Genomic DNA, 115,343 nt, shown 5'->3' with positions numbered 1-115,343 from the left:
ATAGGAGATATGCTGAATTTGGCAGCCGCCACAGATGCCGAATACCGGACAAGGAGGTTCTATCCGGTAAGGCGATCGCTTCTCCACTTCTACCAGCTGTGCCTTGATAAATTTAGGCTGGACCTCTTTCACCTCGGCTTTGACAACTTCGTTCGTGATTGCTCCGTCAATAAACACCGCCTTGCGGCGGTAATAACCGACCCCTTCGCCGTTAATGCCAAGCCGTTTGATCGTAACGACAATAATGTCGCCTGCTTGCAGCTCATCTGCGTGCTCACGTCCGGATGAAGGCCGTGGCCCGCGTACTCCTTGCTTATATTTATCGGACGGTTTCGCCTTCGAATACGATGAAGCCGATAACGAATCCTTGTTCTTCCTATGTTCGCGCTTAAAAGCCGGCTTGGCCCCTGTTTGGTTCGCAGCCGCCTTATCACCCGGCTTCTTTCCGTATGCCGTTGATTTGTTATTTTTGGTTCCTTGTCCGGAACGTTGTTGTTCGCTCATGCCTTGAATGCTCCATCCTTAATGGTATCGTGTCCAATATACCATGCCGAACCTGCGAATGCTAACGGGCTGTACTCTTTTTCCTGATTTCATGGCTATTCTTCAGCTTCCAGGGAGTCAATATCTTCACTACGTAAACTGCAAAAAAATATTTTTGCAATTCGGAAACCAGAGGCAATCTTCCAGCGTATAATTCCATTATCATACATTCTCTTATGGAGGTATCTTTTATGTCGTTTTTTAACAAAATGCTAGCCAGTGTAGGAATTGGAGCAGCCCAGATCGATACGCATCTCGAAAAATCCTCCTATTATCCAGGTGAAGAAGTACGCGGCGTCATTCACATTAAAGGAGGAAACGTAGAGCAGACGGTCGACCGTATTTACTTGAAAGTGATGACGGAATACACCAGGGAAAGCGACGACAAGAAGTACATAGAATCCTATACCCTTGCCAAAATCAATGTCTCCAGCCGCCTCACGTTAAAGCCTGGCGATCAACAAGAAATACCATTCTCTTTTGCCCTGCCGCTGGAAACGCCGCTCACCATTTCGCGGCAGCCGGTATGGATCCATACCGGCCTTGATATCGACAATGCCATCGATCCGAAGGACCGTGATTTTATCGACGTTGAACCGGACGAAGGCGCATCCGTTGTTTTTGACGCCGTGGAAGAACTTGGCTTCAGCTTCAAAATGGCCACATGTGAATATCACCCGAGATTAGGCCAGGGCGTTCCTTTTGTGCAAGAAATTGAATTTTATCCTGGCTCCTCTTATGCCGGCCATATCAAAGAGCTTGAATTGATTCTGTATCCGGAGCAGGAAGGGATTTCCGTCCTGGTCGAAGTCGACCGCAGAGGCAGAGGGGTATCGGGCTGGCTCCAGCGATCCCTTGATATGGATGAACAGCACTCCTGGGTTACCCTGGATCAACAGGATCTGGAGCAAGGACCATCTCATGTGGCTCAAATTCTTGACGGTGTTATCCGCAGATCGATCCAATGAAAAAAATGGCCCGCAAGGCTGGTCACTTGATCCCAAGTGACTCTCCTGCGGGTCATTATTTTTAATAAAGCTTGTTAAATAAAATAATGCGGATACTTCTCGCGTAAAATATCCTGCTCCACAACGACAAGACGCAGATGGCGCTCCATTACGTTCATGGCCTGCTCCGCTTGTTTATTAACGATCAGTTGATACATTTCCTTATGCTGCGAGATAATATTCTCCCAGTTGGAGTCCTTCGACAGGCGAAGCAGCCGCAAGCGGTTGAAATGAATGTTCAGTTGCTGCAGCATCTTCCAGGTCCGTTCTTTGCCTGTACCCTCAAACAGAATTTGATGGAACTCCTCGTCCAGCTCAAACAGCTTATAGAAATTATGGTTTCCCGCGCATATGTCCTGAAGCGCAATATTGGTTTCCAGACGGAAACGGAACTCTTCGGGGAAAAATTCGCAGGCGAGCGCCACGATTTCCTTCTCGATCTTCTCCCTAATAAACCGGCCTTCCTCAACATGCTTGAGATTAATACGGGATACGATTGTCCCGCTTTGCGGAATAATGTCGAGCAGTTCCTCCTCGGCAAGCTTCATGAACGCTTCCCGGACCGGCGTTCGGCTGACGTTCAATTCATCCGCAATTTCCTTTTCCGAGATTTTCGTACCCGGCTCCAGCTCCAGATGGAATATCCGGTCTTTCAGCAGCTGATAGGAATACTCCCTGGTAGAGCCTTTAATCTTTTGCTCTGTTGACATATGTCGTTACCTCTTTCTCTTATGCTCAAGTGTTCTTTTTGCTTACGTTATAAAATTCGGCTGATCGCATCGCTTTCTATGCGGATGGCTCTTCCGATACCGCTTGAAGTTATTTCTCCCTCTATATTACCTGAATCAAGGGCACGGGCGGTATATAATGTACGGGAATCTGCGGAAAAAGCTCCCGGAGCAGCTTGGCCGCACAGGCCATACCGGGCTCCTCGCTGGCGGCATGACCAAGCAGAAGCATGGACGGGTTCCGGCCTTGAGCCACTGCATCGCCGATATATTCGGGTGTCTCCCATTCCGGGCCTTCGCCGGCGATAAGCAGATCCAGCCGCTCATTCACGCAGAGAGGAATAGCATGCGCGCCGCCGCCACGGTAGCCGACGGTTATGCCGATTCTGGAGCATATTCCGCTTCGATTCCCCACATAACGAAGATACGGAAGATTCAGTTTTCTTTTTATATCTTCTGCAATCTCCTGAACTGTCAGTTCTCCGGGCAGTGTGACTAGGGCAGCTGTAGGAAGGTACGTATCGATATAGGGCTCCCAGTCCAGTGCCTGAACCAATCCCTGTGTGATCATATCGGGAACATACCTGTGAGGCGCATCATGAAACCGGTAAATCGCCAGATTGCCGGAATGGATCAGATCTATTTTATCCTGGTGGACAGAACTCGCCTGCATCCCATCCACTCCATCCTCATGGTGGCTGTAAAAGATCCCCTCATGGGTGATCACAAGGTTAGCTCCCGCCTGTACGGCTCTCTGCAAAACCGAAAACGAGGCGGCGAACGTGACGGCGATGCCGTGAACGATGGCATCCGCGCTTCCGGCTACAACCCCGTCCACCGTGGATTCAAGGCGTCCCGCTGGTTCGGTTAATCGGTTGATTACGTCTTGAACGGTCACACTCAATTTAGAACAACCTCCTTGTCGTCTACAGTGCAGGATGGAACATCGCGACCGTCCGAACTTCCAAACAGGCTGCCTTTCCATAAAGAAACGGCAGCCTGTCGATCCGTTGGTTATTGTTGCTCTTTATATTTTTTATAAGTCTTATTCGCAATCTCCAGGTATTGTCCTACGCCCTGGCTATCCAGCTCCTTCACGAACTTGTCGTACTCGGCAAGATCGCGATCGCCCAGAATGAACTTCAGCGTGTTCTGATCCGTGTAGTCCTTCAGCGGCGTGCTCAAAAGCGTCACTCGCTCGCGTTCTTCAACCGAGTACGGAATCGGCGGCTCCGGCTTCACGACAGTTTTTGTTTCGCTCATGCTCTTCTGGAACTGCTGCTCTTCCTCGCTGAACATGGATTGAAGCAGCTCCGTCGTGCCGCCGTACGCAAACACGCCGCCCGAGAAGCCGTGCTCGATCCGCAGATCCTTCGTGCCCTTCGGATTCAATCCGTTGTAGTTAATGTCGTCCATCAGCTTGCGCACGCCGCCTTCCTTGGTATACGTTACGCCTTCGACGCCCCACTTCGTAAATTCCTGTCCCTCGTCGCTGTAATAGAGCCAGTCGATAAACTGCAGGATGGCTTTAAAATGCTCGCTCTCTTTCACTTTGGAAGTGATCATCACCCCGTTCTCGAGTCGGCTGCCGGACATCAGCTGGCCTGCCGGGCCGCCGGGAACCGTGATTTTGCTGATCGCATACTTGCCTTCGCCCAGCGTTTTGTCCATATCATTGCGATGCTGGACCACGGTCTGGGAGTTGCCGTTAATGATGAAGGATTTGCCGGTCACGAACTTTTGCACGGCCTGATCGTCATCCTGGGTAAAGCTCTCTTTGTCCAGCAATCCTTCATCCACCAGCTTATGGAAGTAGGCCAACATGTCCTTATATTCATCCGTTGCCGCCGTGTACACAAATTCATCCGTATCTTCCTTATACGTAAGTCCGCTGCCGTAGCCCCATCCGCCTTTGGTGCCGAAGCCCGTAGCCGCGATGTTCAGCGTACTGTTGAATTTGAAGCGATCGGAGAACGGCGTAATGTCCGGGTACTCCTGCTTCAACTGCTTCATCGCCGTATACAGCTCATCCCAGGTGGTCGGAATTGCGATGTTATGCTTTTCGAAAATATCCGTGCGCACGATCAGCGTATAGTCCGGCCACACCGCTTCATGGAGGCCCGGGAGCACATAATATTTTTTGTCCTCCTGGCGAAGCCCTTCCAGTTCGCTTTCCATGTCCCATTTCTCGATCTTGTCCTTGAAGTTCGGCATCAGATCAATATAATCACTGATCGGAAGAATCGCACCGGAAGCCACGAACGCGGATTCCTCCCCGGGGTAAGTCTTCGGAATGACCAGCGGCGCATCGCCGGAGCTGATCAGCAGACTGCGCTTTTGGCTGTAATCGCTCATCGGCACGATCGTCGGCTTCAAGGTCACGTTCGTCATTTCTTTTATTTTAGCAAAAAGCATCCAGTCCTGCTTGTAAGGATACGCCGGCTGGTCGCTGTAGAGGATGGACAGATCGAATGGCTCCGTCGCCTTGAACGTATCGCCTACGGCGTAGGTTTCCATCGCGCCCTTATCCTGGATTTCGGCCTCTTTGCCGCCTGTCTTGTCGGTACACGCCGCCAAGATCGCAACGATTAACGATAGCAATAAAGCTTTGCCGGCAAACGATCGATGACTCTTTTTCACTTTCTCATTCCCCCCATGATATCAATAAAATGTCCTTACGGATGGTCCTATTGCTTTACGGAGCCCAGCATGATGCCGGTTACGAAATAACGTTGCACGAACGGATAAATCGTCAATATCGGCAAAATGGTCAGCACCATGGTCACCGATTTGATATTGGCGGATATCTGCGTCAGGTTATCGGCCGAGGTAGCACCGGCGGAGGTCACGCCCGTTGCGCCCGCTATCATGTTGCGCAAATAGATCGTAACCGGGAAGAGCTCCTTCTGATCCAGGTACAGGAAAGCCGGAAACCAGGAGTTCCAGTGCCCGACGGCATAGAAGAGAACCATGGTCGCGATGACCGCTTTGCTTAAAGGAAGCACGATTCGGAACAGCATGCCGTACGTGTTCAAGCCGTCAATGGCCGCGGCTTCCTCCAGCTCTTCCGGCATATTTTCAAAAAAGGATTTCATGATGAGCATGTTATATATGCTGATGGCTCCCGGGATTACGATGGCCCAGATCGAGTTGCTGAAGCCCAGGCTGTTAATGAGCACATAGTTCGGGATCAGCCCCCCGTTGAAGAACATCGTGAACACGGCAAACATCGTCAGGAACTTGCGTCCTACCAGCCTTTTCTTGGACAGGGCGTAAGCAAAAATCGTCGTTAAGAACATCGATATCGCGGTGCCGACCACGCTGTACACGACGGTGTTTTTGTAATTCGTCCAGAACATGGCGTCATTGGTGACGGTTTTGTAGGTATCGAGATTGAAGCCCCTCGGAATCAGGTTCACCTTCCCTGAATTGATGTACGACTCGCCGCTGAAGGATTGAGCGACCACGTTCAGGAAGGGATACAGCGTGATGAAGACAACGAACAGCAGAATGATGGCATTGCACACTTTGAACACCTTATAGGATCTTGACTCCTTCATAACCGCTCCCTCCTTACCATAAGCTTCGATCCGTCAGTCTTCGCGAGATCGCATTCACGGAGAATACCAATATAAGTCCGATTATGGATTCGAACAGTCCAATGGCCGTGGCATAACTGAAGTTGTTCGATACGAGACCGACCCGATACAGGTACGTCGAGATCACATCAGCCGTCTCATATATAACCGGATTGTACAGCAGCAATATTTTCTCGAACCCTACCGCCAGGAATGCCCCCATGTTCAGGATCAGCAGCGTCACAATCGTCGGCAGGATGCCCGGAATCGTGACAAACAGCGTTTGCTTCCAGCGGTTGGCCCCGTCGATCCTTGCCGCCTCGTACAGCGATTCATCAATCGTCGTTAATGCGGCCAGATACAGGATCGCGCCCCAGCCCATGCCCTGCCAGATTTCCGACGAGATATAGATCGCCCGGAACCACTCGGCCCGCTGCATGAAATTGATTCGTTCCCCGTTAAAGAACTCCACGAGCGAGTTAACGGAGCCGTTGACCGACGTCAATTGCAGGATCATCCCGGCAACGATGACGATGGACAGAAAGTGCGGGAGATAAGAAGCCGTCTGAACGAATTTCTTGAATCGCCTGCTCTTCACCTCATTCAGCAGCAGCGCAAAGATGATGGGTACCGGAAACGTAAAGAGCAGGGATAACGCACCGAGCAGCAGGGTATTCTTGAATACGTTCCAGAACGCCGGGTCATGGATAAACATGTTGAAATAGTGCAGTCCTACCCATTTCTCCCCATAGATGCTTCCTCCGGGCATAAATCGCCTGAAAGCGATCACGTTGCCAATCATCGGTCCATATTTAAAAATGAGCAGGTACATGACCGGCAAAATCAATAGGGAATACAGCTGCCAATCCTTCCGGACCAGGGCAGCGACGGTTTTAAGTTTGGATGGCTTCTTGGCCGCTTTCACGGCTGGCAAGGAATGATGCGCAACTTTTGGCTCCATCGACGTAATTCACTCCAATCCGTATGGCCTCTTCTCATACCTCTTTCGTCATGGAATATGGCCGTGTTTCATGATCCAGCTCCATTCAGTACTCACGAAGAAATCGCTTTCAATTATTGTGGCTATAAGCAGGTTGCAGCGTTACGGCAGGTAATATCCTCCCTTATATTGATCCCCCCTTCAATATTAAGCGCTTACAATATTGGTTTTACCAATAGACTTCCGTATCTTGAACGTTATACCGACAAAGTGACCCAGCTGCCTCTCCCACCTATGTTGAGAGTTGCGTTTCACCATACTAGTATAACTAGTATGGTAGTTGGTTTCATTTTAATGGACGTTTTCTCCAATTTCAATACATTTTTTTCTCATGAATCATATTTCGGTCCGAAGCCTCAAAAAAACCGTAAGCGTATTTAGGCTATGGCCTGATGCGTTTACGGCTTTCGGATTCCATTCCTGCTGAGGTGTTGATCAAGTAAAAGGGCAGAAGTCATCACTTCTGCCCCTTGTGATTCCTCCTGCCACCTATATATCTATATTTACTTCAGCTCCGTCACGTTGCCGTCAATGCTGATGCTTTTGATGTCCACATCCCCCAGAAAAACGAGGTTGTTCTTGCTGTCCAAATTATACAGCCACTGAAACCCGCTCTTTGTGGTACTTGTCGAACTGGCATGAAGCATCAGTTCTGATCCGTCAGCGGCGATAACCTTAACCTCCGGCGTATACTCCGGCAGTTTATCCAGCTCACCATCGGTACGCTTGCCTTCGATAGCTACACCGATGGAAGAGACACTAATAGTACTGAGAGACAGTGCCTCCTCACCCTCATCGATCGCCAGATTCAGACTCTGCTCTCTCTGCTTCCCGGGAGAAATGGTGAATTGAACATCCCAAGGGCCTTCAACGGCTTGGGTGTTGTCCGCTGACGTGATTCGATCGGCTGTGATCCGTGCCTTAAGCCCGTCGAGGTCATTCATCGCATCCATCTCAAATACGCCGACAAGCTTTTTGTTATCCTCAAGAAGCTGCTGCCCCACCATATAACTCACATCATGTTCCGTTTTCAGTTCAAGTAGGGGGATCGAAACACCCTCGGGGAATGGCGTGCCATCCTCTTTCATGAAGCTGACCACCAAATAACCGCTGTTGCCGACATAAACCCCTTCTTCCACATTCATGGTTACCCCGGACGCGGTATCTGTCCCTTGTATAGGTGATCGTTCGTCTTCCGCAATGGACGCGGATTGACCGAAGAACTGCTTCAAGCTATCCATGTATTGGCTCGCAAATGCGGTCGTGCTAAGTATCATAATCATCGCGGCAGCGATAACGATACTGGCTTTATATTTTTTCACTTTCCTGTTTTTAAACATCATCGTTTCCTCCTCTTGAATACGGTTCATCGCTCGATTCTTGATGCGTTCCATACTGATTTGCTGTGTCAACTCGCGTTCCTCTTCCTCCGTAAGGAGAAGATTCTCCAGCTCCTGATTGTCGATATTGGCCATGATATCTACAATTCGCCGCTTCACTTGCATCCATCCCCTTTCGCTATCGATTCGAAGCTTCACTCCTATAGACACGGTCCTTATAGAAATCCTACGGATTCTCGGTTTCATAATGAATGCGCAGTTTGTCCTTTGCCCGGCGGATCCGGGCCGTGACGGCTTTCTCCTGCATATTCAGCCTGCTTGCAATATCTCGGACTTTCTCCAAATAGAAGTACCTGCGGATGAAGATTTCGCGATCCGGTTCCCCCATATCCTGGACCATGCCGCTAATCGCTTCCTTCTCCTGCCGCAGAATAGCCAATGCCTCTGCAGAAGGACAAGAAACCGCATCATCTTCCAATTCGGATTCAATGACCCGCTGTCTTTTTCGCAAAACATTCAAGGTATGATTACGCGCGGCTATGGCCAGATAAGGCTTGAGGCTATCTCCGCGCAGCATGATTTTGGGCCCGTCTGTCCACAGCTTGACCAGCACGTCCCCGGTGATTTCCTCCACATCGTAGGAATTAAACCGTCCACCGGCCACTTTAGCGACCACCGCGGCTATGTAGCGTGAATAGCGGTCAACCAATGTTTCAAAACACCGCGGATCTTTCTGCGCAAGCCCGTCCAACAATGTCCGATCCTCCATGGATCCTCCCCCTTTATATCCATCTCTTTTGGTTGAACCAAGCCATAGATCCGGTGCTACTATATAAGACACCTTTAATTCCGGAAACCCTACACATCTTTCAAAAAAATGATCCTTTCGCCAGGCAAACTTACTGGAACAGTTTTGTGTAACGGCAAAAAAACCGACCCCATCCGGATCGGCTTTTTCTACAAACGTATGATTTTATTGCAATTGCGGGGAAGCTTCGGATTGCTGTCTGGAAATAATAAACAGTACGACCCAGATCAGCAGGAATCCCAGAAGCTGAGGACCTGTCACGATCTGCTGGAATACGATCCAGTTGATGAGCACGCCCACCATGGGAAAACTCAATTCCGCGAGTGTTGCCACGGAGGCTTTGGTCGTGGTTAATCCTTTATAATAAACCAGCAAGCTCAGGAGACCCGGCAGTAATGCCTGACCGATCAGGTTCAGCGATACCAAGGCAAAGGCCCCGGTATTCCAGGCCGGCATATTCCATGCTGCACCCTCGCTCCACGTGATGACGGTCAGGAGCGGCAGGGCAAGCACGAAGCGCAGCGAGGTTACCGTCTCGTATTTCAGTTTGCCTACCATCAGGCGCCCCATGACGGTTGAACCGCCCCACAGCGCTGCTGCGCCTAAGGACAAGAGACTGCCAACTTGAATAAACTCATTCCAATGGCCAATCGGCAAGGTTAAACCGAAGGTCAGTAAATACGTGCCCGCCAACGCGATGATGAGCAGTATGCCGAAATGGCGCGGAAGCTTCTCTTTCAGAAGCAGGCTGGCCAGAATGATGGCAAACAGCGGCTGCAGCTTCTGAAGCAGCAGGACGGCATTCAGATTGCCGCTCGACAGCCCCATCGTGAACAATACGGTAGCCAATGCCGAGCCGCCCCAGGATATAAACAGCAGAGCACCGACATGATTCCAGCCAAGGCCTTTTAGTTCCTCCCGGTTCTTCCACAATACAGGAATTGCAATCAGGGAAATAATGATATGTTCAAGCAAAACGATCTGTGCCGAAGTCAGATTCTTAAGCAGAATGACCCGGAATAAGGGGTCTACGCCCCACAGGGCGGCTCCCAAAACGACGAGCCAGAACCCTCCCTTAAAACGTCGACTTGCCTGTGTGTCGGAACCATAGGGTTTCACCTTGACTCCAGTATTAATATTACTCATCTTGCCCTCTCCTGTCTTGAATACGGAGGTCTTACTAGCAGAAAGCCCCCGTCATCGACATATGTCGACGTAAACGGGGACTGATCAAATAAGCCTGCGCCCGAATGGAAAATTTCGCATCCACGGCAAACTCATCTTTGATCTTCTCCCATCCGGACTTTACCGTCGGCCTTGGAATTGCACCAAGTCAGTCGCTGCGATCAGATTCACACCAGAACGCAGCGAGTCGCGGGCTGAGTTTCGTTCACGCCGGAACGAAGCATCACCGCCGGTTAGGAATTTCACCTTACCCCGAAGATCCATATTCATGTTTTATTTTTGTAATGCATTCACACTCACTAATTAACCGATAATTCCTATGAGCTTAGTTGATATATTGAAATTATAACATGAATTCTTTCATGTAAATACATCTATTTTCAAAATAAGTGAAATTAGACTTGAATACAATGAAAAATCTCACGTTCAACCAAGACTTACTGAGAATTATACAGCAAGTATCGATTTGTTACCAGTATGATTTTTTGGTATTTATTCATTTTAGGTAATATCGAATATCTTGTAGCTGGAACGGGTACCGACCGCACCAGCCTGAAGACATAACAGATCGAGAGCGTCCTTGGTATTATGACTCATTCCGCCTGTTTGAGGCAACGACATCGATAGATCTGTTGAACTGGCGGCGGATTCACTCTCGTACTGCTTCGTCTCGCTTAACAGCATTTTGCTCCCATCCGGTTGAACCATATACTGACGCAAATAACCGTTTTCCCTTACGGTTACCAGCTTTCCCTTATTCTCTTCTTCCTCCTTGCTCTTCTGGAGCAGCTGTTCAAATCCGCCTTGGGCTGATTCGGCGCCCATCCGTTTCACCTGACTCCAGTATGTATATGCAGACGCAATGCGCATGAACCCACATCCTTATCCCATCGTTAATCTAACACTTACGGATATTATCGGATACCAGCGCACTTCTCTTTAACCGCTCGCAATTTACATTGTTATAAAAAAAATGTCCTTAAGGTTTCAGCAACCTTAAGGACGGTCTTATAATTCTAATGGATTCCTCTTCGCTTAGTTCATAAAGTTCAATGCTGCCAAAGTACGTTTCAGAACAAGTGCCGCTTGCGCACGGGTAACCGAATCGAGTGCACCGAAATGACCATGGTTGTCACCCCGCAGGATGCCTTGCTCCGTAAGACTGGCAATATGGGCAGCCGCCCAAGCAGGGATGGATGCCTGATCTTTGAATTCAATACTGGCATTCGCACTCTGGTTCGGCAGGTCTGTCGGATTTACCGCCTCCATGGCCCTGGTGATCATTACGGCCATTTCCGCTCGAGTCATGCTGGCATTGGGCAAGAAGGCACCGCCAGTGCCGCCCTCGATCAAGCCGTAACGCAACGCTGCGCCGATCTCGCCGGCATACGCGGAGGCATCCTGAACATCCTTGAATGCTCCGCTCTCGATGACCGGACTAAGTCCCATCGCGCGGACCAGCATTGCCGTAAACTCTGCTCTCGTGATTACTTTGCCCGGCGCGTACGAGTTAGCGTTAACTTCGTTCACGAGCAGCTTGGAAGCCATGGATTCGATTTCCGCTTTCGCCCAGTGGCCGTTTAGATCGGCAAAGGTTTTCTTATACTGCAGCAGTGCGTAAATGCCGTTTCCGGCATGCTTCACTTCGATGGCCGGTTTACCATTCCACGTCGTCGCTGTGGCCGGTACAAATCGGAAGCTTCCCGCATCTGCGTCAAAAATTACAGCAGTGACCGAATTCGAAGCTGTCCCTGCCGGCAGCGGCAGGATGCGGCTGATTACGCGCTTCCCGAAATCCTTCCGTTCTTGCTCTGCGCCTGGTGCTCCAACCGCTACTCCAAACTGAAGCGCTCCGATCGCAGCCATCGAGGCACCCATAGAAGCTGCCTTGCTTATCATAGCATCCGCTACCTTGCTGGCTGCCGGAGCCACGGATACCTTCACTTGGATGCTGCCAGAGCCTTGAGCCGGCTTCAGAACCTCATCCAAATGTAGAGCCGTCACTGGAAGACGGAAGGCTCCAAGTGCGGTCTCCAGCACCAGGGTCACATTCGAATTCCGTTCCATGGCGAGCTTCAGACCTGCTGCCGAAAGGGATAACTCGGCTGCACGGTTCAACTCTGGAGCCCGAATAATGAGTTCCTGCTGCCCGTTCGCAGACACTCCGGCAACTGCCTTCTTCCACGCCTCTTCCTTCACCGTAATGCGGTCCACTGCTCCGCCTGCATCAGTTATATTCAGATCCTTGCCTGCCATTACGTTTGGCAATGATGTGTTTCCGCCAGAGGAAGGAGGATTAGGCTGTGATACCGGCGGTGTTACGGAACCGCCTCCCGACCCGCCTGATCCTGATCCAGGAGAAGAGCCGTCGCCCGGATTGGCCGGTTTCTTCTGCTCCGTAATTCTCCCCTCGACCTTAGGCGTAACCTTACCGCCCAGCTTGTTCACATATTCCATGAAAATTTCATAATCCGGGTAACCCAGATCCTCGTTGTATTTTCCTTCGGCAATCGCATCGGCAAAGGATTTATATCCATCCCCGCCCTTGGCTACAAAGCTGTTCGTTGCCATCCGGTATGTCTCGGTCAATACCAGAGGTTTGTAGCTTCCGTCCTTCATGATCTGTACGTCGAACACTTTATCGCCTGCCGGAGCGCTAGGATCCCATTTGAATTTCATCCCGGCGATTTGCGGGAACTTCCCTGGCAGATCCGCCAGTTTGGCACCGCTTATTCCGTTTTCCAATCCGTCTTTCAGCTGCTGTCCCGTGACATCCATGACAAACAGCGTATTCCCGAATGGCATCACTGTTCTCAGCTCGCCCATCGTGATTTCGCCCTCATCGATCGCGGCGCGAATACCTCCACCATTGGTGAGGGCAATATCAGCATTCTTAAGCTCTTTGGCTTTAGCCAGCATGCCATCCGCAATCAGATTACCGAGATTCGTCTCCTTGGAGCGGACATTCTCGCGTTTGCCATCAAGTACGACGCCTGCAGTACCGATAACCTGCTTCATCAGTTCTTCCAATTCCGCTTTGTAAGGAGCCAGCATATCCTTGGCCTGCGTGTCTTCCTGGACCGTACTGTCTACCGGAATCAGCTTGCCGTCGAGTTGGCCGTCGCCAACGAGAACAACGCCGTTTTTGTCAAACTGCAGGTCTACCCGGCCGAGGAACTTGCCCCATTCATTCGCCTGCACGATGACGGTTGGTGTACCGTGTTGATTGTCCGTCACCACTTCCGGTGCATTGAGCGTTGTATGGGTATGGCCTCCGACAATGAGGTCGATGCCTTCGACGGCCTCGGCCAGCGCCTGATCTTTAGCGTAACCCAGGTGAGACAAGGCGATGATCTTATCAAGCCCGTCCTTCTCCATCGCTTCAACCGTTGCCTGGGCCGAAGTCACCGCATCGCGGAAGACTACGTCTTTTCCTGGGCTGGACGTCTCGGCCGTATCCTCGGTCGTTAGGCCGAATACCCCGACCTTTTGGCCGTCAACCAGCAATGTCACGTATGGATATACCCCGTTATTTGCCGTCGTCTTTGGCTGATCGGTATCGATCACCGCCGGCTTACGAATCAGGTGCGAGATGTTAGCATCCTGACTAAGATCCACATTCGCGCTGACAAGCGGGAATTGCGCCTTACTCACGAAATCTGCAAGCGTCTTGGTGCCTTGATCGAATTCGTGGTTACCGAACGTCATCGCGTCATAACCCATATAGTTCATGAAGGCCAGATCCGCCAGCCCAAACCATTTGGTGAAATACAGATCGCCGGAGAATACATCCCCTGCATCCAGCAGCAGGCTGTTCCCGCCTTCGCTGCGGACCTCCTGAACCAGCGTAGCCCGTCTGGCCACTTCCGCCAGATGCGCATGGGTATCGTTGGTATGCATCACCGTTAACTTCCACGGTTCTCCATCCACTGAACCGTCCGTTACCTTAACCGGCACTACCGCTGATCCGTAGCCATCCTTGCTCAGGACGGTAATCACCGCTTCCCCTGCGGAGATCGGCGTGACCAGGCCGTTCTGGTCTACCGCAGCCACCATTTCGTTGGAGGAACTCCAAGCCAGCTCGGTTGAACCGCCTTGGATCGGCTCCACGCTCGCCTGCAATAGTTCCGGTGTGCCGCCTGGACTCAGCTTAAGCGATGTCTTGTCCAGCGTAATCTTGGTTACCTGGAGCTCCAGCAGGGCCACCGTTCCACTGACCTCATTAGCGACCAGCAGCAGCGGCCGTCCTGTCTTGCTGTCCGCGGCCGGAATAAAGTCCAGTCCCTCCGGGCCGGAATCCGACTCTATCCCGCCGTTAAAATCCCGTGTGTTGATATAGTTCAGAAACGCAGGATCGGATGGATTCGTGACATCATACGTCATAACCCCGCCAATGCGCTCAAGTCCGACAAAAGCCAGCGTTTTCTGTCCGACCTTACCCACGGCAACATATTCCGGCTCAGGTCCTTTCTTGGCGCTGCGGCTGTCCAGATCGGTTTTATCATTGCTGGCATTGAAATGATTCGGCAAGCGCTCGGCCGTAATCTTCTCAAAATCACTGCCGCTGTCGTACACCTGGGACATGTCGGCTGCATTCCAGATGGAGAATGAACGACCTCCATACAGATATAGCCCTTCAGTGCCCATATCGCCGGCAACTTCAACCTTGTCATAGGTGGTTCCCTTGTCAGCCAAAAATTGAGCTGCCGGAGATAACGGATCCAGACTAGGCTTCATTTTGCCAATGTTGCTTTCATTGCTTCGGTCATCCCAGCCGGTAGCATCCCCTTCGTTCGCAGACAGGATATACTGCTGTCCGTTCTCGCTGTAGGTCGCAATTCCGTCCGGCATATACATGCCGTAAAAAGGAACGTTCTCAAACTTGATTTGTCCATCCTTCAGGAGGTCGAGTTGGTTCTCTGGTTGATTGAAATCTTTATACCCGAGCCCTTTGACCGATTGGATACGCTTCGCGGCGATATCGACCACGGCGATTGCATTATTCTCCTGCAAGGCGACATAAGCCGTGAGCTCATCCTCGGACAACGAGATGTACTCGGGTTCCAGATCACGAATCGCTTCAGCTTTGGTTCCGGTGCTGCGAATTTGCCCGTCCGCTTCCACAGGTCCGCGAATATGCACCTGATCGTCAATGATCGACGGGTCATCAAATTTCAGATGACTTGCTTCGCCTGATAAGGTGTCGATAATCGTAATGCTTCCTTCCGGATCAGGAGCGGTCTCCGTACGAGGCTCGCCTTCATCCGCCGTCAGGATATAACGGCCATCGGACGTATACTTGACCATGTCCGGCTGGATGCCGGTTTCAAAAGATCCGATCAAACCGCCGTCATAGTCGAGCACCAGGACCTTACCAGCTTTCGTATGATCCTGCTCCTGTACAGCGACCACAACCTGCTTCGTCTTGGTGTTGATATCCACGCTGGTCAGGTCCCCATACAGAAAACCGTCCTTGCTTGCCAAGTCTTCCACATTAATCTGCTTGTCCTTCAGCAAGCTGCCGTCAGCGCCAAGAGACACGATTTCGAGACTTGCCGGCTGGGTTGAACCATTGACTAGATAGAGCTTTCCATTATCTTTGTTGTATTTTACAATTTCCGCCACGCCGCCATCCTTATTGGAGGTACCTACCGAATAATGACCGATCATCCTCATGGCCAGCTTGTCAGCCACCGGATCTGGGCGTTTCCCCAATACTTGCAATTTCACAAGCGACTGAGCGGTCGCAGGTACGGGTGCGCTATCCTGCACCGTTACCTCAACCGTATATTCGCCCTCTTGTCCAGCAGCAGGCGTACCCGTAATGAATCCTGTATCGGGCGTAATGTCCAAGCCTGCCGGTAGACCCGTCGCCGAGAAGGTATAGGGCGCTTGTCCACCATACACATCAACTGTCACCGTGTATGACTCTTCTGCATGCGCATCCGGAAAGATCTTATCGGTAATGCCGAAATCAACGGCAGCGATATCGATAGCTGCATCTTGGGATGCTGTTTCCGCGCTGGCCGTCTGGAGTATCTCCTGTCCCTCTTCAGCCATCACGGTGCCTGCCGAAAATAAAGAGGCCATCGTGATTTCCGCCGCCATCAACAGCGAGACTACTTTCATGCTTTTATGCTTCAACTCCATATCCCCTCTTCTATCCTTATTTAATTCCAAGTGTAAGGAAGAAATGTTAACGCATGCTCAATAAAGGTGGCGGATTGTGTAAAAAGGACGATAGACAGCAAAAAAGCCGCGACATCCATGCCGGGCTTCTGCAAGCGGCAGCTGTGTCCGAGCTAACTGCCGCTTGAAATTACCTTCATATCTATTGTGATACTCCCCTTATCAGAACGAGTACCCGCATACTCATCGCCATTAATCAATGATTCCAAAATGCCTCATCGTAGCAATCGTTATCAATATACACCAACGTATGAACAGGATGGCCCACATGATCAGAGAACCCTGAATCAAACGCTCAACTATCCATTCCAGTTTTTTATTTGAGCTATGCCTGCGCCTCTGCTTAAATAACCATGCCGCGATTCCCTTGGAAATATTCCTGAAAGTCGTCTTCCGCTCTATGTGCGACTCCTCCCCTCATGATATCGATACTTACGAATATACTCCCGCCAAGGTGGGATTTTGAGTACTCATTTTTGTGAGGGCGTCTAATTGTCATTAAATATGATCTTATCACCCCTTTTGGAATATTTCACCAATTGTTTGGAATAGCAAAAAACGCGATACGGGTTCCGCCCCGTACCGCGTCTTTCGATTGTCATCGTTTCCGTTTACTCCGCCTGGTAGCGCTCATAAGCGGCTTGGTAAACCTCCATGTATCGGTCCAATCCCATCTTGTTAAGTGTATTCACATACTCATCCCATTGGCTGAACGAGGCCGAGCCGTTCACGAATTTCGCTTCCATTTCCTTAACGTAATCCTCGATATCTTTACCAATCGAGGTCATGACCTCCGTTTCCTCCAATGTAAAGTTAAAGTTGTACAGAATCTCCTTCACGGCATACGGCTCTGCCTTTTCGGCTGCGGCCATGGCGTTAGGTCGTGTCTCCGAGGCTTTAAACCATTTCTCCCGCACAAAGCCAGGATAGCTGCCCCCCAGCCAAGTGAAATACTTGGCCAACGCCTGATCCTGCGTTAATCCATTTGGATTCTCCGTAATCTCCTTCACATACTCCAGCTGACCGTCAGCGTTCTTCGTAAATGTCTCGCCTTCTTTACCCATGAAATAGAACTGGGCGCCCTCATCCCCGTAGAAGTAATCCATCCAGCGGATCGTTGCTTCCGGATTCGGGTTCTTATCGGTAATCGCAAATGCACCTACGTGAACCATCGGCACTTTGACGTGGGAGTAAAGCTGATCACCATGCGGTCCCTTAAGCGCCCCGAGGCCGATGTATTCTTTGCGACCCATCACCATCTCCGGATTCGGCACAATTGTAGCACCGAGCAGGCCCTCCTGCCCTTTGGCATTCAATGCGCCGCCCTCAATCGTGAAGATCTCTTTATCGAGCAGTCCTTCCTGGTGCAGCTTGTTTACGAACTGGAGCATTTCCTTATACTCCGGCAAAGCTTTGGTGAAGCGCAGTTTCCCAGTGTCCGGATCTATGTCCACCAATTTATGGCCAAGTCCGCTTGTGCCAAGTCCCCAAGATCCTTTCAAGTGATCGATGATTCCGGTAATGCCTGCTGAAGCGAAAGGAATCTCATCATGCTTTCCGTTACCGTTTAGATCGGTTTCTTTTACCGCCTTCAAATACGCATAGAATTCTTCTGTCGTCTGCGGCTCTTTCATCCCGAGCTGATCCAGCCACTCCTGATTAATCCAAATCGGTGTACCAATCAACATGGAGAGCAGCGCAGGATCGTAGAAAGATGGCAGGGAATAAATGTTGCCGTCCGGCATCGTCAGCCCTTTTCGAATATCCGGGTACTCTTCCATCAGCTTTTTGAAATTCGGTGCGTATTTATCGATCAGATCATTCAGCGGTATAAATACTCCTTGCTCCCCATAACGGGTTAACTCTGCGGAGCTGACCCTTGCGGAGTAGAATACATCCGGATAATCTCCACCTGCCAGCGCTAAATTCCGCTTCTCGGTCAGGGTATCGAATGGAATGAGGTTCCAGGTCACATTCACATTGGACATCTCTTGATAGGTTTTCCATACGAGCGTTTCCTCGAATTTGCTCCCGTTTGATGGCGACTTGCCCGTGAAGAACGTCAGATCGAGGGGTTCGTTCACAATCGGCATGCCGGTCTCGTTAAAATTGGCTTGCGGCGTCTCACCTTTATCCGTTGCACTTTCCCCGCTTTTACTACCGCAGCCTGCCAGCAATCCGGCTGCCAGTACAGCTGCCAATGTAAGTGAAGTCCATTTTCTCATCACCATAAAATTCAATTCCTCCTCATGAAATATCCGTAATCAACCTTTAATTGCACCAATCATAACGCCCTTCACAAAATACTTTTGCAGGAACGGGTACAGCAGCAGCATCGGCAGATTCGTCACAATGACCGCCGCATATTTGATGGCTTCCGCGTCCATCAGACTTCGCGCCAGTGAATCATCGCTGATATCCACCATCTCCTGCATCTGTCCCTGTACCAGAATCTCGCGCAGGAACAGCTGCATCGGATAATTAGCACGATCAGATAAGTAGATCAGCGCGCTGAAATACGAATTCCAGTGACCTACAGCGTAGAACAGCACCATCACGGCCAATATCGGTCCGGATAACGGCAGCACAATCCGCAGCAGTACCCGCATATTGGACGCCCCATCAATGAACGCTGCCTCCTGCATTTCCTTCGGAATGGAACTCTGGAAGAAGGTCCGCATGATGATAATGTTCCACACGGATACGGCCGAAGGAATAATGATAGCCCAAATCGTATCCAGCATTCCCAGTTCCTTCACCAGCAAGTAATTGGGGATCATTCCACCGCTGAAGAACATAGTAAAGACAATGATGAGTGTAAATACATGTCGACCCTTGAAATCAACCCTGGAGAGCGGATAGGCTGCCGCAATGGTCATCAGAACATTCAGCGCCGTTCCCGTCGTGGTATAGAGCAAGGTGTTCAGAAATCCTCGCACAAGCTCCGAATTGGCAAACAACCGCTCATATCCGACAAATGACAGCTCCTTGGGCCAGAGCCATACTTCCCCTCGCATGACCGTTTCTGGTGCACTAATGGAAGCAATAAGAACAAAAAATAAAGGATACAGTACAAGGAGCGTGATAAAAGATAGTATAATGTAAATAAATACTCCGGCTATTCGTTCACTTCGGCTTTGCGGCATACGCATCATTCCTCCTTACCATAGGCTGTTCTCGCTGACTTTTCGGGCGATCCGGTTTACGGTAATCAGCAGGATGAAGTTTACAACGGAGTTAAACAGGCCAACCGCAGCCGAGAAGCTGTACTGGGCACCCAGTATACCACTCCGGTATACATTCGTAGCAATGACGTCAGACGCTTCCATATTGAGTGAATTTTGCATCAGGAAGATCTTCTCGAAGCCGACGCCCAGAACGGAACCGATGTTCAGAATCAGCAGAATGGTCATCGTTGGAGCAATGCCCGGCAGATTGATATGCCATATTCGCCGGAACCAGCCTGCTCCATCCACCTTGGCCGCCTCATGCAGCTGCGGATCAATCCCGGCGAGTGCCGCCAAGTAGATAATAGAGCTCCAGCCCATACCCTGCCATACGCCGGACCATACGTAGATGCTCTTGAACCAGGAGGGCTCCGTCATGAAGGCGATCGGCTCTCCGCCGAAGGAGGTGATAATCGAATTGACCAGGCCGCTGACCGGCGACAGGAACATCATGATCATGCCGACGACGACCACCGTAGATAAGAAATGGGGTGCATAAGTTACGGTTTGTACAAATCGGCGGAACCGGCCCGATCTGGCTTCATTGATCATCAATGCCAGGATAATCGGAATCGGAAATCCGACCGCCAGCTCATATAACCCGATGCCCATCGTGTTTTTGATAATGCGCCAAAAATAAAAGCTGTCAAAAAAGCGTTCAAAATGCTTGAAGCCTACCCATGGACTATCCATGATCCCTTTGTTCGCAATAAAATCCTTAAATGCAATCTGGACGCCATACATGGGTACATAATGAAATACAATGAAGTATAACAGAACTGGTGCAAATAAAGCGTACAGCTGCCAGTTTCTGCGAACCTGCATCATCCATCTTCGCCAAGCACTTTTCCTGCGAATGTTTGAATGCGCTTCCAAGGTGTTTAGATGACGTTGTAAAATCGGCAATCCCCCTCTTTCGTCTATGCGTCTTCGTGTGTCCCAAGGTCCACGACTGCTATCATAAACGACCCGAACGTATTAAGGGTATTGACCATTTTAATGATGTCTCGCCTTTCATTGGATGAATGGGCAGAAACACCGATTTCCTAAAGCATTGCTTAAAATCTAAAATATTGACTATCCATTTTTTACGAACGATTAACATGAATCGGGCACAATCCTTAACACTTGTCCTATATAATGTTGTGAAACCTTGGACGTCAGAAAAATATAAAGGGGGGAAGGCTGTGAATTGGATCAGACATAAAAGCCGCAGTGTATTCTTTAAAATTTTTCTGAGCTTTCTGGCCATCATCGTGTTATTCGGATTGTTCTATACGGTCATTTTCCAACTCTTTAAGACCAGCCTGCAGAAAGAAATCATCGATACCAGCCAGCAGGCGGTTCACGATACGGCAGAGCGGTTCAACAACCAATTCAGCAGATTGCAGGTATTAATGTTCGATATATACAATCAATCCGAATTAATCGGCTTCAATAATCAGCTTCGCCACCAGGCCGGAAACGAAGTCAATTACTTGAAGGCTCGAGATGTGATGCTGCAGATGAGGAGCGATATCTATAATCCGTTGTTCTTTCTGGAGGATACCCTGATTTATCTCCGGGAGTTTGATTTTGTACTGAGCAAATCCGGAAGCGGCGATGCTTCCTATATGTTCAATCGTTCCTATGCAAGCCCGAGGTATCCATATTCGTTCTGGAGCAGCTACGAGGGCCATCAGGAATCCTTCAAACTTCTCCCTGCGGCAACTTATCAAATCAACAACGATTTGTCCGAGAAAACACTGATGCCTTTTGTCTACAAGCAGCCGGACAGTCCTTATGAGGTCATTGCCCTTATCGATATCGACAAGGCCGCTCAGTCCTTCTTCGGCGAATCCGATGATCGTGCACTCGCCATTCTGAATGACGAAGGCCAAGTGCTCTATATGCTGGGCTCCATGAACCAAGATCAGCTGCCGACGTTTGAAGCCGGACAGAAGGCCGTGCTCAAAGAGGGAACCTACTATTTTGCCGAAGCCGGGTCCGACGGACTGACCTATGTCTCGGCTGTGCCTTACAGCCATGTCTCTTCGCAGCTCAGCCGGTTGACCGGCGGTTTGCTGCTCATCTTCTGCCTGTCGCTTGGCGTGGCCCTTGCCGCTTCCTTTTTCCTGAGTCGCAGATTGCACAAGCCGGTGAAGCAGATTTTAACAACCGTGCTGAACAGAGCCAACAGTTCATCCATGCCGGAATCCGGAAGCATCACCGAATACGATCTGATCCAGAACCGGATTCAAGAGCTGTTCCGGGAGAAGGAAGAAATACGGGAGCGCATGAACAAGCATAAATCCGTTCTAACCAGTTACTCTTATATCAGTCAGCTGAAGAGCATCAATACCGATATTAGCGAGTGGGAGGATTTCCTGTCGGATGATGGAAGCTTCATCGTGGTTCTGTATCACATCCGTTTCCGGATGAATCCGGTTTATGAGCTCCCCCTCCAGACCGATCAGGCGGTCCGCCATATACTGGAACATATTCATCTGATCACGGCAGAACGCTATCCGGGATCCCACACGTTCCAGATCGAAAAGAATGAGATCGTATCCATCTTTAAACGGGAGGAAGCCGCCCGCCTGGAGGAACTGCTGCAGGAAATCAAGGACATGTTAAATGAGGAAAAGGAATTGTTCCTTGTCACCATCGCCGTCAGTTCCCAAGTGAGCCACTCGTCCGAATTCAATCAAGCCTACCATCAGGTCAAAGGACTGACCGCACAGGCACATCTCTTGGAGGAATCACAGGTGGTAACCAAGCAGCGGGTCCTTCCAAACACTGTCAACCTAAGCCCGTCTCAGGAAAAAGGACTGCTTGACGCGCTGCAATCCGGCAGCGACAGCCGTTCCTTGCAAATCATCGATCAGGCGCTCGGGGCCATGCAGCGCAAGGAGGCCGGCATCTCGCAATTCCGTTTCTTCGCCGATTCGGTCGCTTCCAAGATTCTAAGTTATATGGAGACGGCCCAGATTGACAAAACATCTGTCCAATCCTTAAAGCAGTGGAGCGCAAGATTGGCAGAATGCCATTGCTTAACAGATTACCAGGGGGTATTCCGCCAGCTCGTCGAAGCCTCCTGCGCCCTCATTCGCAAGAAAAAGGATACTGGCGAAGAGCCGCTCATCGCCATGTTCATGAACATTATCCATAACCAGTATGCCGATGATCTGTCTCTCGACTATCTGTCAGCCAAGCTGAACCTGTCGAGCGCCTACCTCTCCGTCTATATCAAGGAGAAGACGGGTCTTAACTTCAGCGACCATCTGCTTGGCATCCGTATGAACAAAGCAAAGGAACTGCTGGCATGCACGGACTTGACCGTCAATGAGATCAGCCAACGTGTCGGCTATCTCAACATTACCTCCTTCAACCGGACGTTCAAGAAGGCCGTCGGCATGACGCCGGGCGCCTACCGCAGGCAGCATGTGGTGCAGACCCATGCCAGCGGATCATGAAGGGTCGCTGTGACAAAAGAAAACCTTCTCTTCTCGGCATGGACCGGGCGTATGCCCGGCCATGTACGCGGAAGAGAAGGTTTTTTCGTTTTATTTTCGCCCACACGCTGAAATAAACGGATCTGTATTGATTTAATCGGCCTTCATGGTCTGGTCCGTTTGTACTTGCCCACTATGTCCCTGTCCCCTTAATTTCTGAGCAGAGAACAGCCGCTTGTTCCACCGCGTTAACCAGAGCAATATCCGGGCATCAATCAGCCTGTAGAACCCATGGGCCGTGACAGCGATAACCAGGAACGTGATGATCGTTGTAAGCAGCACGTTGGAGCCATAGGTTAGAAGCGGGCTAAGAAACAGAAATATAAAGCTCCCTAGGGAACAAATAACGGTGAAGTGCACAAGGTACAACGAAAAAGAGACTTTACCCAAATAAGCAAAAAACCTGTGGCTGAATATCGACTGCATTCGGTTCGAATTCAACAGGACCCCTAGGATGAGGAAGGATCCGATAACATGATAGAACACAAAGAAATTAAAATCGGAAGCTCCCCATTGAAGAAGCGAATAAATCGTTCCTTGCGGTGCGACATAGGGATAGGAGCCTGTGTAAATACCGATACAGAGAAGCAGGATATGGATCCAGGGCCGATGGATAGATGCCAGCCAGTCCCTCCCGCTATTCTTTACATCGCTGAGCAGCATGCCCAATATAAATCCCAGGTAATAGGAATCGATGAATACGCAGATAAGGACGGCATAAACGGCATAACGAATCCCATGACGGCCACAAGTTACTAGAATAACAAAAATCAGAAATGATCCAAACAGCTCGTAGGTCATCGTCCAAAGCACGGGATTGTATTGCGATCCATACGTGAAAAAGGTATGAAACAGGCTTTCCTTCAGCATGACCAACAGATTGGCGTCAGCAGCAAACGGATCCGGCATCGAAGATAACGTCACTCCGCGTATATTGTCGTACGCTCCGAGATCCAGAACGAGAATCAGATAAGCAAGCAAAACGGACACCAAGGCGGGTACGGCCAAACGAAAATAGCGGCGAATGGCAGACGAATAAATGACGAGCCTGTCCCGGGTTTGAAAAAATCGATAGCTGAGCACATATCCGCTCAACACAAAAAACAGACAGACCGAGAAGTTGCCGTTAAACAGCAGATTGAACGGTGTTCGCGCGGCAATCCCCTCGAAAGCGAAATGCTCGATCTCCTTCCTCCCCTCAAAAACAGACGGTGCAAACACCTGAAAAAAATGAGATACGACCACGATCAAGGCAGCTAAACCTCTCAAACCATCCAAATATACAATTTTCATAACAACCCCACGTTCCCCTAGAAATAGGATGTTTACGAATGCGAAACATATTTCAAAGGGCAGGAAGAGGAATGCTGTACACGATTTGTTTTTCAGGGATAATCATCTTTAAGAAAATAGCTGACACCTAAATTGAAAGCGTTTTCTTAATTCTGAAGGAAATCAATAGGGGAGGGTAAAACATTGAGTATTTATTGGAGTCAGGTGGATCTTGAAGAACTAACTGGATCAGGTGTCGTTTATTTTAACTCAAAGATGGAAATGTTGGAAGGTCTTCCGTGCAAAATGTATAAATTGACCTATCAACAGAGCTTATGGACGCATTGTCATGATTATTTTCAGATTTGGTATGTGGCGAAAGGGGGATTCCAACACACCGTCAATCAACAGGCGTACGAGATCTCCAAAGGCGATATTTTTGTTATACCTCCATTTACCTTGCACAGTGTCAGCATTTCACCCGAAGAGGACATCGAGATTTACGGATGCGAATTTATGCCTGCCTTCGTGAACGAGAGATTTCAGGAAATGCCAACAGATCATGCTTTTTTCGATGTGGCGTTCCTGGAATACTTTTTGCGCAAGGAAATGAACGCCCAGGCCAAAATAACGCTGGACACCGTTACCGACGTAACGGTCCAAAATGCCTTGAAGGACATGCTGATTGAATACGAGAGACGTACCCCTTTTTTTCAAATAGCGCTCAAGGCGAAGCTGCTTATCCTCCTCTCGATTCTGGTACGGCAGGTCAACGGTGAACTGCTCAGAGAAGGATTCGAGAAATCAGAGAAATACCGGGGAATCATGACAAGAGTCGTTGATCACATCCATAACCACTACCAGGAAGATATGAATATAAATGATCTATGCACCCTATCGAATTTATCGAGGTCCACGTTCTGCATCCTCTTCAAAGAATGGACAGGCAAAACATTCAACCGGTATCTCACCGACCTGCGGATTCTACAAGCCATGATGATGCTGAAGCAGCCGGAGTTAACCGTCACGGATGTTTGCTACTCCACCGGTTTTAATGAACTCTCCTATTTTTGCAGAATCTTCAAAAAATACACGGGCATCTCCCCCACCGACTTTCGTAAACAAGCGATCAAATAGAACGTTCAATGCCATACGATAATCCTATTTTTGAACACGATAGTGAAATGAAATGATTTTTTTACATGCTACGATATCCATAATTCTTACAAATAACTGGATCAGGGCCGGTTGTTTAGTCAACTGTTTTGGGGAGGGAAATTAATAGAACTTTGATTACGTTACACGGATTGTACACGATAGCTCAAGGGGAGGAAGAGGAATGAGTAAGAAGAAACATTGGATCTGGAGCCTTATTCTATTGTTCTCTATCGCAACAGGATGCTCAGGCGGCAATGCGCCGCAATCAGGCAGTGATGGTGACAAGCCATCCGATACTCCACCTGCACAGGATGCCGTAACGCTCGACTTCTGGTACGGATGGACCGGACCGGAAGCGGAAGCATTGGAACGATTGATTGCCAAGTGGAACTCGGCCAATCCCGACATTCAAGTAAAGGGGCTGTCCCAAAGCGACTATCAGAAACAGCTTACCGCGATTACCGGGGGCAATCCTCCGGACATCGCATCCCAATTTGGACAAAATGTCGTGCCGTGGGGGCTGCGCGGCGCCATGATGCCGCTCGATGATTATATAACGAAGGACGGCTTGGATCTTAAGGACTTCGTGCCGGCTGCCCTAAGTACGTCCCAGCATGAAGGCAAGACGTATGCAATCCCGACCGCCATGCACGTATCCATGCTGTTCTACAACAAGGATATATTGCAGGAAGCCGGCTATGACGGTCCACCGGAAACCATAAGCGAGCTTAAAGAATACATCAAAAAGCTGAGCATCGTCGAGGATGGCGGGCGCCTCCAGCGGCTCGGATTGTGGCCCGGAATGGATGCGTATACGTTCAGCTATGCCTTCAACGGATCGTTTTATGATGAAGCGACGCAGCAGGTGACCCCGGACCATCCCGGGATCCAATCGGCCATTAAGCTCTCGAAGGAGATCTGGGATCAATACAGTTCCGATAATCTGGATCGATTCTCTTCCGGACTTGGCCAATACATGTCGGCACAGAATCCGTTCTTCTCGGGCAAGTATGCGATGACGATTGACGGAGAATGGCTGCCCACCTTCATCAAACAATACGCGCCTGATCTGAATTATGGCATTGCCCCGATTCCTTATGATGAGAACAACCCGGAATTTAAAAACTCCGGAAATGTGACTACCAGCGTATTCTATATCCCGAAAGGCGTCAAAAACCCGGAAGCTTCCTGGAAATTCATCAAATGGATGACCGAGCCGGAGCAAATGGCCGAATTTACGGCTGCCCTTGGGAATCTCCCGACGAGGAACTCTGCCTTCTCCAATCCACTCTATGAGGATGTGCCCGGGTTCAAGGAATTCCTGGACTATTCGGGAAGCGAGAACCTGAAGTCCTTCCCGGCTTCTTCCTACGCGAATGAGTACATGACGGAATTCAGCGCGCAATATGATGCTATTCTCCGAGGTACCGTCAGCATGGAGGAAGGCTTGGACAAGGTAAAAGCAAAGATTCAGCCGCTGGTGAAATGATGAGCTGAGCAGGCTCTGTCCAATGCAGCGATGTATTGGGCGGAGCTGCATACTAAAAACTTAATGCGGAAGGAGAATCGCGAAGATGAAGGTCACCACAGCAGCCAATCAACGAAAACGCGTATCAGGCTGGTCCCGGAAGGAGCGTCATTATGTATTCCTTGGCCTGGCGTTCGCTTCTCCTTGGATTATCGGCTTTCTGGCTTTTACGGTCTACCCGTTCTTCGGTTCGCTCTACCTGAGTCTGACCGAATACGATTTATTCAGCCCTCCCAAGTGGGTAGGGCTTCAGAATTACAAGTTAATCTTTGCGGATGACCGCTTTTATAAGTCGCTCGGTAACACCTTTTTCATGGCGTTCATATCCGTGCCGATCACGCTGGCGGTCTCTCTGCTGATTGCCATGATGCTCAATTTCAAAGTGAAAGGAATCAATTATTACCGCACCATCTTCTACCTTCCATCCGTCATACCCATCGTTGCAAGCGCTCTCTTGTGGACATGGATGCTGAACCCCGACTTCGGTTTGGTTAACATGGCACTTCGCACCCTGGGTTTAACGGACCCGGCGTGGCTGCTTGATCCCCGCTATACGAAACCGTCTCTTATCCTGATGAGCCTATGGGGATCAGGTGCAGGCGCATTAATCTTCCTGGCCGCCCTTCAGGGCGTGCCGAGGCAATATTATGAAGCGGCTCAGGTAGACGGAGCGAACTGGTGGTACCGGTTCTGGAAGATTACGGTCCCTGCCCTGTCCCCCATCATTCTTTTTCAGCTCATCATGGGGTTGATCGGCGCCTTTCAAATCTTTACGGAGTCTTATATTCTGGCCGGAGGCAAGGTGGATGGAAGCGGCTCTTTGGGCGGGCCGGAGCAATCGCTGCTGTTCTACGCGGTCAATTTGTACCAGGAAGCCTTTGTCTTTCTGAAGATGGGTTATGCCTCGGCACTCGCCTGGATTCTGTTTATCATTGTGCTGCTGATTACGTTCATCCTGTTAAAAACGTCAGGCCGCTGGGTCTATTACGGAGGTGATTAATATGGCTGTCAGGCTGCGAGTGATCATACCGCATTTGGTCCTTCTTCTATTCGCTGTGATCTTTCTGTTTCCATTCGTATGGCTGGTGATGACCTCGTTGAAGACGCCGGAAGAGATACTCGAGTTCCCGCCGAGCATCTTCCCGGAGACGTTTCAGTGGTCCAATTATAAAGAGGCGCTTTCAGCTATTCCCTTTACCCGCTACATGATGAACACGTTTCTGATTTGTATGGTGAATATCATCGGTCAGCTATTCTCTGCACCGCTGGTAGCCTACTCGATTTCCCGCATTCCTTGGAAGGGCCGGAACATCATCTTTACCATCGTGGTGGCGACCATGATACTACCGGCGCAAGTGCAGATGATTCCGCAGTACATCATCTTCACCAAGCTCGGGTGGGTCAATACGATCATGCCGCTTACCATCGGCGCATTCTTCGGGGCACCGTTCTTCATCTTTTTGCTTCGGCAGTTCCTGCTTGGCGTACCGACCGAATTGTCCGAGGCAGCAAAGATCGATGGGGCTTCGGAGCTGCGAATATATGTCAAGATCATCATGCCGATCCTGAAACCGGCATTGGCCACCGTCGCTTTGTTTTCTTTTGTCTGGTCGTACGTGGATTTCATGGGCCCGCTCATTTATTTGAACGATTCAGCAAAATGGACCATCACCGTCGGCCTGCAAAGCTTTCAACAGGACCACGGGGCGCAGTGGGAAAAACTGATGGCGGCTTCCACCATCATGGCGATTCCCATGATCCTGATCTATTTCTTCGGACAGAAGTATTTCATGAAATCGGGATCGGCACTAACCGGGTTCAAATAAGCTGAACCTTCTCGGAATGGATGCCTTCTCTTCCATAGTGGCTCGGGGTCCTTTAGACCGGCTATGAACACGGAAGAGAAGGTTTTTTCACTTCCAAATCGAAATAAGGATATAGGGAAGAAACCTATATCAACAAACCCAAAGGATGAGAATAATGCCTCTTCGTATCACGGCCATGACCGAAACGTACGCCGATCAAATTATGCAATGGAGCTATGAACCTCCCTATGACTTCTACAATAACGAGCCGGATGAGGAGTTTCGGAAAGAACTTCTGGAGTGTTCGTATTACGCCATACTGGACGAGGAAGGGCAGCTCTTCGGCTTTTGCTGTACAGGCTCATCAGCCCAAATTCCGATCGCAATCCCGTTAGGTGCATATGGCGAGGATTTGCTGGATTTGGGACTTGGCATGAAACCGGAATCGACCGGACAAGGTCGGGGAAAAGAGTTCCTCTCGTTCGTGCTGGCATCCATCGCTGAATTTCACAATCGCCAATCGTTTCGGCTGACCGTTGCCAAATTCAATGAACGAGCCATTCGCTTGTATACCCATTTGGGCTTCTCGGAAGTTGCAACGTTTGATTATGGCGGCACTACGTTCATTACGATGATCAAGAAGCCGGGCTCCGGATTGTAAAATAAAGAGGGTAATCCCGCTGCGGGATCACCCTCTTCTTCATCATTGGCCAATATCGCGTATTCCCGGGTTAGGTCATATCATCCGAAGAATAGTCGCTTTCCACTCCAGGCACTTGAATGCTCTGCCGATATTAACTCCTATTCAATCGCAATATATACGTCCACCACAATATTCGCTGGATCAAACTCCTGCATGTCATAGCGTTCGTAATCCCCGGTATACGTCCTTTTATCGGCTGATTGCTGGAAATAACTCCAAATTTCATGCCACACCTGCGGAACGACTTCCATCAAAGGGCCGCGTCTTGTCCGAAATACCATGTACTTAGCTGCCGGGACGGACGCCTGCTGCAGCTCCTCCGTAGAAGCCGCAACTGCCACAGCTTCATCCATCCTGTTGCCGATAATGAAGGTGTACGCCCCGGATGCATCGCTCTCGTAATCCGTGTACAACGCATAGATGGCTTGATCCTTATCAGATAATTGCGTCTGTATACCGCTTTGGAAATACCGGTCCCATAACTGCGGTATTTTGCCTTGCGGTCCTGCCTCCGCTTCGTTCGTCGTTCGAACGCCGACACCCTGAATGAACATGGCGGATCTAGTCTCGACCCATCGTTCACTTTGATTCTGCTGTTGACTATGACTCATATGTTGTTTCCTCCTTGAGATGAATATATTTCTATTCTAAAGAGGTAACGTGGACATCTATCTGTCCTGGTTATCGTATCGCTGCATAATCAATTGCGCTCTACGTTTCACTTCCTCCGCCGCTTCGCCCGGCTGTTCAATCAGCACCTGATCCCCAAAGCTTAGTATCATGCTGTAAAACCACTCATCCAATTTGTATAACACTCGAACGCGTAAAGAGCCGTCCGGGTTGACGGTTACTCGTTCCGGCGGAAAAATATCCGCCACCCGCTGACGCGCGGCAGCTTCGAATAGCAGCACCGTCTCCTGCTCCAGCGCGCTTGACCAAGAGGAAACCCATTCCAAGCGTTCCATGCTCGGTATCATTCTTGTCTCCGAAGTCTCATCCAGCATCTTGATATGCTGCATGCGCGATAACCGAAAGATTCGAAAGTCTTCCCGCTCCAGGCAAAAGGCTTGTACATACCAAATATTGCCCTTCAGAATCAGGGATGCCGGTTCAATGGTTCTTCGCTCCACGTTGCCCCGGCTATCGATATATTCCATCACGACCCGGCGCTTTTCTTGAATAGCCTTTTTGAGCAGGCCCACGGCGGGTTTCAGTCCTTGACGCTGTCCCCAAGGCTGAAAGTCCATGATCACCGGTTCCCTTCGATATTCATCGCCAAGCCCCTGCTCTACCCTATGCAGCAGCGATTTTACCTTCTCAAGCAGCATGCCCATCTGCTGATCCTCCAGTGCACTGCTCATCCCTTTAACCGCTGTAACCAGCGCACTCATCTCCTCGGCGGACAGCCAGTACTTGTCAATCATATAATGCTCCATAATTTCAAACCCGCCGGATATTCCCTGGTGGGCCACAATCGGGATTCCGGCTTGGCATAGCGTATCCATGTCGCGATATATGGTTTTGCTTGATACTTCAAACCGATCGGCCAACTCCTTGGCGCTCAGTCTCCCCCGGTTCAGAAGCAGGACGGTTATGGCTAATAGCCGGTCTATTTTCATTACACGCGATCCTTTCATGCTCGATCATTTCAAGTTCTTCCTTAACTCAAGCTTAACAGATTCAGCATATGTTCATGCAACCGTTAGGTCAGGTTCAATTGCTCGTTAGCCTGTTATGCTACAATGATAAGCACGGCAAGCAGGTAGGGAGACGGGATGAAACGAATCCTTCCCGAGCAACGTAGACATACATATAAATGCGAGGACTGTTTGAATCTTAAACATCAAGGAGGAACATACATATGGACAATCGGCTTGACGATATGCGCAGATGTCACCCGGATTCCGTAACGATCTCCCGCATCACGGGTTTCATTACGGATGGAGTGATCCTGCTCGCTGCTGCAGCTTATCTGATCATCGCCGCTATATTCGGGTGGACCCTGATACCGGGCTGGATCACCATCGGACTGCTGGTCCTCGGAGCCTGGTTTACTTGGGCCGTGCCCTCTTTCACCTACAAACAATTCGGCTTCAAGGTAAGCGAGGAAGAGTTGGAGCTTCGCTCCGGCTGGATCTGGCTCAGTGACACCCTTGTCCCGATGACGCGTGTACAGCATGTGGAGCTTGAGCGGGGGCCGCTCCTTCGTAAATATGGTCTAGCCAAGGTAAAGGTCGTTACCGCCGCAACGACTCATGTTATTCAGGCGCTCAAGCTGGAAGAGGCAGAGGAACTGAAAAAACAGATCGGCGAGCTGGCCAAAGTGGTGGATCACGATGAATGAACCGACAAGACTGCACCGGCTGTTCATCCTGTTCCCGCTCGTAGGCAGCGTAAAATCACTCATTCCCATCGCCGCTCTCGTATCCATCAAATTCCTTAACGGAAAATCGCTGCGCGATATCCCCTGGTATTGGCTGTCCGCCGTCATCGTCATCCTGGTCTCGCTTCTGCTTCTGTACGGGTATCTGAAGTGGAAACGCTTCGTCTATACGTTAGAAGAGGACAAAATCCTCATCCGTCGCGGCGTTCTGTTTCGTGAGGAGTTGTCCATCTATACAGGCCGCATTCATTCCATGAATTTGGAGCAGCCTTTGTTGCAGCGAATACTGGGACTCACCCAGGTCCGAATCGAAACGCCGGGCAAAACGGAAGGCGGCGGCATACTGCCTGCCATCACCAATAGCGAAGGCGAACGGCTGCAGCGCTGGCTGCGCGAGCAAACCCGAACAAGGCAGACGGAACGGGAGGTTCGCCAAGCTCATGAAAGTTCCGACCCATCCGATCAGGGCTTTCCCGCTCCGAGCGAGAGGGCAGCTGTTCAAGCGTCGGAAACCCGAGAGAATCACGAATCCATTCAACCGTCGAATCAGAACATGGCATACGGAAGCGATCCATTGACGGGTTCCGATTTCGGCGCTACTGCCGGGAGAGATACCGCAGACGATCCTGGGACGGCAGAGGAAGAACGCAGCACGCTGCTCCAGCTATCCTCGGGACGCCTGCTCATTGCCGCGCTCTCCTCGCCCAACCTGTCTCTGGCTTTAGCCTTTGTAGGCGGTATTTTATCTTTTGCCGATGACCTGCTCCCGGATCAAATGTACCAATCGCTGTTTCAATCGGCAGGGAAGCTGCTGCCCGGGAGCTGGATCAGCATTGCCGCTGTGGCGCTCATCATATCCTGGCTGCTCTCCGCCGTGCTCTACACGATCAAATATGCGGGATTTACCGTCGAGCGCATCGGGAAACAAATCTCGGTCAGCTGCGGTCTGCTGGAGAGAAAAAGACTGCTCTTCTCTCCCGAACGAGTGCTGGCCATTACCGTGAAAGAAGGCGTATTCCGGCGCTGGTTCGGTTACGCTGAAGTGAAGGTTCATGTGCTTACGTCCGAGTCCGACAAGCATTTCATGCTTCATCCTCTACTGAAGACCGTAGATATTCCAGCGCTGCTGGATCGGGTCACGCCTCAATTCAGCGCTCAGCCTATTACCGCTTCGCCGCCGCCCCGCGCAAAATGGATGTACCTGCGGTGGAAGCTGGCTTTTGCCACGATCGTTAGCGGCGCATGCATTTGGTATTTTGACAAACTCGGTTTGTTATCGCTTCTGCTCCTCCCGCTCTCGTTAGCTTGGGGACTCCTTTCGCACCGGGATTCCGGACTTAATGTAACGGACAAACAGCTGACGATCCGCAGCCGTTTCATTGCGATGTCCACCAGGTATATACGCCGGCCGCAGATTATCGCCATGGAGGTCAGCGGTACCCGCAGACAGCGAAGAATAGGACTCCTGTCTCTGCAGGTGAAGATGATATTCAGCGAGATCAATGAAAGCTTAAACGGCATGGATCAGCGAGAGATCGAGGCGGTTCGGGCTTGGTTCCAAAAGAAAAAGGGCGAGACCTCCGCATCTGCAGAACGAAGTGGTCCCGCCTCATCCATTGAGCAATTATAACCGTTTGCCCTCCGTTCTTCCCGAACGGCCAAAGCCTGACAACCGGTAAACCAGCAGGGTTATCGCGAGAAATACGCCGTATACCCCAATGGTTATCATGATGTGGGAAGGGTCGGTCATCAGATGATCGCCTACCATCGAGAACAGCAGCATGGCAGGGATCTTGCCTAGCGCGGACGCGATGCTGTAAGATGCGAACGTTACCTTGCTGAGAGCCGCGTACACATTGATGACAATGGAAGGAATAAACGGGATCAACCGGGTAAACAGGATGGTCATAAAGGCGTTCCGTTCGAACATCGTTGTCACTTTTCCCAGCCTGTTATAACGGTAAAGCACCCGGTCGCCCCATTCCTGAAACCCGTATCGGATGAATATAAACATGAGGATGGAAGCAGCGGTAGAGCCGACCCAATTGACGATTCCACCGATAACCGGCCCGAGGGCGGCACCGATTACGCCTCCTACCACCGGATAAGGGATCACCGGAAACAAGGCCATGATGACAGCCATGAACATGATCAGCGTCATACTGTCTGTCGATCGAATCCAGACCAATATGGTATCTCCATAAAAATACACAAGACCACCTATGGCGGCGTAAACCAATGCCATTCCTAATTTCTTGAACATACACCACACTCCAGGTCGTAATGCACCTATTGTATCACGCAGCATGTCCATTGGAACAAACGCAAAAGGGACGCCCCAAGGCTATAAGCCGGGGTGTCCCTTTACCTGATGCGGGCCAGTCCGCTCTCTAAAGCGACTTCTTACTTAGGGAAGTAAACCAACCGTTAACCAGTAAGGATGTAAACTCACGGTTTGTTCGGTTTCCCCGGTGGGTTCACCGGAGGCTTCCCAGGCTTACCATGATGTTTCACTTTCACCGTGACCGGTTTGCTTGCGGCACTCTCGTTATGCAGACGATCGACAGCCGTCACAACATACGTGTAAGTTTGTCCCCCCGCTGCGGTATGATCAACAAAGAATTGCGTCTTATCGTCGGTTTTTCGGAGAGTTCCTAACAAATGCGACGGATCTTGAACACTGCCGGCGCCTCTGCCATCAAAACGATAGACCGCATAATACGTCTCGTCATCTGTCGACTTCCAGCTTAGCTTCACATCATCCTGCTCGTGATCAGCCTTGGGCTTCTTGGGCGCTGTCGGCGCTTCAGAATCGATCCAAGGCATCGCCGGGATCAATGCCGGATATCGATACAGATCGTTCTTCAGTCTGTCGGTAAATCCGAGCGCATTATCCTTAAACCATTTGGAACTGAAGTACATGCTGCCCCGGACTTCCTCAAAGTTGCGGTTGTAATGGATCTGGTTCGGCATCTCTTCGGGATTGGACCAATCGGCATTCGACCCGATTTTGTATACGGCTTGTCCGCTGTATAGATGAACATTCTTGCCGGACACAATCCCACTCCACCAATCGATCAGCTTATCGTAAGCGGCAGCGGAATAACCGATATTCCAATAAATCTGAGGCGTGATATAATCGATCCACTCTTCTTCAACCCATTTCTTCGAGTCGGCATAGATGGCATTGTAACTCTCGAGACCATTGGTTTCAGAGCCGGTCGGATCGCTGGATTTATTTTTCCAGATACCAAACGGGCTGATGCCGAATTTCACGTAGCTCTTCTCGGCCTTGATAGCTTCGTTCACCTTCTGAATGAATTGATTGACGTTATTTCTTCTCCAATCGCCCTTATTCGTAAAAGAGCCTTTGTACTGGTTAAAGGTGTCCGTATCCGGGAAATCCACGCCGGTTACGGGATACGGGTAGAAGTAATCGTCAAAATGCACGGCGTCGATGTCGTAATTCCGAACGACCTCCATAATCCCGTCGATGATAAACTGCTGTGCCTCCGGTATCCCCGGGTTGAAATACAGCTTGCCGCCATAAACTTCGACCCACTCCGGATGCTGCCTGGCCGGGTGGTCTGCCACAAGTTTGTTGACATCTCCTTGAAGACTGATGCGGTATGGATTAAACCAGGCATGAAACTCCATGTTCCGCTTGTGGACTTCCTCCAGCAGGAATGCCAGCGGATCGTACCCTGGATCCTTGCCCTGAACTCCCGTCAGCCATTCTGACCATGGCCCGTAGTTGGACGGGTAGAATGCATCCGCCGTCGGCTTGATCTGCATAATGACCGCGTTCATCCCCGCATCCTCCAGCTGATCAAGCAGGCTGATAAACTGCTGTTTCTGCAGATCCGGATCGGCGACTCCTTTGGCGGGCCAGTCAATATTGTCGACGGTTGCAATCCAGGCGGCTCTCATCTCGGTTTTCGGATGCTCGGCGGCTTTATTCACCGTAATGTAGAGTGAGCTGGTCTTTCCTTGGAATGTGGCTGTTACTCTAGCAGAACCTATTTTCAAGCCGGATACCACTCCTTTATCGTCGACAGCGGCTACATCCGGATGACTGCTGGTAAACGTAACACCTTCCGTTATGATCACCGGCTCCTCCATCCAGGAGTAGGTTGCGGACACCGCCGTCTCGAAGGAGTCTCCAACCGTAACCGCTGTAAGACCTTGAAGTTCGATGCTCTGCAGAACCGGAACCGGGTCCGTCACCGTAATGGCATGCTGTGCGGTTACTCCGCGGTACATTGCTGTAATGCCTGCCGTTCCCGCAGAAACTGCGGTCAATTGACCAGCTTGATCTACCGATACAACGCCCGGTTGATCGCTTGCATAACTAATTCCTTCAGTCAGCCATACAGGATCCGTCTGGTTTCCGTAGACGGAGTAAACCACGCTGGTTCTCATTTTTCCGGTAAGACTGGTCTCCATATGCTGCGGCCCGGATAACAGCAATTCTCCAGGGGCTGGCACATCCTGCGTAATATGAAGCTCATACTGAGATTTTGGCGCATCTCCGTATTCAGCCGTTATGGTTACCGTTCCCGGCGCCAATGCTTCAATGGTGTCGTATGTAGCGCCTGTCACCGTAGCGATGTTGTCGTCACTGCTGGTGAGTTTCACGCCGGTTGTTAATAATGCAGGTTCCGTTTGTCCTTCATAGGTTGCATATACTTGGGGTTTCACCGTTTCTCCAACGCCCATGGGCGTCAGCCCGCCAATGTCGAGCCCGTACACCTGGGAACCCGTATAGAATGCGGACAGCCTGTCGAAGTATACGGTGCCTTTGTTTTTATTCGTATCTTTTAATTCGGTGATATAGATTTGATTCACTTTGAGAGGAGCCTTGATGGTAGAGGGAACGTTAAATTTGACGTATTTCCATCCCTTCCAGCTAAAACCGGAGGTAGACGTTAAATCCACGGCATGCTTGCCGCCGGAGGAATCCTGAAGCTGGGCCCGGAGCCAATGGTTCCCGCCATCGCCGTAAACCCATAAACCGAGGGCAGTCGGTGAACCGGGGACGCTTCTGCCGGTAGAACCGTCCGGGTCTTTGAAGTTGAGATATGCTGCCGAGGTGCCGGATTCGCTGCCCACAAAATCATAAGTTAGAGCTGCAGCGTGATGCCCGTAATAGATTGGCTCCGGCCTCCCCACTATATCCAGCTGGGCCTTCCCCCTTGCAGAGGATGCGGACAAATTTGATACCGATTCAAAATCTTCCATAACGACCGCCCTTGGTTCTCCGGTGCTTGCGTAATCATCAACGGAATAACCCCAAGCAGAAACAGCCGAGCTGAACATCACGGCTAATGCCAGCGTCACGGATAGGATCGACTTACTTCGATAGACACGCCTTTTGATTATCATTCACGAATTCACTCCCTTTAGTATGAGTGCTTGCTATCCAAACTGAAGTCCAATTCCAAGCGAAATCGGCTGCAGCTCACCTCCTGTCGATCTGCTGGAGTAGATGATCATGATGGTCTGTACATACATGTTCATCTCTATCTCTATCATATTGAAATTTTATTTCAAATTTCAATAGTTTTAATAAAATATAATTTTATAAATCAGGCAGGAATTTAAGCTGTCCATGACGTAGCAATCACAAAAAAGAAGCCAACACGGGACAATCCCCCGTATTGGCTTCATAATTCATTCAGTTCACGTATTCAAGAAGTCGGATAATCAGCGTCACGGCTTCCGCTCGTGTTGCGAATTGCTGTGGTGCGAAGCGATTGTTACCCACACCGCCCACGAGTCCTGCATCAACCGCAGTCGCAATATACGGCGCAGCCCACTTCGGAACTTCCTTCGTATCTTTAAAGGTCAATTTTGCTTCCGAGTCGGAATTAATTCCGCTGGCACGAACGATCATCGCTACCAGCTCGGCCCGGTTCAGCGGCTTATGCGGACCGAAGGAGCCATCCTTGTAACCACTGATGATGCCTGCTGCCACGCCTTGCGCTACAGCATCCTTGGCCCACGAAGGAATCTTGCCTGCGTCCGTGAACATAAGCTTAGTCCCGCCTTCGGTCAGATGCAGCGCGCGGCCCAGCATAGCCATGAATTCAGCCCGCGTAACCTGTTGATTTGGCCTGAAGGTTCCGTCCCCATACCCGTTGACAAAGCCTGCTGCCACGGCCTTATCGATGGCTGATTTGGCCCAGTGCCCTGCAGTATCCTTCAGCGCCGGTGGATTCCCATTACCCGAATCCGTACCGGGGTTGCTTCCAGGCTGAGAACCTGTTTCCGATCCGTTACCCGGGTTCGTTCCATTCCCGGCACCTGAACCGTTCTCCGAGCCTGATCCTGAGCCGGAACCAGGATTATTGCCTGAACCAGAGTTGCTTCCTGATCCTGGATTGGATGTGCCAGGACCCGGATTCGGTGTTTCTGGACCTGGTCCCGGACCTGGAGTTCCTGGATCGGGATTTGGCGTTTGAACATCCTTCTTCACGATACCGAATTGATCAATGATAAATGGCTGTGCACCATTGAGGTTCTGATCAATTTCATAGCTGACCGCGGTCAGCTTACCGCCATCGATCGTAATACCAACGAAATTTTGGACCTGGCTGCGTTTCGGACGCCGGTTATCGCTCGGATCCGGTCCGTATTTGGCCGCATGATTTTCTTCCGCGCGTTCAAACAGTCCGTAGTATGCATCTCCAAGCTTCTCGTTCGGATTCTTATAATAAACTTTCGGTCCTGCAGTTGCCGGAATCAAATAGATTGTACCGTCAGGATTCACCGAGTATTCCAGCTTCTCACCGTTTAGCATCTCCGTTATCTTCTCTGGCTCTGCCGCTTTGCCGTCAGCCTTGATCGGTTTGGTACGGGCATAAATATGATCATGACCCTGCAATACAAAATCAATGCCGAGCTCTGCCATTATCGGAGCAATCTTGGAGCGGACGCCATTAGCACCCATAATATCAGAGTCCGTGGCATGATTCGACGTGGTGTACGGACCTTTATGAATATTGACGATCACCCACTCCGCTCCGGCTTTTTTAGCCTTCTGCACATCTTGTTTGAGCCATTCCACCTGCTCGACAGAGAAATTATCGTATACATCCGAGTCCTCATTGGAATTCAATACAACGAAATGCGCGTTGCTGTAATCGTATGAGTAGTACGCTCCGGTCTCGGTTGCCGAATTATCCGGCTGCTGTACATTGAAATGCTCGATGAAAGCGTAGTTTTCATCCTCATGGTTACCTGCAGATGGCACCAGCGTCGTACGGAGCAAGCTTTCCTGCGAATGACCTAATAGCCAATTCCACTGTTCTTCCTTGATGCCCTTGTCTACAATATCGCCGTTATGGACGACGAATTGCGCTTCCGGCACGGTAGCCAGCGCCTTGGCAAATGTCTCGGATGAAAGCACTGCTTCATCTTCTGCCTTCGCCTGCGTATCAGCCAAATCAATGAACGTGAACGCTCCGCTCTCCGGTGCAGTCCGGAAGGTTCCCGTCTCACTCCAAACCCCAAGCGCTGCATCCCCTACGCGGAAATCGTAGGACGTATTGGGCTTGAGTTTCGTTGCTTCGGCTTTATGCACGAGTTCTGCTGCTGAATTAGTAGAGGCAGCCGAACGTCCTTGGAACGTGATCCCATTCGTAAAGTCAGGAGCGACAGCAGACTTCTCCACGATCTGAAGGTCACTGCCTGTCACCTGCTGGGATGTATACCAGGTGAAACCCTTGGATGTTTTGGTATCACCGTGGAACGTAACCGTCACTTTGCTCACTTTTTCCTGAACAGGATCCGGCTTCGTCTCTTTCATGATTCCAAACTGATCCACGATAAACGGCTGCGCGTTGTGCTGATTCTGATCGATTTCATACGTCACAGCTGTCAGCTTGCCACCGTCGATCGTAAACCCGACAAAGTTCTGAACCTGGCCTCTGGCAAGGCTGGTTGTATTACCGTACTGGCGGGCGTGGTTCTCTTCCGCGCGCTCAAACAAATTGAAATATGAATCACCCAGCTCCGGCTTCTGGTTCTTGAAATAAACCTTGGCTCCTGCGGTGGCCGGAATCATGTAGATGGTTCCATCCGGCTTAACTGCATATTCGATGTTCTGCCCATTAAGCGTCTCGGTAATTTTCGTGAAATCCTCGGCGGTTCCGTCGCTCTTGATCGGCTTTGTCCGCGCATAGATGTGATCATGGCCCTGCAGCACCATATCAATTCCCAGCTCGTTCATCAGTGGAGCAATTTTATTTCTTACTCCGTTCGCGCCAATGATGTCGCTGTCGGTTGCGTGATTCGAAGTTGTATACGGCCCTTTATGGATATTGACGATAATCCAGTCTGCGCCGGCAGCTTTCGCTTGCTCCACATCCTGCTTCATCCACGCGACTTGCTCTGCAGAGAAATTTGCGTACTCGGACGAATTCTCATTGGAGTTAAGTACGATGAAATGCGCATTGCTGTAGTCATAAGAGTAGTATGCGCCAGTAATCGTAGCAGCGTTGCCTGGCTGCTTCACATTAAAATGCTCGTAGAAGGCGTAGTTCTTATTCTCGTGATTCCCTGCGGACGGGGCAATTGTTGTATTCAAAAGGCTGGATTGTGAATGGCCCAGCAGCCAGTTCCATTCCTGCTCCGATGTGCCGTTCTCCACTACATCTCCGTTATGGACAACGAATTTAGCATCTGGAATAGTGGCAAGTGCTTTGGACAAGGTAGCTGCCGACAGCATCGCCTCGTCCTCTTCCTTGGCTTGCGTATCCGTCAGATCAATAAACGTGAAGGCGCCGCTAATAGGTGCCGTCTGAAAGGTACCAACCTCGCTCCACACATTCAGGCTCTGGTCCCCAACTCTGAAATAATAGGAGGTATCCGCCATTAAACCTGTCGCTTCCGCTTTATGTACATGCTCTCCCGGAGAATTCGAGGAGACGGAAGTACGGCCGCTAAATGCTAGCGCCTGACTGAAGTCTGGCGCGGCCCCGCGATTCTCCACAACCTGGACATCGCTTTGGGAAGAACCCAGCGGCGTATACCAGGTAAAGCCTTTCGCGCTGGTCGCGTCTCCATGGAAGGTTACCGTAACCTTGGAAATATCAAGTGGCGGTGCCTGCGCTAACGCGGTAAGCTCCATATCGAAATATAGATCCGAGCTGCTGTCGCTCTGCTGATGGATCTCGACCGCAATTTCGTTATTGCCGTCCTGCAAATATGTTTTCAGCGGCTCGGTCAGGTCCACGTCCCCATATATAACGGGTAGGTCCTTGCTCGAGGTCGCCTTCATGTCGTACGTGATTTCGCCTTCCGGCATGCCCATGCGTCTTACTTCATGACCATTGACGTAGAGCACGGCGCCGTCATCAATGCCGAACGTGCCGAGAATCTGGCCGTAACCGTCAATTTGGTCCTTATTGACTTGAAGATTCGTTCGGAAATACGTCGTTCGGTGCTTGAGCTTTTTATCCGTACCATAGTCTACTATGGTGCCCAGCGGACCAAACTCCGTGGTTGCTATGCCGCTTCCGTTATCTTTATAACCAAAAGGAGCGAATCCGGATTCCCATGAGGAATCATCGTAGGTGGAACGCCATACGGTTGTTAAATCTTGGCCCTGATCAAAATACTTCCACTCCGCATTGCGCTGAAGTAAGATATCAGGCTGATCCTGCGTTGCTGCTTCAACAGTGGATAAGGATCCGACCCCTGCAAATAATCCAAACACTAACGCTGCGGATAACAGCATGGATAATAGCCTTTTGTACTGATGAGTAATCATGTATTCTCTCCTTTATGATGCTGGATGTGTGTGAAGCGAGACTGTCAAACAGCTCCAGCATAACAAGGGGAGATTAATGGCTTGTCATCCCAATGTAAAGATTATGTAAATAATGACATTGAAAACATATCATGATATAGCTCACGTCACCTGAACTATGACAACAACAAAAAAGCAGGGCGAGAAGTTCTCTCGCACTGCTCCCTTATACGCCAAGACGGCTTAACCTTCCGAAGGATACTTCAGGCCCCACTGCCCCCGGATCTGATCCAGCAGCCTCATAATCGCAAGCGACTCATCAAGCGGCATCACGTCGCTCTCCAGCCGCCCTTCCAGCAGACACTGCCCCACTTCGTAAGCCTCGAAGCTATACCCTTTTTCCTGACGATCATCCGTAACAACCACCGGTTCCTCGCCATCAACATGAAGCGAAGCGGATGTTGCATTCAGGAAGGACGGAATGTGAATATACCCGTTTGTACCATAAATATAAGCTTCATTCGTCAATCCTAGGCGGATCGCCCCGTTTAATGAAGCGGTCTTCCCGGATTCATAAGATAGAATAACCGAGAACTGCTCATCGACGCCCGTTTCGCCGATATGCGCGGTACTCCATATCTTCTCCGGCTCGGTTCCGAAAATCATGGATGCAAACGATACCGGATAAATACCCGCATCCAGCAGCGCGCCGCCGCCAAGCTCCAAATTCAGCAAACGGCCCTGCGGATTCCAGCCGCTCCGAAAACCAAAATCGGCCTTCACGAGCCGAACGTCGCCGATAAGTCCATCGTTCAGCCATTCGCGCACCTGCCGGATCGGCGTAAGGAAACGCGTCCACATGGCCTCCATCAGGAACAGCTTCTGCTCCCGTGCAGCCGCCATTAATTCCTCCAGTTCATCCCCGTTAATCGTAAAGGGTTTCTCGCACAGGACGGCTTTGCCGGCCTGAAGACACATTAAGGCATGATCCCGGTGCAGCGGATGCGGAGTCGCTATGTACACAACGTCAATATCGGGATCCTTCACGAGTTCCTCGTAACTGCCATAAGCGCGCGGTATATCATATTTGGACGCAAACTCACCTGCACTGCTCGCCGTACGTGAGCCTACGGCCACAAACTGAGCGTTCTCCACATACGCCAGATCGGCTGCAAACTGCTCCGCAATCCAGCCTGTCCCCATAATTCCCCATCTGATCTTGCCCGGATTCTGCATCATCATTATTCCTCCCCATCCTCTTCCTTGATTGGCCTTGCCTAAAGCTTGTAGAAGCTATCCCTCTCCACCTTGCAAATTCGCAAGCCAAAGCTTTCATACCACTCGTTCTTGCCCCGTTCCTGTGCTACCTGATGTGCGGCATTTTCCTTCCATAAACGAATGGCCTCCAGGGAATCCCAGTACGATACCGTGATCCCGAGACCCTCATCCCGGGCAGACTCCACCCCCAAATAGCCGGGCTGCTGCGCTGCGAGCTCTGCCATTTTATCGGCCATCATCCCATAACCCCGGTCACCCTCTGTACGCTTGGACACAAAAATGCAGGCATAATACGGCGGCTTCGGCGTGTTCGCGTATTCCGTCATCCTCTTCCCCTCTTCCCGGTTACCAGATTAGCCATTACTCCGATTTACATTCACTCATTGACCATGTAATCATTATATCGGAACTTCCGCCATTCTTTAACCTGTAAGAAAAATGTCTTTCGACGTATATGCCATGAAGATAGACCGCGGTTAGTCTAAAAAAAACCGCCTCTCTTCCACTGTGATGGTCTACAGGAGAAGAGAAGCGGTATTCTGCCTTCTAGAATTTACTTCAGCTTATTCAGCAGATTATAAATGACCTGCGCGCTTTCCGCACGCGTGGTCAGGCCATCCGGTTCAAAGCGGCTCGGCGTATGGCCCTGAACAAAACCGAGGGCATGCGCGGTTTCTACCGCTTCCCGAACCCAGTCCGGGGACTCGGCGAGATCGGTAAATCCGCTTCCCGCGCTGATGCTCTCCTGCTGCTGTTTCATCGCGTGGGCATAAGCACGCACCAGCATCGCCGCCATTTCCTGGCGCTTGATAGGTGCGTCGGGCGTAAAGCTGTCTTTGCCGGTTCCGTTCACGATGCCGGACTGGGCAGCTGCTGACACGGCCTTGGCGTACCATTTGCTTGAATCCACATCGGCAAACGGCGCAGGTCCTTCTGCCTTAAGATCCAGCAAACGAACCAGCATCGCGGCAAATTCAGCCCGGGTCACTTGCTGGGCCGGTGCGAAGCGGTCCGCGCTGACGCCTTCGATGAGCTGCTTCGCAGCCAAATCGCCGATCACCTCCGCGGCCCAGAATGAAGATGGCACATCGGCAAAGGTCTTCTCGTAATCCAGCAAACCGTAAGCGCTGAAATGGCGGATTCCCGCGGCCATGCGGCCGTCTTTGTTTACACCGCCGATATACTCCAGCTCTCCGCTGCCGGATAAATAGTACATGGAGATTCTTTTGCCATTGGCATCTGAAGATACAGGCAGTTCTAGCGTGATCGAATGATCGAATTCGGTTAAGCTGTGAATTTTGCCATCCGCTGTCGTTAATTGAAGCTGGAACTCCAGCATGGCTCCGGCTGCTGTCAGCTTAGCGCCGGAGACGCGGGCAGCTTGCGCGATTCGCTCCTTCATCTCCGCATCCGATAACGTGGAGGCACTCAGTTTTATCGCGCCATTCTCAAGCTGCCCAGCATTTGCAAGACCGCCCAGCTGACGAAGCACTTCGGCCGGTATCGTTAGGGACAAATTCTTCGCTTCGAGACGGATTGAACCATCCTTGAGTATGTCTGCTGCATTCCCTGGCAGCGTAATATCCGTAAAGTTTCCGTCCACCGACAAGATCACTTGCCCGTTCGACAGTTTAGCTGCAAGCTCGCTGGCCGATAGGGTGATGCTGCCTGACGGTGGTCTAACAGGCGGCGTTACCGGCGGCGTTACTGGAGGCGTAACCGGTGGTGTTACCGGCGGCTGCACGGGCGGGTCTACCGGCGGCTCCGGTCCCGGATCAGGATTCCCCCCGCCACGGGCGATTACTCTCAAAGCGTACTCCGATTTGAACCCTTCGTAGGTTGCCGAAATGACGGTCGCCCCTACTGCCAAAGCCCGTACCGAGCCCTGTTCATCAATGGAAGCTACGTCCGGCTTACTGCTCGCATAGGTAATGCCTTCGATTAAACGGATACGGCTGCCGTCGGTATATACCGCCTCCGTTACGGTCTGATCGTCGTCCCCGACCTTCAGCTCGGATTTGCCGCTTAAGCGGATCGATTCGATGCTGCCGTTCGGGATTCGGTCTACCGTAATACTCACGTCTGTATAGACATCCGGTGCCGCCGTGCTGGTCGCTCTGACGACGGCATTGCCCAACCCTTGAGCCGTCACGATGCCGTCTGCGGACACGCTGACGACGTCATTCGACGGTTCGGAATGGTATACGGACCACACCACGGTTCGTTCAGCTCGGCTCGGCTTCACCGCAGCCAGTAACTTTTGACTCTCGCCTACAGCTAGCGTCAGCTGGTTTGGAGTTACTTCAATCCGCTGCGGCTCCGGCTTCGTATCCGATTTCGTCAGCGTAAACTCGTCCACGATGCGTCCGCCAACCGTTTTGGTTACAAAATGAAGCTCGTCTCCCTTCACTTCCACGGAGGCATACATTTGAGTCTTCTCTTCGTCGACCACCTCATGCCAGCCCCGCTCTGTGTGGGAGTAGAATTTTGGACCTGACGATCCCGCCACGACGTAGGTCGTGCCCTTCCCTTCCGCGGCAATCTGGTTGTTCATCATCGGGTAGGAACGAATATAAATATGATCATGTCCATTTAACACAAGATCCACACCGAATTCCTCCAGCACTGGCGCCCACAGGCTCCGTACCTCGGCGGAATCGTAGATGCTGCCGTAAGGCCCGCGGTGGAACATCGCGATGGTCCATTCCTTAGCATTGTTAGCCAGATCCTGCTGAAGCCACTTCTTCTGATCCTCCAGCTGATACTCGCTGTTCAGCATAATGAAATGAACATCCTTGTAATCAAAAGAGAAGTTGGTTCCCTTCAGGCTGTCCAAGCCATTGCCAGGTTGGTTAAAGTGAGCCAGGAAGTCCCCGTTTTCCTTGGTCCCCATCACTTCATGGTTGCCGATGGCCGACACTAACGTCGTATTCAGGAAATGCTTCTGGGCTTCATCGAACCAATAGTTCCACTGCTCCTCCAGGAAGCCCTTGTCCACCATATCCCCGGCATGGACCATGAATTCGGCGTCCGGATGCTCGGCTGCCGCCTTGTCGATCGTATTCCCCCACAGCTCGAACTCTTTGGCGGTGGATGCCTGGGAATCCGCAAAGTACAAGAATTTCGTTGTATCTCCCGCGAGTTCCGTCGTTTTAAACGAGCCTTGGGCACTGTAATGACCTTGGCCGTCACCGACACGGTACACATACTCTGTGCCTGGCTCAAGACCGGCCGCCGTCGCTTTATGGACGCGGACCGTGCCGAGATCCAAAGTATGGTACAGCTCGCTGGCACCATTGAACTTCTGGACGTTCGGCGCATCGAAATCCGTAAATTCGGACCGCTTGGTCAGTTCCACGACAGTCCCATCCGTCGCCGGGTCCGTATGCCAGTTCAGCATCCGCGACGTGGTTGGATCTTCGCCCATGCCCACGCTGATGTTAAACGGAGTAGGACTTCCAGCCAGCGGCGAAACCTTAAACTCCAAGGCCGGACTATATTGATTGTTCTTCACGGCCTGCACGGTATACGTCTTGACCTGGGATGTCAGCGCCCCGGTCTTCAGGATACCCGCCGCATCCGTTGTGCCTATCGCTGCCGCGTCAGCCATGATCTGGACGCCTTCCACAGGCTGACCATGGGCATCGGTCACTTCGAACACCGTTTCGTATCCCTCTACGATTCCATCCTTATTCCAGCTCAGCGCATAATGCGCTGCGATCTGCGATTCGATCGGAAGACCATAGAACGAAAATTCGGTATTGCCCGTATCGGTGAAGGATACCGCTCCGGACGTGAGCGCTATGATACTGCTGCCGGCTGCGTTCTTTTTCACGTCATACCGGATTTGGCCGATCCAATCCGTATCCTGCAGGGATGCGGTATGGATGTCCTTCCAAGTCACTCTTACCTTTCCTGTTGTACCGTCGATGCTTGCGCTAACCTGGGATGCACTCAGCTTGTCCCCTGGTATGAGCTCCAGATTCTCCACTTTGGTGGGATCGAATTGGAAATCGACATGGCCGCTGCGAATTTGGGATGTCTTCACACCGCCGATATCCAGCGTGTAACTGCCGCCAACATAGATCGTATCCGGCGTATTGTACACCACCTTGGCTGAGCCGGTATTTACGATGAAGTTCCATTCCTTGGTCGTTTGGTTGCCCGACAGATCTCGGACGGTGACTTTTGCTTGATGAACGCCATCGGCGAGCGGAACACTCGGCGTGTAATGGATTCTTCCTTCCGGCGGATACAGGGTATGCTGCACCAGACTTCCATCCAGATAGAATCGGATTTTGTCCGGATCAATCAGCGTCGTTCCCGGGTGTGCGACAGGATCATAGCCTGCATCCTCGGCATACACGGTAATGGTCGGCGTGTTCTCTGTAATCTCCGTACCGTCAGCCGGCGAGAATTTCTTCAGAACCGGTGGATCGATATCGTCATTGGCCGGACCGTACAATGCGCGAATTTCGTCCACGTAGATGGCTCCAGCGTCTTTTTTCGCGTTATTTGTTTCCATATATCGTACAGGTGCGTCCATCTTCAGCGGAAGGGTTCTTCCTTTGGGTACGGACGCCTCGAGATACTTCCATCCCTTGAAGTCGACGCCGGTTGTCTGATCGGTAAAATCGAGCCCGATTGTGCCTTTGCTGTCACGCAGTTGGGCACGAAGCCAGTGCGTGTTGCCATCCCCGTACACCCACATGCTGATTTTCTCCGGATAGCCCGGAATTTCGATATAGTCCGCAGCGCCTGTCGTCTCCAGATAAGCACCGGAGGTGCCTGTCGTCCCGGTAAAATCGTACTCCAACTTCAAGGCGCCATTCCCGGAACGAATATAGGTGTCATCGGTTTCAATGGATACCCTGCTGTATTTGAACAGCGCACCGGCGCTCGGTTTATAACGGCTAAGGCCGTTCTCGAAATCTTCGAGCATGACCGGCGGAAGCCCGACGTTCACTTCGATTGAGGTCTCGATTTGACCGTACTTCACGAAGATTTTACCGCTGACGTCCTGCTTGTCCGTGGCGGTAAACGTTCCGTTGCCGTCAATCGTCCCGATATCGCCTTCGGTACGCCACTCCAAACGGCTATTGTCGGCCTGTACCACTTGACCATTGCGAAGCGCCGTGACCTTGAGCGTCTCTGTCGAGCCGGAAGAGAAGGTCTTCACCGCGTCCGAGAACTTGAGCTCGGTCAGCTCATCAACAACTTCCAATGCGGCTTTTCCCGTCAGATTACCGGATTGTACGGATACCTCGGTCAATCCAGGTTGGTTGCCTGCCTTAAACGTCCCGGTGGCGTCGATTGTCCCATAGGCTGGGTCAACGCTCCAAACCGCGGCCTCCGTCATATTCGCCGGATGCAGATTCTGATCCACGGCCGCCGTTTTGAAGGTAGCGGATGAACCAGTCAGCACTCTTTCCAGCGTCGGTGCAACGACAAGTTTATTCGCTGCTCCTTCTGGCGCCTTGTTCACCAGTAAAATGCCGTTGGCCGTTTTGCGTTCCCCGCCGTCCGACGGCGAGTTGAGCACTTTGCGCTCCGTTTCTCCCGGCAGGCGGGCAACGAAGGTGGCCGAACCGCCTCCGTCCAGGTTCAGTGCGTTCACTACGCCAAGCTCCTGCAGCATTTCGCCAAGCTCGATGTAGGTAAGCCCTTCACTGAACCCCGGCTGGCGGCCATCAACCTCGAACAGCACAACGGAGCCGTCCGCTTTGCTGCCCACCACCGTTCTCGGGTGTACAGCCGGATCGGTATGCTGCTGCACGACGCCATCCTTGACCAGCATCACGGTACCGCCAATCGCCATCGTGACGTCCCGCCATTCGTTATCCAGCTGAAAACTCGCCGTCACTTCATCCCCTACCTTCAACCCGGCAAGCTTGTTCCGCTGCGAGCCCGAAGCGGACAGAACCACTTGACCTTGGCCAATCGGCGAGTTCCCCTGGTCCTTAAGAACGGAAGCCACCTTCATCGTCAAGGTCTCCCCGCTGGCGGCCCTGCCGCTTACAATATCCAGAATGACCTCGTCGCCAAGATTATTGGTCATCGTGGTGGCATTGAATTTTTCGGTATAAAGGACAAGTGCGTCCGTCCCTCTTAGACGGTTGATAGAGGACAGGCTGCTGACCGTTCCGCCTATCGTCACGTTTTTCGTTAATTTCGGACTGCCGTACAGGCTCGTTCCGTCCTGCTTAATGCCAAAGGCGTTCCGGCCGCTGGGCGGATCCGTCAACAGTTCCCCGTCCCCCATAAACAATCCGAGCGGAATGCCGGTGGACATATCATAGAAATCTCCGTTTACCGCGGCGATGACGCGATTGCCTGCCTTGTCGGCATCGGACGCCATTTTGCTGACTCCCTGCATGCCGTATACCTTGCCGTCCGTGAGACCCGGCTGAAGCTCCAGATTCCCTTGCGATGGGTTGAACTCCACCATGTGGACCTTCTGCTCGCCGCTGCCCTTTTGCATATTCGCCCACGTATATGTAGCCCCCGGCCCGATCTCCATCTGCCGCATATCCATAATCGATGACGCGGCGGCAGCTGGATCCGCGGCAGCAGCTTGTCCTGCGGGAAACAGCAGCGATAGAAACATCACTCCGCTGAGCAGCGATGATATTCTCTTTTTGCTCCTTAACATGTACATGAATTCCTCCTTCTCTCTGCTTGGACTCTGGTTCCTCTCGGTTGTAAGTCCGCTCATGAACGAAAGACCTACTCGGGAGTATAACGCTGGCTTGTTAAATCCACCTCCAATCTGTGTTAAGACGAAGTTAACTCTGCCGCTATCGGCTTTACATTCAGTCATTAGCTGGAAGGGCTGCAAAAAAGTATGCTGCCGATCCGTAATTACCGCTCGGGCGACCGAAATTAACTCGTCTTCTCTCTCTTCATCATATTGAAATTTTATTTCAATTTACAATATATTTTGTAAAATTTTATTTTATTTTTTCGGCAGGAATTTCCGGTCGGATGACGTAAGCGGAGCTTTTGTCGAATACGGGGAATAAAAACAAACGCCTTTCTGCCAGGTTCCGACTTATTTTTAAGGTGAACTTAACAGCACACAAAAAACAACCGCAGCATATAGCCGCCGTTGTTTTCAACATTCCCTATTATTTTTTGCTGACGTTGCCGTTGGCATCAATCTTTGCATTATAGGAGAGTTTGTTCAGTTTCGCGATGATCTCTTTGTTGTAGTTCTTGTCCATCAGATTCGGTTGGCCTTGAATAATCTTCACCGGCGTAACCCGGCTCGTGATCTTGGAGCCCTGAATCTCAACATGCACCATCATCGACAGCAAGGTTTTATCCCCGCCCCGAGTCGAGCGGTTGAACACGAAGTTCCCGAGCGAATAATAAATCGGCTTGTTCTTGTAATATTCGATGCCCATCAACGTATGGCTGTGCGATCCGATAATGATGTCGGCACCGGCGTCGATCAACTTCTTCGCCATCGTGCGCGCATATTCTTCCGGATAGTCAGCGAATTCCTCGTTCCAGTGGATGTACACGATTGTGTAATCATTTGTTTTTGCCGATTTCTTGATATGGCTCAGCATCGGCTCCAACGTGTAAGCGGAAGCTGCGCCCGGATGGTTCTTGCCCGCGATCCAGGAATTGTCCGACAGCACCCGGCTGACGCCCAGCACCGCAATTTTCTTTCCGTCAATGCTCTTCACGTAAGGCTGGAAGGCCTCGTCAATATTTCGCCCCGCTCCGGTATATCCGATCTTCTGGCGCTTCAGATGGGTAATCGTGTCCAGCATGGCCTGCTGGCCATAGTCCAGGATGTGGTTGTTCGCCAGCGTTACGCCGTCGATTCCCGCGTATACCAAGCCCTTGAGCGTGTCCGGCTTCGAACGGAAGGCAAATGTTTTATCCGCAGCCTTGCCGCGAATGGAGACCGGCGTCTCCAGGTTGGCAAATGCCATATCCGCCTCTTTCAAGATGGGGGCCACCTTCTTAAACGGGTATAGGTTCCCGAATCTATCAATCTGGTTCCCCACGTATCCGTCTAACAGAATATCACCTACAAAAACAAGATCTATCGGTTTACTCTTCGACTTGGCTTGAGTGGTTGTACCCGCTTTATCCTTAGTCTCTTGGACCTTGCTCTGAGTCTCTTTACCATCCGTGCCTGCCGCCGAGACCATACTCGCCGGAATGAGCATAACGATAACCAGAATGAGGCAAAATAATCTCTTCATATACATGCCGCCTTTCCAAATAAGAACTTCTAAGAAGCTAGTCATTTAACATGTTTATCCTATCATAAATTGAAAGAAAAGGGTATTTATATCAAAGGAACCATTTAATAGAACCCAACCCTGGGTGCTAACCAGTCAGCTCTTTCAGCACTACCCATAGCCTTAGACTTGAAATGCCGAGAAAAAGTTTCAATATTCGCAAATTATATTGAAAACATCGTAATTTGCTTATATATTTAAACGTATCGTAAGTGTACATTGAATATTAATTACGTTTTGTAATAGTTACATGAGGAAATTCTACATATAAGTAAACAAAAGGAGCTGCAACCCATGAATATTCACGCTGCCGGCGAGAACTCATCTCTCATGATTGATGATACGGACCGCAAAATCATTGCGATCCTCGGCAAGAACGGGCGAATCTCGTACACGGATTTGGCCAAGGAGATCGGATTGTCCCGCGTTGCCGTACAGGCCAGGGTCAATGCGCTGCTCGATGAAGGCGTCATTGAGCGCTTCGCGGCCGTCATTAATCCGGAGAAAGTGGGAATTTCGGTGTCCGCTTTTTTTAATGTGGAGGTGGAGCCCAAATATTTGCAGCAGGTGGCGGATACTTTGGAGAACGAGCCGTATGTAACAAGCCTGTATCATATGACCGGTCCCAGTAAACTGCATATGCACGGACTTTTTACCGATCATAAGGAAATGGAAATGTTTTTAAATGAGAAGCTTTACCCGCTCCCGGGCATTACGAGTGTGGACACGCAGATCTTGATCAAGCGCTATAAAAGCCGAATGGGCATCCGACTCTAACTCTCTCGACAGAAAGGACTCATACCTTGCCTGATAAAACTAGCAACCCATACATGGAATTAATGTTCGGCATGTTCCGAACCGGCATACTCGGCTACGGCGGCGGACCTTCGGTTATTCCGTTGATCCGTCACGAGGCCGTCGTTCGTTACCACTGGCTCAGCGACGATGAATTCGGAGAGGTACTCGCGCTGGCCAACGCGCTCCCGGGCCCGATTGCCACGAAGATGGCCGCCTATCTCGGTTACCGGAAAAAAGGGGTGCCTGGTGCTATAGCTGCCGTTCTCGCGCATATCCTGCCAACCAGCATTGCGATGATCGCGCTGCTGTCGGCCGTGACATTCCTCAGCAGCTCCAAAGTGGTGGCAGGCATGATTGCCGGCGTTACGCCGGTCATTGCCGTCATGCTGGGCACGATGGCTTACGAATTCGGCGAGAAGGCTGTAAAGGGACTTGGCATTTACGCCGGGATCGGATTTTTCGTGGTGTCGTTTCTCCTGCTGGAGCGTTTCCAGCTCCATCCGGCCCTCGTCATTATGCTGTTCCTTGCTTATGGCACCGTGCATTTTAGAACCGTAGCCAAACTCAAAAAACAAAGACGGGATAAGGAGGGGTCCGCCTGATGGAAGAATGGCTGCAGCTGCTGGTCAGCTTTTTTGTCTCCAACGTTCTCGGGTATGGCGGCGGCCCTGCTTCGATCCCCCTCATGTATAAGGAAATCGTCACGAATCACGGCTGGCTGACCGACCCGGAATTCTCCAACATGCTTGCCCTTGGCAACGCACTTCCCGGGCCGATCGCCACCAAAATTGCCGCTTTTGTCGGGTATGGCGTATCCGGCTGGATGGGCATGACTCTCGCCCTCGCGGCGACGGTCATCCCTTCCGCGGTAGCGCTCATCTGGCTGCTGAATTTGCTGCAGAAATACCGCACGTCGCCCGTGGTCAAAGGCATGACCCTGCTGGTCCAGCCGGTCATCGCCATCATGATGCTGACTCTGACCTGGCAGATCGGCCAAAGCTCCGTCATCTCCATCGGCCTCCTGCAATCCCTCGGCATCGCCGCCGTCGCTTTCTGGGCCATGAACATCCGCAAGATCCACCCGGCGCTGGTGATCCTGGCCGCGTTTGCTTACGGGGGCTTAGTGTTGTCGCAGGTGGTGTGAGGGGGGATCGAGTAACAACAGTAACCCGTTCTCTAAAATCGCCCTGACCAAAAGAGCGAGTATGAGGGACTCACTCCCACCATACTCGCTCTTTTTTCAATTGAGAGCCATCCAAGCCGTCACCGGACTACGCACCGTACCTATCACCCCGCTTAGACGAACAGTGCAATGAGCAGCAGTGCAATGAGCAGCAGTTCACTGTGAACCGGACGTCCAAAAATATGATCGCCATATGGTCGACAGCCATCCAAGCATGCCCCGAACCACGCATCGTGCGCACAGGGAGCAGTGCGCACGATGTACAAATATCATTCAATATGTCCTCCCTAAGTCCTCTTGCTCTATGGTCGTGAGGACTTTCTAACGGACTCAGAATACCTTATTTTGTACAAAATAGCCCTTTGGGTAGCTTTAGCGGACACAGAGGATCTTATTTGCTGTTTTTATTGATATTGGCACCCGTAATTCGCACAATAACGGATCTGGAGTCCGGTACATTGTAAATAATCGAGTTTTGATCTTAAATAACGGATCTAGGGTCCGTTAAAAGCTGACACAAGAAACTTGAGTGCCCATGGGTAGTACTGGTACCTTCAGCCCCATTAATTACATCCCCATAATTACATCCCATTAATTACACCTCTTCAACTCCCCGCCTGCTTCCTCCCCATCACCACCCCGATCTTGCCCTCATGGACCTCCACCTTATACTTCTTCACCCGGATGCGGTCGCTAAACAGCGACTTGCCGGTCTGCAGGTCGAACTCCCACCCATGCCAGGGACAGCGGACAATTTCGCCTGCCCGGCCGTATTCGTAGTCGTATACTTCCGAAGGAAGCGTCGTACCGGAGACCAGTCCTGCGCAGATTGGCGCCCCCTGATGCGGGCAGTAGTTCAGAATCGCATGGTACTCGCCGTTGACCCGATAGATGCCGATTTCGCGTCCCTCTATGTTCACGACCGCGTGCCCGCCCTCCGGAACGTCCTCCTCCGCCAGCACGTAATGTATTGCCATACATGCCACCTCCTTGCCTATGAGCCCAGCTTTGTAGGGTTTGGCTTTGAGTTTGCTTTGAGTTTGCTTTGAGTTTGCTTTGAGTTTGGCTTTGAGTTTAGTTCAACTATTTTTTTGCCTTTGTTTTCGACCTTCTTCTTTCGCCTCTGGTTCAACTTTGTTTTTGTGTTTTCGACCTTCTTCTTTCGCCTTTGGTTCAACTTTGTTTTAGTGTTTTCGACCTTGTTCTTTCGCCATTGGTTCAACTTTGTTTTTGTGTTTTCGACCTTCTTCTTTCGCCTTTGGTTCAACTTTGTTTTGAATTTAGTTCACCTTTGTTTTTGCCTTTTTCTTTTCGCCTTTGTTTTGCCATTGTTTTCGACTTTCTCTCGCCTTTGGTTCAACTTTGTTTTTCTCTGGCTCATCTTTCGTTTGCCTTTCGTTGGTCTTTGGCTCATCTTTGGCTCGTCTTTCGTTGGTCTTTGGCTCGTCTGTGGTCTGACTTTGCTTTACCCATACCCCCAGCTTCAATTGTTCAAGCAAGCTTTCATACGGACCGTTCATCCGTTCATCCATTTATCCATTTATCCATTCATCCATTCATCCATTCACCCATTCCCTCAATCCAACCTGTACAGCTGCTTCGCATTCTCGTAAAAAATCTTCCGCCGCGCCTCCGGCTTCAGCCCCCGTAAAATGTGGCTCGGCGAGTCGAAGTCCCAGTGCGGGTAGTCGCTGGAATAGAGCAGCATGTTCTCGGCATCAATCATGTTGAACAGATCGATGAGATGCTGCGGATTGTCCGGCTCCTCAATCGGCTGCGTCGATAAGTAGCAGTGATCCCGGATGTACTCGCTCGGCATTCTCGTCAGCCAGGGCACGGTTGCGCGCAGCGCCTTGTAGTTTTTGTCCAGCCGCCACATCAGGCCCGGCAGCCAGGCTACTCCGCCTTCAACCAGAACGACCTTGAGGTTCGGATACTTTACGAACACGCCCTCGCATACCATGCTCACCAGATGTGCCATGAACATCTGGGAGAGGCAGGTATGCCACTCAATGTAGCGGGTCGGGTAGCCGGCAGCGGTGGGAGCCGTCGAGCTCCCGCCGCCTTCCGCTCCCGGGTGGATCGCGACCGGAAGGCCGTTCCGCTCCGCCGCTTCGTAGATCGGGTGATAGTGGCGCTGACCCAGCGGCGACCTCGCTGCACTGGAGATCATCACCTCCACGATATCCGGATGACCGCCGATCCGGTCGATCTCGCGTGCCGCCAGCAGCGGATCCTGGGTGGCTACCGCCATTGCGCCTTTGAATGCTTTATGTTTGCCGAGCCACTCGGCGATCAGATAATCGTTATATGCCGAGCATATCGCGGCCGCGTAATCCGGATCATGCGTGGAAGAGATATTGTAGACGACACCCGTCAGCACGGCATAATCCAGATTGTAGCCTTCGATCAGCTGCTTGATCATATAATCGGGATCGGAGCCGGCTTTGCCTCCACCCGGAGGGATCGAGTCTTTTTTCATCACGCCGATCGGCGAGTAGTACCCTGAGCCTGCAAAACCGATGCCGGATGTCGCTACCCGGGAGCGCCAGGGCTCCTGCAGATATGGCAGAAGCGCCCTGTCGTCCTGTTCGTTATGAACGTCGACATCGATGATTTTCATATCGTCCATTGCCTGATTCCTCCATTCCACTTGCGGATTACTTGCCGCCGTATGTGCGAGTATAGGCGGTGTTGTACATGGTAAGGAGTTCATCGGAGCCGAGTTTCTTGGCCTGGTCAATAAATTGCTGATAGGTGGTGTCGTTAATCGGAGTTTTACCGGTCACAAATTCCGTCACCTTCTGTTCAAGGAATTTGTTCAGATTGTTCAGCTTCGATTTCTCGAGCTCCAGCTCCTCTTCCGTCTTGACGATCTGTTTTGGTGCAGGGACAATATACTGCTCATACCTTGCATTGATATCCTTGCTCTTCTCGCTTAATCCACGCTCCCAGACTTCTCGCGACTTGGCGTTATTCAACGTGATCAGGTCATACCATACGCCCCAGTCCTTGCGCAGCGCATTAAACGGAGATTCGCCGAACTCCTTGTTATATACCGCTTTGCCGTCCTCCATCGTATACGTTTTGCCTTCAATGCCTAAGGACAAATAATTCGTTCCCTCTTCGCTCACCAAATAATCGAGGAATTGGACGGCGCGCTCCTTATCCTTCACTTTGGCCGATATGGCTCGGCCGACGGTGCCAACGACCGGACGGGAGAACTGATAGTTCTTGATCCCTTCGGCGGCAAAGGAAGGAATCGCGTCCAGCTCATACTCCGCCGTACCGGCCCCACGCGCCTTCGCTACAAGCGACTCGAGATCAGCCTTCCAGAAAAAGGTCACCAAGGATTTGCCCGTCAGTATGCGCTCCTCCCACTGTGCTTGCGTCAGCAGCGAGAATTCCGGATCCAGCAATTTTTCCGCATACAGCTTATTCAGATACACCAGCATATCCTGATAATTCTCATGGTACGGCGCGAATGCGTATTGATCCATGGTCGGATCCAGGTTGTAGAACCCGCTGATGCCGGTGAAGATACGTCCGAAGGTCGTATACAGCCCCGTATCACCAACGATGGCGTTCGAGATGAGCGGATAGGAATCCGGAACCTTCTCCTTCAATGTTTTCAGATACTGATAAAATTCATCCACCGTGGTCGGTGCCTGTATCCCATGCTGATCCATGATGTCCTTGCGGGCATACCAGATAAAGTTGAAGCCCTTGCCTTCCGCATCCCCTTCCAGTACGGGTACGGTGTACAAGCCGCCGTCCGTGCCCGTTGCCAGCGCCTTGGCCTCAGGATATTTTTCGTAAAAGGCTTTCAGATTCGGTGCCCGATCCAAGTAATCATTAAGGTTCAGGAACACTTTCTCCGGCCCATGCTCCCGGCCGTCCTGCGTCGGCACCTGGATAAAATCCGTGGCCGTGTTCGTCGCAATCATGATCTGCCTTTTCTCCTCAAGTCCTTCCTGGCTTACGATTTGGAACTTCACACTGACGCCCGTCTTGGCCTCAATCTCTTTGAAAATCTCCCAGTCATCCCGAACCTTGCCCTCCACCCGGTCGTATACCAGCCATGAAAAAGTAACCGGTTTGTCAGGGCTTAATGTCCCGAATCATCCTTGCCCCCGCCGGTGCATCCCGTAACCAGCATCGCGCAGAGCAGGATCATGGCAAGCGCTGTTCTGAACCCCTTTCGCCTCATTTCCTAACCTCCTTTTTTATCATCACAACGTATAGAAATGGATTAGCGTGGAATCCATAACTACCCCTTAATGCCGCCAATCATCGTGCCCTGTACAAAATATTTCTGGATAAACGGATAAACGCACAGAATCGGCAGCGTCCCGATCATGATCATGGCGTATTTCAACGTCTCCAGATGCGTCAGGTCCCCTTCGCCCTGAACATTCGTGCCGGCGATCAGGATGTTGCGCATCATGATTTGCAGCGGGTACATCTCCCGGTCATTCAGATAGATCAAAGCGCTGAAGAAGGAGTTCCATTGATTCACGGCCGTGAACAGGCCGATCGTGACCATCACGGGCACGGATAATGGCAGCACGATCCGTACCAGAATCTGCAGGGATCCGCACCCGTCAATGGCAGCCGCGTCCTCGAGCTCCTCCGGCAGCGCCTCGAAGAATGTCCGCATAATGAACAAATACCATGTGCTGATCAGGGAAGGGAGGACGATCGCCCAGATCGTGTCGAGCATCCCCAGCTTCTGAACGATCAGGAAGGTTGGAATCATGCCGCCGCTGAAGAGAAGCGTGAACGCCGCCATCAGCAGAATCACTCTCCGACCCGGCAGCCATCGCTTCGCAAGCGGGTAGGCCATTGCGGAGGTCGCAATCAGCGTCAGCACCGTATGGAGGAACGTATACCGGATCGTGTTCCAGTAACTCACCCAGAGATCGGGGTTATAGATGAGCTGCTCGTAGGCAATGAGCGTAATTTTTTTCGGCCACAGCAGCACCGCGCCGCTCGCAACCATGGCATTGTTGCTGATGGAAGCCGAGAAGACGTACACCATCGGGTAGGCCATCACCATGATCAGCACAATCATGAACAAGACATTGAATACGTCAAACAGCTTCGAGGCGAAGCTTTCCTGTTTTTTCATCACGCACCTCCCTTACCACAGGCTGGTCTCCGAATATTTGCGTACGATCCGGTTGGCCATAACGACCAGAATGAAGCCAATCGCCGATTGGAACAGGCCGACCGCGGTCGCGAAGCTGAAATCGGCATCGAGGATGCCCCGCCTGTACACAAAGGTGTTAATGACATCCGAAGTTTCATAATTCATCGTGTTGTAGATCAAGAGGATTTTCTCGAAGCTGGCCTCCATGAAATTGCCGAGCGACAGCACGAACAGAATAATCATGACCGGCACCATGCCGATGAACGTAATATGCCGGACCTGCTGCCACCGGTTCGCCCCATCCATCTTGGCCGCTTCATACAGCGTCGGATCGATGCCGGCAATCGCAGCCAGATAGAGGATGGTGCCCCATCCCACCTTCTGCCATATTTCGGAGCCTACATACACCGTCCGGAACCATTCCGGCATGCCCAGAAACATGATCGGTTCCATACCGAACAGCTTAAAGAGCAGATGGTTCACGACGCCCGTGGTCGGAGACAGGAAGGTCACGAGAATGCCCGCGATCACGACGGTGGACAGGAAATGCGGCATGTAGCTGATATTTTGCACGAACCGCTTGAACCATTTGCTCTTCAGCTCATGGAACAGGATCGCCAGAATGATCGGTGCCGGAAAATGAAACAGGAGATCGTACACATTCAGCATGATTGTGTTGCGAATCAGCTTCCATGCATCGGGGGTGACATAGAAAAATTCAATCAAATGCTTGAGTCCGACAAATTCACTTCCCAAAATGCCCCGGCCGATCGAATAATCCTGGAAGGCGATGATGATGCCGTACATCGGCGCGTACTTGAATATCAAGTAATACAAAATGCCAGGCAGCATCAGCAAGTACAACGCTTTATGCTTTCTCAGAACATAGCCGATCCGTGATAGCTGCGCCAATAATCCTCACCTCCGATTGAAAGCATTTACATTCGTTTGTTGTTGTCCCCACTATACGAGCCGTCCTTCTTTCGCGTAAAGCGTGCATCTTTTCCTGGAGACACTCCTTTTGCAACCCCCGTGGCACAAGGCTTTCCGCTTGGGTCCATGCAAAAAAAGAGACTTCAGAAAATAATGCAGTCTCTTCTTTCCTATTGGTGGGAGCTCCTGTATTTAGCAGGTGTAATGCCCTCATATCGGCGGAAAGCCCGAATCAGAGAATTTCGGCCCCAATACCCGACCTTCTCAGCAATTTCGTCAATTTTCAAATCGGTTTCAAGCAACAATTGCTTCGCCTTCATCAGCCGGTATTTCGCGATATATTCCACGTACTTTTCGCCAACCTCCTCCTTGAAGGTCCGGCTGAAATGCCCGATGGACATATTCATCATCCCGGCAAAATGTTCGATCGACAGCTCTTGATCGTAATGCTTATGAATGTACTCCAGAATCTCCATAAACTGTTGACTCCGGCTGCTGGAAGCCGGCTTCCGGAACAGAAAACCATGAATCTCCGTAAAGCAGCACGTAAGCTCGTCCCATGTCATGCAGCGATTTATCCGTTCGAACAGCCCCGAGTAATACGGAACGTTGAGTTCATTGCGCTCCGATTCCACCGCCCGAATCCAGGTGTTGAGCACATCGACAAGCAGATATTTCATCTGCACGGCTGTTGCATCCTTCCCCTTTCCCTCCTCCAGCAGAGCAAGCACGGAATGAAGCAGCTTGTCATACTCACGGGTTTTGTACTGATTGAGGATCCGCTGGACCTCCTGCACAGATAGGAAAGGATCCCACTGCTGCAGCTCCCGGGAAGGCTGACTTCCGCAAATCTCTACGGTGGAATGCAGCCCCCGGTACTTCAGCATGGCCAGGGCATGCTCATAAGACTGGTGCAGCTCTTCCATGGCGCGAACGGTCTTTCCGATCCCGATGGTCGCTTTATAATAAGCCCCGTATTCCTGGAAAATGTGCCGGATTTGCTCCGCTACTTTTTCAGGATGACCCTGGCCCTCCGTGATGTGACCATGCTCCACGATGCATGCCATCAGATCCGGCCTTGTCTGGCAGATCCAGACCATGCCGGGTGCCAGCCGAAGAATCTTGTCCTTCAGCTCGGTCAGCAAAAAAATCTTGGCGGATTCCGATGTCGAGTCGTAAACCGACCGGTCATAGTGGAAAGAGATGCACAGGACGGTCCTTGCCGCCTTGTGGCTGTAAGCAAACTCAATCTCCTTGGCGTAGTACTCAATCGATAAGGCATCGCGGTATTGCCCCAGCAGGATTTTCGTGAAAAACTGCTCCTGCACGATCGGCAGCATCCCGTTCACCATCTGGTACAGCTCTTTATTCTCCGTCATGATGAATTGGGAATAACGTTTGATGGCATCAAACTCGTTTCCTTCATGGCCGACTTCCCCATTCGGAGCGTGATGCAGCTTCAGCCCATCCTTAATCTCCCGGATCGGCCGGTATAATCGCCGGCTTAAATAATACGAGGCGAGTGCGCCGACTAGAAGGAAGAATACGAGGAACAACCAACAGATCCATCGGGTAATATAAACCGGCTTCATCAATGTGCCTAAGTCGATCATGCTGATATAATGCCAGGACGGATCGAAGCCGGAGGCCATGAAGGACTGCCCCCTCTTGTCCGATATCGTGAATTGCGAAGCAGTGCCGTCCGTACGTATTCGCTGCTGCAGAGCAAGCTGTTCCTGCTCAGTCAGTCCGTTCTGGGCGATCACTTTGGCCCCATGATCTACAATCGCCGTGCCCGTAACCCAGCTCTCCGGAATGTGAATCTGCTCCTCAAGCTTGTCTCGTTTCACTTCGACCAGGAGATAGACTTCAGGGGCGGTCGTATTAAACGGGTAGCTCATGGCAGCTGTCAAAGAGGCGGGGGAATCCATGAAATCCATCATTTTTTTGCCGGATAATTCGGCTTCCAGCTGATGGCGTCGGTTTAAATCCAGGGGATAGCGGGAACGAAAATAATAGGCTTTATTCGTGTAGGTTTCGGCATCGATCATCAAATCCTGGTGCACGAAATAATAATACGCCTTCTCGACCAAGTCATCGGATTCCAGCTGCTGCAGCTGCTCCCGCAGGGAATGAAGCAATTCCGGAAGCAGCAGGCTATCCGGCGAAGAGGCCATGGGAGCCAGAAGCACGCTCCGTAATCTGGAGGTGCTGAGGATATTAATCATGCTGGTCTTCAAGGATTGCAGCTCGGTGTCCGTCTGCTCGGAGAAGCGGTTCATCATCACTTGATTGAAACGCTCGGCATCCTTTTCAATGATGCGAACGACCAACACCTGAGCGAGAACCGACGCAACAATCACGGGAATGAGAATGAGGAGAAAATAGTTGGCGAATAGTCTCCAAAACAAGGTGTGCCTTCTGGGAGGTGGAGAATCAAGCTCCCCCGGCTCAGGAGATCGGTTAGGCGTTGTCCTGCGATTCATGAGTGTCCCCCCTTGTTATTTAAAATTGCAAGTAAACAAGGCTTGCATTTACGTCTACTATATTTAGATGTCAGTTATAATATTCGCCGCAACTTCCATGCATGGAGTTTGCACAGAAATGACGTTACCGGACATGTTTGCATCCATAGCAAAAAGAGCCAGGAATCTCCTGGCCCTTACGCATCCATTCAAAATCAACCTATTTTACAGTAAATCGTTGCGACACTCCAGTAGCACTCCATTAACCCGCTTGATCTATTCTTGTGGACACCGGAGGTTTTCTTAAAGAGAGAGACAACCAGACACAGTGGACGGCCAGCACCAGCAAAATGAACAGATCGTATCCGATAAATACATCACTATTGTCATTACCGACAAACTGGATAAAGTTATGAAGGAAGTGGAATAGAATCAGAGGGATGATATTTTGGTTTTTCACCATCAGTAGAGCCAATACGGCGCCTATAAGCAGAGCATATACAATCTGTAAAACCGTTTGGAATATGTCCTGCCCTGATAAGACGTTCAGTACATGCGTGACCGCAAACAGAGTGCTGGAGGTGATGACCGCGGTTGGAATGCCTTTGGGCAGCAGTGTTTTCAAAATCAATCCCCGATAGATGCTCTCCTCCACAAATCCAACGAGCAGTGTGAAGAAGATAAAGAACAGGATCTCCGATGCGCTGATTTCACGCATCCCCTTAAGAGAGATTGTAATTAGAATAAGAAGCAAGGGGGAATAATAGAGCCATCCGGCGGCCGGTATACTGTTCAGCTTACGGAAACCGAGCGGGTTCCACTTCTTTTTCCATGTAAAGTACGCTATCAACACAAGAGCGATTGGGATGAATGAGATCAGCACAGGCGAAGTGTAACTTAACTCTTTAATCGTAGAGTAAGCCCCAGCAGCAAATACGGCTAATAACAGCAGAACCTCGATAATGACAACGGTTAAAATCGGGTGTTTATGCGAAAAAGAATCCTTAGTTTTCCGGTTTAACATGGTTCAGATCCTTCCTCTCCATAATATCCTTCAACCATTGCCGTTCCATCTGAAAATGGTTCAGTCCATACGCCAGAACCGATACCCGATAGTAATAATTCTCCGGATGTTCGATCTCAGCCAATTCTCCAGCCACGACGTTCTGCACCGCTTCAAGCATGTGAATTTCCTGATCCAGCTTAAATATGTACTCGGCCAATCGTTTTTGACGAAGTTCTTCATCCAAATAATCAAAAAAGAAAATACGGATCAGCTGCTCATTGCGTCCTGTCTGCATCGGTCCAGACAACCAGTCGAGAAAAGCCTTTTCACCACTGGGCCGCAGAGAATATAGCTTCTTGTTTTTACTGTTATCCGTCTCGGTCAGCATAACCATGTCCTTCTCTGCGAGTCTCTTGAGCGCAGGATAAAGACTTCCGTAACTCGCTTTGTAGAAAGTGCCTACAGTGCTGTCGATTGTTTTCTTAAGATCATAGCCGCTCATTGTTCCTTCCATTAGCATGCCGAGGAGAATGTACTCCAGCAATGTCATCACCACATTTCATATAATATATCTGTTCGATATATCTGTTTGATATATTGATCATCGCATTTTTTCCAAAAGGAGTCAATATAATTTTCAACAAATAATTCTTGTTCTTGCGTTTATCAAACACAAACCAAAAACGCCCCCGCATCTGTCGCCAGACACCAGGGACGCTTATCCATCCATTCGTTCGTTTTATTCCATGCGCTCAAACACCTTAAACCTTCGATCTTCCTGCAATGCCACCAACGTATGTTCATCGACTACGTAAATTTCCGTGCCTTCCGGCAGCTCGTTCGACGATAAATGCGTATCCGGATATTGATCCGGTTCGAGCCGCTTCTGAATCGTGCCCGCCAAGGTCAAATCTGTCTCCGCAAAAGCCTCGGCACCCTCAATGTCTTTTCCAATATACTCTTGGTCATCGTACTTTAACAGAGACGCATAACTGGCCGACTGCTTGCTGCCGCAGCCCAAACATAGGATCAACAATAGGCTGATGATCGAAATCCCTGCTATCTTAAGCCTCTTGCCCATAAGTCTTCCTCCTTTGCGGACGTCTCCCTACGGTGTTTGTCATCTATCGATAACAGCTATTACAGCTCATCCAAGCGTTCCTTTAATGCCCGGGCATCATAACGAATAAAAGCACCGTTGACCGTGCCGACGAGCACTTCCCGTTCCGTTACGTTCAGCGCGCCGTTCTTGGCATACACCTCTCGCAAATCGACGCTGCCGGTGATTACGTTATGCAATCTGCCCAAGCTTCTGCCGTCTTCCTTGTTCAACACCACAAGATCGCTTCCCAAACTTACCAGCAGGTACGAATCCAGAATTCCGTAGCTGCTGCCAACCAGATGGGAGAGATCGTCGCCCGCTTTGGAAGAGGTCCCCATTTTCCATAGGATGCTACCGCTCTCTAGATCTATCGCTGCCGGAATGCCGTTCAATGTAAGATAGATTCGTTCTCCCTCGATGGCGCCGCGTGCGGCTTTGCCTCTCACGGTCCATATTTCCTTATCTTCCAGGCTGTCATACAATACGCTTTCGTAAGCGGTAGCCCCGCTGAAATACTCCCCGTTCAGCGCACGCTGCACCAATAGATACCGCTCATTCAGCACCTCGAACCTTTCCATCTGACGGGCCGGATACACGGCTTCGCGCGCCCCGGTTTCCATATTGAGCAGAACCCATTCCTTGCCAAGCAGCATCCATCTTGTTGTCATATCCGCAGGAGATACCGGATTGTAGCGATACCCTCCGATAAAATACGGATCTTGGGTCGGATCGTCCATAACCCTCTTACCAACCTTTACATTCCATGCCGCTTTGCCGGTGACCGGATCGTAAGCGGTAAGCTGTCCGTTCTGCTCGACGAGCACATACGGATCACCCGAACCTGCATTCAGCAAGCGGTGTTCGCTGGTCAACGCCTTTTTCCAACGCAGCTTTCCGGTTTCCTGATCCAGCACACTCAGCACGCTTTTGGTTTCGTTCAGATTCAAAGCCTCATCCAGAATAATCGTATCGGCCGCAGCCATCATGGTCAGGCCAAATTCATTCTTCGGCTTAACCTCCCACAACACTCGTCCATCCGACATTCGAATATGCCTCACTCTGGCCACATAATCCTTAACCTCCGGGTTATAAGCCGAGTACATCGTAACATGCTTCCGCTCCTTATCCGTGAAAGCCGTATACCAGCCAAATCCCGCATCCTCCTGCCACAGCTTCTTGCCGGTGCCACGGTCAATCGCATACAGGGAAGAATTATCGTGCATCCCGCTGTATCCGCCATCATCTCCCTTGAGGAGCAGGACATCCTCGTTTGCCTCAAGCAGGAAGGTGAAATTCAGATTGCCCTGATTTCGCCAGTCGGGTTCGGCTTCAATCGTCTTTTGAGGCGGCACGGCGGCAAAACGATAGGTAAACTCGTAATCATCGCCAGGACTGTAACTCCGCTCAAAAGATCCGGTCCCAGGAATTACCCACTCGCTGGATGTCAGCTTTCCGGATGGAGAGAACGTCACGGTATAATGGGCATCCCGCTGTTCATATCTCCAGGTCTCGCCGAGTATCATCGGTTTATTGGAGGACTCCTCCTGATTCCGCGATGTCTCCTTCACCTGCGGTTCGCCGAGCAGCTTTTTCACATATGAAGAAGGAGTCCCTTTCTTAAAAAGAAGCTCCGTCAAGTTGCGTAACATATCCGTCGTTACTTCCGAATTTCCATCGAGCAGACCATCAGGCATCGCCTTCTTGGCCGTCGTATCCTTACCCTGTACCCACATCATTGCCGGGCGGTAGATCCGGTAATCTTCCTTCCACTTGGAAGGTGCGACCATGACGCCGTACCAGTCCTTCCACTGGGCTACGGCGATGAGCGACGTTCCGGTTTGGGATACCGGCCATTTCATTGCGCTTCCGGGAGCAAGATATATACTGCCGCTGCTGCGCAGTTGAAGCGAGAGCGGGAACGTTTCTTTCACTTGGGCAGCTTCCTTGGAAACATACCATGTCGGGAGCCACAAGTCTCCCCGGGAATCGGATTGGATAAAGGCTAATTCCCCCTTCACGGAGGTAAGCCGGAGCCTTTCTCCCTTGGCACCGTAATAGCTCACCTTGAGATTTGTCAGATGGCTATTCTTACTAAGCGCATTAGGAAACAATGCAGCCTTCTGCTGAATCGTAACACGTTGGCCGGATGTAAAGCCCTCAGCTTCTGCAGCATCAGCGAATACGACATGTGCGCTTTCCTCTGTCCGCTGAGTTGGGTGCCCAACAAGTAAAATACAGACGGCTGCCGTTATTCCGATGAATAGCCGCTTTCGGATCGATACGCGTAAATTCACAGAAACCATCCTCTCCCATACAAGCCTATATAATGTAAACGCTATTATAAGGCAAACTGTTCCAAAATCAAAACAAAAAAACTCCCTTCCAGGAAAGGAGTCTATCCATCTCTTATTGCTAATGTACATTCACAAAAGATTCTCGTTAAAATGATTTCTGCTGCAAATTCACAATTAGCCGTCTTCTCCACATTATCGCACCTCCATACGCCAACTCGCTTCGGATAGAGTACGGCTCGGCGTTGGCCTGCCTGTCATTTTTCTGGTGCGGTTCGTCACCCCGTCCGATATGTCCCCCCATAACTGCCCGAGAAAGGATGCTGGAGCCATTGACGTGCTTCTATTGCTTGCTGTGGCCATCCCCTGAGCGGATCGATTCTCAATCCGTGTATCTTCGCTAGACATCTTGAACTCTGCGCATCCCGATAGCAACATGACACCAACAACCATCACAATGATTGTCGGCCATGCCATCGTAAGCCTGATGTTCCGTTTCGCATGATGTATGGATCCCATCCCGACTGCCTCCTTATGTACGTTCCTGAAGGAAAGTATAAGGAACACATCTTACCATTCCATGGTCCAAAATCTTAACGAATACTTAAATAAAGCTGAACAATTACCTTCGCCACGTTATAACAGATCTTAGCAAGCTTCTTCAACTTCTTTTTCTACCCCTTTTTTTGGACTGCTTAATGAAAAAAACTGATTTGTGGTTGTAAAAGGAATGGGAAATTCACCTATATATATGAAGGCCAATTAAACCATATATAAGGAGAGTTGACCAATGAGAAATGTATTGTATGTACCCTTGGATGACCGCCCGGTAAACCTTGATGATGTAATCAAACTAGGACAAGCCTCAGGCTTGAACCTGATAACTCCTCTTGCTGCAGATATTCGTAATCGGCTCGATTCGGTCGCAGAAGCTTCAGGCAGCCAACTTATAGGCACCTCGGCACCTACCTTTGGTAAACCGGAAGATATTCGTCAGTTCATATTGGGTCACGCCTCTTCCGTCCAGGGTTTTATTATTTCGATCGATATGCTCGTTTATGGAGGCTTAATCGGTAGCAGACGTTTACGAACAAGCGGAGGAGGAACGTATCCCCATTATGATTCAGGGACAGCAGACTTGCTTGACGTAATCCGCGAGATTAAACAGCTTTATCCCAACAAGCCAATCTATGTGTTGGATACCATTATGCGACTCGCTACGACCACATATGTGGAAGGACTCTCTTACAACGCGTACACAGAGTCTCGCAGTCTCATGGGGATAGCTCGCAAAAAATATACAGACTTCAACGATATTTTGAACGGCTATAATATATCCAGTGATGGCACCGAGTTGGGCGATACCGTCCACTTCAATAAAACCCATTACTACAATACAAGGCAGCATAAGTTTAAAACCAATCATTATGTCTTGGACAGACTTGTACGTCATGGTTATATTGATTTCCTGGCCGTTGGGGTGGACGATGCGAATAAAGAAGGCGTGCAAATGAATGAAATTCGATTTGTGGAGAACTACATCGATCGTTATCTAGGCGGTTGTGAGGGGCAAAATCCGAATCGGGCCATTATATTGCCTGATGCAGATGGCTTGGGTCATTCTCTGGTAGCACGGATGGCTAATCAATTGCATCGGGAAGGAAGAAAAACGCAAATTTCGGTGCAATATTTCGGTCCTCATGGATCCACAATCATCAACAACTATGAATACATGACTGTTCATCAGAATATTCTTCGTCATATTGATGTTGTTGGTGGCCAATGTGTCACTAGCACGCCAAACATTGAAATCCTGGCAATCACAGACGAAACACAGGTGTCCAGTGCCGTAAGCCGTATCCATGCCAATGGAACAAACTTTGTAGCAACTGTGGTCATGGATTTCACGGGAAAAGGCTCTGCCAATCCAACGGTAACGGAAGCGCTGCTAGACAGCCAGTACACGGGACGCCTATTGGGTTATAGTGCATGGAATACTGCCGGGAACCTTATGGGCATCTCGCTTGGCATGGGGCAAGCGCGCTACGCTTTTTTGGTATCAGAGTCCTCTGCCTCCGAATTGAACATGGCCGTGAACGCTCATGGGTCACTACTCTTCAAACGATTTTTGAAGGATTATTATTATAAGAGGCTTGCTGTAGTCGATGTCCGAAGCTATTCCAGAACTCCAAGCAATATTCGTTACGATAATCTTCAAGCCTCATTCGCTGATCAAAACATGCGTCTCTTTAACACAGAATCAGCTTACCAGCAAGTGTTCACGATTCTTCGAGATCAAATGCAGATCCACAAAACAACGCTGGCCGGAAGGAACGCTTTCCTGATCGGTGCCCCCACTCCGACATGCAATGTCAAACAAATAAAGGGGTCTTCGTGGACATTGTCAGAATACGACAGTGCTTCGCTGGTTTATGACAATCCTGATTTCATCTGGTGGCGCGCCTTTGAGATCACGCTCAATCCTAAGGTCACACTCCAATAATATGAGAATGAAAAAGGACAGCTCGGTCTTTATCGGAGCTGTCCTTTTTCTATTGTCCTTTTTGTGAGTGGATTTCTACAGTGAATTCAATAATTCAACTTATAGAGTAGATTACCATTTCACAATAGATGTAAAAAATGGTACAATGAAACGAGAACAAATGTTCCCGTTTTGTAGTTCGTTAACTTTCTCTTTCTCTTTCTCTTTCTCTTTCTCCCCTAAATAATGAATACGATGATAGACAGGCATAGGAGGGATGCTTTATGAAAAAGCATATAACAGCATACGAGCGCTATAAAACTGAAATTTATCGAATTGGTTGGAGAATACAATATCAGGCTAAAAAACTTAGAAAACGAGAAACGCTATACCCTGATTTTAGTACCGTGCAGACGGGGTCATTTCATGCTAGATCCGATGACCGCATTTGGATTGGTCAATTACTGGATTCATTACCCCCTCAAGGAAGAACCATTATATATAAACTCTTCTTAGAAGACCTCACTGAAGCGGAAGTAGCCAAGCAGCTCCATATCTCTCAACAGGCGGTGAACCGATGGAAAAGAAAAATGATCCAAAAGTTATCTCAGATCGCGAATTCATGATTTTGCTGCAAGCTGCAAAGCAGAATGAAGATCAAGCCATTCTGCAACTCATTGATTTATACAAAGACGATATCATGAGAATCAGTCAATATATCTATATGCCTCAAGAGGATGCCATATCAACAATTGTCCTGGAGTTTATGGAAGTGATTCGAGAGAACAATGATACGTATGAGCCAGACTGAATTTCTTTTGAACCCTTTCCCGGTTCAGAGCGAATATAAGGATGGGACGCTTTATTCTATCGACCATCCATTTCAGGTTTACGACGAACACGGTTAATTGTCTGCCTGTGAATCAAACGACTTCTCTTCCTTTTTCCTTTTTCCAGTATAGAACAAACCCAGTACCGCCCGAGGTACTGGGTTCTGTTTTACAGAAATTGCATTCGTTTTGCAGGCCCTCTGTCAAGGCTCGCTCATTCAAGATAACACTATACGACTGTAGGAAACCTCGTTTCAAAGGTCGTTCGCTGCCGATCGCTCCGTACCCGGATTTCGCCGCCCTGAACTTCCACTATGCTCTTCGTAATGGCCAATCCCAAGCCGGTGCCACCGGTCTGCTTCGAACGAGATGCCTCTACACGGTAGAAGCGGTCAAAAATGAACGGCAAATCCCGCTCGGGAATCGGATCGCCATAGTTGGTGAAGCTGATGCTCACCCGATTGCCATCGCTGCGGACGGCAATGTCGATCCTTTTGCCCGACTCCCCGTAACGGATCGCATTGGAGATCAAATTCTCATAAGCCCGGACGAGCTGGGCGCCGTCTGCAAGAACTACAAGCCCTTCCTCTGCAGCAAGCTTACATTCCAGCCCGGCTTTCTCCAGGGCAGGAACGAATTCCTCGATCAGCTGTCTCATGAACTGAGCCATATCGATCTCCCGGATATCCAGCGGAAGCCCGTTATTAATCCGGGTGTATTCGAATAAATCATCAATCAGCTTCTTCAGACTTTGCGCTTTCTCATATGCGATATTTACGTAATAACGCAGCTCCACTTCATCCTGGTACCGGTCTCCCTCGATAACCTCCAGAAATCCCAGTATCGATGTAAGCGGCGTCCGCAAGTCATGGGAAACTCCCGTAATCAGATCATTCTTTGTTTTTTCCGCGTTACGCTCCTCCAGAATGGATTGGTGAAGCTGCCTGCTCATCTGGTTGATGCTCTCGGCCACCTCACCCAGCTGGCTGCCTGACTGAACCGGAATGTCGGTGTCGAAATTCCCCTTGGCAATCTCGCGAAGCCCATTCCTGATTTCTTCCAGATAAACGTTCAGCTGATCGGTCATACGGTTTATGCTGGAAGCGACGACACCTAATTCGTCTAGGGATTTGAGCTCGATTCTGGAATCGAATCGCCCCGCCGTAATGTCCTGAAGGCCAGTCTGAATTTTCTGCAGATCAAGGACAAACCACTTTGTGCTCACATAATAGCTGACCAAAAAAAGAATAATGCCCGCAACCAGCATAACCGGATCCGAGCCAATGTTGTTAATGATCCAGACGAGCGGCGGCTTGATGGCCGGAATAGAGAGTATCAGCGTACTTAATGCGTAGAGTATGATAAGCAGGGCGGCCGTGATGCCGATGCTGGCAAGCAGCATAAGCAGCATCTTCAGGCGGATGCTATGAAGCTTCATTATTTTCAAGTTCGTCACCTCTGCTTAAGTTTACTCTATTTTATAGCCAATCCCCCACACCGTCTTAATATATACCGGCTGCTGCGGATCCTTCTCGATCTTCTCGCGCAGCTTGCGAATATGTACCATGACTGTATTTTTCGATTCCATGAACGGTTCGTTCCACACCTCGGTATAAATCTTGTCCATGCTAAGGACGAGTCCGCGATTGATGGCCAGCATATGCAGCAGAGCAAATTCGCGGGGCGTCAGCTTAATCTCAACGCCTGCCACCGCCACCCGGTGGGAAGCGACATTAATAACCAGCTCATCGATCTGGATTTCGTTCTCATCCCTCACCGAGTTACTGTTCAGCTGTTTGTATCGGCGGAGCTGCGATTTGATTCTTGCGATCAATTCCAGCGGGCTGAACGGCTTGGTCACGTAATCATCCGCGCCGATGCTGAGTCCGGCGATCTTGTCAATCTCCTGACTCTTGGCCGACAGCATGATGATCGGCGTGTTGTTCTCCTCCCGAATTCTCATGCATGCCTCAATGCCATCCATCTGCGGCATCATGACATCAAGTATGATCAAATCCACTTTATGGGTTCTTAGAATCTCCAGCGCTTCCAGGCCGTGAGATGCGGTGAGCAGCGTGTAGCCCTCATTCCTGACGTAAATCTCCATCAATTTCAAAATTTCGGTTTCATCATCAACCATTAATATCGTAACTCCAGACATGGCTCCTCCTTGATCAACGGCTGCCAGAACAACGCCGTACGGCGCCATTCTTCACGGATGTCAGACTGCGTGGTGCGGTAATGGTTGTCTCTTCGCTTCGCCAGAGCCATGCCCTCGTCTTTGGATACGTCCTGGTTTGCCATGAAGCAGACTACGAACCGGAAAGCGGCACAGACGGCGAATCGACTGGTTTAACCGACTTCTTCGCCTTCGGAATATTACCGAATATCACCCATGAGCCTGGTATAAATCGAACCGTCAATTCTACCACGATCCATGAACAGCCTAATGCTGCCGCAAAACCGCCTGCATACCACAGGTGGGTTAGCATGGAATTCCCCGTAATTAACGGAAACTCCCGGTAGACGAGCAGAAAGAACGGATGAATGAGATATATCCCGAAGGATACGGCACCCAGTCTTTCCAGCGCCGGCGTCCATCCCCGCACCCCTGCCCGATAAAAAAGAATCGCAAGCTGGAGCAGAACGAGCGCCCCCAGGTACGTATGCATATTCCACAGCAGCTCATACAGCGTTGAATTATACCCGGTTCCATGCAGCCGGCTGTTGTAATAAATGTACACATGCCCGAGACCGGCCGCCGCCCATGCGATCCACAGCACCACCCAGGCGGTAATGCGATGAGGCCGTGCATTCGCGCGGCTAATAACAAGCCAGGCTTTCAGTTTCGGGTAATAGATGCCGATAAAAGCACCCAGCATGAAATAGGCAATGTAGGACAATGCCCAGCTTCCTTTATTCGGTACCTGCCAATAATACTTATTCATTAGTATAAACGTCCACTGGATCACCAGTCCAATCGGTATCGCCCATTTTGCAAGCTGGGGCACCTTCTTGAACAGCCACAATACGAGCGGAAACAGCACATAAAACTGAATGCTGATAAATACGAAATAGAGATGCGTATACGCTTTGCCCGTCAACAGCTTTTGCACAAAGCTCTCCATCGTCTCACCGAACGGCCTGCCCTGATAATACAAATAGTGCAGCAGCGCGAAGTAGAACACGGAGAACAGCGTATACGGAATGATAATATACAGCAGTCTTTTCTTGTAAAATCCGCCGATCAGCTTCTTCGTTATGGGACGGTCATAGTAATTATAGAAGAGTACCAGACTGCTCAAAAATATAAATGTCGGCGTTCCGAATTTCATGAAGATGTTCATGAAGTTGTACATAAAAAAGTAGTTGGAATCCGTCATCGCAGATACGGCATACGATGTGGAGTGAACGGACAGCACGCCGAGGATGGCGAATGCGCGTACCAATTGCAGCTCGGGAAGACGTTCCCTTGACAAAGATTTTAATTTGTTCATGACAGTACCCTCTCATCCTTAAAATCCGATTATTCTCGTTCTTGCGATCAGATTCATCAAGTATAGTAGACAGTTCTTAACGCCATACTTCCAAATTCTTATCATTTGCTTAAGATTACGGTCCTTCCTCCTAATAAAATTCTCCTTGATCATGAAGAATCCTTGGACTTACAATAAGAAAAACATCTATCGACGTACTTTCTCAGAGGAGAGACCGCGTATAGCGGAAGTTTTTCTTGCGAGATAAGGATGGTAAGCCTCTGAAGCTTATACTTTCTTAACTCTTAAAAATAATCTTTCAGAATTGGGGTGAATTGGATGCTGATTAGGATCCTTGCCGTTCGAAGTAGCTAGGCCCGGTCTATCATACTGGACCGGGCCTAGCCAGAATCACAGTAGCAGGCTGCGAACGAATAAGAGACGATCTGTTTTCAGCATCCCATTTTATCTCAAATGGAAGGTGAACAATATAAATGAATTCACAGGAATACAAGCAGTTTTATGATATCGTAGGGGCCTTAAACGGCTGGGACTTCAGCCAGCTCAGATGTATCTCGGAGGGCGTGGAGTGGAATTTTTACGATGAGGTAAGCAAGCGGTGCACATCATCCGATGTTGTGCTTGATATCGGCACTGGTGGAGGAGAGAGCTTGTTGTCCATCGCCTCAAAGCCGGCATTGCTAGTTGGAATCGATCTTTCCCATTCGATGATAGAAACTGCCCAGAGTAATAAACGGAAGGCTGCAGCTTCCAATGTACGCTTTATGCAGATGGATGCAGAGTCGCTTCAATTTCCGGAGGCGTTTTTCAATCTGATCTCCTGCAGACACTCCCCTTTTCGTGCATCAGAGGTGGGGAGAGTACTGGAAGAGGATGGCGTGTTTTTGACGCAGCAGGTTCGCGAATCTGATAAAGCCAATCTGGCTCAAGCCTTTGGCAGAGGGCAATCCTCCCGTGAAGACGGTGCCTTAAAGGATCAATATATGGAGGAACTTCGGCTTGCCGGGTTCCGCAATATCCAATATGCCGAATACGATGCGGATGAATACTATGAACGTGAAGAGGATCTTATCTTTTTGCTGAAGCACACGCCCATTATCCCCGGATTTGGACAGGAGGAATCGGATTTTCGCATCCTGCAGCAGTTTATCAGAGACCATCGCACAGATCGGGGAATCCGGACGAATTCCGCCCGGTTTATGATCGTGGCCCGGAAATAACCGGCCCCTCTGGCAATCCATAATCCGCAGCATCCCGCTGTTAAACAGAAAAAGCGCAAAGGGACGAGACCTTGGCGCTTTTTCTTATGCACAACAGCTTCGGATATCATCCCTTTGATGAATAGGTTCCCCTCCACATAAAAAAGCAAGCCCCCCCGCAAAAGGAGGAGCTTGCTTTCGGTATGGTTATCTTCGCATCCACGAAGGAGCAATATTAGCCGTTAACCAGCAGTTCTTTCAGCTGCTTGATCTGCTTACGCTCGCCCGCAAGCACCAGCGTCGATCCCGCTGTCAGGATGTCATCCGGACCCGGATTGATTTTCTGCTCTTTCTTGTTCACAATCGCTAATACATTAGCACCTGTACGTTGACGAACCTGAAGCCCCGCAATGGATTGTCCGACGCTTTTGTAATGCGGCTCGATGCGTGCCCATTCGATGATCAGATCCTCGAGTGTCACCTCGATGGTCTCGAGCGCTTTCGGTTTATACGTCATGCCGCCGATGATGCCGGCGATTTGTCTAGCCTCATCATCCTCTAATGTAATCTGGGAGATGGTCTCCTCAGGATCGTCATCTTCAAAATGGTACAGCTCTCTTCGGCCATCGTCATGAATAACAATAACCAGCTTATCCCCTGATCTCGCCTGAATAAGGAATTTCTTACCGATACCCGGCAGGTCAGATTCGCGAATAATACTCATGTGAAAATCCTCCGTTCTGGGGTTAATTCAATCTCTAGATTATATAGATTAGTTGGAAGAAAGTAAATCAGCCCAGCAGCCTTACGCCTTCCTTTTTTTTACTTTCTCCACAGGCTCGCTCCATTTGAATATTTTATTCGCTCCGCGGTAGATACGTTTTGACTCCTTGGCTAGAAGAGGACCAAGAATCGCAAGAATCAGAACATAGAGGGCCGAGAATGGTTTCAGCATAGCCGACAGTCCGCCGGCTAGTCCCAGATTCGCAACGATGATCGTGAATTCCCCGCGAGCCATAATGGTCAATCCGATGTTAAGCGACGATTTATGCGATAATCCGGCCTTCCGGCCCGCTATCATGCCTGCGACCAGGTTGCCGATAATGGTCAATACCACGGCGCCAAGAGCAAGCCATAGCGCATTCCCAAGCGTGGTCGGGTCGATGCCGAGACCGAAGCTGAAGAAGAAGATGGCTCCAAAAAAATCACGGAATGGAATGACCAGCTGCTCGATCCGTTCGCTATGATCCGTCTCCGATAAAGCCAGTCCGAACAACAGCGCGCCGATCGCTTCGGCTACGTGCAGTGTCTCCGAAAACCCGGCAATAAAGAACATCGACGAGAATACTACGATAATGAAAATCTCGCTGGACGTAATATTCAGCAATTTGTTAAGTATAGGCGGGCCTTTTCTCGCAATAACAAAGAACAACAGCATGTAACCTATGGAAATGCAAACCGAGATGATGGTTGCCCCTATCGATGTAGCCCCGCCTAATAATAGTCCCGACATAATCGATAAGAACACGGCAAGAAAAATATCATCGAACAAAATCATGCCGAGAATGAGTTCCGTCTCCGCATTCCCTGTGCGCCGCAGATCCACAAGAACCTTAGCGACAATGGCGCTGGAGGAAACCGACAGCATCCCTGCAATGATCAGCGTCTCGTACAGAGGCATATTGATCACGAAACCGTAAGCCACACCCAGTACGAAGTTCAATACTACATATACGGTTCCGCCTACCACAATGTTTTTTCCGGATTTGATCAATTTTTGAACGGAAAATTCAAGACCAAGGTAAAAGAGCAGAAATAGAATACCGATCTGTCCCAGAAAATCGATGATCCCCTGGCTCTCGATGAACTTAAAGTCAAGAATCCCTATCGTTGGTGCATGCGGACCGACAAGCATCCCGAGCACAATCAAGAACGGTATGATCGAGAACTTGAGCTTTCCAGCAATTACGGAGGCTATAGCAACCAGCATCAGAGCAGTTCCAACCTCAAACATCATATGGTCCATAGAAGACCTCCTCCTCCTCAAATTTGACTTCTGGCAATCATTTCTATTATACATAAAAATGCATACATTTACAAAGTAACAGCAGTATTCTTGCTTGATAACCCAATAAATGCTATATTCATTCCATAATGGACAGACTTAATTTTATTAGTGATTTTATGCTTTCCAAAAAATATAAATTATATCCAAATACTCTACCTCACGAATGGGAATGAATATTTATGCATAATAATGAATACTATACCAGGTGAAAAAATACATATATCGCGAAAAAAAACGACCTTGTGGCCGATCCCCTTTCTCTTTACCCACACAAAAAAGAAGCCCGGTGGCTGCAACCACGGGGCTTCCGGCTATTTTCGGATGATTATTTAAACCAACCTTTTTCTTTAAAACGCGTAATCGCTTCGATCCGGTTACTGACACCAAGCTTATCAAGAATAACGGAAATATAATTCCGGACGGTGCCCGTTGTAATAAACAGCTGATTGGCAATTTCCTTCGTGTTCTTGCCGTCCGCAATCAGGCCCAGCACTTCCTTTTCCCGCTCCGTCAGCGGATTCTCTTCGCCGGAATACGCTTCATCCACCAGCTCGGAGGCGTATATTCGTCTGCCGGCCATAATGCTCCGAATGGATGCCGCCAGTTCCTCACTCGGGCTGTCCTTCAGGAGGTAGGCGTTGGCGCCGGCCTTCACGGCACGCTCAAAATACCCCGGCCGGGCGAAGGTTGTCAAGATCATCACCTTGCAGCCAGAGCCCTTTAGTTCTTCAGCCGCTTCAAGTCCGTTCATCATCGGCATCTCAATATCCATGATGCAGATATCCGGTTTATGAAGTTTGACAAGCTGTACGGCATCCTTCCCATTACCTGCCGTCCCGACCACCTGCATATCTTCTTCCAGATCAAGCAGTGAGGCCAGGGCTCCAAGCAGCAATCGCTGATCTTCGGCTATGACAATTCGGATCATATTCCCGCCTCCTTATCCGGCATTCTGAGCACATTAGGTACACGTAGGACCAGCGTAGTCCCCTCGCCGGAAGTGAACTCCATGCTTCCGTTTACGAATTCAAGCCGTTCTCTCATTCCCCGCAGTCCATTGCCGCGGTTTCTCGCATCGGTCACGAACCCTGTTCCATTGTCCTTCACCCTCGCAATCAGATCCGTTTCCGTGGATTCGATCACAATGGAGCAAGCCGTGGCATTGCTATGTTTCACTATGTTATTCACGGCCTCTTTCAGGCACATGCTGATCACATTTTCATTCATTAACGACAGATTTTCCGGCTCCAGCGTTCCCTCAAAGGTTAATTCAATCTGGGCAGCCTTTAGAATTTGCTGAATGCGGAAAATTTCATCCGTAAGCCGGGTCCCCCGCATCCGTGTCACCATCTCGCGCACTTCCTTGAGTGCCGTTCTGGCCGTCTGGCGTACATCGTTGATCTCGGCCTGGGCTCTCTCCGTATCCTGCGTCATCAATTTACCGGCCAAATCACTTTTGAGGCCAATGAGAGACAGCTTCTGTCCGAGCGTATCATGCAAATCGCGGGCAATCCGCTGACGCTCCTCCAGCTTCACCAGTTCCGAAATCCGTTTGTTGGCATCCTCCAGCTGACCCTGCAGCTGATCATTCTTATTCCGGTTATAGTTCGTCACGGGCAGCAGAATCACCCCGACTACACTGACAAGCACAAATGGCAGCTGTGTGATAAAGAACGGATTCCGCGTTAACAATCCATAATTGACCGTAATGATGGTCGTGACCAGATGGATCGAATACAGCGTGATAAACCCGGCCTTGTTCTTGATGTTCCCGATAAAAAATGCGAGGAACAACGAGAAATAGATATACCCGAATACCAATGACATCGTAATCGATATCAGAATTTGCAGACTCGTCCAGAAGTAGACGAGCCAGCCTTTGGCCAGAAATGAAAGCACGTAGAAAGCAAAGAACATCAGGATCATCAGCGTACCGAATACGACCTGATAGGTAGAAGTCGACCGGAAGATGAAATAGAACGGAAGGATATAGAAGACGACCCATACATAAGGGCTCAGCCCCGTACTTTTATGAAATATCTGATACCATTTCTGCATGGAGTCCCACCTTCTGTCGGTTCTAGCTTTGTCCTCATTTCTGTATAACGCACCCGTTATTCTTATTTATTCCTATTATAACCTCATAACCGCAAGGAATTACTCGCCCTGAACTCTGGGTCTGCTGCTCGCCAAGCTCTTCTCGGCTTTTGCCAATACCGATTCCTTCGGTTTTCGAAGCGACTTCTTTGCTTCCTTAAACGTGACAAACACCTTTTTCTCTTCATCCCACAGACGGAAACGAATAGATTTCAAACTGGTTTTGAGTGTAATCGTTGTTGCCTTTTGCAGCGGAGGAGCAGCTTCATGCGCCTTCTCCAGGTTGTAATTAGGAACCTTCGGGCTCAGATGGTGAACGTGATGGAAGCCGATGTTACCCGTGATCCATTGCAGAACCTTCGGAAGTTTGTAATAAGAGCTGCCTTCTACGGCTGCATTGATATAACTCCACTCTTCATCATGCTCGTAGTACGTTTCTTCGAATTGATGCTGTACATAGAACAGCCAAATGCCAAGCATTCCCGACACCATGAAGATAGGAGCTTGAACGAGCAGGAAGGCCTGCCATCCGATCGCCCAGCACAGCAGTGCATACAGTGCAACAATCGAAATATTCGTTATATAGTTACTGATTTTCTCCTTGCGTCTCGCACCTTTACGGTTAAAACGGTAGGATACCAGAAATATGGCGATGGGACCCAGTCCGAACATCACGATCGGATTACGGTATACCCGGTAGTATAAACGCTGCCAAAAAGAAGCCGCTCCATACTCTTCAACGGTCAATACCCACATATCGCCGATTCCCCGCTTATCGAGATTGCTGCTCGTCGCGTGATGAATCGCGTGCGTGTTCTTCCATTGCTCGTAAGGGCACAATGTAATAACGCCTGTAATCGTACCGAGAATTTTGTTCGCCCGGCGGCTTTTAAAGAAAGATCCGTGACAACAGTCATGGAATATGATAAACGTCCGAACAACAAATCCCGATGCAATAATCGCTATGGGCATGGTCAGCCAGTATGATACGGATAAACTTAAATAGGCTGCATACCACAGCAATATCAAGGGAACCAGTGTATTGAAAAGCTGACCTATACTCGCCTTTGTGTCAATTTCTTCATAAGGGGCAACGTTCTTTTTCAAGCTGGATAGTTTGTTATCGGATTTAGCCATAGTTGTCTTCCTCCTCGAAATGGCGCAAGGACGTTATACATGCATCACGCACTTGTCTAATCTAATTATAGATAGAATGTCACGCACGTCGTAGTCATAAACGTCATTTCGGGAGTATGACAAATATCATATATCGGTCCGGGAATCGGCCGGAAACCGCAGTCCTACCTGGCGTCTGGCCTCCTGCATGATTTCGGCCGTAATGAGGGAGTTGGCATGGGTATTGATTGCACTTTCCCGTTCGCCGCATTGGATTAAATCGATAAATTCCCGGGCTTCATAATACATCGATTCATGGGTCTGCAGCTGGGTCACGTTCTCAATGGTGCCGTCTCTGTAATGAATCTTCACATCATAAGGCTGATTGATCTTGTCGATAATCATCGTGCCGTTCTCGCCCTGGATTTCGGCAGGGGCATAGGAATCGCTGATCTTGGAGTGCATGATCACGGCATCCATCTCGGGATAGGACAACAGCAGGCTGCCCTCGCCATCAACCCCGGAGGATAGCATATAACCGGAAGCTTTGACGGAGTCCGGTTTGCCGAACAGGGTGACCATCGGATACAGGCAATAAATCCCCAGATCCATAAGAGAGCCGTTGGAATATTCGGGGTTAAACGCATTGAGCACCGTCCCCTGCTTGAAAGCATCGTAACGGGAAGAATATTGGCAATAGCTTGCAAAATAACGCCGAATCGGACCCAGCTTGTACAGGTTGTCCCTAACGGTCTTGAAATTCGGCATCAACGTCGACTTCAGGGCTTCCATGAGCAGAACGTTGTTATTCTTCGCTGCTTCTATCATGGCGGACACTTCGGCTGCGTTAGAAGCCATCGGCTTCTCGCACAGAACATGCTTCCCGTAGTTCATGCATAATATCGCCTGATCTACGTGATAGGAATTCGGACTCGCAATGTACACTGCGTCAATCTCGTCATCCTGCAGCATCGTCACAAGATCCGTATACACTTTGGGATCCGCGTACTTCGCCGCGAAAGCCCTGCCCTTCTCTTCCGTACGGGAGTATACGGCAGCAAGTATAAATTCTTCCGTCTCCAGAGCAGCTTGGAGAAACCGCTCGGTAATCCAGTTTGTGCCGATAACGGCAAAACGGATGTTCATCCCTAATCCCTTCCCTTCTCATCTGATAATAAGTGATCTTTCACATTACGTTACATCCATCCTTCAAAAGTCGAAATCCGCTCGCGTGCCGAATCCGGAATCGGCGTACTCTTACCTGTCGCGGTGTCGATGAGCACAATGGTTCCGCGACCGGCTGCTTTTAAGGTGCCGTCCACCACGATCGCATACTGGACGTCCATGGAGGAGCGCCCGATCTCAGCCACCCGGACATGAAGCTTAAGCGGGTCCTTCAGATACAATTGAGCAAGATACTGGCATTCCAGATCCGCAACCACCGACACCTTTTGTTTGCTGAACAGATCCTCGGTCAATCCCAGGTTCTCGAAATACTCAATGCGTCCCTGCTCAAAATACATGAAATAACTGACGTTATTGACATGACCCAGCATATCCGTTTCGCAGTACCTTATCTTTATCGGAATTTCAAAGTGAAACGTGTCCAGCCAAGCCTTGGGATCCGGTTGTATGAAGGTTGTTTTTTTCATGATGAGTCCCCTTTCTCTCTGTAAGAGACAAATGTATGTACAATTAAATCAGTCTTCTACAAGGATAGTCAATACAAGTTCAGTCCGTCAACTACCTAACCAAATCGTGGATAACCTGCCAGAATGCAGCCGGATATGAAAAAAGACCACCCACTCCAGAGCGAATAACCGGAGGGATGGTCTTGATAAGGATGAATGGAACAGGTTGGTCAAAATACGTGCCGCTTAGCCATCAATGTCTCTTCTTATAGTAAGTTAAGGCAAGCGCCAACGCCAGCACCGAGCCCTTCACGATATCCATTGCATAATACGGCACGGACAGCATGATCAGACCGTTTTGCAATATGCCGATCAAAACGGCGCCGACAAAGGTCCCGAGCGCGTTCGGCTTGCCGGCTCCGAATACGGAGTATCCGATGAAGGTCGCAGCGACGGCATCCATCAGATAAGGTCCGCCGGAGCCCACCTCGGCCGTCATGACGCGAGCCCCGAGAATAATCCCGCCGATGGCGGCAAACAATGCGGAGACCAGGTATGCAATCAAACGGTATTTGCTCACCGGAATCCCGGATAAAGCTGCCGCTTCACGGTTGCCTCCGATCATGTACATATACCGTCCGTGTTTGGTATAGGTCAGGAACAGATGGACCACGAGGACCACGAGCACCATGATGATAATGATCCATGGCACCTGCCCGATCTTCTCAAACACCGCCGGAATTTTACCCGTGGCAAAATCTCCGCTCGGCAGGATCATATTCTGGGAAATGGTAGCGCCCCGGGTATATGTCAAGGCAATTCCCTGGAAGATAAACATCGTCGCCAGGGTCATCAGCATGTCGTCGATCTTGAAATTGATGACCAGAAACGCGTTGATCAGCCCGACGGCTAGACAGAACAGCAGCGTGAGGCCGATGCCGATGCCGATATTTTGCCCATGCCAGACGAACATGGAAATAACCAGCGCGTTCGCCAGTGACGCCGTTGAGCCGACGGACAGGTCAAAGCCGCCCACGGCCAGCGATACGGTCAGTCCCACGGCAATAATCGTCACGATCGAGATCGAACGGAGTATGTTAATAATGTTGCTTGTATTCAAAAAGTTGTCGGCGACGGTCCCGAATACGAGAATAAGTGCAAATACCGTGATCAACGTGCCGTATTTATATAGAAAATCAAAAGCGAAACTAGCCGCCGGCTTCTCCTTAATTGGTCTTGCTGTATTCATGTTAATCCGCCTCCTGTGCAGTAAAGCAATAGTTCCTCTTCGTTGGATGACTGCGTCGTCAGCTCCTTCGTGATGCCGCCGTCATACATCACATACACCCGATCCGTGATGCCAACGATTTCGGACAGCTCGCTGGAGGCGTACAGCACGCACTTCCCCCGCTTGGCCAGCTCGGCCACCAGATGAAAAATGTCCCGCTTCGCGCCAACGTCAACCCCTTTGGTCGGCTCATCAAAAATATACACATCGGCGTCGACCAGCAGCCATTTGCCGATTGCCACCTTCTGCTGGTTGCCCCCGGACAGGTTTCTCACTCGGGCCCGCTCGTTCGGGGTCTTAATTCCGAGCGACTCGATAATCTCCCTCGCCGCCCGCTTTTCCTTGCTGAAGCTAAGCCAGGATCCCCATCTGGAAAAACGGGACAGCACCGCAGCCGTTAAATTGACGGACACCGGCTCTTCCACGAAGACGCCTTCGCGTCGGCGTTCCTCGGGGACCAGCGCGATGCCATGCGAGACGGCATCGTGCGGCGAGCGGATGCGGAGCTTATTCCCGTTCAGCGTGATCTCGCCGGTTGATGTGTCGGATGCTCCGAATATCGCCCGGCACAGCTCCGTTTTCCCTGCCCCGACCAGCCCGGCCAAGCCGACGATTTCTCCCTTGCGTATGTGCAGGTCAACACTGTTGATTTTGCCTGGGTCGAACATGTTCTTCACCTCGAAGCAGACGGAGCCGATCTCTCGCTGGCTATGGGGAAACTGCTGCTCCATCCTGGAGCCCAGCATGTACTCCACCACTTTGGGCTGGTCGATATTCGCAATGCGGTCACTCTTCACCAGCTGACCATCCCGCATGATCGTAATATCATCGCAGATTTCATACAGCTCCGGCAGGCGGTGCGAGATGAAAATAATGCCAACCCCATCCTGCTTCAGCTTGCGCACCAGCTTGAACAGCTGATCTGTCTCGCTGTGGCTGAGCGGCGCGGTCGGCTCGTCCAGAACCAGAATCCGGCACTGCTTGGAGACGGCTCTTGCGATCAGCACCATCTGCTTCTCCGCCAGCGTCAGCTCCGAGATCAGCTTCTTGCCGGGAACCCGGATGTTCATCCGTGCAAGAATCGACTCAGCTTCCTGATGGAGCTCCTTCCAGCGGATCAGGTGCCGCTTGCCCATATCGTGAACCGTCCGGTCGAGCATAATGTTCTCTCCGACCGTCAGGTTCGGAATGAGCGCCGTATCCACCTCTTGATAGACGATCTGAATACCCAGATCCTTCGCTTCCTTCGGGGAACGAATGTCTGCCTTGCTCCCATCGATCCAGATCTCGCCCTCATAATGGTTGTAAGCACCCGATAGAATCTTCATTAATGTAGATTTCCCTGCTCCATTCGCGCCAATTAATGCATGTGCTGTTCCTGCGACCGCCTGAAAGTCAACATCGATTAACGCCTTAACGCCTGGAAAAGAGATTGAGATATGCTTCATTTGAAGTAAGGGTGCCGAATCCGACACGTCGGTCGATGTGGCAGTTGTTGGCTCCATAACGCTTCGCAAGTGTATTCTTCCCTTCAAATAGGATAGGGCGCCCTTATCGATGACCGACAAGAGCGCCTGTATGAATAATGCTGTTTATTTGCCGCTTGCTTCTTTCAACGCCTTCATCCAGTCCTCTTCGAATTCGGTGCTCGTCCCCCAGCTAGGGATAATATCCGCCAGGTTGACCATGTTGACTGCTTCGGCTGCACCCTCAAGGCTGGAGCGTTCGATCAATACAGGCTCCAGATTGACCGTGGCAGGCGTTTCCTCGCCGGCAATCTTTTTAGCAAGCAAACGGACGTTGATCGCGCCGATCGTTTTCGGATCTACGGCTGCGGTGGCCACCCAAGGGCTGTCCGGCTTCTGGATCAGCTCCAGGTCCGCGTTGGATACGTCGATGCCGTAAATCTTGACCTCGGTGCGTCCCGCTTCCTCCAGCGCTCTGGCTGCGCCGATGGCGAACGCATCCCAGGTTGCGAAGATCGCATCGATTTCGCCCTTCGGATACTTCGTCAGGATGGCGGATACCGCATTTTGCGTTTCCAGCGAAGTCTGGTCGCTCGCCACGCCGAAACGCTCCACTTCCTTGATGCCCGGATTGTTCTTCAGCGTTTCCTGGTATACGGCATTACGTCGTACCATCGGCGGGAATCCGTCCACCCAGAGGTAGACGATGTTGGCTTCCGGCCCTTGCTCTTCGACCAGCTTGTCCAGTGCCAGCTTCGCCAGCTGCTCATCATCCTGCGACGTCTGGGTTACCCCTGCAATGTCGCCGATCTCCGGCAAGGAGTCAAAGGTAACGACAGGAATTCCTTTATCCGTAATCTTCTTCACGTCTTGAACGGATGCGGGATCATCTCCGTGCGAAATGATAAATCCATCGTAATCGCTGTCAATGGCTTGGGCGATCGCATCGTGGAATTTAGCGGAATCCCCGTTCGCCGAGAAGGTATCTACCTTAAACCCGAGAGCCTCGCCTTCCTGCTTCGCGCCTGCCAAAAATTGCGCCGTATGATCATCGCCCCCGATTTTCCGGACGACCATCAATTTCACCGGATCCTTCTCGGCAATGCCTGCCGGCAGGTTCTCGACCTTGTCCGCCAGATTGCCTGCTCCACTACCGCCGCCGCTGCCCGATTCAGCACAGCCGGTTAAGACAATCATAAACGCTAGCACCAGCGCGGTTAATTTCCTTACGTGTTTACTGCCTTTCATGTTCTCTCTCCCCCTGTTTTCCGTTAAAAGGACTATACTAATTAATACAAGTAATCCTATAGGATTTAATTAGAGGCGTCAACCCTTATTTTCTCGCTTTAATGCATTACACCACAATGGCAAAAAAAATGAAAGTTATTTCTAACTCTCGTTCTGCCTTCGGGACGCTTTCATTCCAAACGCCAGCCCCATTTGATATGTATCGGTAGCGGCTCGCTCATATTTCATATCCCGTGCAAATCCTATCAGAAAAAAAGAGCTCGGGAAGGCAGTGATTCACCCCCCGAGCTCTTTACCCATCCTAATCGATCAGCTCACCCAAGCTTATCCTGCAGCATTTGCATTCCGCTTTTCGCTGACAAATGAATTAATCCAAACGAACGCCCATCGTTTCAAGCCAAGCCTTCGCGATCAACCCGTGTCCGGCCGGTGACGGATGCACGCCGTCCGGCGCCCAGTAGGCAGCTTCGCGGCGCGCCGACGCCGCAGCAAACAATCCGTCCAGCGGCACAAGCAGCGCCCCGTATTCCACTGCTAATTCGCGAACGGCCGTGATTTTCGGATCCAGATCCTCGCGCCAAACTCTGCGATCCTCCGGATGCGGCAGCACGAACGGCTCAACCAGAATCAGCTTGGCGTCAAGCGCCCCTTTGGTGCGTTCGATCAATTTACGGTAGCCGGCTTTGTAATCCTCGGTGCTTGTCGGGTCCCCGCTATCATACCGGCGCCAAGTGTCATTGATTCCGATATAGATGGATACCCAGTCCGGTTTCAGGTCCAGGCAATCCTCCTGCCATCTAGCATTCAAGTCGACGACCCGGTTTCCGCTGATCCCTCTATTCAAAAAGGTTACGTTTAACTCAGGAAATTTCATGCCGAACAACGAGTCGATCAATAGCGGGTATCCGTTCCCCAAGCTGCCGGAAAAGTTCCGGTCGCGACCGCAATCCGTAATGCTGTCTCCTTGAAATAATACGACATCCCCTTGCTGCAAACGATTCATTCCACTTCCTCCTCATCGGTATGTTGCTAATGTACGTACAATTGGAAATCCGTAGGCTCATTTCTCGTGAGAACGCTTCCTAGCATTAAATATTTGCCATGCAGGGCTCAATTCCTTTTTATGTACCATGCAAATCGTCGATTTATGAGCGAATTTTTTGGCATGACTCATTGGAAGAGAACAACGTGTATCTACGCATCTTCTCAGGAGACAGTCCGCTTTAAGCGGAAGCTTTTCTTGTGAGATGAGGATGCTAATAAGTATCTGAAGTTTATTCTTATTTACTCATATAAAAACCTGCCCCAAAATCGGGACAGGTTCTGTTATAGTTCGCTTAAGCTCCGGTTGGCATAGCCACCCAATGGCCTTCCGATACTTCCACAAGCTCCGAATGCTCGAGGTTATATTTGTCCTCACCGGTGCGCTCTTCCAGCAGTACTCGTTTCTTCTTGGATTCGATCTTCGGATCGGGTACCGGAATCGCCGCGAGCAAGGACTTCGTATAATCATGCTGCGGATTGGAGTACAGCTCTTCGCTTTCAGCCAGCTCCACGATTTTGCCCATATACATAACGGCAACGCGATCGCTGATATGCTTCACCATCGACAGGTCGTGCGCAATAAACAGATAGGTCAAGCCCAGACGATGCTGCAGTTCCTCCAGCAGCTTCACGATCTGCGATTGGATCGACACGTCGAGCGCGGAGAGCGGCTCATCACACACGATGAATTTCGGCTCCACCGCAAGCGCCCGGGCAATCCCGATTCGCTGGCGCTGGCCTCCGGAGAATTCATGCGGGTAGCGCGTGGCATAGGCCGGATCCAATCCGACCATATCCAGCAGCTCCTCGACCCGTTTCTTCCGCTCCTGCTTACTGCCGGTCAATTTGTGGACATCCAGCGCTTCGCCGATAATGTCCACCACCTTCAATCTCGGGTTGAGCGAGGCATACGGATCCTGGAAAATCATCTGCATATGGCGCCGCATGGCCTTCATTTCCGAAGGAGAAAGTCGATTTACGGACATTCCTTGATACAGCACTTCTCCGCCTGTTGGCTGGTGAAGGCGAAGGATGGCTCGTCCCGTCGTCGATTTTCCGCTGCCGGATTCCCCGACAACCCCGAGCGTTTCCCCAGCCTGAATGTGAAAGCTGATATCATTCACCGCTTTAAGCACATTACCTTTGCCCATATCAAAATACTGCTTCAAGGATTTAACCTCTAACAGAGGTCCCTTGTAATCCGTGCTTGGCACGATGATCGGCGCGGGCTTCGCTTTCTTCTTCTCGTCCAGGCGCGGAAGCGCGTTTAACAGCTTCAAGGTGTAGGGATGCTGAGGGTTCTCGAAAATTTCCTCCGTCGTTCCCGTCTCGACAATCACGCCGTCCTTCATTACCGCCACACGGTCGCACATGCCCGCAACAACGCCGAGGTCATGCGTGATCAATATAATGGAAGAACCGAAGCGCTCCTGCATATTTTTCATCAGATTGAGGATCTGGGCCTGAATGGTTACGTCAAGCGCCGTCGTCGGCTCGTCCGCGATCAGCAGCGCAGGTCTGCACGCCAGGGCGATGGCGATCATCACCCGCTGCCGCATGCCGCCCGAGAACTCGTGCGGATATTGATTATAACGCGCTTCGCTGTTCGGGATGCCGACCAGCTTCAGCATCTCAAGCGCCTGCTGCTTCGCTTCCTGCTTGGACAGCTTCTGGTGTTTGACCAGGCTCTCTGATATTTGTTCCCCGATTCGGATCGTCGGATTAAGCGAGGTCATCGGATCCTGAAAAATCATCCCGATATCGCGACCGCGGATGCTCTCCATCTCTTTCTCGGTTTTCTCCGCCAGGTTCTGGCCAAGGAACAGAATCTCCCCATCCTTCATATAAGAAGGCGGGGAAGGCAGCAGCCGCATGATCGAGCGTGCGGTGACGCTTTTGCCGCTTCCCGATTCCCCAACGATTCCGAGCGTTTCCCCTTTCTTCACTTCAAAGCTGACCCCACGCACCGCGTGAAATTCTGAATCACGGGATTGAAAGGCTACACTCAAATTTCTAACCTGCAATATCGGTTCCAACTCTGCTCACCTGCCATTATGCGTTTATGTCATTAAAGTAATATCATCTACAACTCTTATAATCTATTGACTTTTAAAATAGGCTAAAATAAAATATACTATATCACTCGGAATAATGCAATTTGAAACAAGGAGGAAAGGCAGCTTATGGGGGGGACAGAAGCAGCAAGACCAAACAGACTCATAGGTTCGATAAGCAGCACATACAGTAAGATCCTTCTGAATCCTTCTTATAGATACTTACTATTATTATTGGGAGCGCCCGTGAATCTCGTGGTCTTCCTATTTTATTTGGTTCAGAGAAAGAAGGACGACTACGCGGCGGCTGAGAACCGCATACGCAGCGAGATGCTGGCTGCCGGAGATCTGGAGGCCCTTCACTCCGAGATTATGGAGCAGCAGGAGCGCAAGCACGACTTCTTCAAGCAAAAAGTCAATGAGGGGCAGCTTCGGCAGGAAGTCGACAAAATCGTAGAAGCAAGATTCCGGGAAGTCCTTAAGGAACGGACTGTCAAGGAACTGAAACTGAGCAACCGGAAACGGTTGACCATGGCCGATACGTTTGGTTCTCTCATCGAGAATCCGTTGTTCTTCATTATATCACTTATTCCGGGCTTGCTGATGTACATCCTTATTTTTTTGTACAGCAATCCTTACCTGAAATATATTCTGGAGAGACTCGTGATGACGATCTTCGTTATCTTCGGGGTAGCGGTGCTCGTCTTTACGATTCTCCACTTGTCGCCGTTCAACCCGGCGGCCAACATTCTGGGCGAGACGGCAACGCCGGAACAGATCGCGGCTTTTAACAAAATGCACGGACTGGATCAGGGCTATCTCACGCAGCTGTGGAACAACATTAAAGGAATCGCCTACTTCGATCTCGGCAAATCCTTCTCGGGCAATGAAGAGATTACTTCAAGCATCGCCAGAAAGTTCCCGATTACGCTGACGCTTACGGTCATTTCCCTGATTATCGCGATTGTGATCGCATTGCCGATCGGGATTATCTCGGCTACGAGACCAAATTCGTTTTTTGATTATACGTTTATGTTTATCGCGCTGATCGGGCTGTCCATTCCAAACTTCTGGCAGGGACTGATCTTCATCCTGAATTTCTCGATCAAGCTGCAGTGGCTCCCCGCCACCTTTAACCCTGAGAACTGGTTGTCCATGATCATGCCGGTGATCGTGCTCGGTACCGGACTTACCGCTTCGGTAGCGAGAATGACGCGCTCCTCTACGCTGGAGGTTATAAATGAAGATTACATGATCACGGCCAGAGCGAAGGGGCTCAGCAAGGGCACCATTCTGATGAAGCATGCTGTCCGCAACGCCATCATTCCGATCATTACGGTCATCGGACTTCAGTTCGGCGGAATGCTCGGCGGCTCTGCCGTTACGGAGAAGGTATTCAACATCAGCGGAATCGGCAGCTACATCGTCGATAAACAATTCATCCCTGACATCCCGGCCATAATGGGCGGCGTGGTATACACCGCCATTACCATATCGCTGGTGAACGTCATCATTGATATCTTGTACGCGTTCTTCGATCCACGGATCAGGTCCAAGATGAAACAATACTAAAGCAGGTGTACTCATGATCAAGAAGCTTCTTTCTAAACAAGAAACCAAACACCAGCTGAAATCCTCACACGAGTACAGTCAAGCCAGCTTCACATGGGTTATTTCTTTGACCTTAACGGTGATCCTGCTTCTGAACAGCTTTGATTTCACTGGGGGAACCATCAAACCGTGGGTGTTCGCCGCCTTTGCGGCATATGCATTGTTCACCATCATTCAGATCATCATTACGCTGTTGATCCGCAGAGATCTTCATAGCCAGGGAGAAATCCGGCGCTCGACAAGGATCCTGGGATACATTCAGCTGCTGAGCATTGTCACAGGAAATCTGTTTACCGTCACGTTCGGTTTCAATCTGATAAAAAAACAGAAGCCTCCTGAATATACCATTGCCGTCTACATGCTGTTAACCCAGCTGTTTGTCATTGCGGTCTCGGCACTGAATCTGTTTAAGCCTTACGTCTCGAATACATTCCTGCCAGCGATGGCCTTGCTTCTGATTATTGCAGTCATTCAGCTGATCGCGCTTATACTCGTTGCCCGATATGTTACAACGAATTCTGCACCTCCCCGGATGGCCTGGCTTGCCTTTCCGCTCATTCTGACTGCGGTGACGGGTAATATTTTTGCCTTGGTGCTCGGCATCAACCTGCTTGCGAAAATACGCAAGAACGGCAATCCGGCGATGACCCGCTGGGGCGACGTGTGGGTGAAGCTTACTGCCAACCAGGCGGCCATGTCCGGACTGTTCTTTGTGATCTTCCTATTCTGTCTGTCGGTAAGCAGTCTGTTTACCTTTGATTACAGCATCGCGATCGATAACAATTACAGTGCCATCCTGCAGCCGCCAAGCCTTGTGTACCCATTCGGTACGGACAACTTCGGCCGGGATTTGTTCTCCCGAATCGTATTCGGTGCCCGAATCTCGCTGATCGTCGGATTTGCCTCTACAGCGATCCCGGTTGTCATCGGCGGTGTTCTCGGTGCCATCTCCGGCTACTATGGCCGCCATACCGACAACATCATCATGCGTTTGCTGGACGTGCTGTACGCCATTCCGGGCATCCTGCTCGCCATTGCGATCATTGCTGCATTCGGAGCCAACACCGTCAATCTCATCCTGGCGCTCAGCGTAGGCGCAATTCCGACTTATGCGAGAACCATGAGGGCGAACGTGCTCCTGGTCTCCACCTTTGAATATGTCGATGCGGCCAGAGCTTTCGGCTCCAGCAATTTCTCGATTATATTCAAGCATATTGTTCCTAACTCGCTTGCACCCATGATTGTCAAATCTACGCTAACCATTGGTGCAGCCGTCATCTCGACGAGCAGCTTGAGTTATCTGGGTCTCGGCGTTGAGCCGCACATCCCGGAATGGGGGAATATCCTGAAGATCGGAAGCACGTATCTTGAGACGCATTCCTACTTGGCCATTTATCCGGGTCTAGCCATCATTGGGCTTGTCCTGTCCTTCAACTTCCTTGGCGACGGACTGCGGGATGCCCTGGATCCTAAACTGGATTAAAACTTTTCGTGCCCTCGGCACACTAACTATCGGTTTCAAAAAATATTTTATATATATACAACTCAGGAGGGTATCACCAATGAAAAAGAGTTCCTTGCTGTTACTGTTTCTCTCGCTAGTTATTGTACTGGCCGGATGCAACGTAACAACCAAAGATGATGCACAGCAAAATCAGCAAGAACCATCGGATACAGCTACAGACACATCCGCTGTTAATATTGAACTGCTTGGCATGAGCTCGAACGAATCCGATGTCAACATCATTCGCGACCAGCTCACGAAGAACGGCTTCAACGTGAAGCTGAATCTGCAGGCGGACTACGGCAGCTTCAAGGCACAGCAGGATGCCGGCAACTACGACATCGCGCTGTCCAGCTGGACTACCGTCACGGGTAACCCTGACTATGCCGTACGTTCCCTGTTCAAAACCGGCGGCGACTACAGCATCCTGTCCGACGAAGAAGTGGACAAGCTGATCGACCAAGCAGCAACGCAAACGCCTGAAGACGCTGTTGAGACTTACAAACAGCTGGAACAACGTCTTGTAACAGACAAAGCTTATATCGCACCATTGTACATCTCCTTGAAGAGCCAAGCGTTCAACAAGGACGTCCTGGACGAAAATTCCGTCCGTCTCTCGAAATCCCGTTCCCTTCCTTGGGAAGCCGTTGATTTCAAAGACCAATCCAAGCGTGCTTCGCAGCCGCTGATTCTGTCCCAATCGATCTCCGAACTGACTTCTCTTGATCCAATCAAGGGTAATGACGGTTCCATCAACATCATCAACACCAACATGAACGTACGTCTGATCAACCTGACCGATGATGACAAGATCACATCCGAAGGCTCGCTGTCTTATAACCATGCCATTGGCGAAGGCAACTCGGAGTATTACTTCATTCTTAGAGACGACATTAACTTTGCTAAAATCACAAACAAAAAGGCTGAAGATTCCGGCGAGCGCGTAGGCGCTAACGATGTCATCTTCTCCATGAACAGAGCCAAAGACAAAAATTCGGTACCGGATCACCGCACCTACACGCTTCACGAGCATATCAACACGGTTGAAGCTGTAACCGATCTGAGCGCACTGGAGAACACCAAAGTATCCGGTGGCAGCGAAAGCATTAAGGATGCGCTGGAAGCTGGCTTGGATACCAAGATCACTTCCCTCGTTGACGACAAGAATCAAGCAAGCACGAAAGACGGTAAATACCAAGTCATTAAATTGACGACCACTGAGCCGTTCCCGCAAGTGTTGAACTACCTGGCTCACCAATCGGCCGGTATCGTATCGAAGAAACAAGTGGAATCCATCAACACGTATGACGTTGAGAAATTCGATGTGAACAAAGACATCCCTTACGGCGACCAAAACACGGTAACCGAAGGCGACAAATATAACAACACGCTGTATGCCAGCGGTCCTTATATTCTGTCTTCCAAAAATGACTATGAAGCGACCTTCTTCAAAAACCCTGGCTACATGAAGGGCACCGAGCACGAACCGAAAATCGAGCAAGTGAAGGTGCGCTTTATCAAGGATGCGGACAGCACGCTTTCCGCACTGCGCAGCGGCGAGATTCACTTGTACTACGGCGTGCCTGAAACGAAATACGATGTGGTTAAAGGCGACAGCAAGCTGAAGCTGCAAACGATCGAAAGCAACGCCGTATCCTACTTGCTGTTCAACACGAAGAACCGTGATGTGGCAACAAGCGATGATCTGAGAAGAGCCGTGCTCTACTCCATCAACCAGGATGAAATTTTGACTTACTACAACAATAACAAAATCAAAGCCTACTCCACCGTCAGCCCAATCGTAAAAACCGGCAACGAGCTGGTGGCCGATCCGGCGAAGGTGAAGGAATTCTTGAGCGCATATAAAGCGAGCAAGTAAAAAAGAGGACGACATTAGCGAAAAGCTGATGTCGTCTTTTTTGATGCGAGGTTTATATGCGCCACTTAACTTCTGGCTCCCATATAGCATCGCAATGGGAGTAAGGAATTCTTTTGCATCGCTCCGGCTGTTTTTTGCATCGCTCCGCATGCGATGATTCTTCCGATCTCTGTTGCCCCCAGATTTCATGAATGAATGGGCCAGTGTAGAAATCCGGGTGCGGTTTACGCTTACGATGCAGCTTTCTTTCAGAAAGCTTTCGGGAGACCGCTATCGCTTCTCCAGAATCATTCCGCCTTCTCCGCTGGAGCAGTACCTTTAAGTAATGCCTTGTTGGCTCATGCTTCGATGCATCTCGTATACCATTTAAAAGGACGAAGGATAGCCGCGGCGCAGCCACTCTCTCCCTTTTTTGGGAGGGTGGTGAGAGGAAGCCGCCCCTGTAATTCACATATACAGGGGTGGCTGAACAGACGAAGATTGAAGGCTTGGATTACATGCGCTTGATATCATCTGCAAGCTCGGGCAAGCCCTTACCGAAGTAGTGATCGTCACCCTCGTATGTTCGGGTGACGGCTTGGGGCAGCTGCTTCGCGTAGTGCTGGGCATGCGCGAAAGGTACTACTGGATCGTGACGGCTGTGGTATAGAATTAACTTTGATATGTGCGGTAGCTTGGCTGCAAATGACTTGGATAACGTATACTCTTCATGCTGCCAATTCTCGTCCTTGCCCCAATAGGGGGCTGCGACCAAGAACAGTCCAGAGATGGTTCGCTTGCAGCCTTCTTCCGAGAGATATTTCAGTAGCACCGAGCCGCCTAGGGAATGGCCTATGAGGAAAAGCTCCTCATCCAGTTCCTCGATTTCACTAGCTATCTGCGCTTTCCACAGAGCACAATCCAGATTCTCGGGCATGCCTGGGGATATAACATGATAAGCTTCACCGAGCTGTTCTTGTAGATGGGCGATCAAGCCGCTGCTGCCTTGGTGAATACCTTGCGGGCCTGCACTATGGATGAACAAAACTTGTTTTTTCATGTTCAGCCTCCTTCCCGATCTTTGCTTATGGGGTATGAGCATGTCCAACAGGATGTGTACCAACCTAGAATAACTGATAGCAGCGTGCCGGATTTCTTTTCGTTTGCTGACATCCGACCTGTATCACAACCCATGGACCCTTTATCACATAACGGTATCCAGATCAAGGTGTCGACCCCCGTGATCACCCGCTTATGATTAAGCCAACAATGAAATGGTTAGCATCAAATTCATGGCTCCACTAAAGACAAACAAGCCGCCCCTTCACCAGAATCGTTTGAAGGGGCGGCTCTTTTTAGCGGATCTATTATGGTCTCTTTTTTATATCGCCAGCACCATCGCCTGGTCAATGCAATCAGCCATGGACCGAACCTCGACCTGACCTGGCTTGCCAGGTACGAATGCCTGCTCTCCGTTGTTTCGGCAGCTGAAGGAAACCGTCATCGGAATTCCCGGTATCAAGTCGAAGAAGTTATCGCTATAGAAGCCTTCCGCTTCCGACGACAGCCATACGTGGCGGGCAAGCACGTTGCTCTCCAGCACAAACGTGGTGCCGTTGCTTCCCTCGACCTCTTTCACGTGGATGGTCGGGCTATGCAGACGAAGTTGTTTGTCATTCACGAAATAGAATGTTTTGCTGTCCACCTCGTCTCCGTCCTTAAGCAATTGCGCCAACAGCACGACCTCGGCTGGATCATGTCCACGAAGCAGTTCCTCGTTCACAGCTCGGAACACAACGAGCGACGCTTGCTCTTCCGCACGGATCGATTGCTCCGATACATAGAGCTCTTTGCCGTTAAAATCGAATAACTGAACCTTAAGAGTCCCTTGGACCTCTTCTGATATGTCGGATACAAGATGGACCAGAATGTCGGAGTCCTTGGACTCGATCGACAGACTCACATCCCGGAAACTGCGCTTGGCCACATATTGCAGCGCCTTCCATCTGCCGAGATAATCCATGCCCGCCCACGAAGCGACTGGCCAGCAGTCATTCATCTGCCAATACAATGTACCCATGCAGTACGGTTTGTTGCGGCGATGGGCTTCAATCGCCATCTTCATTGCTTCGGCCTGCTGAATCTGGCTCATATGCAGGAAAGCTTCAAAATCCTTCGGCTCGTTATAATATTGATCCATATAAGTCTTGATCAAGCGATTGCCGGCACCGTTCTTCTGGTGCGCCAGCATAACCGTTGACTCCAGCTCCATATCGCCGTCTTCGGCGTAGGTACGGACCGTCTTCGGTTCCGGGAAGGACTGGAATCCGTATTCACTCATGAACCGGCCGACATAAACATTGTAGTTATCAAACGGCTCCGTATTATGCCATACGCCCCAGTAATGAATATCTCCGCTCGTTGTGGACGGATTGGCATGCTGCTCCTTGTCATGGCTGAGCGATACCAGCGGGGATGAAGGCCAATACTCCGCTCCCGGTGCATAACCGGTTACAGCCTCAGGCAGAATTTCGTGGAATACCTTTTCGTAGTCGCTCCAGATCTTCTCGCGGAGTTCTTCGGTATAGTCCTGCTTCCAGCCCCAGCCGCCCTTCTCTTCATAATGCGCCCATGCAGAATCAATCTCGTTGTTGCCGCACCAGAGCACGATGCTCGGATGATTCCGCAGACGGACCAGGTTCTCCTCCGCTTCCAGCCGCACGTTCTCCAGAAACGCCTCGTCGCCTGGATACATGCTGCAAGCGAACATGAAGTCCTGCCATACCATGATTCCATATTCATCACACAGATCGTAGAATACGTCCTCTTCATAAATACCGCCGCCCCATACGCGCAGCATGTTCATGTTGGACTCCGCTGCGGATGCGATTTCATGACGGTAGCGCTCTGCCGTCACTTCCGTTATGAAGCTGTCATTCGGGATATGGTTTGCCCCCTTGGCAAACACAGGCGTGCCGTTAAGCTCGATGTAAAAAGAAGTGCCGCGGCTATCCTGTTCCCGTACCAGCTTGACGGTGCGAAGGCCGGTTCTAACCTCTTTCCCTGCAACGATCCGTTCCGCTTCCACCAGCTCGGCATGGAACGAATACAGATGAGCCTCGCCCAGGCCGCGGCACCACCACAGCTTCGGCTCCGCAATCGCAAGATTTAATTCAACCGAGTGACGGCCTTCTTCAAGCTGTACCTGCTGTTCCCATACCTGACTGCCTGCGGTTACGCGCAGCACCCCTTGCCATGGTTGCCCCGCTTCGATTGCAGCTACCGCGGTAACTCTAGCCATGTCAGCAGTAATCTCATCCTGACGGATGAACAAGTCATCGATTCGCACCTCGGACCAAGCCTCAATCCGGGCTTCCCGCCAGATTCCGCTGGTCACAAACCGCGGTCCCCAATCCCAGCCATAATGATAAGGCGCTTTACGGGAAAATATGCTCAGTTTCTGATCGCCCAGGCCTCCAAGCTCAGACTGGTCATTTGTAGCCGGCAGCGGATATCCGAGCTTTGCAAGCTTCGGCAGATCCTCCTGGATAGGGGAACGGAAGCGAATGTTAATCACGTTGCCGGAAGTCTTTAGCTGCGATTTCACATCGATCCGCCATGAACGGAACATATTATCCGCGGAAAGCACATTCGTCCCGTTGATGAATACGTCCGCGTAGGTATCCAGGCCGTCAAATACGAGTTCAATGCGGGATTGGGCGCTCAAATTCGGATCCAGGTCAAATGTCGTCTCATACTCCCAATCCTTCTTGTCGATCCACTGTAGGTCATGCTCATTCGTTCCGTAGAAGGGATCCGGGATTTTGCCATTTTTCAGCAGGTCCGTGTGTACGCAGCCCGGCACCTGTGCCGGAAGCCACTCGGATTCGTCGCACGCTTTGAATTTCCATTGGTTTAAGGTCATAACGTTATGATTCATGATGTAGTCTCTCCATCTCTATATATTTATTTGATGCGGATCGGGTCATATTCCATACAGATATGGCTTCTCCGCGCATCAGCTTGTTCTCCACTCTAGCTCTACAGTCGTTACTTGCGTCTTATGCCTGCATCCCTGTCAGATACAAGGCCGCTCAGCCTTTCAGATCCGGAAGCTCATCCAGCGTGACCGTAAACGGATGATGATAGGTTCGGATCAGCTGCTGCTCGTCCGTATACTCTTCTGAATACCTCCGTTTATTTCCTTCTTCTGTGAACACGAAGTTTCCATACCACGTGCAATTCCATGCCCACGGGCATCCGTCCTCCAGCATGAGATCGGGGTCGGGAATGACGCCGTTCTCGGTCAGCGCAATGATTTTTGCCGTATCCGTATACGATAAAGCCGTGCGGAACCGCTCAGATTGCGAACCGTAATCCCGGGCAGGCGGGTAAATGTCCTCTCCGATGATATCGACGTAGGAATCGCCCGGATACCAATCTTTATGCTGCCCGTTCCATACCCAGATGAGGTTGTTCAATTCGTGGTGATGCGTCATGCGTTCGTACATCAGCTTCCAGAGCGCGATGCAAGGCTCGGGGCCTTTGGCCCCCCACCAGAACCAGCCTCCCGAAGCCTCGTGCAGTGGTCTCCACAGCACCGGAATGCCGGCATCCTGCAGACGCTTGAGCTCGGCAGCGATAGCATCGATATCCCGGATGATAAGGCCGTACTCTTCAGATGAAGGCTCCGCCATCGCCTGTGCGATATCAAAGGTTGTCGCATTGGTGTAAAAGCCTCTGCCCCAGGTCCGATCCGGCGGCAAATCCACCAAATCCTTCGGGGCGTTCCAGTGCCAGCAGAAGGTCACGATCCCGCCGCGATTCCACCACTTCATCGCCAGATCCGTGTCCTGACACTCGGCTCCGCGCTCCACCCGTGAAGGCGAGTAATTCATGAAATCGAATCCGCCGACGGCAGGGTATTTCCCCGTGACCTCGTGGATCATGTCGAACTCCGGCGTGGATACAACGCCAATCTGCTGCCCTGTCAGCATCCGTTTGCCATAGATGCTGCACAAATACTCCATTAGCCGTTTGGCTTGATCGGAAGCGGCCGGGTTGATCAGGTCCGGCTGGACCTCAAAGCGGGTGCTGCTTGCTTTTGTCATGCGATTCACTCCTGTCCTGTAAGTTCTTATTAGGTGAAGGTTGCCGCCCGCAACAAAGCACAAGACTTATCCTCCGACACGGCATTCTATCCTGCGAGATGATATCGATCCTTCGGCGATGCACCTGTCCTGCAGCAGCTTTTACCCGACAACTCCGGTACGCTCCACGCTCTCCACAAAGTGGCGCTGCACGAACAAATACAGTCCAATAAGAGGTAGAATGGCCAGCAATATCCCCGTATCTACCACGAGTGCCACGTAGTTCGGATCGGCTTTGGCCGATGAACCGAGTCCCATCAGCGCCGGGAGAAACTGGTTCGCGTCCGCAGGCAGGGAAGCGATCTTCAGCGGCATCAGCGACTGCTCACTCATAAAGAGCGAAGTATAGAAGGTGTCATTATACTGCCAGACGAACGAGAACAGGGTCACCGTAATAAGCGGCGGAATCGCATTGGGAAGCATGATCGCAAAAAATGTCTTAATCCCGCCTGCACCGTCAATCAGCGCAGCTTCCTCAATCTCCTTCGGGAGCCCCCGGAAAAATTGACGGAAGATATAAATGAACAGTCCGGCTTTAAGCCCGGTGGCCGTAGCCGAAGTAATAATCGAGGGCCAGTAGCTGTTCAGCAGGTTAACACCTTCTTTTCCGGTAAACAAATGAACCAGCCCCAGAATTTCAAAGCTGCGAAAATGCAAATACATCGGTACCATCAGCGTGCTCATCGGAATCAAGATTGTCAGCACGACTAGGCCGAACAGCAGGTTGCTTCCTGGAAAGGTGAACCGGGCAAAGCCATATCCGGCAAGCGCGGTCGACATCGTGGTCAGCAGCATCGTGATGAATACGTAAATCATCGTGTTCAGCAGCAGCGGCCAATAATCCAGCAGGTCGAGCACGAGCTTGAAGTTATCCAATGTGAAATGCACCGGAATCATATAAATCGTTGGATTATAAATATCCTGTTTGTCTTTAAACGCCACAGAGAACTTGGAGATGATCGGATAGATGATGATGAATGTAATGCCGATGATCAGCAGGTAGCGGAACACCGCCCACAGAATAGGCAGCGCCTTGTTCTTGAACCGGTTCATTCGTTCCTGAGCCGTTTCGTCCGAGCGATCCCGAATCGATGCCATACGGACCTCCTTTTTTCCTGTACCGTCAGGAATCTCTTAGCCATTAGTTTTGATAAAAGGTTTTCCTTGAGACGATGATCCCCATAATAATCAGCAGCAAGCTGATAACGATGGTATACAGCCAAGCCATCGCGGCACTGAGCCCGAAATTCTGCGTTTTGAAAGCCGTCTCGTATATCGTCCGGGTCACAGTGCTGTCCGCGAACGAATCGATGATGGTATAAATCATGTTTGTCAGGATGAGCGGACTGACCATCGGAAAGGTAATTTTCCAGAACGATTCATAAGCGGTAGCCCCTTCGATCTTCGCGACCTCGTACATTGAACCCGGGACGGCCTGCAAGGCGGCAAGAAAGATCAGAATCTGAACACCCGAGCTGCTGATAATATCGTAGATCCTCATGACCGCCCCGATAATATACTCGGTTACGGTAAGGGGAAATCCGGCCTCGGATAAAATGCGCACCATCGACAGCACATTGAATTGCCCGGAAGCTTGCCCGAGCTCCTCCGCCACCGTAGCATTTCCGACCAGATTAATCAGACCGGAAGTTTCCGCTGCGGAAATTGCGCCTGACGCCAGGATGACCGGCAGGAAGAATATCGCCCTTGCTAGGGCTCTCCCCCTGAATTTCTGATTCAGCAGAATGGCGGAGAACAAACTGAAGAACAAGATCAGCGGAACGTCCACCACCATGCCCAGTATCGATTCCGTCAAGATCCGGTTGAAATTCGCGTCCACGAACAGCGCCGTGTTGAAATTGCTCCATCCAACCGACTCCAGTTCATAGCCTGTGGGGGAAATGTTCAATTTACTGAAGCTGAACAGGATGGACTGGAGCAAAGGTCCGGCAAACAAAAAGATGAAACCGATCAGCCATGGTGCGATGAAAAGGAGACCGAGCATGGATCTTTTCTGAGTCAGGGACAATCTTATTTTCATGCCCGGCCACCCCCTACAGCATAATTTTGCGGCTCCACAAGGACCCCGTTAACATCGACGGCTTGATCGGTATAATTGATCAAAATCGACGTGCCGTTCTCGTACCTCACTTCGACCACGCCGCTTTCATGCCGCTTATGCTCCACCATCCGCTGCGTCCGGAGCGGCGCCAGCACCTCATTCAGCTCCTTGTACAAGGAAACCGCTTCTTCGAACCAATCCTTGTAATGGGTGGAGTACATGTCATCAAAACGCGTGTACTTCAGCTTCGAGCTTTGTTCATATGACCACAGGAAGTGCGGAGCTGATCCGGATTCCAGTGACTGCAGAAGCTGCTTGCGTAAATTTTGCTCATTCAGGTTATTGACTGCTGCCCCCGCATAATCCAGGTATCCGTGAATGACCATTTGATAAAAGGGGACTTCCTCATCCGTCAGCCCGAATCCGCTGCTCGACGTCGGTGCATCGATCACGTGGCTGGCATAAGCCCAGCTGTATGCATTGGCGCCGGAAATCATCGTATCCGGATAGACCTCATGCAGCTTCTGCAGCTGATCGGTCACGATAAGCTTCGCGGTTTCACGGAAAACCACCCGCTGCACCCGGTAATCCGAGCTCAGAACATCGCCCAGGTCCCGCAATGACACAGCCCCGATGCCAAAACGTTCATATTGCCCCGCGAATCGGTCCACGTAATAGGGAAGCTTCGCCGGCGACATGAGATTGTACGTACCGTAATAAGAATCCATCCGGTTCATGTTCCGGTCATACGGATGCAGCGCTGCCGTTTCCCTGGTCACGAAACGGGATGCATCGGATGACGGCGTGAACGCCCCATCGTCATGGTAGACGTGCTGAAAGGCAACATCCGGATACAATCCGCCGCCGGAATCCTTCAATAGCTGGAATAGGGCCTTCAGCTCCGCTGTGCTTCCAACCACGCGATCGGCCTTTACCTTCACCGGGGTTTTGTGATGGACGCCTTTGCCGAACCAGCCGAGGTAACGCATTCGGAGATTGGCGATGCCCTCGCCATTCAGAAGAGCAGCGATCTCCCCTGCCTGCTCGAAGGTGGTCATCGAGACGACGGCATCATAAGGTACGCCCAGAAAAGATCTCCGTTTATCCACGCTGCCCAGCATATCCAGATAGAACGGGATCCCCTCGTCTTCTTCCAGTGGAGTCAGCTGGTTATCCTCCACGAGCGTTTGCTGATACAAGCGCGCCATGCCCGAGTAGCTGGCCTCATCACCCGACAGGAAGCTGTATCTAACCGCCAGATTGCCGCTGTAGAGCTTGTCATTCAGCAGCTGAATCTCCTGCACCGTACTGCCGGTGTAAAGCTCCAGCATATCCTCGCCGCGAACGGCAAAGCTGCTGAATGCATGATTGTACGAGTTCTGCTTCCCTGCGATGTCAGCGGACACGCTCGCGATGGCGTCGCCTTCTTCAATCACGGCAAACCAGCCGCGATCACCGCTCTTCATACCGAACACGGGCATCCGCGCCTGCTCCGCCACCTGCCCGCGGCTGCCGCTGTTATTATTCGGATCGGTGCCGTATATCCGCTGCACGTACTGCTCTTCCTTCACTTTGCCGTTATTCAGCTTAATGAGACTGCCGCTGCCGTCCGGGACCAGCATATATCCCTGTTCCTGCGAGCCGGCCGCGCCAAAATAACGAAGCAGCTCCACGCTGCGCAGACGGTGGCTCTCGCTTTCCGTTACCTGGTCAAGCGGAATTGAAACGACCAGCGAATCCTCCTCCAGCCGGTATTCGAGCGGAATCTTGAACTGCGGTTTCGAAGAGGCACTAGCGGCGGCTCCTCCGCCCGCTTCGTTATCAAAGGCAAGATCCTCCGCGGTGTAGCCGGCCTGCTCGAACGCCCCCAGCATTTTTTTCAGCACCAGCTCTTTCTTGATCTGGTCATCCAATCGCTCCAGCATCGCCGGATTATCCTTCATGGGGTAATACCGGGCCTGCACATATCTCGCCAGCGACTCATCCAGCTTGCTGATCACCTTCTCCTGCAATCGGTCCTGTGAGATGTATTTCGGCAAGGCGTCGATTCCGAGCGACACATCTCCAAGCGTATACGTGACGCGAATTCCGTTGTCCAAGCTTTCCACCGTGTAGTTCCCGTTCATCACACTCCACGTATAGTTCGGATAGGTCTCAAGCGTGCCGATCGCATCCCGGAACGTCAGCGTCAATTGCGAAGACAGCACTTCCTTCTCAAACGGCGAGGCAATTCCATCCTCCATGCGGTCTGACGGATTGCTGTACCATATCGTATCGCTCTGTTTATCCCGTACCGCCACCTCGGTCGTTTCCGGATGATAATACAGAGCAAGCGCCGCCGTCTCCGCTACCAGATCCATACCGGCTACGCCGTCTGTCGAATCGTTCAGAAGGGTCAGCTCACCGCCCGGCGTCAACTCGGCTGCCGCGATTCGGTAAGCCGCCACGTCAACTGCCGGTGCTCCCCGATTCACGTAGATCAGAAAGCCCGCAGCCATGCACGTTATAACGGTACATGCAAGCACCGTGTACAGCCATTTTCTTTTTTCCACGGATGCGGCCTCCTCTATTGCCTGAATAGGATCTCTCGGTAAACGTTGACAACGAACGTGTAAATCTGCTGCATCATGCTCAGCACGAGCGTGCCCAGAAATACGATGATGCCCATTACGATCAGGGTCAGAAACATCGTGACGACCGTTTTGCCGGCCGAGTACTGATGAACCGTCATCGTGCCGACAAAGAGCAGCCCGATAAACCAAATCGCCGCAACCGTCGTAAACAGATAGTAGAACACGGTCTCTTCCTGCACCATAAACCGGCTCGCCAGCGTCAAGGGCGGATAAATCAGCACCATCGGAATCAGGGCATACGCACTGGCCATCACGATTTCTTTAAACTTCCCTTCCCCGCCCATGAGCGTGGTGACCGACCAGTTGGAGACGCACCACAGAAAGAACGGGAGCACGATAAAGATCAGTTCGTCGATGCTGCTCAGCGTCCGCGGATCATTGTAATTGACCAGAAATCCCGCATATTGCCGCTGCAAAATCATGGCCATGACCACAAGCACCAATACGACATAAGCAACCCCGAGACGACCTCTATTCTCGTACTTTAGATCCCAATATCCGTCGAAGGGGTGAACAATCAAATGAAGGGGGAATTTAAGATAATCCTGTTTCATGCTTCCCTTCCCTCCTCTGCTTTCGGTATCTCACCGTTCTATAGACCGCATAGAGCAGCACAACGCTGGTCCCAACCGATAAAATGGTGCCGAAATGCTCCTTCATGACCTCTCTGCGGTAGCGTTTATAAGCAACGGAATAATTTTTGCGGTCCATGCCTAACTCAAAATATCGAAGGGCTTCCTTGTTCTCCCCCTTCATGAGCTTCGCTTTCCCTATACCGATATAAGCGATGTCATAGTTGGCATTGAGCTGAAGCACGCGTTCCCAGTACCTTTCCGCCTCCGCGTCTTCCCCGCGATAATGGTGGCGCACGGCAAGGTTAACCTGTTTCCCGAACTCGGTTGGCTCGAACACGACAATGCTTGCCTTTCCCCGGTCCAGCACAAGCTGACGGTCTCCAAGCTGTTCAATCGCCGCCGGCGTCTTAAACACGCCCAGCTGATTCCCGATGCCGCCGTAGACATACAGCAGGTTTCCGGACTCATCATAGGTGAATACGCGTCCCTGAGTAGAGTCGAGCGCGCTGTAAATCCCGTCGCCAAGCACTTTAATATCAACGAACTTGGAGGGACCTACCGTTCTCCGATAATAAATATCCCCGGCAACCGGAAAGTAGCCAAAGCGTTTCAGCACATCCTCACCTGACGGATTAAGGCGTTTAATCGGCTCCTTGGACCCGACATCAATATTCGTGGCGTAAACGAATCCTTTGGCGTCGATATCCAGATTGGAGAATTCGGTCGGGATGAACAGTCTCATCTGGGCTTTTTGGGCACTCGTTGATACCAGTCGCCAGAAATAATCGCCATAATCGCGTTTTACCTTAATCGTTCCGACGTAACCGAGAAAGGTACCGTTCTCCTCAAACTGCATAATGCCTTCATAAATACCCCGGGCGACAACGAATACCCGCTTGGCTTCATCCACCGTTACTTTCAGCGGGATGAATTGAAAGCCTTGAGGCAGCACATCCGATTCCGGCTGCTCAATGATCCGGACAAGCGCGCCTTCCGCCGTTAATATGACAACCCGCTGATGGTCGGTATCAGCAACATAGATGTTCTCGTCCCCATCAATGAAGATGCCGGAAGGATTGGCAAAGCCGTCCTCTTTCCCTTCATTCATAAAGGCATCAATGACGCGAACGACATTCCACGCTTCATCGAGGCATACAATCCGTTTGTTGCCGCTGTCCAGCACGTAGATGTTCCCCGCCTCTGACACATGCATATCGCTGGGCTCCAAAAACTCCCCGATACCCAGATCTTTCCCCGTGACGGAGCGTACCGGCAGATAGGCTGCAGGCACGGCAACCGTTTCCTCCCAATAATTGTAGATATAGCTCTCATACGGAGCACTGGCGGATGCACTCCCCGGCATCATGCCGGTTAGCAGCAGGGAGGCCGCCGCGAGCGATAGCAACCATTTTTTCGCTGACATGTGATCCCCCTAATCCTTCATCCCGGATGTGGCCATCGTCTCGATAATCCGGCTCTGCGAGAACAGAAAGAGCACAATCGGCACACTCATCAGGATGACTGCCACGGCCGCGCCTGCGCCGGCCCGGGATATACCGCCCAGAATGATCTGATTGGACGCATAGTGCAGGGTCTTGAGCTGCTCGCTGTAAATAAAGCCGTTGCCATCGGTCCCCCATAGGATCTGGAACAGCAAAATAATCAAGGTAAGCCACGCCGGCTTCACGTTAGGCATCACGATGGACCAGAAGATCCGGTATTCGCTGGCTCCGTCGATCTTGGCCGCTTCAAGCAGGGCATCCGGTATCTGCTCCATGAACTGTTTCATCAGGTATAGGCCGAGCGAATAACCGAATGCCGGTATAATTACCGCCCAGTAGGTGTCGATCAGTCCCAGCCACGACAGGATCATATAGTTCGGCGTCGCCGTCACGACCGGCGTGAACATCAGAGACAACACCACGATTTGGAACAGAAAAACCTTGCCCGGAAACTTGTGCTTGGCCAGCGGATATGCCGCAGCGGAGGCAAAGATTACGTGCCCGACAATGCCAACGCCGGTAATGAATACCGTATTGAAGATATACCGCGAGAACGGTACCCAGGACTGACCGAGCAGGTTGATCAAATCGGAAAAATTATTCCACGTGGGATTGCGGACAAACAACGTGGGCGGGAACAAGAAAATCTCGTCCAGCGGCTTGAAGGCATTGTTGATGGCATACACCAAGGGCAGCGCCATGAAAGCGCCGAACACCGCCAGCAGCGCAAACAGGGAGAAGGTGCCCATGAAGGAGCGGTTTACCCGTTTGCTGCGCCCTTTAAGACTTACGTTCAGCAGGCGGCTGCCCCGTTTTTTTGGAAGTTCGTATGTAACCCTCATGCGTCTACTCACCTACCTTGCGCAGCAATTTTTGGACGATCAGGTTGGTTCCCACCATCAGAATGAACAGCACGGTCGCAATCGCCGAGGCAAAACCCATCTCGAAGCGCGTCGTGCCAAAATCGATGAGATGCGTTACGATCGTTTCCGCCGCATAATTCACACTCGGGAAACCGGCAAGCGCAATTGATACGTCGGCCACGGCAAACGATGTCGTAAGCTGAATGACCGCGCCGAACATGAGCTGCGGCCGCATCGAAGGCAGCGTAATGTACCACAGCTCCTGCCAACGGTTGCGGACCCCGTCCACGGCACCGGCTTCGTAGAGCGTTTTATCAACGGTCTGAAGACCGGCGATGAAAGCCAGGAAGCCGGTTCCGAGGCTGAGCCACAGCTGGACCAAAATGATGATCGGCATAATCAACGCTTCGGTCTTCAGCCATTGGATCGGCTCCAGGATGATGCCCAGCTTAATCAGCATGCCGTTCGCTATGCCGTAGCGGTCGCCCGAAAAGATCATCAGCCAGATGAAGTAAATGTTCCCGGAGATCGAAGGCGCATAGAAGATCAGAGTCATGAACGCCCGCAGCCGCGGACCCAGCTCATTGATGACCCACGCAAACAGGAAACAGGCCAAATAGCTGATGGGTCCTGTGATGGCGGCGAAGAGAAGAGTATTCTTCAGCGCAACCAGAAAGATATCGTCTTCCAGGAACAAACGCGTGTAATTATCCCAACCGACAAACCGCGGAAATTCCAGTATGTTGAAGTACGTAAAGCTGAGAATCATGGAAATAACGACCGGAAAAACGGTAAACAGCGTGAACAGGATCATATAAGGCGCAAGCAATATATAGGAATGCTTGCTGGCCTTGATCTCCGCCAGCTTCCGCTTCCACCATGATTGCGGCTTCACCGGGTGAACAGCGGCAGAGATCGTAACCTCAGGATCCTGAAGGCTGACATTATGCAATTTGGATTCCCCCTATCCCTGCGGCTCGCCGAATTCTTCTTGCTTGGTCCGGATTTCGTCGTGAATATACTGCACGGAATCCATCAAGGCCTCCCGCGGCTCGATGCCGCTGATCACCGCTCGGTAGAAGGCATTAAACAGATGTCTGCCCGTCGAATAGCCGCCTGGCACCTCCGGAATTCCCTGCACCCATTCAAATTGCGATTTCAAATTCTCATAATCGGCAACGGGCCACGGCAGACTGTCAAGCGCCTTAATATTCGCGGTCGGATACCGTGCCGCTGCGCCCATCAGGCCTTCCATCTCGCGGCCGAAGTTGGTCTGCGTTGCATCGCTGGTCCACCATTTCAGGAACTCCCAGGCCGCGTCCTTATCCTTGGCATCATCCAGCATCAGCACGGCACTGCCACCGCTTGGAACGGTGCGATCAATCGTGCCGTCCGCCTGAACGGTTCCCGGAACGGGCGCAAAGCCCCATACGCCACGAATTTCCGGCGCGAACACCGACAGCTGGTTATAGGTGGTGTAGTCGGAAATGCCGATCGGCATTTGTCCTGTACGGAACCGGTTCGCAAAATCATACTCCCGCTCCAGCTTGTAATCCGTGTAATATTCCGTCCATTGTTTAAAAGCTTCCAGCCCTATCTTGGAATCCAGATCCGATTCCTGGTTGTTGTTGCGGTAGAATTGCCCGCCGGATTGCATCAGGAGCGCCGCATACAAGGAATTCGGCGGCAGTGTAGTCCACTGATCCGGTGCCTGCGCCACAACGGGAAGACCGAATTGCATATGATTTTTGTTCAATACGGCAAGCAGGCTGGCTACATCGTTCCAGGTCTTCGGAACTTCAAGTCCAAGCTCCTCCAGCACATCCTTCCGGTAGAACATCATATTGAAGGTTTGCGTCTCGGGCAGCGCATACACGCCGTCCAGGTATCGGTAAGGTACCAAGGCGCTGTCCCTGAATCGGTCCGCTACCGAATCGAAATCATGGAATTGCGTCAGGTCTGCTGCCGCGTTCCGCATGGCAAAGTTCACCGGCAGATCATTACCGATCTGCATCGCGACCTCAGGTCCCTGTCCCGACAAAGTTGCGGGGAGCAGCGTCCCCATGTTGACCAGCTTCAGATTGACGTTAATGCCGGTCTCCGGCGTAAAGGTCTCGTCAATCATCGCCTTGATGGTATTGGCCTGATCGCGACCGCTGCCGATCCATACCGTGATCGAACGTTGATTCTTCGCATCCGCGACATTGCCAATATTGTTGTAATCGATGAAAAAGGAGCTGAAGAACGTCGACACCTCATGCTTCACCTTATCACCGGCACCCATCCCGCTCTTGGGCAGCTTGACATCGGCCGAGGCAACATAGAGGGCATCGATCTCGAGCGGCTGCTCCCTAGCCTGCTGCAGCCATGTTCCAAGTCCGCCGGTATTCGTCTTGTAAGCCTCCAGCCTGCGCGGAATCGTATCCGGCTTCGCGATCATCTCATCCAGCTGAAGCGCCATGGTCTTTAGCAGCGCCTCCTGATCGCCGGATTGTCCCGACAGTTCAACCAATCTGGCCGCGATGACTTTCAGTCTGTCGCTTTCGAATCGGAAGACTTCCAGCAGCTCCGGTATCCGCTGCTCCACGCGGTAATCGCGGAATTCATCCGGACTCGTGCCAGTGATCATCAAAATTTTGCGGTACATGGCATTCAGGTTCAGCAGACTGTCCTCCACCTCTTGAATGAGCGGAGCGAATTCACCCAGACTCGCCTCGAGGCGTAACACATGCTTACCTTGCTCCAACCGGAACAGATAGGGTTCATCGCCTCCAAGCACGTCCATGCGATATCCGTTCTTAAATTGGAACGGAACGTGGTTCATTTCTTCAAACGGAACCTTCCCGTCAATCGTCAGCCTTCTCGTCGTGTACATACCCCGCACAAAATTTTGCTGCGATTTGAATGCAATCTTGTAGAGCCCGCTCTCGGGTACATCCAGCTCCCATTCGATCCACTGCCCGGGCAGCCGCCAGTTCAAACCGCCAATGGTATTGATTCGGATCTTTGAGGCGCTGTAGGGACTGACGCTCGGACTCGAACGCTCGCTTAGCGGATACAAGGTCGGTGATGATTTGGCGACTGCGTCTTCACCCTGAATCGTAAGTAAAGTTCCTTCGGTTATTCGAGCACCTTCAGCCTCATACTGTTGATGCAGCTCGGCGTACGTCAGCGGGCGCTCCTGCTTGAAAAGCTTCAGCTCCCCGATCACCATCGGCTCCCTTGCTGCTGTAAGAGACACGGTATGCTCTCCTTTTTCAAAGTAAAAAAGAAACGGCTCCGTGATATATCCGTCCGCATCCTTCAGCACTGCCTCGACCCAGACCGGACGTTCGATTTGCTTCGGTCTCAGGTCATTGCCCTGGTTATCCTGATCGATGCCGTCCTTGGCGTTATCCCAGATCCGATCGAATTGCAAATAGCCAGCCTCTTGGAAGGGAAGCTTCCCGTCGATGCGGATGGAGCGCTCAATAGAGGAGCTCTTTCCTTCCACTGGATAATAGAGCAGAGACAGATTGTACATTCCCTCTTCCTCTACATGAACCTTCCATTCCACCTCCCCCTTCTCCCCCGTAAAAAGCGAGGTTCCAGGATGACCCTCATAGGCTTCCAGTCTGCGGAATTCCCCGCCGTCGGCACGACTGTATTCCGCCGCAGGAATCGTGATTACACGATCAGGTCGACTCTTTCCGTCATGATCCGACAAATACTGGGCATACGAAATGCTTTTTCCCTGCTGCGTGCTGAGTTTGACCAGCGATGCGGGACGTTCCAATGAAAGCTCTGTCCGGCTGTCTTCCGCCTTGATGCCGGATCCGGGTTCACTTCCCCCTCTATTAAAAAACAGAATCAAAGCGGCCATGACCGCCAAAAGAATCAATAGTCGATTCATCCATTTTTTTAGCTGCACATGAAGTGTCAATGTTCATCCCCCTGTTCAGGAGAAGGGGGCGCGGCTTTAAGCTTTAACGCCCCCGTCCATCTTATTTGCCCATTTTATCGACAGCAGCCTGCGCCTGTTGTTTATATTTCTCGGCCGTAGCGGTTACCGATTGATTGTTCACGATAATATCCTCAATGAAAGCCCCAGTAGGGTAATCCGTGTAAGCTTCGTCGACCGTGATGACACCGGTTCCGGCAATATGCTCGCGAATCATGTCGATGTCTTCCTGATTGGTATAGATGCTCTCCAGGTAATCCTGGCCCGGATATTCCTCTGTTGGCGGTATATCGAACGTCTCTTCATAAATTTGATAGACGATGGCCGGATCTTTCACGCCCTTTGGAATGAACTTCGCGGATGCGGCGGTATTGGCATACGTTGTTTCCGGCGAGCCTTGCGGACCGCTAGGAATCGGAACCACCCCGACCTCGAACGTAATGTCGCCGAGCATCCATTCCGCTGCCGTAAACATGGCTACATCACCGTCTTTAAAGGTGTTTGTTTCTTCCCAGTTCGTTTTGTTGCCGCTCTTGACTTTAACCACTTTCTCCACGTTGTAGAGGCGGTTCACAAATTCGGCAGCTTCCAATGTTTTCGGATCGGACAAACCTTCTTTGCCATTGGAATCATCAACGATTTTGCCCCCGTTAGCGGCGGTGAAATGTTTAACGGCATCAATTGCCCAACCGGAGAAGCCCCATACGTCGGTTTTCCCGTCGTTATTCGTATCCTTGGTTGCCTGCTTGGCAATCTCCATGAGTTTATCCCAGTTCCATTCTCCCTTGGCATACAGCTCCTGAAGATCCGGGAGGCCGTTCTTCTTAAACAAATCGCGATTGTAATGAAGTCCAAGTCCGATGGAGGTCGGATTATCGAAGCCGTATTCTCCTCCGCCAATGGCAGGATATTTCGCCTGCAGATCGGCTTCGTTATTGATATTGTTCTGATCCGTCGTAAACTCGCTGATCGGCAGGATCTGCCCTTTCATAATAGCCGGCAGTGCCGATTTGTACTCCAGCTGCACGATATCGGCAAACGGCTCGCCTGCCAGCACGCTTGTCGTAAATTTATTCATGTACTCCTCAAAGGGAACGTTAACAAACTCGATTTTGCAATTGTATTTCTTCTCGATTTCGGCAATCTTCTCCAAGCGGGCTTTCTCTCCGGCTGTTGTGCCTGCCGGCTTCAGGTCCCACCAAGAAGCAACCTTAATCACGCGGCCGCCTAGATCTACAGGTTCTGCTTCAGGTTCAGCGGGTTCTTCTTTTGGAGTCTCAGCTGCCTTGTCCGTGCTAGGAGCCGGAGTCGCAGGCGGTGTCTCCGCTTGTTTAGCGCCTCCCCCACTGCAGGCCGTAATCAAAAATAATAAACAGACAAGCAATAAAGAAAGCCCTTTCATTTTTCTCACGCTAAAAACCTCCCCTATTTGTTAAACGCCCTGTTTAAAAGCTGCATGTACCCCCAAGATGATATTGAATGGATTGATTCACAGTTTTCCCTGCTGCTATCCTCGCCCCCAATCCGTTATCCCTGTTTGCCAAAAAATATATCACTTCGATTGTAATCTCGTCAATATATTTTATGATAATAATAACAATAAACCTAATTAATTATTAAAAATAACATAAATATTTTAGTGACAGCGATTACAAATTATTTCTGCACAACTCGGCTTTTTTCGATACATTCCCTTATATATCAACGATATATTTCAATGAATCCAGCGAAGTTTTGACCATTATACGATCATAATATTCGTTATTTTTCTGTTATGAATATATAAAAAAACCCCAATGTCATGGAGACATCGGGGCTAACGTGAGAATATGAAAATGCAGCTTACATTTCATCCGTATCGCGTGTTGCGTTATTCAAATCCCTAACAATGACGTCCGCTTGAATTAAAAGCCGCTCGTAATTGGAATCCGGGTTCAATATCCGCCATAGCAATTGATCGACGGCACGCATCCCGAGCAGTTCCTTATCGATGTTGACGGTTGCCATAATCGGCAGGTTATCGTACATATTATCAAATCCAGTCACCTGTACGCGGCCCGGTACGTCGATGCCCTGTTTCCTGAGCGCCTCCATTGCGAACATGGCGGTGATATCGTTGGCGCAAACAAACACTTCCGGAAGCTCGCTTCCGGCAAGGACCTTTTCTAACGCTGCGTGTATATTCTCAATCTCCGGGCTGATCAGGGAAGGCAGCTGACGATGTTCGATTTTGTAATCGGCCAGCGCGGACGAGAAGCCGATCCAGCGCTCGTAAAAGCTCTGGGCATCTTCGATATTGCCGATGAACTGATACTTTTTATACCCTCTGCTGATCAGCTTGGTCATGATTTGTTTCATGCTGTGCATATTGTCGGTGAATACCGTGTCCGATTGAAAAGCCGGGTCCATGTGGTCCACCATGACCACGGGAATGTTCAGCTTCTTGATATCCATTAAATTTTGGGTGGATACCGAGCCCACCGTCACAATCCCGAGAATGCCCTGGGGATTTAGCAGAGTGAACATATGGTCATTCGATGGCTCCGTCAGCGTGAGAATGTCCAGCCCCTTCTGATTCAGGCGAGTAGATATGCCGTCAAACACCGGTCCCCAATAGAGGGATTCCCGATTTTGATAACGGACATTAGGGAATAGAACAAGCACCGCTCCCGCCCATTTTCTGTTCTCCGGATCTTGAAGCTGCTGGTTTTTCCCCGCGGCTTGATTCGGCTGATCCTTAAAGTACCCCAGTTGCCCCGCTGCCTTCAGAATCATGTCCCTGGTCTGCGGGCTGACGCCCGACTTTCCCGACAAAGCACGGGATACCGCGAATTTAGATACGCCCGTGAAATCGGCAATTTCCTGAATCGTCACTTTCGTTTTCATCGTTATCTACCTACTTAAGTGCGAATTTGTCGTACATTTCCCGTGTTATTTATGTTAGTTTTTGTTAGGTTACAGACATAATATTATTTGAAAAAGCAGTCAAAGTCAAAGAATATCCTGCATTTTCTTGTTTTCATTTTTACAAAAACAAAAGCTGTCCTCTGGTCATGTTCAGACCAGCAGGACAGCTCCTCTCTTGTAAGAGATAATATTACGATATATTATGGTTTCTCCACGAGCAGCGCTTCCCACTGCAAGCCTTCCCCGGTGATTTCTGTCCGGAGGTCGGAGATGCTCTTCAATGCCTCCTCGCGGCGTGTCTCAAGTGTGATTACCGTTTCCTTGTATAGCTCACCTATCTTCTTCTGCGTAACGCTTGCCATTTTCGTTATTTCGGATTTTCTTGCGGCATTGCCCTTGGAGATCGCGGTTGTCTGTTCCTTAAACAGCTTGCTGTATTGGCTCTTAGCTGTTGCCTTGCTGATTTTCCCCTGTTTGTACTTCCACATCGGACTGTTCAGATACGACGTACTCGATCCGTTACGAAGCTTCCACATCGGGCTGTTTAAATAGCTTTCACTGACCATTTTGCTGAATTTCCATGCGGAACTGTTCAAATAGCTCGGGGTGATCGTCTTCTTGTATGTCCACATCAAGCTGTTCAAATAACCCTCGTTCATTTCTTTGCTTAGCTTCCAGAGGGTGCTGTTCAAATAATCCCGGTCTGCGGCTTTTGCATACTTCCACATCGGACTGTTTAAATAGCTTGGATTGATCAACCGTTCATATTGTGTCAGCTTATCCTTTAAATCACGGTTCCCTTCATACTTCAGCTTCAGCTGATCCAGATCTGCTTGAAGCTTCTCGTCCCACTGCTTTTGATCCTCCAGCACTTTTTTCTCCAGCTGATCCAGGGACGCATGGCTTGCATCATAAAACACCTTATATTTCTTGTCTACTTGTTTCTGGTAATTGTTATACGCATCTACCGTCTTCTTGTTATAGGATTTATACTCGCTCCATACTTGATTCATCCATTTCTGATCCGCTGCGTGAACCGTTGTTTGCGGAAATAGGACCGAGACTGCAAGCAAAAGGCTGCAGATGGTCAATACCGATTTTCGCACCAATCTCATCGAATTTCGCCCCTCTTTTATAGATAGTCAATAAGGGATATTTTACCTAATGGCATGTTGTCTTCCAATAGGAATTCCGAACCCCTAACTTTTAGACTATAACCTGCTTGCTCCGAGCTCGATTATTTCATGGTACATCGTACTTCATTCCCTAGCACCTTCGCGAAAAACATGCCTTTTTTTCGCGATTCCATTTTTCAAAGTGGGGGATATATACACTTCCTTAGTCCTGTAGTCACTAAGTATCAAGTTAGCTAGTTATAACAGCCCATCTTCGACCCGAAGCGCTTTCAGACGCTTGACCGGTCGAAAAATACGCTTATACAATTCGAGTCGTAGATTATGCCTTTTGAACCGAATAAGGGCCCTGACGGCAAATCGTCAGGGCCCTTTTATTATACCTGCAGGAGTAGAATCTACTTCTGCGCTTCAACTTCGGTTGAAATATTCCAGTATACGCCGTATTTGTCCGCAACGATCCCGTAGGCCGGGCTCCAGAACGTCTCCTGCAGCGGCATAACCACCTGGCCACCTTCAAGCAGCGCTTCGTAGAACCGCTTCGCGTGTTCGGGTGGGTCGGTCATGATGCAGATCTGAACCTGATTGCTGGATTCAACCGGTTGACCGGGAAATGTATCCGAAAACATCAGATCCGTCTCTCCTACCTTCAGCAAAGCGTGGGAAACGCGATCCCTCGCGCTCTCCGGCAGCGGAAAATCAGGGTTCGTCGGCATTTCGCCGAAGGTCTGAACCATAACGACCTGGGCATCCAACGCTTTTTCATAGAATTGAATAGCTTCCTTAGCATTCCCATCCATAATGAGATACGGATTCAATCGAAGTGTCATGGATCGTTAACCACCTTTTATTTTCATATTGAAGTAGATAACTCCTATTATCTCCCAACAGGATCACTTTAGCAAAATATGACGCAACTCTAAGACGGGAACATACTTACCTCATATCCATCCATACAGAAGTGTGAAGTCGGCGGTTACCTCCATCTCTCCATCCGGTATCCGTTCAATAAGCTCATCTGAAATGCCCCAGGATAACGGCGTCATGTGAATCAGTTGCTTCATCTGCTCGGAATCCAGAATGACGCGATACCGAAGCTCTTCGAATTCGATCCGTCCAAAGTGACGGATGAACAGCTCCATCGTGCCGTCATTGGAATACGTCTCTTTACCTGTACCTGTATAAAGCAAAGCGCGAAGCTCCTGCAAATACATGCTCCCCGGAATTACCTTCACCAACATTCCGTCACTCATTAGCAGCCGCCTGAACTCCGAATAATTAGCCGGGGACAGAATATTCAAAATGTAATCAAACTGTTGGTCGGCAAACGGGCTCTGAGACAGGTCGGCCACGCACCACATAGGGTCCGGAAATGTCTTGGCAGCCGTTACAACTCCCTCTTTGGCAATATCCA

The 115,343-nt window shown here is 50.6% G+C and carries 88 protein-coding genes, 1 pseudogene and 1 riboswitch (2 of these 90 cut by a window edge); of the genes and pseudogenes, 20 read left to right on the top strand and 69 right to left on the bottom strand.

The features are described 5' to 3' along the window. Nucleotides 1-504, bottom strand: the 5' end (the start) of a protein-coding gene (gene rlmD / locus BJP58_RS26925) for a 23S rRNA (uracil(1939)-C(5))-methyltransferase RlmD (RefSeq protein ID WP_194541335.1). Its footprint begins 1,098 nt before the window's first position; 504 of the gene's 1,602 nt are visible here — the first part of the coding sequence; the start codon lies at nucleotides 502-504; its stop codon lies beyond the left edge, outside the window. A gap of 230 nt (nucleotides 505-734) precedes the next feature. Here rlmD and BJP58_RS26920 point away from each other — a divergent pair, with 230 nt between their 5' ends. Then, entirely contained in the window at nucleotides 735-1,511 is a 777-nt protein-coding gene (locus BJP58_RS26920; protein ID WP_194541334.1) for a sporulation protein, read from the top strand. A gap of 74 nt (nucleotides 1,512-1,585) precedes the next feature. Here the strand turns inward: BJP58_RS26920 and BJP58_RS26915 are convergent, their stop codons facing one another. From BJP58_RS26915 to BJP58_RS26855, 13 genes are all read right to left on the bottom strand, one after another. Continuing rightward, nucleotides 1,586-2,260: a GntR family transcriptional regulator gene (locus BJP58_RS26915; protein WP_194541333.1), complete on the bottom strand. Its 675-nt coding sequence runs from the start codon at nucleotides 2,258-2,260 to the stop codon at nucleotides 1,586-1,588. A 121-nt stretch (nucleotides 2,261-2,381) separates the two neighbouring features. Continuing rightward, the gene (locus BJP58_RS26910; RefSeq protein WP_194541332.1) at nucleotides 2,382-3,182 is read right to left on the bottom strand and encodes a Nif3-like dinuclear metal center hexameric protein; all 801 of its coding nucleotides are present in this window, start codon (nucleotides 3,180-3,182) and stop codon (nucleotides 2,382-2,384) included. A gap of 110 nt (nucleotides 3,183-3,292) precedes the next feature. Continuing rightward, on the bottom strand, nucleotides 3,293-4,918 hold the full coding sequence (locus BJP58_RS26905; RefSeq protein WP_194541331.1) for an ABC transporter substrate-binding protein: 1,626 nt from the start codon (nucleotides 4,916-4,918) through the stop codon (nucleotides 3,293-3,295). 47 nt (nucleotides 4,919-4,965) lie between these two features. Beyond that, a complete protein-coding gene (locus BJP58_RS26900; protein ID WP_194541330.1) occupies nucleotides 4,966-5,838 on the bottom strand; it encodes a carbohydrate ABC transporter permease in 873 nt (290 codons plus the stop codon). Between the two features lie 13 nt (nucleotides 5,839-5,851). Beyond that, complete coding sequence (locus tag BJP58_RS26895; protein WP_071223639.1) at nucleotides 5,852-6,817, bottom strand: ABC transporter permease; 966 nt, start codon at nucleotides 6,815-6,817, stop codon at nucleotides 5,852-5,854. Between the two features lie 542 nt (nucleotides 6,818-7,359). Then, nucleotides 7,360-8,361 carry a DUF4179 domain-containing protein gene (locus BJP58_RS26890; protein ID WP_194545077.1) on the bottom strand — a complete coding sequence of 334 codons (1,002 nt, stop codon included), beginning with the start codon at nucleotides 8,359-8,361 and terminating at the stop codon, nucleotides 7,360-7,362. A gap of 61 nt (nucleotides 8,362-8,422) precedes the next feature. Next, on the bottom strand, nucleotides 8,423-8,965 hold the full coding sequence (locus BJP58_RS26885; RefSeq protein WP_194541329.1) for an RNA polymerase sigma factor: 543 nt from the start codon (nucleotides 8,963-8,965) through the stop codon (nucleotides 8,423-8,425). A 204-nt stretch (nucleotides 8,966-9,169) separates the two neighbouring features. Next, complete coding sequence (locus tag BJP58_RS26880; RefSeq protein ID WP_194541328.1) at nucleotides 9,170-10,150, bottom strand: DMT family transporter; 981 nt, start codon at nucleotides 10,148-10,150, stop codon at nucleotides 9,170-9,172. A gap of 136 nt (nucleotides 10,151-10,286) precedes the next feature. Beyond that, nucleotides 10,287-10,453, bottom strand: a riboswitch (FMN riboswitch). Between the two features lie 237 nt (nucleotides 10,454-10,690). Further along, nucleotides 10,691-11,059 (bottom strand): hypothetical protein, encoded by a 369-nt coding sequence (locus BJP58_RS26875; RefSeq protein WP_194541327.1) that lies wholly within the window; start codon nucleotides 11,057-11,059, stop codon nucleotides 10,691-10,693. 165 nt (nucleotides 11,060-11,224) lie between these two features. Beyond that, a complete protein-coding gene (locus BJP58_RS26870) occupies nucleotides 11,225-16,318 on the bottom strand; it encodes a choice-of-anchor I family protein (RefSeq protein WP_233354779.1) in 5,094 nt (1,697 codons plus the stop codon). Between the two features lie 671 nt (nucleotides 16,319-16,989). Beyond that, nucleotides 16,990-18,609, bottom strand: coding sequence for an extracellular solute-binding protein (locus BJP58_RS26865; RefSeq protein WP_194541325.1), 1,620 nt, complete (start codon nucleotides 18,607-18,609; stop codon nucleotides 16,990-16,992). 33 nt (nucleotides 18,610-18,642) lie between these two features. Then, nucleotides 18,643-19,524 (bottom strand): carbohydrate ABC transporter permease, encoded by an 882-nt coding sequence (locus BJP58_RS26860; protein WP_071221163.1) that lies wholly within the window; start codon nucleotides 19,522-19,524, stop codon nucleotides 18,643-18,645. Nucleotides 19,525-19,539: 15 nt separating this feature from the next. Next, complete coding sequence (locus BJP58_RS26855) at nucleotides 19,540-20,430, bottom strand: ABC transporter permease (protein ID WP_233355163.1); 891 nt, start codon at nucleotides 20,428-20,430, stop codon at nucleotides 19,540-19,542. A gap of 362 nt (nucleotides 20,431-20,792) precedes the next feature. Here BJP58_RS26855 and BJP58_RS26850 point away from each other — a divergent pair, with 362 nt between their 5' ends. Then, entirely contained in the window at nucleotides 20,793-23,060 is a 2,268-nt protein-coding gene (locus BJP58_RS26850; protein WP_194541324.1) for a helix-turn-helix domain-containing protein, read from the top strand. Nucleotides 23,061-23,192: 132 nt separating this feature from the next. Here the strand turns inward: BJP58_RS26850 and BJP58_RS26845 are convergent, their stop codons facing one another. Continuing rightward, a complete protein-coding gene (locus tag BJP58_RS26845) occupies nucleotides 23,193-24,392 on the bottom strand; it encodes an acyltransferase family protein (RefSeq protein WP_194541323.1) in 1,200 nt (399 codons plus the stop codon). Between the two features lie 183 nt (nucleotides 24,393-24,575). Between BJP58_RS26845 and BJP58_RS26840 the strand changes: the two genes are divergently transcribed. The 5 genes from BJP58_RS26840 to cpaA all read left to right on the top strand — a co-directional run bounded on the left by BJP58_RS26840 (nucleotide 24,576) and on the right by cpaA (nucleotide 29,523). Next, entirely contained in the window at nucleotides 24,576-25,508 is a 933-nt protein-coding gene (locus BJP58_RS26840) for an AraC family transcriptional regulator (RefSeq protein ID WP_194541322.1), read from the top strand. 202 nt (nucleotides 25,509-25,710) lie between these two features. Beyond that, nucleotides 25,711-27,018: an ABC transporter substrate-binding protein gene (locus tag BJP58_RS26835; RefSeq protein WP_194541321.1), complete on the top strand. Its 1,308-nt coding sequence runs from the start codon at nucleotides 25,711-25,713 to the stop codon at nucleotides 27,016-27,018. An 85-nt stretch (nucleotides 27,019-27,103) separates the two neighbouring features. Beyond that, nucleotides 27,104-28,057, top strand: a complete 954-nt coding sequence (locus BJP58_RS26830; protein ID WP_194541320.1) for a carbohydrate ABC transporter permease — start codon at nucleotides 27,104-27,106, stop codon at nucleotides 28,055-28,057. A gap of 1 nt (nucleotide 28,058) precedes the next feature. Next, complete coding sequence (locus BJP58_RS26825; protein ID WP_113058600.1) at nucleotides 28,059-28,883, top strand: carbohydrate ABC transporter permease; 825 nt, start codon at nucleotides 28,059-28,061, stop codon at nucleotides 28,881-28,883. Nucleotides 28,884-29,037: 154 nt separating this feature from the next. Beyond that, a complete protein-coding gene (cpaA, locus tag BJP58_RS26820; protein WP_194541319.1) occupies nucleotides 29,038-29,523 on the top strand; it encodes a capreomycin N-acetyltransferase CpaA in 486 nt (161 codons plus the stop codon). A 140-nt stretch (nucleotides 29,524-29,663) separates the two neighbouring features. Here the strand turns inward: cpaA and BJP58_RS26815 are convergent, their stop codons facing one another. Both BJP58_RS26815 and BJP58_RS26810 read right to left on the bottom strand, forming a co-directional pair. Further along, nucleotides 29,664-30,176, bottom strand: a complete 513-nt coding sequence (locus BJP58_RS26815; RefSeq protein WP_194541318.1) for a GyrI-like domain-containing protein — start codon at nucleotides 30,174-30,176, stop codon at nucleotides 29,664-29,666. A gap of 57 nt (nucleotides 30,177-30,233) precedes the next feature. Then, nucleotides 30,234-31,184: a helix-turn-helix transcriptional regulator gene (locus BJP58_RS26810; protein ID WP_194541317.1), complete on the bottom strand. Its 951-nt coding sequence runs from the start codon at nucleotides 31,182-31,184 to the stop codon at nucleotides 30,234-30,236. Between the two features lie 242 nt (nucleotides 31,185-31,426). Between BJP58_RS26810 and BJP58_RS26805 the strand changes: the two genes are divergently transcribed. Then, on the top strand, nucleotides 31,427-31,909 hold the full coding sequence (locus tag BJP58_RS26805) for a PH domain-containing protein (RefSeq protein ID WP_194541316.1): 483 nt from the start codon (nucleotides 31,427-31,429) through the stop codon (nucleotides 31,907-31,909). Next, on the top strand, nucleotides 31,902-33,578 hold the full coding sequence (locus BJP58_RS26800) for a PH domain-containing protein (protein ID WP_194541315.1): 1,677 nt from the start codon (nucleotides 31,902-31,904) through the stop codon (nucleotides 33,576-33,578). The genes BJP58_RS26805 and BJP58_RS26800 overlap by 8 nt, the downstream gene beginning before the upstream one ends. On the opposite strand, the gene BJP58_RS26795 is transcribed toward BJP58_RS26800, so the two are convergent. The 7 genes from BJP58_RS26795 to BJP58_RS26765 form a co-directional block, all read right to left on the bottom strand. Then, nucleotides 33,573-34,211, bottom strand: coding sequence for a TVP38/TMEM64 family protein (locus tag BJP58_RS26795; RefSeq protein WP_194541314.1), 639 nt, complete (start codon nucleotides 34,209-34,211; stop codon nucleotides 33,573-33,575). The genes BJP58_RS26800 and BJP58_RS26795 overlap by 6 nt on opposite strands. A 185-nt stretch (nucleotides 34,212-34,396) precedes the next feature. Continuing rightward, nucleotides 34,397-37,333: a family 10 glycosylhydrolase gene (locus BJP58_RS26790; protein ID WP_194541313.1), complete on the bottom strand. Its 2,937-nt coding sequence runs from the start codon at nucleotides 37,331-37,333 to the stop codon at nucleotides 34,397-34,399. Nucleotides 37,334-37,625: 292 nt separating this feature from the next. Next, nucleotides 37,626-41,723, bottom strand: a complete 4,098-nt coding sequence (locus BJP58_RS26785) for an S-layer homology domain-containing protein (protein WP_194541312.1) — start codon at nucleotides 41,721-41,723, stop codon at nucleotides 37,626-37,628. Nucleotides 41,724-41,945: 222 nt separating this feature from the next. After that, nucleotides 41,946-42,941 (bottom strand): Gfo/Idh/MocA family protein, encoded by a 996-nt coding sequence (locus BJP58_RS26780; RefSeq protein WP_194545076.1) that lies wholly within the window; start codon nucleotides 42,939-42,941, stop codon nucleotides 41,946-41,948. 38 nt (nucleotides 42,942-42,979) lie between these two features. After that, nucleotides 42,980-43,306, bottom strand: coding sequence for an antibiotic biosynthesis monooxygenase family protein (locus BJP58_RS26775; RefSeq protein WP_156088569.1), 327 nt, complete (start codon nucleotides 43,304-43,306; stop codon nucleotides 42,980-42,982). 227 nt (nucleotides 43,307-43,533) lie between these two features. After that, a complete protein-coding gene (locus BJP58_RS26770; RefSeq protein WP_442953941.1) occupies nucleotides 43,534-49,632 on the bottom strand; it encodes a phosphodiester glycosidase family protein in 6,099 nt (2,032 codons plus the stop codon). 475 nt (nucleotides 49,633-50,107) lie between these two features. Beyond that, on the bottom strand, nucleotides 50,108-51,202 hold the full coding sequence (locus tag BJP58_RS26765) for a CapA family protein (protein WP_194541310.1): 1,095 nt from the start codon (nucleotides 51,200-51,202) through the stop codon (nucleotides 50,108-50,110). Between the two features lie 333 nt (nucleotides 51,203-51,535). On the opposite strand from BJP58_RS26765, the gene BJP58_RS26760 reads away from it, so the two are divergent. The 3 genes from BJP58_RS26760 to BJP58_RS26750 are packed head-to-tail and all read left to right on the top strand — an operon-like array spanning nucleotide 51,536 to nucleotide 53,183. Beyond that, complete coding sequence (locus BJP58_RS26760) at nucleotides 51,536-52,018, top strand: chromate efflux transcriptional regulator ChrS (protein ID WP_194541309.1); 483 nt, start codon at nucleotides 51,536-51,538, stop codon at nucleotides 52,016-52,018. Nucleotides 52,019-52,071: 53 nt separating this feature from the next. After that, nucleotides 52,072-52,641, top strand: a complete 570-nt coding sequence (locus BJP58_RS26755) for a chromate efflux transporter ChrB (protein ID WP_194541308.1) — start codon at nucleotides 52,072-52,074, stop codon at nucleotides 52,639-52,641. Beyond that, entirely contained in the window at nucleotides 52,641-53,183 is a 543-nt protein-coding gene (locus tag BJP58_RS26750; protein ID WP_194541307.1) for a chromate efflux transporter ChrA, read from the top strand. The genes BJP58_RS26755 and BJP58_RS26750 overlap by 1 nt, the downstream gene beginning before the upstream one ends. A gap of 152 nt (nucleotides 53,184-53,335) precedes the next feature. Here BJP58_RS26750 and BJP58_RS26745 read toward each other — a convergent pair whose 3' ends face one another. The 13 genes and pseudogenes from BJP58_RS26745 to BJP58_RS26685 form a co-directional block, all read right to left on the bottom strand. Next, a complete protein-coding gene (locus BJP58_RS26745; protein ID WP_194541306.1) occupies nucleotides 53,336-53,488 on the bottom strand; it encodes a hypothetical protein in 153 nt (50 codons plus the stop codon). A 339-nt stretch (nucleotides 53,489-53,827) separates the two neighbouring features. Then, a complete protein-coding gene (locus BJP58_RS26740) occupies nucleotides 53,828-54,199 on the bottom strand; it encodes a Rieske (2Fe-2S) protein (protein WP_194541305.1) in 372 nt (123 codons plus the stop codon). A gap of 303 nt (nucleotides 54,200-54,502) precedes the next feature. Further along, on the bottom strand, nucleotides 54,503-54,754 hold the full coding sequence (locus BJP58_RS26735; protein WP_194541304.1) for a hypothetical protein: 252 nt from the start codon (nucleotides 54,752-54,754) through the stop codon (nucleotides 54,503-54,505). A 44-nt stretch (nucleotides 54,755-54,798) separates the two neighbouring features. Further along, nucleotides 54,799-55,854: an amidohydrolase family protein gene (locus tag BJP58_RS26730; protein WP_194541303.1), complete on the bottom strand. Its 1,056-nt coding sequence runs from the start codon at nucleotides 55,852-55,854 to the stop codon at nucleotides 54,799-54,801. 28 nt (nucleotides 55,855-55,882) lie between these two features. Further along, a pseudogene (locus BJP58_RS26725) lies at nucleotides 55,883-57,432 on the bottom strand (ABC transporter substrate-binding protein). Between the two features lie 60 nt (nucleotides 57,433-57,492). Next, nucleotides 57,493-58,353 carry a carbohydrate ABC transporter permease gene (locus BJP58_RS26720; protein ID WP_113060223.1) on the bottom strand — a complete coding sequence of 287 codons (861 nt, stop codon included), beginning with the start codon at nucleotides 58,351-58,353 and terminating at the stop codon, nucleotides 57,493-57,495. Between the two features lie 12 nt (nucleotides 58,354-58,365). Next, nucleotides 58,366-59,286, bottom strand: coding sequence for an ABC transporter permease (locus tag BJP58_RS26715; protein ID WP_194541302.1), 921 nt, complete (start codon nucleotides 59,284-59,286; stop codon nucleotides 58,366-58,368). A 191-nt stretch (nucleotides 59,287-59,477) separates the two neighbouring features. After that, the gene (locus BJP58_RS26710; RefSeq protein ID WP_194541301.1) at nucleotides 59,478-61,793 is read right to left on the bottom strand and encodes a helix-turn-helix domain-containing protein; all 2,316 of its coding nucleotides are present in this window, start codon (nucleotides 61,791-61,793) and stop codon (nucleotides 59,478-59,480) included. Between the two features lie 241 nt (nucleotides 61,794-62,034). Then, nucleotides 62,035-62,796, bottom strand: coding sequence for a CPBP family intramembrane glutamic endopeptidase (locus BJP58_RS26705; RefSeq protein ID WP_194541300.1), 762 nt, complete (start codon nucleotides 62,794-62,796; stop codon nucleotides 62,035-62,037). Continuing rightward, a complete protein-coding gene (locus tag BJP58_RS26700) occupies nucleotides 62,777-63,328 on the bottom strand; it encodes a PadR family transcriptional regulator (RefSeq protein WP_113060227.1) in 552 nt (183 codons plus the stop codon). The genes BJP58_RS26705 and BJP58_RS26700 overlap by 20 nt, the downstream gene beginning before the upstream one ends. A gap of 189 nt (nucleotides 63,329-63,517) precedes the next feature. Next, the gene (locus tag BJP58_RS26695) at nucleotides 63,518-63,859 is read right to left on the bottom strand and encodes a hypothetical protein (protein WP_194541299.1); all 342 of its coding nucleotides are present in this window, start codon (nucleotides 63,857-63,859) and stop codon (nucleotides 63,518-63,520) included. A 59-nt stretch (nucleotides 63,860-63,918) separates the two neighbouring features. Continuing rightward, entirely contained in the window at nucleotides 63,919-66,174 is a 2,256-nt protein-coding gene (locus BJP58_RS26690) for an outer membrane protein assembly factor BamB family protein (RefSeq protein ID WP_194541298.1), read from the bottom strand. Nucleotides 66,175-66,366: 192 nt separating this feature from the next. Beyond that, complete coding sequence (locus BJP58_RS26685) at nucleotides 66,367-66,690, bottom strand: hypothetical protein (protein ID WP_194541297.1); 324 nt, start codon at nucleotides 66,688-66,690, stop codon at nucleotides 66,367-66,369. Between the two features lie 271 nt (nucleotides 66,691-66,961). Here BJP58_RS26685 and BJP58_RS26680 point away from each other — a divergent pair, with 271 nt between their 5' ends. From BJP58_RS26680 to BJP58_RS26670, 3 genes are all read left to right on the top strand, one after another. Beyond that, entirely contained in the window at nucleotides 66,962-68,674 is a 1,713-nt protein-coding gene (locus tag BJP58_RS26680) for a DUF4127 family protein (protein WP_194541296.1), read from the top strand. A gap of 263 nt (nucleotides 68,675-68,937) precedes the next feature. After that, on the top strand, nucleotides 68,938-69,279 hold the full coding sequence (locus BJP58_RS26675; protein WP_194541295.1) for a sigma-70 family RNA polymerase sigma factor: 342 nt from the start codon (nucleotides 68,938-68,940) through the stop codon (nucleotides 69,277-69,279). Beyond that, a complete protein-coding gene (locus BJP58_RS26670) occupies nucleotides 69,276-69,464 on the top strand; it encodes a hypothetical protein (RefSeq protein ID WP_194541294.1) in 189 nt (62 codons plus the stop codon). Before BJP58_RS26675 ends, BJP58_RS26670 begins: the two co-directional genes overlap by 4 nt. A 248-nt stretch (nucleotides 69,465-69,712) precedes the next feature. Here BJP58_RS26670 and BJP58_RS26665 read toward each other — a convergent pair whose 3' ends face one another. From BJP58_RS26665 to BJP58_RS26650, 4 genes are read right to left on the bottom strand one after another with little or no spacing between them, the layout of a single operon-like run. Beyond that, entirely contained in the window at nucleotides 69,713-70,930 is a 1,218-nt protein-coding gene (locus tag BJP58_RS26665) for a sensor histidine kinase (RefSeq protein WP_194545075.1), read from the bottom strand. Nucleotides 70,931-70,951: 21 nt separating this feature from the next. Beyond that, nucleotides 70,952-71,644 carry a response regulator transcription factor gene (locus BJP58_RS26660; RefSeq protein ID WP_113060234.1) on the bottom strand — a complete coding sequence of 231 codons (693 nt, stop codon included), beginning with the start codon at nucleotides 71,642-71,644 and terminating at the stop codon, nucleotides 70,952-70,954. After that, nucleotides 71,623-71,787: a hypothetical protein gene (locus tag BJP58_RS26655; RefSeq protein WP_194541293.1), complete on the bottom strand. Its 165-nt coding sequence runs from the start codon at nucleotides 71,785-71,787 to the stop codon at nucleotides 71,623-71,625. Before BJP58_RS26655 ends, BJP58_RS26660 begins: the two co-directional genes overlap by 22 nt. Before the next feature lie 8 nt (nucleotides 71,788-71,795). Further along, nucleotides 71,796-72,980 (bottom strand): acyltransferase, encoded by a 1,185-nt coding sequence (locus tag BJP58_RS26650; protein WP_194541292.1) that lies wholly within the window; start codon nucleotides 72,978-72,980, stop codon nucleotides 71,796-71,798. Nucleotides 72,981-73,453: 473 nt separating this feature from the next. Between BJP58_RS26650 and BJP58_RS26645 the strand changes: the two genes are divergently transcribed. Continuing rightward, the gene (locus BJP58_RS26645; protein WP_194541291.1) at nucleotides 73,454-74,200 is read left to right on the top strand and encodes a class I SAM-dependent methyltransferase; all 747 of its coding nucleotides are present in this window, start codon (nucleotides 73,454-73,456) and stop codon (nucleotides 74,198-74,200) included. A 214-nt stretch (nucleotides 74,201-74,414) separates the two neighbouring features. Here BJP58_RS26645 and BJP58_RS26640 read toward each other — a convergent pair whose 3' ends face one another. From BJP58_RS26640 to BJP58_RS26585, 12 genes are all read right to left on the bottom strand, one after another. Continuing rightward, nucleotides 74,415-74,903, bottom strand: coding sequence for a cation:proton antiporter regulatory subunit (locus BJP58_RS26640; RefSeq protein ID WP_194541290.1), 489 nt, complete (start codon nucleotides 74,901-74,903; stop codon nucleotides 74,415-74,417). Between the two features lie 81 nt (nucleotides 74,904-74,984). Continuing rightward, complete coding sequence (locus tag BJP58_RS26635) at nucleotides 74,985-76,205, bottom strand: cation:proton antiporter (RefSeq protein ID WP_194541289.1); 1,221 nt, start codon at nucleotides 76,203-76,205, stop codon at nucleotides 74,985-74,987. Between the two features lie 367 nt (nucleotides 76,206-76,572). Next, nucleotides 76,573-77,175 (bottom strand): response regulator transcription factor, encoded by a 603-nt coding sequence (locus tag BJP58_RS26630; protein WP_071221199.1) that lies wholly within the window; start codon nucleotides 77,173-77,175, stop codon nucleotides 76,573-76,575. After that, nucleotides 77,172-78,305 (bottom strand): sensor histidine kinase, encoded by a 1,134-nt coding sequence (locus tag BJP58_RS26625; RefSeq protein WP_194541288.1) that lies wholly within the window; start codon nucleotides 78,303-78,305, stop codon nucleotides 77,172-77,174. Before BJP58_RS26625 ends, BJP58_RS26630 begins: the two co-directional genes overlap by 4 nt. Nucleotides 78,306-78,404: 99 nt before the next feature. After that, nucleotides 78,405-79,481, bottom strand: a complete 1,077-nt coding sequence (locus BJP58_RS26620; protein ID WP_194541287.1) for a Delta(5) desaturase DesA — start codon at nucleotides 79,479-79,481, stop codon at nucleotides 78,405-78,407. A 126-nt stretch (nucleotides 79,482-79,607) separates the two neighbouring features. Next, nucleotides 79,608-80,606, bottom strand: a complete 999-nt coding sequence (locus tag BJP58_RS26615) for a Gfo/Idh/MocA family protein (RefSeq protein WP_194541286.1) — start codon at nucleotides 80,604-80,606, stop codon at nucleotides 79,608-79,610. A gap of 50 nt (nucleotides 80,607-80,656) precedes the next feature. Beyond that, on the bottom strand, nucleotides 80,657-81,112 hold the full coding sequence (locus BJP58_RS26610) for an acyl-CoA thioesterase (RefSeq protein ID WP_194541285.1): 456 nt from the start codon (nucleotides 81,110-81,112) through the stop codon (nucleotides 80,657-80,659). A gap of 232 nt (nucleotides 81,113-81,344) precedes the next feature. Next, nucleotides 81,345-82,340 carry an ABC transporter permease gene (locus tag BJP58_RS26605; protein ID WP_071221204.1) on the bottom strand — a complete coding sequence of 332 codons (996 nt, stop codon included), beginning with the start codon at nucleotides 82,338-82,340 and terminating at the stop codon, nucleotides 81,345-81,347. Continuing rightward, complete coding sequence (locus BJP58_RS26600) at nucleotides 82,337-83,884, bottom strand: sugar ABC transporter ATP-binding protein (RefSeq protein ID WP_233354777.1); 1,548 nt, start codon at nucleotides 83,882-83,884, stop codon at nucleotides 82,337-82,339. The genes BJP58_RS26605 and BJP58_RS26600 overlap by 4 nt, the downstream gene beginning before the upstream one ends. An 87-nt stretch (nucleotides 83,885-83,971) precedes the next feature. After that, entirely contained in the window at nucleotides 83,972-85,093 is a 1,122-nt protein-coding gene (locus tag BJP58_RS26595; RefSeq protein ID WP_071221205.1) for a sugar ABC transporter substrate-binding protein, read from the bottom strand. A gap of 367 nt (nucleotides 85,094-85,460) precedes the next feature. After that, the gene (locus tag BJP58_RS26590) at nucleotides 85,461-86,096 is read right to left on the bottom strand and encodes an SGNH/GDSL hydrolase family protein (protein ID WP_194541284.1); all 636 of its coding nucleotides are present in this window, start codon (nucleotides 86,094-86,096) and stop codon (nucleotides 85,461-85,463) included. A gap of 334 nt (nucleotides 86,097-86,430) precedes the next feature. Beyond that, on the bottom strand, nucleotides 86,431-88,173 hold the full coding sequence (locus BJP58_RS26585) for an ABC transporter ATP-binding protein (RefSeq protein ID WP_194541283.1): 1,743 nt from the start codon (nucleotides 88,171-88,173) through the stop codon (nucleotides 86,431-86,433). Between the two features lie 147 nt (nucleotides 88,174-88,320). Here BJP58_RS26585 and BJP58_RS26580 point away from each other — a divergent pair, with 147 nt between their 5' ends. The 4 genes from BJP58_RS26580 (at nucleotide 88,321) to BJP58_RS33985 (ending at nucleotide 93,507) form a co-directional block, all read left to right on the top strand. Next, a complete protein-coding gene (locus BJP58_RS26580) occupies nucleotides 88,321-89,763 on the top strand; it encodes an ABC transporter permease (RefSeq protein ID WP_194541282.1) in 1,443 nt (480 codons plus the stop codon). 13 nt (nucleotides 89,764-89,776) lie between these two features. Next, on the top strand, nucleotides 89,777-91,285 hold the full coding sequence (locus BJP58_RS26575; RefSeq protein WP_194541281.1) for an ABC transporter permease: 1,509 nt from the start codon (nucleotides 89,777-89,779) through the stop codon (nucleotides 91,283-91,285). Between the two features lie 79 nt (nucleotides 91,286-91,364). After that, nucleotides 91,365-93,185: an ABC transporter substrate-binding protein gene (locus BJP58_RS26570; protein WP_194541280.1), complete on the top strand. Its 1,821-nt coding sequence runs from the start codon at nucleotides 91,365-91,367 to the stop codon at nucleotides 93,183-93,185. A gap of 187 nt (nucleotides 93,186-93,372) precedes the next feature. Continuing rightward, nucleotides 93,373-93,507 (top strand): hypothetical protein, encoded by a 135-nt coding sequence (locus BJP58_RS33985; RefSeq protein WP_267907841.1) that lies wholly within the window; start codon nucleotides 93,373-93,375, stop codon nucleotides 93,505-93,507. 171 nt (nucleotides 93,508-93,678) lie between these two features. Here the strand turns inward: BJP58_RS33985 and BJP58_RS26565 are convergent, their stop codons facing one another. The 16 genes from BJP58_RS26565 to BJP58_RS26490 form a co-directional block, all read right to left on the bottom strand. Further along, entirely contained in the window at nucleotides 93,679-94,224 is a 546-nt protein-coding gene (locus BJP58_RS26565; protein WP_194541279.1) for an RBBP9/YdeN family alpha/beta hydrolase, read from the bottom strand. Between the two features lie 321 nt (nucleotides 94,225-94,545). Further along, nucleotides 94,546-97,104, bottom strand: a complete 2,559-nt coding sequence (locus BJP58_RS26560) for a beta-mannosidase (protein ID WP_194541278.1) — start codon at nucleotides 97,102-97,104, stop codon at nucleotides 94,546-94,548. A gap of 154 nt (nucleotides 97,105-97,258) precedes the next feature. Beyond that, entirely contained in the window at nucleotides 97,259-98,275 is a 1,017-nt protein-coding gene (locus tag BJP58_RS26555) for a glycosyl hydrolase (RefSeq protein WP_194541277.1), read from the bottom strand. Nucleotides 98,276-98,416: 141 nt separating this feature from the next. Next, nucleotides 98,417-99,412 carry a carbohydrate ABC transporter permease gene (locus tag BJP58_RS26550; protein WP_194541276.1) on the bottom strand — a complete coding sequence of 332 codons (996 nt, stop codon included), beginning with the start codon at nucleotides 99,410-99,412 and terminating at the stop codon, nucleotides 98,417-98,419. Between the two features lie 43 nt (nucleotides 99,413-99,455). After that, a complete protein-coding gene (locus BJP58_RS26545) occupies nucleotides 99,456-100,355 on the bottom strand; it encodes a carbohydrate ABC transporter permease (RefSeq protein WP_194541275.1) in 900 nt (299 codons plus the stop codon). After that, on the bottom strand, nucleotides 100,352-102,928 hold the full coding sequence (locus BJP58_RS26540; RefSeq protein ID WP_194541274.1) for a DUF5696 domain-containing protein: 2,577 nt from the start codon (nucleotides 102,926-102,928) through the stop codon (nucleotides 100,352-100,354). Before BJP58_RS26540 ends, BJP58_RS26545 begins: the two co-directional genes overlap by 4 nt. A 14-nt stretch (nucleotides 102,929-102,942) precedes the next feature. Beyond that, entirely contained in the window at nucleotides 102,943-103,563 is a 621-nt protein-coding gene (locus BJP58_RS26535; RefSeq protein WP_194541273.1) for a Yip1 family protein, read from the bottom strand. Beyond that, nucleotides 103,544-105,007 carry a gluconolactonase gene (locus BJP58_RS26530; protein WP_194541272.1) on the bottom strand — a complete coding sequence of 488 codons (1,464 nt, stop codon included), beginning with the start codon at nucleotides 105,005-105,007 and terminating at the stop codon, nucleotides 103,544-103,546. The genes BJP58_RS26535 and BJP58_RS26530 overlap by 20 nt, the downstream gene beginning before the upstream one ends. A 9-nt stretch (nucleotides 105,008-105,016) precedes the next feature. Continuing rightward, nucleotides 105,017-105,928, bottom strand: coding sequence for a carbohydrate ABC transporter permease (locus BJP58_RS26525; protein ID WP_071221217.1), 912 nt, complete (start codon nucleotides 105,926-105,928; stop codon nucleotides 105,017-105,019). A gap of 4 nt (nucleotides 105,929-105,932) precedes the next feature. After that, a complete protein-coding gene (locus BJP58_RS26520) occupies nucleotides 105,933-106,901 on the bottom strand; it encodes a carbohydrate ABC transporter permease (RefSeq protein WP_194541271.1) in 969 nt (322 codons plus the stop codon). A 12-nt stretch (nucleotides 106,902-106,913) separates the two neighbouring features. Then, the gene (locus tag BJP58_RS26515) at nucleotides 106,914-109,871 is read right to left on the bottom strand and encodes an extracellular solute-binding protein (RefSeq protein ID WP_194541270.1); all 2,958 of its coding nucleotides are present in this window, start codon (nucleotides 109,869-109,871) and stop codon (nucleotides 106,914-106,916) included. A 61-nt stretch (nucleotides 109,872-109,932) separates the two neighbouring features. Then, nucleotides 109,933-111,300 (bottom strand): ABC transporter substrate-binding protein, encoded by a 1,368-nt coding sequence (locus tag BJP58_RS26510; protein WP_194541269.1) that lies wholly within the window; start codon nucleotides 111,298-111,300, stop codon nucleotides 109,933-109,935. Nucleotides 111,301-111,731: 431 nt separating this feature from the next. Next, entirely contained in the window at nucleotides 111,732-112,775 is a 1,044-nt protein-coding gene (locus BJP58_RS26505; RefSeq protein ID WP_194541268.1) for a LacI family DNA-binding transcriptional regulator, read from the bottom strand. Between the two features lie 221 nt (nucleotides 112,776-112,996). After that, the gene (locus tag BJP58_RS26500) at nucleotides 112,997-113,911 is read right to left on the bottom strand and encodes a hypothetical protein (RefSeq protein WP_194541267.1); all 915 of its coding nucleotides are present in this window, start codon (nucleotides 113,909-113,911) and stop codon (nucleotides 112,997-112,999) included. A 416-nt stretch (nucleotides 113,912-114,327) separates the two neighbouring features. Beyond that, nucleotides 114,328-114,759 (bottom strand): VOC family protein, encoded by a 432-nt coding sequence (locus BJP58_RS26495; protein WP_194541266.1) that lies wholly within the window; start codon nucleotides 114,757-114,759, stop codon nucleotides 114,328-114,330. A gap of 111 nt (nucleotides 114,760-114,870) precedes the next feature. Next, nucleotides 114,871-115,343: the 3' portion of a putative RNA methyltransferase gene (locus BJP58_RS26490; protein WP_233354776.1), read on the bottom strand. Its footprint extends 400 nt past the window's final position; only the last 473 of its 873 coding nucleotides appear in the window; its start codon lies beyond the right edge, outside the window; its stop codon occupies nucleotides 114,871-114,873.

This window comes from Paenibacillus sp. JZ16 (assembly GCF_015326965.1).
GTDB lineage: Bacteria > Bacillota > Bacilli > Paenibacillales > Paenibacillaceae > Paenibacillus_AQ.
The sequence above is the reverse complement of the archived record's forward strand: the minus strand, read 5'-3'. Positions and strand labels throughout refer to the sequence as shown.

What these genes read in the sequence shown, in the direction of transcription:
- BJP58_RS26920 (WP_194541334.1), top strand. Translation starts at nt 735, where the DNA reads ATGTCGTTTTTTAACAAAATGCTAGCCAGTGTAGGAATTGGAGCAGCC.
- BJP58_RS26915 (WP_194541333.1), bottom strand. Translation starts at nt 2,260, where the DNA reads ATGTCAACAGAGCAAAAGATTAAAGGCTCTACCAGGGAGTATTCCTAT.
- BJP58_RS26900 (WP_194541330.1), bottom strand. Translation starts at nt 5,838, where the DNA reads ATGAAGGAGTCAAGATCCTATAAGGTGTTCAAAGTGTGCAATGCCATC.
- BJP58_RS26895 (WP_071223639.1), bottom strand. Translation starts at nt 6,817, where the DNA reads ATGGAGCCAAAAGTTGCGCATCATTCCTTGCCAGCCGTGAAAGCGGCC.
- BJP58_RS26890 (WP_194545077.1), bottom strand. Translation starts at nt 8,361, where the DNA reads ATGCAAGTGAAGCGGCGAATTGTAGATATCATGGCCAATATCGACAAT.
- BJP58_RS26885 (WP_194541329.1), bottom strand. Translation starts at nt 8,965, where the DNA reads ATGGAGGATCGGACATTGTTGGACGGGCTTGCGCAGAAAGATCCGCGG.
- BJP58_RS26880 (WP_194541328.1), bottom strand. Translation starts at nt 10,150, where the DNA reads ATGAGTAATATTAATACTGGAGTCAAGGTGAAACCCTATGGTTCCGAC.
- BJP58_RS26875 (WP_194541327.1), bottom strand. Translation starts at nt 11,059, where the DNA reads ATGCGCATTGCGTCTGCATATACATACTGGAGTCAGGTGAAACGGATG.
- BJP58_RS26870 (WP_233354779.1), bottom strand. Translation starts at nt 16,318, where the DNA reads ATGAAAGTAGTCTCGCTGTTGATGGCGGCGGAAATCACGATGGCCTCT.
- BJP58_RS26865 (WP_194541325.1), bottom strand. Translation starts at nt 18,609, where the DNA reads ATGGTGATGAGAAAATGGACTTCACTTACATTGGCAGCTGTACTGGCA.
- BJP58_RS26860 (WP_071221163.1), bottom strand. Translation starts at nt 19,524, where the DNA reads ATGCCGCAAAGCCGAAGTGAACGAATAGCCGGAGTATTTATTTACATT.
- BJP58_RS26855 (WP_233355163.1), bottom strand. Translation starts at nt 20,430, where the DNA reads ATGCAGGTTCGCAGAAACTGGCAGCTGTACGCTTTATTTGCACCAGTT.
- BJP58_RS26845 (WP_194541323.1), bottom strand. Translation starts at nt 24,392, where the DNA reads ATGAAAATTGTATATTTGGATGGTTTGAGAGGTTTAGCTGCCTTGATC.
- BJP58_RS26835 (WP_194541321.1), top strand. Translation starts at nt 25,711, where the DNA reads ATGAGTAAGAAGAAACATTGGATCTGGAGCCTTATTCTATTGTTCTCT.
- BJP58_RS26830 (WP_194541320.1), top strand. Translation starts at nt 27,104, where the DNA reads ATGAAGGTCACCACAGCAGCCAATCAACGAAAACGCGTATCAGGCTGG.
- BJP58_RS26825 (WP_113058600.1), top strand. Translation starts at nt 28,059, where the DNA reads ATGGCTGTCAGGCTGCGAGTGATCATACCGCATTTGGTCCTTCTTCTA.
- cpaA (WP_194541319.1), top strand. Translation starts at nt 29,038, where the DNA reads ATGCCTCTTCGTATCACGGCCATGACCGAAACGTACGCCGATCAAATT.
- BJP58_RS26815 (WP_194541318.1), bottom strand. Translation starts at nt 30,176, where the DNA reads ATGAGTCATAGTCAACAGCAGAATCAAAGTGAACGATGGGTCGAGACT.
- BJP58_RS26810 (WP_194541317.1), bottom strand. Translation starts at nt 31,184, where the DNA reads ATGAAAATAGACCGGCTATTAGCCATAACCGTCCTGCTTCTGAACCGG.
- BJP58_RS26805 (WP_194541316.1), top strand. Translation starts at nt 31,427, where the DNA reads ATGGACAATCGGCTTGACGATATGCGCAGATGTCACCCGGATTCCGTA.
- BJP58_RS26800 (WP_194541315.1), top strand. Translation starts at nt 31,902, where the DNA reads ATGAATGAACCGACAAGACTGCACCGGCTGTTCATCCTGTTCCCGCTC.
- BJP58_RS26795 (WP_194541314.1), bottom strand. Translation starts at nt 34,211, where the DNA reads ATGTTCAAGAAATTAGGAATGGCATTGGTTTACGCCGCCATAGGTGGT.
- BJP58_RS26790 (WP_194541313.1), bottom strand. Translation starts at nt 37,333, where the DNA reads ATGATAATCAAAAGGCGTGTCTATCGAAGTAAGTCGATCCTATCCGTG.
- BJP58_RS26785 (WP_194541312.1), bottom strand. Translation starts at nt 41,723, where the DNA reads ATGATTACTCATCAGTACAAAAGGCTATTATCCATGCTGTTATCCGCA.
- BJP58_RS26780 (WP_194545076.1), bottom strand. Translation starts at nt 42,941, where the DNA reads ATGATGCAGAATCCGGGCAAGATCAGATGGGGAATTATGGGGACAGGC.
- BJP58_RS26775 (WP_156088569.1), bottom strand. Translation starts at nt 43,306, where the DNA reads ATGACGGAATACGCGAACACGCCGAAGCCGCCGTATTATGCCTGCATT.
- BJP58_RS26770 (WP_442953941.1), bottom strand. Translation starts at nt 49,632, where the DNA reads ATGTTAAGGAGCAAAAAGAGAATATCATCGCTGCTCAGCGGAGTGATG.
- BJP58_RS26765 (WP_194541310.1), bottom strand. Translation starts at nt 51,202, where the DNA reads ATGAAGAGATTATTTTGCCTCATTCTGGTTATCGTTATGCTCATTCCG.
- BJP58_RS26760 (WP_194541309.1), top strand. Translation starts at nt 51,536, where the DNA reads ATGAATATTCACGCTGCCGGCGAGAACTCATCTCTCATGATTGATGAT.
- BJP58_RS26755 (WP_194541308.1), top strand. Translation starts at nt 52,072, where the DNA reads ATGGAATTAATGTTCGGCATGTTCCGAACCGGCATACTCGGCTACGGC.
- BJP58_RS26750 (WP_194541307.1), top strand. Translation starts at nt 52,641, where the DNA reads ATGGAAGAATGGCTGCAGCTGCTGGTCAGCTTTTTTGTCTCCAACGTT.
- BJP58_RS26740 (WP_194541305.1), bottom strand. Translation starts at nt 54,199, where the DNA reads ATGGCAATACATTACGTGCTGGCGGAGGAGGACGTTCCGGAGGGCGGG.
- BJP58_RS26735 (WP_194541304.1), bottom strand. Translation starts at nt 54,754, where the DNA reads ATGGATGAACGGATGAACGGTCCGTATGAAAGCTTGCTTGAACAATTG.
- BJP58_RS26730 (WP_194541303.1), bottom strand. Translation starts at nt 55,854, where the DNA reads ATGGACGATATGAAAATCATCGATGTCGACGTTCATAACGAACAGGAC.
- BJP58_RS26720 (WP_113060223.1), bottom strand. Translation starts at nt 58,353, where the DNA reads ATGAAAAAACAGGAAAGCTTCGCCTCGAAGCTGTTTGACGTATTCAAT.
- BJP58_RS26710 (WP_194541301.1), bottom strand. Translation starts at nt 61,793, where the DNA reads ATGAATCGCAGGACAACGCCTAACCGATCTCCTGAGCCGGGGGAGCTT.
- BJP58_RS26705 (WP_194541300.1), bottom strand. Translation starts at nt 62,796, where the DNA reads ATGTTAAACCGGAAAACTAAGGATTCTTTTTCGCATAAACACCCGATT.
- BJP58_RS26700 (WP_113060227.1), bottom strand. Translation starts at nt 63,328, where the DNA reads ATGACATTGCTGGAGTACATTCTCCTCGGCATGCTAATGGAAGGAACA.
- BJP58_RS26695 (WP_194541299.1), bottom strand. Translation starts at nt 63,859, where the DNA reads ATGGGCAAGAGGCTTAAGATAGCAGGGATTTCGATCATCAGCCTATTG.
- BJP58_RS26685 (WP_194541297.1), bottom strand. Translation starts at nt 66,690, where the DNA reads ATGGGATCCATACATCATGCGAAACGGAACATCAGGCTTACGATGGCA.
- BJP58_RS26680 (WP_194541296.1), top strand. Translation starts at nt 66,962, where the DNA reads ATGAGAAATGTATTGTATGTACCCTTGGATGACCGCCCGGTAAACCTT.
- BJP58_RS26675 (WP_194541295.1), top strand. Translation starts at nt 68,938, where the DNA reads ATGAAAAAGCATATAACAGCATACGAGCGCTATAAAACTGAAATTTAT.
- BJP58_RS26670 (WP_194541294.1), top strand. Translation starts at nt 69,276, where the DNA reads ATGATTTTGCTGCAAGCTGCAAAGCAGAATGAAGATCAAGCCATTCTG.
- BJP58_RS26660 (WP_113060234.1), bottom strand. Translation starts at nt 71,644, where the DNA reads ATGTCTGGAGTTACGATATTAATGGTTGATGATGAAACCGAAATTTTG.
- BJP58_RS26655 (WP_194541293.1), bottom strand. Translation starts at nt 71,787, where the DNA reads ATGGCAAACCAGGACGTATCCAAAGACGAGGGCATGGCTCTGGCGAAG.
- BJP58_RS26650 (WP_194541292.1), bottom strand. Translation starts at nt 72,980, where the DNA reads ATGAACAAATTAAAATCTTTGTCAAGGGAACGTCTTCCCGAGCTGCAA.
- BJP58_RS26645 (WP_194541291.1), top strand. Translation starts at nt 73,454, where the DNA reads ATGAATTCACAGGAATACAAGCAGTTTTATGATATCGTAGGGGCCTTA.
- BJP58_RS26640 (WP_194541290.1), bottom strand. Translation starts at nt 74,903, where the DNA reads ATGAGTATTATTCGCGAATCTGACCTGCCGGGTATCGGTAAGAAATTC.
- BJP58_RS26635 (WP_194541289.1), bottom strand. Translation starts at nt 76,205, where the DNA reads ATGGACCATATGATGTTTGAGGTTGGAACTGCTCTGATGCTGGTTGCT.
- BJP58_RS26630 (WP_071221199.1), bottom strand. Translation starts at nt 77,175, where the DNA reads ATGATCCGAATTGTCATAGCCGAAGATCAGCGATTGCTGCTTGGAGCC.
- BJP58_RS26625 (WP_194541288.1), bottom strand. Translation starts at nt 78,305, where the DNA reads ATGCAGAAATGGTATCAGATATTTCATAAAAGTACGGGGCTGAGCCCT.
- BJP58_RS26620 (WP_194541287.1), bottom strand. Translation starts at nt 79,481, where the DNA reads ATGGCTAAATCCGATAACAAACTATCCAGCTTGAAAAAGAACGTTGCC.
- BJP58_RS26615 (WP_194541286.1), bottom strand. Translation starts at nt 80,606, where the DNA reads ATGAACATCCGTTTTGCCGTTATCGGCACAAACTGGATTACCGAGCGG.
- BJP58_RS26610 (WP_194541285.1), bottom strand. Translation starts at nt 81,112, where the DNA reads ATGAAAAAAACAACCTTCATACAACCGGATCCCAAGGCTTGGCTGGAC.
- BJP58_RS26605 (WP_071221204.1), bottom strand. Translation starts at nt 82,340, where the DNA reads ATGAATACAGCAAGACCAATTAAGGAGAAGCCGGCGGCTAGTTTCGCT.
- BJP58_RS26600 (WP_233354777.1), bottom strand. Translation starts at nt 83,884, where the DNA reads ATGGAGCCAACAACTGCCACATCGACCGACGTGTCGGATTCGGCACCC.
- BJP58_RS26595 (WP_071221205.1), bottom strand. Translation starts at nt 85,093, where the DNA reads ATGAAAGGCAGTAAACACGTAAGGAAATTAACCGCGCTGGTGCTAGCG.
- BJP58_RS26590 (WP_194541284.1), bottom strand. Translation starts at nt 86,096, where the DNA reads ATGAATCGTTTGCAGCAAGGGGATGTCGTATTATTTCAAGGAGACAGC.
- BJP58_RS26580 (WP_194541282.1), top strand. Translation starts at nt 88,321, where the DNA reads ATGGGGGGGACAGAAGCAGCAAGACCAAACAGACTCATAGGTTCGATA.
- BJP58_RS26575 (WP_194541281.1), top strand. Translation starts at nt 89,777, where the DNA reads ATGATCAAGAAGCTTCTTTCTAAACAAGAAACCAAACACCAGCTGAAA.
- BJP58_RS26570 (WP_194541280.1), top strand. Translation starts at nt 91,365, where the DNA reads ATGAAAAAGAGTTCCTTGCTGTTACTGTTTCTCTCGCTAGTTATTGTA.
- BJP58_RS33985 (WP_267907841.1), top strand. Translation starts at nt 93,373, where the DNA reads ATGAATGAATGGGCCAGTGTAGAAATCCGGGTGCGGTTTACGCTTACG.
- BJP58_RS26565 (WP_194541279.1), bottom strand. Translation starts at nt 94,224, where the DNA reads ATGAAAAAACAAGTTTTGTTCATCCATAGTGCAGGCCCGCAAGGTATT.
- BJP58_RS26560 (WP_194541278.1), bottom strand. Translation starts at nt 97,104, where the DNA reads ATGAATCATAACGTTATGACCTTAAACCAATGGAAATTCAAAGCGTGC.
- BJP58_RS26555 (WP_194541277.1), bottom strand. Translation starts at nt 98,275, where the DNA reads ATGACAAAAGCAAGCAGCACCCGCTTTGAGGTCCAGCCGGACCTGATC.
- BJP58_RS26550 (WP_194541276.1), bottom strand. Translation starts at nt 99,412, where the DNA reads ATGGCATCGATTCGGGATCGCTCGGACGAAACGGCTCAGGAACGAATG.
- BJP58_RS26545 (WP_194541275.1), bottom strand. Translation starts at nt 100,355, where the DNA reads ATGAAAATAAGATTGTCCCTGACTCAGAAAAGATCCATGCTCGGTCTC.
- BJP58_RS26535 (WP_194541273.1), bottom strand. Translation starts at nt 103,563, where the DNA reads ATGAAACAGGATTATCTTAAATTCCCCCTTCATTTGATTGTTCACCCC.
- BJP58_RS26530 (WP_194541272.1), bottom strand. Translation starts at nt 105,007, where the DNA reads ATGTCAGCGAAAAAATGGTTGCTATCGCTCGCGGCGGCCTCCCTGCTG.
- BJP58_RS26525 (WP_071221217.1), bottom strand. Translation starts at nt 105,928, where the DNA reads ATGAGGGTTACATACGAACTTCCAAAAAAACGGGGCAGCCGCCTGCTG.
- BJP58_RS26505 (WP_194541268.1), bottom strand. Translation starts at nt 112,775, where the DNA reads ATGAAAACGAAAGTGACGATTCAGGAAATTGCCGATTTCACGGGCGTA.
- BJP58_RS26500 (WP_194541267.1), bottom strand. Translation starts at nt 113,911, where the DNA reads ATGAGATTGGTGCGAAAATCGGTATTGACCATCTGCAGCCTTTTGCTT.
- BJP58_RS26495 (WP_194541266.1), bottom strand. Translation starts at nt 114,759, where the DNA reads ATGACACTTCGATTGAATCCGTATCTCATTATGGATGGGAATGCTAAG.